This is a genomic window from Citrobacter sp. Cu233 (genome assembly GCF_030332225.1).
In the GTDB taxonomy this organism is placed as follows: domain Bacteria; phylum Pseudomonadota; class Gammaproteobacteria; order Enterobacterales; family Enterobacteriaceae; genus Citrobacter.
This window is the reverse complement of the sequence record NZ_JAOWIF010000033.1, coordinates 1-115,343: the sequence shown is the minus strand read 5'-3', so window position 1 is coordinate 115,343 and position 115,343 is coordinate 1. Positions and strand designations below refer to the sequence as shown.

Here is a 115,343-nt window from a genome sequence, read left to right as displayed (position 1 = left end):
AGGAAAAAGGTAATCACCTTCGCACCCAGCACAATCGCCGTCATGCGACTGACCGCTTTGGTACTTAGCCACACGACAAACGCCACCAGCAGAGCAAAGCCAAAACCTGCCGCACGCGCCGGAACGTTCAGCGACATCTCCGAGAAAGTGTGGTGCAGAATCGAACCACTCGCCGAAATGTAGGCATAAGTCAGGATATAGAGTACGAAAGCAATGGAAATGCCGTTAACGACGTTCCAGCCTTTACCCAGCAGATCTTTGGTGATGGTATCGAAGCTGGAGCCAATCCGGTAGTTAAGGTTAGCTTCAAGGATCATCAGCCCTGAATGCAACATGCAGAACCAGGTAAAGATCAGTGCAGCCATTGACCAGAAGAACCAGCTACCTGCCATCACCACCGGCAGGGAAAACATTCCCGCGCCAATAATCGTGCCGCCGATGATCACCACGCCGCCGAGCAGCGAAGGTGACGTTTTGGTGGTGGTTAGTGTTGCCATTCAGCCATCTCTCCAGTCATTTATATTGTGACGACATATCAATGTGCCGCACTGTACCAGTACACGAGTACAAAAGAAATAAAAAAAGCCCCAATCATTTCGATCGGGGCTGTATATTTTACTTTACGGTATGAAACCGAAGATTAGCGAGAATTACGCATCACCACCGAAACGACGACGACCCGCGGAGTCATCACGACGCGGAGCAGAAGAATCGTCACGACGTGGACCACGGTTGCCTTCACGACGTTCGCCGCTGAAACGACGACCATCGCCACGACCGCCTTCACGACGTTCGCCGCTAAAGCCACGACCTTCACCACGACCGCCTTCACGACGCTCACCGCTGAAACGGCCACCGCCACGACGCTCACCACCGGTGTGCGGTACTGCATCGCCAACCAGCTGCATGTTCATCGGCTTGTTCAGGATGCGGGTACGAGTAAAGTGTTGCAGCACGTCACCCGGCATACCTTTCGGCAGTTCGATGGTGGAGTGGGAAGCAAACAGCTTGATGTTACCGATATAACGGCTGCTGATATCACCTTCGTTAGCAATCGCGCCAACGATATGACGTACTTCAACACCGTCATCACGACCCACTTCAATACGATACAGCTGCATATCGCCAACGTCACGACGTTCACGACGCGGACGGTCTTCACCACCACGGTCATTGCGGTCACGCGGGCCACGATCGTTGCGGTCACGCGGACCACGGTCATCACGGTCGCGGAATTCGCGTTTCGGACGCATCGGCGCATCTGGCGGCAGGATCAACGGACGTTCGCCCTGAGCCATTTTCAGCAGTGCTGCAGCCAGTGTTTCGATATCCAGCTCTTCTTCCGGCTGCATTTTCGCCAGCAGAGCGCGGTACTGATCCAGATCGCTGCTTTCCAGCTGCTGCTGTACTTTCGCGGCGAATTTTTCCAGACGGCGTTTGCCCAGCAGGTCTGCATTCGGCAGTTCGACTTCCGGAATGGTCAGCTTCATGGTGCGTTCGATGTTACGCAGCAGACGGCGCTCGCGGTTCTCAACGAACAGCAGCGCACGGCCAGCACGACCCGCACGACCGGTACGACCGATACGGTGAACGTAAGACTCAGAGTCCATCGGGATGTCGTAGTTAACAACCAGGCTGATACGTTCAACGTCCAGGCCACGGGCCGCAACGTCGGTTGCGATCAGAATATCCAGACGGCCATCTTTCAGACGCTCCAGAGTCTGCTCACGCAGGGACTGGTTCATGTCGCCGTTCAGTGCAGCGCTGCTATAGCCGCTACGTTCCAACGCTTCTGCCACTTCCAGGGTCGCGTTTTTGGTACGAACGAAGATAATCGCCGCATCAAAATCTTCTGCTTCCAGGAAACGCACCAGCGCTTCATTTTTGCGCATGCCCCAGACAGTCCAGTAGCTCTGGCTGATGTCAGGACGCGTGGTAACGCTGGACTGAATACGGACTTCCTGCGGCTCTTTCATAAAGCGGCGGGTAATACGACGAATCGCTTCCGGCATGGTAGCAGAGAACAGAGCAGTCTGATGACCTTCCGGGATCTGCGCCATAATCGTTTCGACGTCTTCGATGAAGCCCATACGCAGCATTTCATCAGCTTCGTCCAGCACCAGACCGCTCAGTTTGGAGAGGTCCAGAGTACCGCGCTTCAGGTGATCCAGCAGACGGCCCGGCGTACCGACGACGATCTGTGGTCCCTGACGCAGGGCACGTAATTGCACGTCATAACGCTGTCCGCCGTACAGGGCAACCACGTTCACGCCGCGCATATGTTTAGAAAATTCCGTCATGGCTTCTGCAACCTGAACCGCCAGTTCGCGGGTCGGTGCCAGCACCAGAATCTGAGGTGCCTTCAGCTCAGGATCAAGATTGTTGAGCAGCGGTAAGGAAAACGCTGCAGTTTTGCCGCTACCTGTCTGGGCCATACCCAGAACATCGCGACCGCCCAGCAGATGCGGAATGCACTCTGCCTGGATTGGAGATGGTTTTTCGTAACCCAGATCGTTAAGGGCTTCAAGGATAGGAGCCTTCAGGCCCAGATCTGCAAAAGTGGTTTCGAATTCAGCCATGTAGTACGTGTGCCTCAAAATTAATGGCGGCCAGTCTACATAACTCATCATGAAATTGATCTGCAATTTTCATTGAAAAGTGTGAACCGGCTCAAAGTAGGTGTATTAACGAACAACAACGCCCTCACCCGTGAAGGTGATGGCAATCAAAAAGATTACGGGCTGATGTGTACGTCAGCTATTGCTGGTCCGATTCTGCCAGGTCATCTTGGTCCTGGCCCAGGAGCGATAATTCCAACAATGCGTATCGGTGCTCAACAAAGTTATGAACGTTGTTAGCCACCGCCAGTTTGAACAATGCCGTAGCGTTGTCCAAATCCCCCAGACTTAGGTAGTACTTACCTAAATAGAAGTTGGTTTCACTGAGATGCTCAGCGAGCGAGGTGTTATCCGTTGCGTCCGCCTTCAGGCGTTCCATCAGCGTTGCTTCGCTAATGTTGCCCAGGTAGAACTCGACAATGTTCCATCCCCATTGCTCTTTATCCGATTTTTCGAAACGTTGCTTTAACGCTTCTTTAGCCTGCTTCTCATCGAGCTTCTGCTCGGCGAGATAAAGCCACAGACTGCGGAAAGGATCATTGGGATCGTCTTGATAAAACGCCAGCAGATCATCTTGCGCTAACTTGTCACGACCGCCGTAATACAATGCGATACCGCGATTCAAGTGCGCGTAGTTGTAAGTTGGATCAAGCTCAAGTACAGAATCAAACGCTTCATAGGCAGCATCAAAATTGCCTGCCTGCGTTAAATATATACCTAAGTAATTGAATACTTCAGGCATATCTGGTCGGATAGCCAGCGCTTGTGAAAAATCATTTCGCGCCAGTGCCCTCAGACCGAGACTATCATACAACACTCCGCGCTCATATAAAAGCTGTGCGCGTTCGTCATCGGTTAAAGCCCGACTGGCAAGAATTTGTTCCATACGTGCCAGAATCACTTCCTGCTGCAAAGTCGGTTGCAGTGGTACTGCGAGGACTTCACTCTTACGCCAGGCGGAATTACTGCATCCAGCCAGCGTGAGTGCTGTCGCAACGAAACACCAGCGCAAAAAAGGCTTCATTTCCCACTCCCGAAGACAACGATTGAATGAACGTCCAGGTTCCCCGGTTGCTAACAAGGCGTCCTGCCGGGTTAAAAGCCCTCCGCTTTCACGGAGGGCAATGGCAACCTTACTCGCCTTGTTGGCTTACCGGAGCTTCCGGTTCGCCTGCAGGCTGAGACTGCTCAGTTGCTTCTTTAATGCTTAAACGTACACGGCCCTGGCGATCAACTTCCAGAACTTTGACCGGAACTTCCTGGCCCATCTGCAGGTAATCGGTCACTTTCTCAACGCGCTTGTCAGCGATCTGAGAGATGTGCACCAGACCTTCTTTACCGCCACCGATGGCAACGAATGCGCCAAAGTCAACGATACGGGTCACTTTACCGTTGTAGATACGACCTACTTCGATTTCAGCGGTGATTTCTTCGATGCGACGAATAGCATATTTCGCTTTCTCGCCGTCAGTCGCAGCAATCTTCACAGTACCATCATCTTCGATTTCAATGGTGGTGCCGGTTTCTTCGGTCAGGGCACGGATAACAGAACCGCCTTTACCGATAACGTCTTTGATCTTGTCCGGGCTGATCTTGATGGTATGGATACGCGGAGCAAATTCAGAGATATCGCCGCGCGGCGCGTTGATCGCCTGTTCCATCACACCCAGGATGTGCAGACGTGCACCTTTAGCCTGGTTCAAAGCAACCTGCATGATCTCTTTGGTGATACCTTCAATTTTGATATCCATCTGCAGTGCAGAGATACCGTCGCGGGAACCCGCCACTTTGAAGTCCATATCGCCGAGGTGGTCTTCGTCGCCCAGGATGTCAGACAGAACAACAAAGTTGTCCCCTTCCTTCACCAGACCCATCGCAATACCCGCAACAGCCGCTTTGATCGGCACGCCTGCGTCCATCAGTGCCAGGGAAGCACCACATACGGAAGCCATGGAAGAAGAACCGTTAGATTCAGTAATTTCAGAAACAACACGAACGGTGTACGGGAATTTATCCAGTTCCGGCATCACTGCCAGTACGCCACGCTTCGCCAGACGGCCGTGACCAATTTCACGACGCTTCGGAGAACCGACCATACCGGTTTCACCTACACAGTACGGAGGGAAGTTGTAGTGGAACAGGAAGTTGTCGGTACGCTCGCCCATCAGTTCGTCGAGGTTCTGTGCATCACGGGTAGTACCCAGCGTTGCGGTAACCAGCGCCTGAGTTTCACCACGGGTGAACAGTGCGGAACCGTGAGTACGCGGCAGAACGCCAGTACGCACGTCCAGACCACGGATCATGTCTTTTTCGCGGCCATCAATACGCGGCTCACCGGCCAGTACGCGGCTACGAACAACGTTTTTCTCGATAGCGTGCAGGATTTCACCCAGCTCGTTAGCGTCCAGGGTTTCATCTTCTGCAGTAAGCTGCGCGATGGTTTCAGATTTGATCACGTCAACCTGAGCATAACGCTCTTGTTTGTCAGTGATACGGTAAGCATCGCTCAGGCGCGCTTCTGCCAGTGCAGCAACACGCGCGTTCAGCGCTTCGTTAACCGCTTCTGGCTGCCAGTCCCAACGTGGTTTGCCCGCTTCTTTAGCCAGCTCGTTGATCGCCTGGATAACAACCTGCTGCTGTTCGTGACCGAATACCACAGCACCCAGCATCTGGTCTTCGCTCAGCAGTTCAGCTTCAGATTCAACCATCAATACGGCAGCTTCGGTACCGGCAACAACCAGATCCAGTTTACTTTCTTTCAGCTCGTCCTGAGTCGGGTTCAGTACATACTGGTCATTGATATAACCAACACGCGCAGCACCAATCGGGCCGTTGAACGGAATACCAGACAGAGACAGCGCAGCGGATGCACCAATCATCGCCACGATATCCGGGTTAACCTGTGGGTTAACGGAAACGACGGTTGCGATAACCTGAACTTCGTTAACGAAGCCTTCCGGGAACAGCGGACGAACCGGGCGGTCAATCAGACGCGCAATCAGGGTTTCGCCTTCGCTTGGACGGCCTTCACGACGGAAGAAGCTACCAGGGATACGACCAGCAGCGTAGGTACGCTCCTGATAGTTAACGGTCAGCGGGAAAAAGTCCTGGCCTGGTTTCGCTTTTTTCTGGCCAACAACGGTAACGAATACCGCAGTGTCATCCATGCTAACCATAACAGCGGCAGTCGCCTGACGCGCCATCATGCCGGTTTCCAGCGTAACGGTATGCTGACCGTACTGGAATTTACGAACGATCGGATTAAGCAAAATAATATCCTTTCTCTATTTTTTTGACGGCACATTTATGCGCCATCGTTAATACCCGACCTTCTGCGCATCCTCGCGACTAATGACAACCCTAACCCATGCGTATTGGGTAAAGCCTCTCATTAGCCGCGCGAACCTCTGCAACGGAAGATCATTCATAGCAACAATACATTAGTTTCCAGCGAATTGCTGCCATCTGCTGGAAAAAAGGGGCCATGAAGGCCCCCTCTTTCTGAAACTCGAAAGAATTAGCGACGCAGACCCAGACGCTCGATCAGCGCGGTGTAGCGTGCAACATCTTTACGTTTCAGGTAGTCGAGCAGTTTACGACGCTGAGAAACCATGCGCAGCAGACCACGACGGCTGTGGTGATCTTTTTTGTGCTCTGCAAAGTGGCCCTGCAGGTGGTTAATCTGTGCAGTCAACAGAGCAACCTGAACATCGGTAGAACCGGTGTCGTTTGCATCACGACCGAACTCAGAAACGATTTTAGCTGTAGCTTCAGTACTTAGAGACATTTTAAAACTCCAAAGTATTAAGAATGAAAGGATGCCGATCTCTAATTCAGCTATCCCAGTGTATACACTTTATCCTTCAAACTGACTCTGCGTTGGCTGCGTCCGCTCACCTCAGTCACTTACCTAAGTAAGCTCCTGAGGATTCTCAGACTTGCCGCCTTGATGCAGCCCGAATGATTTTGTGTATACGCCGCGCGAACTGTTAAATAATTAACGCGACGTTAAGCGGCAGTATTCTACTCGCAGCGCCTTCTTATCGCAAGACAGAGAGCGCTATGCAGGATACTCAACCACCAGTCGACGGGGGGCAACCCGACCTTCGTCATCCATTTCCCCCATGCCGATAAATTTACCGTCATCGCCTTCTGTCACACGCACCAGCCCTTCCAGTGGAGCGCCTGTCGTACGAACAGGATTACCATTTTTAAAGTAAACCGACGATGTTAAAGGCAGATTAACCACCGGATAATCCGATGCCGGACTGTCCATTGGCATCAGCAAAGGATCAAGCAACTGCGCTGACGGAATGTTCTGTTGTTCAGCTTGTTCTACCAGCTCACGCAAATGTTCCAGCGTGACCATACGGTCAACCGGGTATTTGCTGACCGTCAGACGGCGCAGATACGTTACATGTGCACCGCATCCCAGCTTCTCACCCAGATCGTCAATAATAGTACGAATATAGGTACCTTTGGAGCAGTGAACTTCCAGCTCCAGTTCATTCCCTTCGTGGCGAATAAACAGCAGTTCATAAACGGTAATTGGGCGCGCTTCACGCGGTACCTCGATGCCCTGACGAGCATATTCGTACAGCTTCTTGCCCTGATATTTCAGCGCCGAGTACATCGATGGAATTTGCTCAATATCGCCGCGGAAAGTCTCTAGCGCACTCGCAAGCTGTTCCTCAGTAAAGGTCACCGGACGTTCCTGCACGATTTGCCCATCAGCATCAGAGGTATCCGTACGCTGGCCCAGGCGGGCAATCACACGATAACGTTTGTCAGAGTCCAGCAGATACTGTGAAAATTTCGTTGCTTCACCGAGGCAGACAGGCAGCATGCCTGTCGCCAGCGGATCCAACGCGCCAGTATGACCGGCACGGTTGGCATTGTAGATGCGCTTTACTTTTTGCAGTACGTCATTGCTGGACATGCCCTGAGGTTTATCCAGCAGCAAAACACCATGAATGTCGCGACCACGACGACGAGGACGACTCATCAGTCCTCCTTGCTGTCGTCCGCAGGGTTCACACGACGCTCATCGTCATGCTTCACCACGCTGGTCACCAGGTTGGACATACGCATCCCTTCGACCAGCGAGTTGTCGTAGAAGAAGGTCAGCTCAGGCACGATACGCAGGCGCATCGCTTTCCCCAGCAGAGAGCGGATGAAGCCAGAAGCTTCCTGTAGTGCCTTAATACCATTTTTCACGGCCGCTTCGTCCTGGTCGTTCAGGAACGTCACGAACACTTTGGCATATGCCAGGTCACGAGACATCTCAACGCCGGACACGGTAGTCATCATACCGACTCGAGGATCTTTGATTTCGCGTTGCAGGATGAGCGCGATCTCTTTCTGCATCTCTTGCGCTACACGCTGTGGGCGACCAAATTCTTTCGCCATAATAAATTCTCCAGAATAAAGACAAAAAAGGGGCCATAAGCCCCTTTTTAAATTTCTTGCCGGGTGGCGCTTCGCTTACCCGGCCTACGCCTAATCATCTTCTAAGGATTTGGGGTAGCAACAAGGTGGCAAGCTCGTAAATCCCCGGGAGCATAGATAACTATGTGACCGGGGTGAGCGAGCGCAGCCAACGCCGTTGCGGCCCAAAAGACGACGAAGATTATGCGATGGTACGTTTGATCTCAATAATCTCGAATACTTCGATCATATCGCCAACGCGAACGTCGTTGTAGTTCTTAACGCCGATACCACATTCCATACCGTTACGGACTTCGTTAACGTCATCTTTGAAGCGGCGCAGGGATTCCAGCTCGCCTTCATAGATAACCACGTTGTCGCGCAGAACGCGGATTGGGTTGTGACGTTTAATCGTACCCTCGGTAACCATACAACCTGCGATGGCGCCGAATTTCGGTGATTTGAACACATCACGGACTTCAGCCAGACCGATGATCTGCTGTTTCAGTTCCGGAGACAGCATGCCGCTCATCGCTGCTTTCACTTCGTCGATCAGATGGTAGATGACGGAGTAGTAACGCAGATCCAGGCTTTCGGATTCAATCACTTTACGTGCAGAAGCATCAGCACGGACGTTGAAGCCAACCAGAATCGCGTTGGATGCCGCAGCCAGCGTAGCGTCGGTTTCAGTGATACCACCCACGCCAGAACCGATGATCTTCACTTTGACTTCGTCGGTAGACAGTTTCAGTAAAGAGTCGGAGATCGCTTCTACAGAACCCTGAACGTCAGCCTTCAGTACGATGTTCACTTCGTGAACTTCGCCTTCGGTCATGTTAGCAAACATGTTCTCGAGTTTAGATTTCTGCTGACGAGCCAGTTTAACTTCACGGAATTTGCCCTGACGATACAGCGCAACTTCACGTGCTTTCTTCTCGTCACGAACGACGGTCACTTCATCACCTGCAGCCGGAACACCGGACAGACCGAGGATTTCCACCGGAATGGACGGACCTGCTTCCAGCACTTCCTGACCCAGTTCGTTACGCATCGCACGAACGCGACCGTATTCGAAGCCACACAGTACGATATCGCCTTTGTTCAGGGTACCCTCGCGAACCAAGACGGTAGCAACCGGGCCACGTCCTTTATCCAGGAAGGATTCGATAACCGCACCGCTCGCCATACCTTTACGTACTGCTTTCAGCTCCAGAACCTCGGCCTGCAGCAGGATAGCATCCAGCAGCTCGTCAATACCGGTACCGGCTTTTGCAGAAACATGAACGAACTGGCTCTCGCCGCCCCACTCTTCCGGCATGATGCCATACTGGGACAGTTCATTTTTAACGCGATCTGGGTCTGCTTCTGGTTTATCGATTTTGTTCACTGCAACCACTACTGGCACACCTGCCGCTTTCGCGTGCTGGATAGCTTCGATGGTCTGCGGCATCACGCCGTCGTCTGCAGCAACAACCAGAACCACGATATCCGTTGCCTGAGCACCACGAGCACGCATGGAGGTAAATGCGGCGTGCCCCGGGGTATCCAGGAAGGTGATCATACCGTTACCGGTTTCAACATGATACGCACCGATGTGCTGGGTAATGCCACCCGCTTCGCCTGAAGCCACTTTCGTAGAACGAATGTAATCCAGCAAAGACGTTTTACCATGGTCAACGTGGCCCATGATGGTCACAACAGGTGCACGCGGTTCAGCCGCCGCACCAGTGTCACGGTCGCTCATTACCGCTTCTTCCAGTTCGTTTTCACGACGCAGGATAACTTTGTGACCCATCTCTTCGGCAACCAGCTGTGCGGTTTCCTGGTCGATAACCTGGTTGATGGTTGCCATTGCACCCAGTTTCATCATCGCTTTGATGACCTGAGAGCCTTTAACTGCCATCTTGTTCGCCAGATCGCCAACGGTGATGGTTTCGCCGATCACAACGTCACGGTTAACGGCCTGAGCCGGCTTCTGGAAGCCCTGCTGCAGCGCGGAACCTTTACGCTGTTTACCGCCTTTGCCGCCACGAACCGCTGCACGCGCTTCTTCACGGTCAGCTTTAGATTCGGCGTGTTTATTGCCTTTCTTCGCCGGACGCGCAGCTTTCGCACTGCGAGTACGACCACGACCGCCTTCAACTTCACGATCGTTTTCGTCTTCTGCCTGGCGAGCGTGCTGAGAAGTGGTAACGTGATAATCGCTGGTATCTTCAACAGGTTCAGCGTTATTCACACCATTCTTCTCGTTTTCTTCTGCCATACGACGGGCTTCTTCAGCCACACGGCGCGCTTCTTCTTCAAGCTTACGACGTGCTTCTTCTTCCGCTTTACGCTTCAGTTCTGCGGCTTCGTTTTCACGGCGGGCTTTTTCGGCCTGGGCGGTTTTTGTCATATCGTCGGTCTGTTGATTGCTCACTTTGTCTTTTTCCGCAGCTTCACGTTTCGCTTTATCAGCGGCTTCACGTTTAGCTTGTTCTGCGGCCTCACGTTCGGCTTTTTGTTGCGCCTCGCGTTTGGCAGCTTCTTCTGCCTCACGACGGGCTTGCTCTTCCGCTTCACGCTGCGCCTGCTCTTCCGCGGCAAGGCGTTCAGCCTCTTGCGGATCGCGTTTCACAAAGGTGCGTGTCTTGCGGACTTCGATTTGTACCGATTTACTTTTTCCACCGGTACCTGGAATATTGAGAGTACTGCGCGTTTTACGCTGCAATGTCAACTTATCCGGCGCTGAGCCATTTTCACGGTTCAGGTGCGCCAGCAAGGTTTGTTTCTCTTGTGCGGACACAGAGTCATCAGCAGACTTAGGGATACCTGCATCAGCAAATTGCTGTACCAGGCGATCCACGGAGGTCTGTATCTCTGCAGCCAGCGTTTTTACGGTTACATCTGTCATACTGTTCCTTCCTGCTACAGTTTATTACGCTTCGTCGCCGAACCAGCAAATATTACGGGCAGCCATAATCAGCTCACCGGCTTTCTCGTCGGTCAACCCTTCGATATCAGCCAGATCATCAATGCCCTGTTCAGCGAGATCTTCCAGCGTACAAACACCACGGGCAGCCAGTTTGAAAGCCATATCACGATCCAATCCTTCCAGATTCAGCAGATCGTCAGCCGGTTTGTTATCACCGAGGCTTTCTTCCTGGGCCAGTGCCAGAGTGGTCAGTGCGTTTTTAGCACGCTCGCGCAGCGCTTCAACGGTCTGTTCATCAAGGCCGTCAATTTCCAGCAGTTCTTTCATTGGCACGTAGGCCAGTTCTTCCAGCGTCGCAAAACCTTCTTCAACCAAAACAGTCGCGAAATCTTCATCGATATCGAGATATTTAGTGAAGGTATCGATGGCCGCATGTGCTTCAGCCTGATGCTTAGCCTGCAGATCATCAACGGTCATGACGTTGAGTTCCCAACCACTCAGTTGTGAAGCCAGGCGGACGTTCTGACCATTACGTCCAATCGCCTGAGCCAGGTTACCGGCTTCAACCGCAATATCCATGGTGTGTTTGTCTTCATCCACCACGATAGAAGCGACGTCTGCTGGCGCCATTGCGTTGATCACGAACTGCGCCGGATTATCATCCCACAGGACAATATCAATACGCTCGCCGCCCAGTTCGGTAGAAACTGCCTGAACACGCGCACCGCGCATACCAACACAGGCACCGACCGGATCGATACGCTTATCGTTGGTCTTAACTGCGATTTTCGCACGAGAACCCGGATCGCGAGCCGCCGCTTTAATTTCAATCACTTCTTCGCCAATTTCTGGCACTTCAATGCGGAACAGTTCGATCAGCATTTCCGGCTTGGAACGCGTCACAAACAGCTGCGCACCACGCGCTTCCGGGCGCACAGAGTACAGAACACCACGAATACGGTCGCCAGGACGGAAGTTTTCACGCGGCAGCATGTCTTCACGCAGGATCACAGCTTCAGCATTACTGCCCAGATCCAGGGAAATGTTGTCACGGTTGACTTTCTTCACCACACCAGTGACGATTTCGCCTTCGTGTTCACGGAATTGATCGACAACCATCGCACGTTCAGCTTCACGTACTTTCTGTACGATAACCTGTTTCGCGGTCTGAGTAGTGATACGGTCAAAGGTGACAGATTCGATCTGATCTTCAACGTATTCGCCCACGTTCAGACTTTCGTCTTCAAAGCGCGCCGCTTCCAGCGTAATTTCTTTCGTTGGCTGCGTGACTTCTTCTACGATAACCCAACGACGGAAGGTATCGAAATCACCGCTTTTACGATCGATCTCTACGCGGACATCGATCTCTTGTTCATATTTTTTCTTTGTTGCTGTAGCCAGCGCACTTTCCAGCGCTTCAAAAATTTTCTCGCGTGGCAGCGCTTTCTCGTTGGATACGGCTTCAACAACAGCCAAAATTTCTTTGTTCATCGCGGGCTTTTCACCTCAATCCAGACTGTTAAAAGTGGGGAACCAGGTTCGCCTTCTGGATATTACTCAGCGCGAACACTTCATCTTTACCTTCGACTGTGACCGTGATCATCTCACCGTCCACCGCTTTGATAACGCCCTGCCATTTACGACGGTTTTGTACCGCCATACGAAGAACCAGCGTGACTTCTTCACCCAGGAAACGCACGTAGTGTTCAGCCGTGAACAGAGGACGGTCGAGACCCGGAGAGGAGACTTCCAGGTTGTAGGCAACAGTGATTGGGTCTTCGACATCCATCACCGCGCTTACCTGATGGCTCACATCAGCACAATCATCAACATTGATGCCATCTTCACTATCAATATAGATGCGCAGTGTGGATGTGCGACCGCGAATAAATTCGATGCCGACCAGCTCGTACCCCAAGGCTTCAACTGGCGCTGTAATCATCTCTGTTAATTTTTGCTCTAATGTGGACAAGCCCACCCCCAAGACATAAAAAAAGGGCCTAAAGCCCAGTTATTCTGTAGTCAGATAACAAAAAACCCCGATAAATCGGGGCTTTAGATAACTGAACCCTATAACCGCACCTGCGGTTCGGAGAACCTTCCGAAAGAATTTTTTTCAAATCCAGCTACGAAGGCCTAAGTCTTCACAGTATATTTGAAAAAGAACTCTAAGGGAAAGTGGTTGCGGGGGCCGGATTTGAACCGACGACCTTCGGGTTATGAGCCCGACGAGCTACCAGGCTGCTCCACCCCGCGCCTGAAACGTGGCAAATTTTACTCGTTTTGGGTAAAAAATGCAAATACTGCTGGGATTTGGTACCGAGGACGGGACGTAAAATCTGCGCACAGTATATTGATCCTCTATACGTTATGTCAACCTTGTTACTAGTATGCAAATGAATGAATGCTGCCCAGCGCTAGCCCAGCAAGATAAATATGCCGCCCACGCCGTTATTTAACGAAATTATCACTAAACTCTTCCTGTCACCCTTAAAAGATGATTAAATGAAAACTCATTTATTTTGCATAAAAATGCACTTAACATAAAAAACCGACCTCTTCACCAGTCTATCAAGCAGGGTTTTATTTTATGACGACGATTCTCAAGCATCTCCCGGTAGGTCAACGTATTGGTATCGCTTTTTCCGGCGGCCTGGACACCAGTGCAGCACTGCTGTGGATGCGACAAAAAGGGGCTGTCCCATATGCATATACTGCGAATTTGGGCCAGCCGGATGAGGATGACTATGACGCCATTCCTCGCCGTGCAATGGAATATGGTGCTGAGAATGCTCGCCTGGTTGATTGCCGCAAGCAGTTGGTTGCCGAAGGGATCGCTGCCATTCAGTGCGGTGCGTTCCATAACACCACCGGCGGACTGACCTATTTCAATACCACCCCGCTGGGACGCGCAGTGACAGGCACCATGCTGGTTGCCGCCATGAAAGAAGATGGCGTAAATATCTGGGGTGACGGTAGTACCTATAAAGGCAACGATATTGAACGTTTCTATCGTTATGGTCTGCTGACCAACGCCGAACTACAGATTTATAAACCCTGGCTGGATACCGATTTTATCGACGAACTCGGTGGTCGCCATGAGATGTCCGAATTTATGATCGCCTGCGGCTTCGACTACAAGATGTCTGTCGAAAAAGCGTATTCCACCGACTCCAATATGCTCGGCGCGACTCACGAAGCAAAAGATCTGGAATTCCTGAACTCCAGCGTCAAAATCGTTAACCCGATTATGGGCGTGAAGTTCTGGGATGAGAGCGTGAAGATCCCGGCTGAAGAAGTGACCGTGCGTTTTGAACAGGGTCATCCGGTTGCGCTGAACGGTAAGACCTTCAGTGACGATGTTGAGATGATGCTGGAAGCCAACCGTATCGGCGGTCGTCATGGTCTGGGTATGAGCGACCAGATTGAAAACCGTATCATTGAAGCAAAAAGCCGCGGTATCTATGAAGCCCCGGGGATGGCACTGCTGCATATCGCCTACGAACGTCTGCTGACCGGTATTCATAACGAAGACACCATTGAGCAATATCACGCTCACGGTCGCCAGCTCGGTCGTCTGCTGTATCAGGGGCGCTGGTTTGACTCACAGGCGCTGATGCTGCGTGATGGCCTGCAACGTTGGGTAGCCAGCCAGATTACCGGTGAAGTTACGCTGGAACTGCGCCGCGGTAACGACTATTCAATCCTTAACACCGTGTCTGACAACCTGACCTACAAACCAGAACGTTTGACCATGGAGAAAGGTGATTCCGTATTCTCACCAGACGATCGTATCGGTCAGTTGACCATGCGTAACCTGGATATTACCGACACTCGTGAGAAGCTGTTCGGCTATGCGCAGTCTGGTCTGTTGACCGCCTCTTCCGCAACCGGTCTGCCACAGGTTGAGAATCTGGAAAACAAAGCGAAGTAAATATTCACCATCTTAAGGCCGCGAAAGCGGCCTTTTTTATGCGCAGAATATAGGGATACTCTGTTGCCTGTAGGTCGGATAAGGTGTTTACACCACCACCCGACATTATTACATCGCCTGATGACGCTACGCTTACCAGGCCTACGGAGTCACCACAAATTACAGACAAAAAAAAAGACGCTTTGCAGCGTCTTTTCTTTGGAATATTGGTACTGAGGATGGGACTCGAACCCACAAGCCCGTTAGGGCACTACCACCTCAAGGTAGCGTGTCTACCAATTCCACCACCTCAGCACAGATACAACTATTAATGCGGGATATCGCTGGTCGGCTGAGCCGGAGCAGCTGGCTGAGTTTGCTCGGTTTTCGCCGGTGCACTCAGATTTTCCCACTCACTTCCTTTATTGGTCTTATTGCTGTTCATGTTACCCAGCACCAGACTGATAATGAAGAACAGAGTCCCTAACACAGCTGTCATACGGGTCATGAAGTTACCAGAACCACTTGAACCAAACAGTGTACCAGAAGCGCCTGCGCCAAAAGAGGCTCCCATATCAGCGCCTTTACCTTGCTGCAGCATGATCAAGCCAACAAGGCCAATTGCTACAATAAGGAAAACTACCAAAAGAGCTTCGTGCATAATCAACCTGTTCCTTGCGGAGTTGCCGCGTACCAATGCTTCGACCAATAAAGCGGGAATTTCAACTGTTTCCCACTGAAGCGGGTGTGAATACTAACCAAAGCGAATAACCTTCGCAAGGGCAATTTGTTAGCATTGTATCAAGTGCGGAAAAAATCGCCACATCAATCAAAAACGCAGCAACTTATCCCAGCATCTCTGCATTACTGACCGCTGATCGTCAAGGTTTGCCCAAACAACAATAGGGATTTCACAAACCAGATCCGAATTTTCTGGCCAACAGTGAATTATTTCCTGATTCACCAACTCCTCAGCCACCATGGATTCGGGTAACCACGCCATTCCCATATGGCGCAGTACCATTTCTCGTATTGTTTCGCTTAGCCCAGTCTCAAACACTTTTTTCAACCGTGGGCGCACTCGTTGTTCTGCCGGATCAATAATACGTCTGACAAAGGTATAGTCGCTGTAGCATAGCCAGGGGATCGGGGTATGCGGATCATCCAGTCTGTCCGCGAGTTGCGCAGAAATCACTGGGATAAAACGCTCATATCGCCATAAAGAACGTTTCAGCCCTCCGGCAATCTCCAGCCCCGGTTGTGACGAGGGCAAATCGTAAGTCACCAGCATATCAATTTGCCGGTTTATCAGGGCATTAAAGTGATTATCAATCCCCTGAATGCTGGCATTTACCGTGAAGTTTAATTGCGGTTCACTCTGGCGCAGATAGTTGATCATATCAGGCAGGATATTGACTGACAGCGTATGCAGACTCACCATCACCAACGTATTGTCCGTCGCTGGCATCATCGCACACAGGTCATGGCGCGCCTCCGTGAGTGTACTGAGGACTTGCCGGGCATAAGGTTCAAAACGTTCGCCATAACAGGTTAGCGTAACGGGCGTCGTGGTGCGGTCAAACAGCGGGACCCCCAACATTTCCTCCAGTGCCTTTATACGTCGGCTTAGCGCGGGTTGGGTGATATGCCGCTGTATTGCTGCCTGGGAGTAATTCCCATACTGACTCAACGCCAGAAAATCTTCTAACCACTTCGAATCCACGTCTCATTCCCCATCATGCCGTAACCGTATCCACCGATAACAAATCGGCAATAGTCACAGTTATAGTAATGGCTTTAATGTGGACATCATAACAACAATATTCCGTTTCACCTGCCGACTCTCACCCTTGACGTTTGACAGGACCGATATGTTTACTTTACTGACCAATGCCCGCGTATTTTCCCCAGAGGATTTAGGCCTCTGTTCCCTGCTTATACATGCCGATCGCATTGTGGCTGTTGAAAAAGATATTGCACTCTTTGATGGCGTCAAAGAAGTCATCGATTGCCGCGGTAAGTGGGTAATTCCCGGAATTATCGATCAGCATGTCCATCTTACCGGCGGCGGCGGTGAAGCCGGCTTTGCCAGCCGGACACCAGCCGTCAAACTGCGCGATTTGATTCAGGCCGGTATTACGACGGTCGTCGGCGTGCTGGGCACTGATGCGATATCCCGCTCACCAAAAGATCTTTACGCCAAAATGCAGTCTCTCAATCTGGAGGGTCTGCGTGCGTATATGCATACCGGAGCCTACGCGGTACCCAGCCCGACAATTACGCGGTCCATTCGCGATGATATGGCCTTTATCCCGGCAATCCTGGGTGTCAAAATCGCCCTCGCCGACCACCGTGGCTCCTATCCCTCTTTCCAGGAGTTATTAAGAATAATCAGTGACATCCGCGTATCCTCACTGCTGGCCGGAAAAAAAGGGCTGCTGCATGTGCACCTGGGCAATCTGCCGGAAGGGATGTCACAGCTTATGGAATTGTGTGATGCCGGTATTCCCATTCACCACATTTCGCCGACGCATGTTGCGAGGACAGAAGCATTGTTCGAACAGGCTATCGCTTTCGCACATCGCGGTGGCCATATCGACGTGACATCTGGCGGCAGCCGATTTATGCCCCAGGAACAAGCGATTCTCCACGCGCTGGAATCACAGGTTCCTGCAGATCGCATCACCATTAGCTCTGACGGTAATGGCAGCGTGCCGCGCTTTAATGCGCAAGGCATCGTAGAAGGACTAAGCGCCGCACCGGTAGGTGGCAACCTCAACCTGTTACCTCGCCTGATTGATGTCGGTATTCCAGTGTCTCAGGCGATCGCGATGTTGACGGCGAACGTCGCCCGCTCACTGGGTATTTCTGGCGGCGTACTTTGCGCAGGAGAACGTGCTGATATTTGCGTGCTCAATGATGACCTCTCACTGGCCCACTTGTTTGCCGCCGGCAAGCCGTTACTGCGTGATGGTGAGTGTCTGGTCACCGGCAACTTTGAGTGAGGAGTTGAGAATGTCATTATTACTGGCGCTGGTCGCCATTATTTTTGCCGGGCGTCTGATCCTGAAAAAGTATCACCCTCAGTCGGTGTTGCTGTTAACCGGGATCGTACTACTGCTTATCGCGCATTTTAGCGGGATGGCCACTCTCAGTAGCCTGGTAAAAAAAAGCACCGGATTTGGCCCATTTGACGCCTTTGAGTTTATTCGCGATACCCTGAGCGTGCGTCTCGGCGGTCTCGGGCTACAAATCATGCTGATAGGTGGCTTTGCCACCTATATGTCGGCTATTGGCGCAAGTCAGGTGCTGGTGCGCGTCACATCCCGCCCCTTGCAACGTCTGAACTCCCCTTATCTACTGCTAGGGCTGGCGCTGTTGCTGGGTCAATTCCTGTCGCTGTTTATCAGTAGCGCCACCGGGCTGGGTCTGCTGTTGATGGCAACACTGTACCCGCTGCTGACCCGTCTTGGCTGTAGCCGTGCCGCCGTTGCCGCCGTTATCGCCAGTACCTGCGCGGTTGAGTTTGGCCCAGGCTCCGGGAACTCGGTTCTCGCCGCCAAAACGGCAGGTATCGAGGTAGTTAACTATTTTGTTCAGGATCAGTTACCGATTGTCGTTCCGGTTATTCTTTTCATCGCTCTGCTTCATATCGTTGTACAACGCTTTTTCGATCGCCGGGAGAGCGGTGACAATACAGCGCAGCAAATGCAGACATTAACCTCAACCGAAGAAACCGAAGCGCCGGTAGCCTGGCTGTTCCTGCCAATGTTACCGCTGGTTTTAATGCTGGCGTGCAGTGATTTGCTGTTCAGCTCACTCAAAATTACGCTGGATACCGCCGTACTGATAAGCCTGTCCATTACTTTGATTTGCGAATATTGCCGCCATCGTAAAGCTCGCGAAGTGATGGCTGGCGTACAAAAAGTTTTCGACAGTATGGGCAGTGTGTTTGCCACGGTAGTCACGCTGATTATCGCCGGTGAAGTTTTCTCCGCCGGTCTGAAAGCAATTGGCGCGGTTGATGCGCTGCTGTCACTCTCAGGAGAATTTGGCCTCAGCGCAGCGTCCATAATCTTACTGATGACGTTAATCACCTTTGCGATTTCAGCGTTGATGGGCTCCGGGAATGCAGCCTTTTTCTCCTTCGCCCCGATGGTGCCGGATATCAGCCGCCATATCGGCAGCGACGTGGCGGTTATGATGCTGCCGATTCAGATCTCAGCGGGTATTGGGCGGACGTTGTCACCTATTGCCGGCGTGATTATCGCCATCGCCGGGATCGCAGGTGTATCACCGGTGGATATCGTTAAACGCACCGCAATTCCGATGCTGGGAGGATGGTTGCTGATGATTACACTGACATTCGCCCGATCAGGGCACTTGTTGGCGGTTCTCCCGTGGCTGGCCGTCCTCGTCCTATTGATGATCGGTGGCTACTTCTGGCAGCGTCGGCGTAAACAGCCGCTTGCAGTACAGTAAAAAAAAGCCGGAGTCTGAGAGACTCCGGCTTTTACACTTATGGATAGGGTTAAACGGCTTTCACTGCATCCGCAATGCGGTGCGCAAACTCCGTAACCTGTGCTTCGTCTTCACCTTCAACCATCACACGGATTAATGGCTCAGTGCCCGACTTACGCAGCAGTACGCGTCCACGGTTACCCAGTGCCGCTTCAACCTCTGCCATCACCGCTTTCACGCTTTCATGCTCCAGCGGATCGCCGCTACCGGCGGTGTAACGTACGTTAACCAGCAATTGCGGGAACATTTTCATGCCGCTGCACAGATCGTGCAGACTCATATGGTTACGCACCATCGCAGCCAGTACCTGCAGACCCGCCACAATACCGTCACCCGTAGTCGTTTTATCCAGCAGAATCACATGACCTGAGTTTTCCGCACCGATACGCCAGCCTTTTTCCTGCATTTTTTCCAGTACGTAGCGGTCGCCCACTTTCGCACGGGCAAACGGAATACCCAGTTGTTTTAGCGCCAGCTCCAGCCCCATGTTGCTCATCAGTGTACCCACCGCACCACCGCGCAGTTGCCCCTGGCGCAGCGCTTCACGCGCGATGATGTACATGATCTGGTCACCGTCGACTTTATTACCTTCGTGGTCAACCATAATAACGCGGTCGCCGTCACCGTCCAGCGCAATACCCAGATCGGCTTTTTCCGCGATTACGCGCGCCTGCAGCGCACGAACATCGGTCGCGCCAACTTCTTCATTGATGTTTACACCATTCGGTTCACAGCCAATGGCAATGACGTTAGCACCCAGTTCGCGCAGTACATTTGGCGCAATGTGGTACGTTGCGCCGTTAGCGCAGTCCACCACAATTTTAAGCTCGTTCAGGCTCAGCTCATTCGGAAATGTTCCTTTGCAAAACTCAATATAGCGACCGGCAGCATCGACAATACGGCTGGCTTTACCCAGCTCGGCCGAATCCACGCAGGTGATTGCTTTTTCCATCTCCGCTTCAATCGCTTCTTCAACTGCATCCGGCAGTTTGGTTCCGTCGATGGAGAAGAATTTAATCCCGTTGTCATAAAATGGGTTGTGCGAAGCGGAGATAACAATCCCGGCTTCAGCACGGAATGCTCGTGTCAGATACGCAACAGCAGGTGTTGGCATTGGTCCGGTGAAAGAGGCAGACAGACCCGCGGCGGCCAGACCCGCTTCCAGCGCAGATTCCAGCATATAACCAGAAATACGCGTATCTTTGCCGATAATGATTTTGCGTGAACCATGACGTGCCAGCACTTTTCCTGCCGCCCAACCCAGCTTGAGCACAAAGTCAGGGGTGATTGGAGCGTCGCCTACACGGCCACGAATCCCATCGGTGCCAAAATATTTACGATTACTCATAGCGTTTGTTTTCCTTTGCAGACAATGTGGCTTCCACCACACGCATCGCTTCTACGGTTTCTTTGACGTCATGGACACGAATAATCTGCGCTCCCTGCATTGCAGCAATGACCGCACATGCAAGGCTGCCGCTCAAACGCTCAGATGGACCCACATTGAGCAATTGGCCAACCATTGATTTTCGTGACATCCCTACCAGCAGCGGCAGATTAAAATGATGAAACTCCGCCAGACGTGCCAGCAATGTGTAGTTGTGAGTAAGATTTTTACCGAATCCGAATCCTGGGTCGAGTAGCAATTTATCTTTTGTGATTCCGGCCCGTTCACAACGTGCTATTTGCTCAACAAAGTAACGATTTACCTCAGCAAATACATCCTCATACTTCGGCGCTTCCTGCATAGTTTTCGGCTGTCCCTGCATATGCATCAGGCAAACCGGCAACCCAGTTTCTGCCGCAGCTTCCAGCGCGCCCGGCTCAGAGAGCGAACGTATATCGTTAATGATATGCGCCCCCACTCTGGCGCACTCACGAATGACCTCTGGTTTTGAAGTATCTACCGAAATCCACACTTCAAAACGTTGAGCGATTGCCTCAACAACCGGGATCACACGCTGCAGTTCTTCTTCCACGCTAACATCCGCCGCTCCCGGTCGCGTAGACTCACCACCCACATCAATGATAGTCGCCCCTGCGTTAATCATCAGATTTGCGTGTTTTACCGCCTCAACCAGGGAGTTGTGCGCTCCACCATCAGAAAAAGAGTCTGGTGTGACGTTTAAAATCCCCATGACGTGGGGATGGCTGAGATCCAGCGAAGATCCCTGAGCAAAGAGTTTCATAGTGTTATCCCTGGTAAAATCTTTAATGAACAGATAAGAAAAACCCCGGAGCAAGCCCCAGGGTTTTCAATTAAAACATGGTCATCAGATGACGATAACTTATTTGTCGCCTAACTGCTCTGACATGTTGCCCGGGTTCGGCGTACGCGGCTCTTCAGCCGGACGCGGCGCACTCGGGGTGCCATTGTTGCCAGAGTTGTTAGATGAACCAGACTCTTCCCAACCCGCTGGCGGGCGCACTTCGCGACGAGCCATCAGATCATCAATCTGCGGTGCATCGATGGTCTCATATTTCATGAGCGCATCTTTCATTGAGTGCAGGATGTCCATGTTATCGTTCAGCAGACGGCGAGCACGGTCATAGTTGCGCTCAATCAGTGATTTCACTTCCTGATCGATAATACGCGCGGTTTCATCGGACATATGTTTTGCTTTAGCAACAGAACGTCCCAGGAACACTTCGCCTTCTTCTTCCGCGTACAGCAACGGCCCCAGTTTGTCAGAGAAGCCCCACTGAGTGACCATGTTACGCGCCAGGTTCGTCGCGACTTTAATGTCGTTCGACGCACCTGTAGAAACATGTTCAGCACCGTAGATGATCTCTTCCGCCAGACGACCACCGTACAGCGTGGAGATCTGACTTTCCAGTTTCTGACGGCTGGCGCTAATTGCGTCGCCTTCAGGCAGGAAGAAGGTGACACCCAGCGCACGACCGCGCGGGATAATCGTCACTTTATGCACCGGATCGTGTTCAGGTACCAGACGGCCGATGATTGCATGGCCAGCTTCATGGTACGCGGTAGATTCTTTCTGCGCTTCCGTCATCACCATGGAGCGACGTTCCGCACCCATCATGATTTTGTCTTTCGCTTTCTCGAACTCAACCATCGATACAACACGCTTGTTACCACGCGCTGCAAACAGTGCCGCTTCGTTCACCAGGTTCGCCAGGTCCGCACCGGAGAAACCAGGCGTACCACGAGCAATAATTGCCGCATCGATATCCGGAGACAGCGGTACGCGACGCATATGCACTTTCAGAATCTGTTCACGACCGCGAACGTCTGGCAGCCCCACCACAACCTGACGGTCAAAACGGCCAGGGCGCAGCAGCGCAGGGTCAAGAACGTCCGGACGGTTAGTTGCCGCGATAACGATAATACCTTCGTTACCTTCGAAGCCATCCATCTCAACCAGCATCTGGTTCAGCGTCTGTTCACGTTCATCGTGACCGCCACCCAGACCCGCGCCACGCTGGCGACCTACGGCGTCGATTTCATCGATGAAGATGATGCACGGTGCCGCTTTCTTGGCTTGTTCGAACATGTCACGCACACGAGATGCGCCCACACCGACGAACATTTCCACGAAATCAGAACCGGAAATTGTGAAGAATGGAACCTTCGCTTCACCCGCGATGGCTTTTGCCAGCAGGGTTTTACCTGTCCCCGGAGGACCGACCATCAGGACGCCTTTCGGGATCTTACCGCCCAGCTTCTGGAAACGGCTCGGTTCGCGCAGGTATTCAACCAGTTCAGCGACCTCCTCTTTCGCTTCGTCACAACCAGCGACATCAGCAAAAGTGGTTTTGATCTGATCCTCGGTCAACATGCGCGCTTTGCTCTTACCGAACGACATGGCACCTTTGCCACCACCGCCCTGCATCTGACGCATGAAGAAGATCCAGACACCAATCAGCAGCAGCATTGGGAACCAGGAAATGAAGATAGAAGCCAGCAGGCTCGGCTCTTCAGGCGGCTCGCCAACAACCTTGACGTTTTTAGTCAGCAGGTTATCAAGCAGCTTCGGATCGTTAACCGGAATGTAGGTCGTGTAACGGTTACTATCTTTCTTGGTAACGTTAATCTCACGTCCGTTGATACGCGCTTCACGAACCTGGTCCTGATTGACCTCTTGCAGGAAGGTAGAGTAATCAACCTTACGGCCATTAGACTCGCTGGGCCCAAAGCTCTGGAATACTGACATCAGCACAACGGCAATGACCAGCCAGAGTATTAGGTTTTTCGCCATGTCACTCAAGGGATTAACCTCATATTACAACTGTGTTAAAAACAGCGTCAGGATACTCTATATCCAGTGTCTTTCAAACTTACGTTTGAAATCTACCGGTTATGGTTTACGCCCGGTCGCTACAATGTACACTTCACGCGAACGGGCGCGAGAAGAGTCCGGCTTACGAACTTTGACCTTCGTAAACAGGGAGCGAATGTCTCTTAGATACTCATCGAAGCCTTCGCCCTGGAACACCTTCACTACAAAACTACCACCTGGTGCTAATACATCACGAGCCATTCCAAGTGCCAGTTCAACCAGATACATGGCCCGGGGAATATCCACCGCCGGTGTTCCACACATATTTGGCGCCATATCAGACATGACAACTTGTACTTTACTGTCACCTACACGCTCAAGTAACGCTTTCAGGACTAATTCATCACGAAAGTCGCCCTGAAGGAAGTCCACACCAACGATTGGATCCATAGGTAAAAGATCGCAAGCGATAATGCGGCCGCTGTTTCCGATCTGCGTAACCGCATATTGCGACCAGCCACCGGGTGCAGCGCCGAGGTCAACAATCGTCATCCCCGGTTTAAAAATTTTGTCACTTTGCTGTATTTCATCAAGTTTAAACCAGGCACGGGAACGTAACCCCTTTTTCTGTGCCTGTTGAACATATTTATCGCTAAAGTGTTCCTGAAGCCAGCGACTCGAGCTGGCAGAACGCTTTTTACCTGTCATTTCACTTTCCCATCGGGCAGTTCATCGTAACCAATGGTGTAAATATCTACACAGCTATTTGGCGATATATGGGAGATGGCGGTAGAATGACCCGTTTTCAATCCCAACGTAAGCAAAAATATACGATGAATCTGAGTACTAAACAAAAACAGCACCTGAAAGGTCTGGCACATCCGCTCAAGCCTGTAGTTATGCTTGGCAATAATGGTTTGACCGAAGGGGTACTGGCCGAGATTGAACAAGCGTTAGAGCACCATGAGCTTATCAAGGTGAAAATCGCCTCGGAAGATCGCGATACTAAAACCTTGATCGTGGAAGCTATCGTACGCGAAACCGGCGCCTGCAATGTACAGGTCATCGGCAAAACGCTGGTACTGTATCGCCCGACGAAAGAACGTAAAATCTCGCTGCCACGCTAAGAATATCCCAAAGTTGAACACGAAGTTTGTGTAAAACGCGGGAATTTCCGCTAGCAGGAGAGCAAAATGCCACGCTCTCTTCGTTGATAAAAGGCCGCTATGCGGCCTTTTTCCTTTCTTTACAATACATCAACATCTTACAGATACACTAAATAATTCGAGCACAGCCAACGCACATGCCGCGTGAAGTATGATGTGTGTATTGGGAAATTCTTACAGGTATTCGACCTTCGTCACTTCATACTCAACTTCACCGCCCGGCGTTTTGATAACCACCACATCATCCTGCTCTTTACCAATCAGGCCACGAGCAATAGGTGAGTTCACCGAAATCAGGTTTTGTTTAAAATCAGCCTCATCATCGCCAACAATGCGCCAGGTCTGCTCTTCATCGTTATCAAGATTCAGAACGGTAACCGTCGCACCGAACACAACGCGGCCGTTATTTGGCATTTTAGTGACGTCAATAACCTGCGCGTTAGACAGTTTGGCTTCGATATCTTTAATGCGACCTTCGCAGAATCCCTGCTGTTCACGAGCCGCGTGATACTCCGCGTTCTCTTTCAGGTCACCGTGTTCACGCGCTTCCGCGATCGCGGCAATAATTTCAGGGCGGCGCACAGATTTGAGAAAATCCAGCTCTTCGCGCAGTTTTTCAGCACCACGTAAGGTCATCGGGATAGCTTGCATTTGTTATACCTCTTGAACATTCCTGTAGGGGGTGATTGTCCTCACCCCGGCTGCTAAGCCCACCCTGGCATACGCCATGCCAGAGTCAGAAGCAAAAAAATACCGACCCGGGGCACGAGGTCCCAGGTCAGCTACAATTCTCTATTTGATGTTCATTTTACCCTGGAGTTCCCTATGGGTCATCGTTTACTTTTTAGGGCGTTGCGCCGTAGTATGACGGCCTGATTCCAGGTTGTTAGCGCGAGATTATGCGATTTCCCAGATTTGCCATTGGATTAACTGCCAGTATAGCGTTCAGCGTTCAGGCTGCGAATGTCGACGAGTACATCAACCAGCTTCCTGCCGGGGCCAACCTCGCCCTTATGGTACAGAAGGTTGGCGCGCCTGCGCCCGCGATTGATTACCATAGCCAGCAGATGGCACTCCCGGCCAGTACCCAGAAAGTGATCACCGCTCTGGCGGCATTGATTCAACTCGGACCTGATTTCCGTTTCACCACGACGCTTGAGACAAAAGGCAACGTGGAAAATGGGATATTGAAAGGTGACTTAGTTGCAAGATTTGGTGCCGATCCGACGTTAAAACGTCAGGATATTCGCAATATGGTAGCAACTCTGAAAAAATCAGGGGTGACGCAAATTGCCGGAAATGTCCTGATCGACACCTCCATTTTTGCCAGCCATGATAAAGCACCCGGCTGGCCCTGGAACGACATGACGCAATGTTTTAGCGCTCCGCCAGCAGCGGCGATTGTCGACCGAAATTGCTTCTCTGTATCGCTCTACAGCGCACAAAAAGCCAACGATTTGGCGTATATCCGCGTAGCATCATACTACCCGGTGACCATGTTCAGCCAGGTTCGTACCCTCGCGCGTGGTTCTGCGGAAGCGCAATATTGTGAACTGGACGTGGTTCCCGGCGATTTAAACCGCTTCACACTGACCGGGTGTCTGCCGCAGCGCGCCGAACCTCTGCCACTGGCGTTTGCTATTCAGGACGGTGCCAGCTATGCCGGAGCCATTCTTAAAGATGAGCTAAAACAAGCGGGTATTACCTACAGCGGCACGCTGCTGCGTCAGACTCAGGTCAACGAACCGGGTACCGTAGTCGCCAGCAAACAATCAGCACCGTTGCATGATCTGCTTAAGATTATGCTGAAAAAATCAGACAACATGATTGCCGACACCGTTTTTCGCATGATTGGCCATGCGCGATTTAACGTACCGGGCACCTGGCGAGCAGGTTCAGATGCCGTACGTCAGATCCTGCGCCAGCAGGCGGGCGTCGATATCGGCAACACGATTATTGCCGATGGCTCTGGCCTCTCCCGCCATAACCTGATTGCCCCCGCCACCATGATGCAGGTACTGCAATACATCGCGCAGCATGACAATGAGCTGAACTTTATCACGATGCTGCCACTGGCTGGCCATGATGGCTCCCTGCAATACCGTGCAGGCCTGCATCAGGCTGGTGTTGATGGCAAGGTTTCCGCGAAAACAGGCTCACTGCAAGGGGTGTACAACCTCGCGGGGTTCATCACCACCGCCAGCGGGCAACGCATGGCCTTCGTGCAGTACCTGTCTGGCTATGCGGTAGAGCCTGCAGACCAGCGTAACCGCCGTATTCCACTGGTACGCTTCGAGAGTCGGTTGTACAAAGATATATACCAGAATAACTGAGTATGTTTGGCGGATAGCGACACAAACGCGCCTTATCCGGACTACAGCGCACCCTGGAAACAAAAACCCCGGCAACATGGCCGGGGTTTTTATTGGGATTAACGCTTGTAAATGAACTCAACGCCTTCTTCGTCGTCTTCGTCCCAATCATCATCCCAGTCATCTTCCGCTTCGTCTTCGACTTCAGCGAGCTGCTGACGGTGATAATCATCCCACATGAACTCAACTTTCTCCGGCTGTTTCGCTTCTTCAGCCTGAACAATTGGGTTCTCAATGATAAAGGTCATCACATCCCAGCAAAGATCCTTCACACCCAGCTGGCTGGCGGCAGAGATCAGGTAATATTTACCTTCCCAGCCCAGCGCTTGCGCGATCGCTTTCGCTTTTTCTTCCGCTTCAGCTTTGTCCATCAAATCAATTTTGTTGAACACTAACCAGCGAGGTTTAGATGCCAGATCCTGACTGTATTTTTCCAGTTCGCCAATAATGATACGGGCGTTTTCTACCGGATCGGAACCGTCAATCGGATCGATATCAATGAGGTGCAGCAGCACGCGGCAACGTTCCAGGTGCTTCAGGAAGCGAATACCAAGACCAGCGCCTTCAGCAGCACCTTCAATCAGACCCGGGATATCAGCAACCACGAAGCTCTTTTCGTTGTCCATACGCACAACGCCGAGGCTCGGTACCAGCGTGGTGAACGGATAATCCGCCACTTTCGGTTTCGCCGCAGATACCGCGCGGATAAACGTCGATTTACCGGCGTTTGGCATACCCAGCATACCGACATCGGCTAACAGCATCAGCTCCAGCATCAGGTCACGTTTATCGCCAGGTGTACCCATCGTTTTCTGGCGCGGGGTACGGTTGACCGACGATTTAAAACGGGTGTTACCCAGGCCGTGCCAGCCACCTTTAGCGACCATCAGACGCTGACCGTGTTTGGTCATGTCGCCCATCGTTTCGCCCGTACCCTGGTCGATAACGCGTGTCCCTACTGGCACTTTGATGGTAACGTCTTTACCACGCTTGCCGGTGCAATCACGGCTTGCGCCATTCTGACCACGTTCCGCACGGAATGATTTTTCAAAACGGTAATCAATCAGCGTGTTCAGGTTTTCGTCGGCTTCCAGCCAGACGTCACCGCCATCACCACCGTCACCACCGTCCGGACCGCCTTTTGGGATGTATTTTTCGCGGCGGAAGCTGACACAACCGTTACCGCCATCGCCTGCAACGACCAGAATCGATGCTTCATCAACAAACTTCATTTTACTCTCCGTAAATCATTCGCCTGAGCGGGGTTGCGAAACCACCGTTTCATGCTTACGTAAACCGCCCCAAATTCGATGACCAATGGCGGAATACATCGCGCCCGCAACCACGATAAACGCACCGAGATAACCTAAAAGGTTTAGCATCGGTCTGGCGAAGAAATCGGGCCAGGCCAGTGATAATAAATCTGAAAATAACAACGTAAACAGCGGTGTGAGCGTAATTATGGCGCTCACCTGTGCCGCCTGCCAGCGAGCCATTGCTTCCGCAAGGGCACCGTATCCTACCAGTGTATTCAGGCCGCAGAACACGAGGCAGGCAAGCTGCCAGTCGCTGAGTTGCGCTATTACGCCGGGTTTAGCCAGCGGCAACAACGCTATCGTACATAAAGTGTACAGTAAAAACAGGATCTGCGGTGATGCCAGGCGGCGCAATAACACCTTTTGCGCGACCCCATAACACACCCAAACCGTCGCGGCACCAACACCAAAGATCACGCCCCAGGTGTAATCGGTCAGCCGGGTAAAAATTTCGATCAGACTGGTATTAAAAAACAACACCAACCCGCTCAGAAGCATAATAGCGCCAATAATCTGCGTGCCGCGCATCTTCTCCTTCAGGATAAAGACACTGGCGATCATCATGCCAACAGGTGACAGTTGACCGATAACCTGCGAAGCCGTTGGGCTCAAATATTGTAAAGACGAACTAAACAGAATGAAGTTACCGAACAGTCCACCAGTGGCAATAGCCAACAGCACCAGCCAACGCGCTTTGCGAAAAATACGCAATGGAGGGAGCTTTTTTTTAACCGCAAGAATAGCGCCAAGGCCAATGCTTGCCATTAAAAAACGGTAGAACACTACGGTAGGAGGTTCCATCACCTCCAGCACTTGCTTCATCGCTATTGGTAAAGCCCCCCAACAGACAGCTGTCGTGAGTGCTAAAAGAATACCAATACCTGCCTGCTGCTTCATGCCGTATTCCCTGCAAGGGCTCGTTTCCGGGTTATCACGGCGCGACGAGCGTATTTACCGGTCGTCGAATGTAAAAAGCCCCGCAACGTGTTGCGGGGCTTTTATCCGTTACCGGGACGCGAAAAACTTATTCAGCAACAATGCTGATGAATTTACGGTTTTTCGGGCCTTTCACTTCAAATTTCACTTTACCGTCTGCTTTAGCAAACAGAGTGTGGTCTTTGCCGCAACCAACGTTGGAGCCAGCGTGGAATTTAGTACCACGTTGACGAACGATGATGCTACCAGCCAGAACTGTTTCACCGCCGAAGCGTTTTACGCCCAGACGTTTAGCTTCTGAATCGCGACCGTTACGAGTCGAGCCGCCAGCCTTTTTATGTGCCATTTAATCTGCTCCCCTTAACTTAAGCGCTGATGCCAGTGATTTTCACATCAGTGAACCACTGACGATGGCCCTGCTGCTTACGGTAGTGTTTACGACGACGAAACTTAACAATTTTAACTTTCTCGCCACGACCGTGAGCAACGACTTCAGCTTTGATAACGCCGCCATCAACGAAAGGAACGCCGATTTTGACTTCTTCACCGTTTGCGATCATCAGAACTTCAGCGAACTCAACAGATTCGCCAGTTGCGATGTCCAGCTTTTCCAGGCGAACGGTCTGACCTTCGCTTACTCGGTGTTGTTTACCACCACTTTGGAAAACCGCGTACATAAAAAACTCCGCTTCCGCGCACACCTTTTTGATGATTCAGAGTGCGCTATAAATATTCACAATAGGGCGCGAATATTACGCAAAACGCGAGCCTTTGACAAGTGCTACCGTCAATACATGAAGAAAAAAAACACAACGTGTACCGTAACGTTTATCTGCGGCGTTTTTTCAGTACAATCAGCATATATTTCTAACCCTAAACCCGACGTTACCTTCTCAAATAGTGAGGTAATCGGGGCGAGAAGCCCGGCTTTTGCGATGAATTTAGAAAAAATCAATGAGTTAACCGCGCAAGATATGGCGGGGGTCAATGCGACAATCCTTGAACAGCTCAATTCCGACGTCCAGTTGATCAATCAATTGGGGTACTACATCGTGAGCGGCGGCGGAAAACGCATTCGTCCAATGATCGCCGTACTCGCGGCGCGTGCCGTTGGTTATCAGGAAAATGCCCACGTCACGATCGCTGCCTTAATCGAGTTTATCCACACCGCAACCCTGCTTCATGACGATGTTGTGGATGAATCCGATATGCGCCGTGGGAAAGCCACGGCAAACGCAGCGTTTGGCAATGCTGCCAGCGTTCTGGTCGGCGATTTTATCTATACCCGCGCCTTTCAGATGATGACCAGCCTCGGCTCCCTGAAAGTGCTGGAAGTGATGTCTAAAGCGGTCAACGTCATTGCTGAAGGCGAAGTCCTGCAGTTAATGAACGTCAACGACCCGGATATCACCGAAGAAAACTATATGCGTGTTATCTACAGCAAGACGGCGCGTCTGTTTGAAGCTGCGGCCCAATGCTCAGGTATCCTTGCAGGTTGTAGCGATGAGCAAGAGAAAGGCTTACAGGATTATGGTCGCTACCTCGGAACGGCTTTCCAGCTTATCGACGATTTACTGGATTACAGCGCAGATGGCGAACAGTTGGGTAAAAACGTGGGTGATGACCTCAACGAAGGTAAACCTACGCTACCATTGCTGCATGCGATGCGCCACGGCACCCCTGAGCAGGCGCAAATGATTCGCCAGGCGATTGAGCAAGGTAATGGTCGCCACCTTCTGGAGCCGGTTCTGGAAGCGATGAACGCTTGCGGGTCACTGGAATGGACCCGTCAACGCGCTGAGGAAGAGGCTGATAAGGCGATTGCCGCACTTCAGGTACTCCCAGACTCTCAGTGGAAAGAAGCCCTGATTGGCCTGGCGCATATCGCAGTACAGCGTGATCGTTAATAATCCCCGCGCCCGCTAAGATTATCATCCCGTGCACTGCGCGGGATGTTCTTATAAATTCCTTTACCCCCCTACTCCTCACGCTAATAACACTTAATTAACCTCGGGTGAATATTGGCATATTCTGAATATACCAACATTTTACAGGAACATATTAGAGCATTCGTTCTCCGGACGTTATAGTGTCCTCACTGGCTGATTGTGAAACCGTAGGTGGTTAAACTAAGGAGTGATGGAATTATGGAAAACAAGTTTATTGACTGGCATCCAGCTGACATCATCGCAGGATTACGCAAGAAAGGAACCTCGATGGCTGCCGAGTCGCGTAAAAATGGATTAAGTTCATCAACGCTGGCAAATACGTTAACGCGGCCGTGGCCAAAGGGTGAATTGATTATCGCCAGAGCACTGGGGGCAGATCCCTGGGTGATTTGGCCATCGCGTTATCACGACGCACAGACGCATGAATTTATCGACAGAACGCGTCTGATGAGGGCCTGTAAAGAGAAGCAGAATACCAAATGATGTTTTGACAGTCCCCCATGTCGAAGACCCATGGGGGAACAAAAGCCACAGACGATTATTCGCCTTTCACGCGCTCAATATTGGCACCAAGTGCACGCAATTTATCCTCGATGCGCTCATAGCCGCGATCGATGTGATAAATACGGTCAACGACCGTTGTGCCTTCAGCGATACATCCCGCTAATACCAAACTTGCGGACGCACGCAGATCGGTCGCCATTACCTGTGCACCGGAGAGCGTTTCAACGCCGTGACAAATCACAGTATTGCTTTCGATTTCCGCGTGAGCCCCCATACGGCTCAGTTCAGGCACGTGCATAAAGCGATTTTCAAACACGGTTTCCGTAATGAAGCCAGTACCTTCGGCCACCAGGTTCAACAGTGTGAACTGGGCCTGCATGTCAGTCGGGAACGCCGGATGTGGCGCAGTGCGCACATTAACCGCTTTAGGACGTTTGCCGTGCATGTCGAGGCTAATCCAGTCTTCACCGACTTCGATATCCGCACCGGCATCACGCAGCTTCGCCAGAACAGCATCCAGTGTGTCTGGTTGTGCATTACGGCAGATGATTTTGCCGCGAGAAATCGCCGCCGCCACCAGGAACGTCCCGGTTTCAATACGGTCTGGCAGAACGCGATACACACCGCCACCGAGACGTTCAACGCCTTCAATGGTGATACGATCGGTACCTTGCCCAGTGATCTTCGCACCCAGCGCAATCAGGAAATTAGCGGTATCCACAATTTCCGGTTCGCGGGCGGCGTTTTCGATGATGGTGGTGCCTTCTGCAAGCGTTGCCGCGCACATAATGGTTACCGTTGCACCGACACTCACTTTGTCCATGACAATGTGTGCGCCTTTCAGGCGCCCCTCAACGGACGCCTTCACATAGCCTTCTTCCAGCTTGATGGTGGCACCTAACTGCTCCAGACCTGTAATATGCAGGTCAACCGGGCGCGCGCCGATAGTACAGCCGCCCGGCAGAGAAACCTGACCCTGACCAAAACGAGCAACCAGTGGCCCCAATGCCCAGATAGACGCACGCATGGTTTTCACCAGATCGTACGGTGCACAGAAGACGTTAACGTCACGCGCATCAATGTGCACAGACCCATTACGCTCTACTTTCGCCCCCAACTGGCTCAGCAACTTCATGGAGGTATCAACGTCCTTCAGTTTCGGGACGTTTTGAATTTCTACAGGTTCTTCAGCCAGCAGCGCCGCAAAAAGGATCGGCAGTGCGGCGTTTTTAGCGCCTGAAATAGTGACTTCGCCCTGGAGCTTGGTTGGCCCCTGAACACGGAATTTATCCATTATTCTGTTCTCTGTTAAGAATTCATCTTCGCTACCGGCATCTCACCCGTAGCTCAAAAACCGTTAAGTTTGCGATCGCGCGCCCATTCCGCTGGGGTAAACGCTTTAATCGACACAGCATGAATGCGGTTATCCGCAATATACTCCATCAATGGGCCATAGACCGATTGCTGCTTCTTGACCCGGCTCATGCCGTCAAACATCTCACCCACGGCAATAACCTGAAAGTGACTGCCGTCACCAGAAACGTGGACTTCCTGGAGGGAGAGTGCGTTCATCAGCACGCTCTGAATTTCATTATTTTCCATGGGCTCTTCATTCGTCAGATAGTGAAAACAGCCCAACATCTTAGAGCAAAGTGGCGCTGTCATAAATAAGCAAAAAGCCTCGCTGATAAATCAGACAAGGCTTTGGCGACAGATCCCCTGTGATGGAGGTGCTGAATGAAGGCACAAGGCCTTATCCAGCCTGGAAAAATTAACGCGGAAGGACGTCGTCAGGCAAATTGTAAAGCTGTGCCAGGGTATAAACCTTATCGTTAACACCGGTAAGCGAAACGCGATTTCCCTGTTGCTTGCCCTGGTCAACCAGATGCAACAGCAATGCCAGACCACCGGTATCAACCCGGGAGACCTGGCTCAGATCGATGCAGGTTACCCCTTTCATCGCCTCAACACGTGCATCCCATAGCGGATTTAACACGTCCTGATCCAGCTCTCCCGCGAGCGTCAGCTTGTCACCTTCACGCGTCCAGGTGAGTGACTGCGTCATTATTTCTTCTCTTCCAGAGTGATTTTCTGCTGAGAGATAGATTTCAGCTGTGCAGTCAGGCCATCAATACCTTTCGTGCGCAGCAGGTCGCTCCACTCATTCTGTTTAGTCGTGATCATACTGACGCCTTCGGCGATCATGTCATACGCTTGCCAGTGACCGGTTTGGGAGTTTTTACGCCACTGGAAATCCAGGCGCACCGGAGGACGACCGTTTGGATCGATAATCGTCACGCGGATAGGCACGATGGTCGCATCACCCAGCGGTTGTTCCGGTGCGATCTGATAGGTCTGACCGTGGTACATCGCCAGCGCCTGACCGTAGGCTTGCTTCAGGTATTCACGAAACGCGGCGAAATAAGCGTCACGCTGCGCAGGCGTAGCTTCTTTGTAGTAGCGCCCTAAAACCAGCGCCCCCGCATATTTCACTTGCACATACGGCAGCAGTTCCTGGTCGACAACATCACGCAGATAATCCGGGTTAGAACGGATCTTCGGTTGTTCGTTTTTCAGACGATCGAAAGTTTTCTGCGCCGCCTCATTCATCAGTTTATACGGGTTTGTCTGGTCCGCTGCGGTTGCCACGCTAAGTGGAGCAATGACCAGCATAGCCACCATCATCAATCGTTTAAACATACGTCGATTCTCCTGAGATTATTTCGTTGCGCCCGCAGGCGTAGTGGCTTCATTATTGCCTTCAGTTGCGGCTGGCGCATCGCCAGAATTCTTATTGTCATCACCTTTACTGTTACTGTTGTAGAGGAATTGACCAATCATATCTTCCAGCACCATCGCGGATTTAGTGTCCTGAATCGTACTGCCATCTTTGAGGATAGACGTTCCCAGCTCAGGATCTTCAAAACCCACGTTTAATGCCAGGTACTGCTCACCCAGCAGACCAGAGGTGCGGATGCTCAGCGAGCTGGTGTCCGGGATATGGTTAAAGCGCGATTCGATGTCCAGCGTTACGCGTGGCAGGTATGTTTTGGGATCTAACGAGATATCCGAAACTCGCCCCACAACAACCCCACCTATCCGGACTGGAGAGCGCTCTCTCAGGCCGCCGATATTATCAAAGGTCGCATAAACCGTGTAGGTTGGTTCAGTACGCATGGAGGTCACATTAGCCGCTTTCAGGCAGACAAATAACGCCGCCAGCAGCGCAACCAGCAGGAATACCCCGACCCAAATTTCATTTTTTTTCGTTTGCATGAACTCAATTCCCAAACATCAGTGCGGTCAGCACAAAATCCAGCCCCAGAACGGCAAGAGATGCGTGCACAACGGTGCGTGTCGTAGCCCGGCTAATTCCGGCGGAGGTCGGAATCGCATCATAACCATTGAACAATGCAATCCATGTGACCGTAATGGCGAACACCACGCTCTTAATCAAACAGTTGACCAGATCCAGACGCCAGTCGACGGCATTTTGCATCGCCGACCAGAAAAAGCCTGCATCAATCCCCTTCCAGCTAACGCCTACCAGCGAACCACCCCAGATCCCAACCGCGACAAAAATAATCGTCAGCAGCGGCAATGAAATGACACCCGCCCAAAAACGCGGAGAGACCACTCGACGCAGAGGATCAACCGCCATCATTTCCAGGCTGGAAAGTTGCTCGGTTGCCCGCATCAGGCCAATTTCCGCGGTTAACGCCGATCCGGCCCGCCCGGCGAACAGCAGCGCCGCAACAACTGGCCCCAGTTCTCGCAGCAAGGACAGCGCCACCAGCATACCGAGACTGGTTTCTGCACTGTAGGTTGTCAGGACCAGGTATCCCTGCAATCCCAGCACCATCCCGATGAACACGCCAGAAACGATAATGATCAGCATCGACAGGACACCGACATTATAGAGCTGGCGGATCAGCAGCGGCGCATGTTTGCGAAACTCCGGCTTGCCGACTACCGCATTGAACAACATTAATCCGGCTCGCCCGAACGTCCTGAGGGTTTTTATCCCTCGATGTCCGAGTGATGCCAGCGCATTTAACAACATGGGTGGCTTAACTCCCTGTTTTGAGTAAATCGGTGTGGTAATCGCCCGCCGGGTAGCGGAACGGAACCGGCCCATCGGCGATACCATCGAGGAACTGACGCACGCGCGGATCGGCATTTTCTTGTAGTGCCTGAGCACTACCGTAGGCCACTATTTTTTTGTCAGCCATAATATAGGCGTAATCTGCAATACTCAGTACCTCTGGCACATCGTGAGAGACCACCACGCAGGTGACGCCCAGCGCGTTGTTCAGCTCTGAAATCAACTTCACCAGCACACCCATGGTGATAGGATCCTGACCGACGAACGGTTCATCAAACATAATGAGATCAGGCTCCAGCGCAATGGCGCGCGCTAATGCCGCACGTCGCGCCATCCCACCGGATAATTCAGAAGGCATGAGTTTTGCCGCACCACGCAGGCCGACAGCTTCCAGTTTCATCATCACCGTGCTCTTGAGCAACGCCTTGGGCAGCGTCGTATGCTCACGCAGTGGATAAGCAACGTTGTCAAACACGTTCATGTCGGTAAACAGCGCACCGGACTGAAACAGCATACTCATGCGCTTACGCACGGTGTACAAACGTGAACGAGACATGGCTGGGACGTTTTCGCCGTCAAACAGGATTTCGCCCTTATCTGGCGGGATCTGCCCGCCAATCAGACGTAACAGCGTCGTTTTGCCGATGCCAGATGGCCCCATGATCGCCGTCACCTTACCGCGCGGCACCGTCAGGGAAATATTATCAAAGATGCAGCGGTCACCTCGGGAAAAGCTGACATCGCGCATATCGACTAGATTCGCCACAGACTGACCCATTGATTCATCCTTTACTATTGCCTCGTTGATCGAAGAGTTGGCGCTCAATTTAGCCCTGAACTCGACATATTTACAGATTATTGGCTGTCCTGGTTAGCGAAAGCTGGCATTTGTTTTACTTTTTAGCCGCATAAAGTCAAAATTAAGAATTCGTTACGGCTTCCAGAAGATCCTTCAAGTGGACCGGCGAGTATACCTGAAGAAAGGACTTTAGATGCTTTTAGCAACGGCACTGTTAATAATTGGTTTACTTCTGGTGGTCTACGGTGCCGACCGTCTGGTATTTGCTGCATCCATTTTATGCCGCACCTTTGGTATCCCCCCCATCATTATAGGAATGACGGTCGTCAGCATCGGCACGTCCCTACCTGAGATTATTGTCTCTGTTGCGGCATCAATGAATGGGCAGCTCGATTTAGCCGTCGGTACCGCCATCGGCTCCAACATCACCAATATTCTTCTTATTTTAGGCCTGTCAGCACTCATTCATCCTTTTACCGTGCATTCTGATGTTCTGCGTCGTGAATTACCGTTAATGTTGCTGGTAAGCATTTTGGCCGCGTCCGTACTGTATGACGGGCAGTTAAGCCGCAGTGATGGCCTCTTTCTTCTGCTTCTGGCCGTGCTATGGCTGCTATTCATTGTTAAAATCGCCCGTCTGGCAGAACGTCAGGGCAATGACAGCCTGACCCGGGAGCAAGTTGCGGAACTGCCTCGCGAAGGCGGATTGCCTGTCGCATTTTTATGGCTGGGGATAGCACTGATCATTATGCCAATGGCAACGCGTATGGTGGTTGATAACGCCACTGTACTGGCAAATTACTTTGCCATGAGCGAGCTGACTATCGGTTTGACGGTCGTGGCCATTGGTACCAGTCTGCCAGAACTGGCAACCGCCATTGCAGGTTTGCGTAAAGGTGAAAACGATATTGCCGTCGGTAACATCATCGGCGCGAACATTTTTAATATTGTTATTGTTCTTGGGTTACCTGCACTGATTACACCGGGCGAGGTCAACCCGATGGCCTTCATCCGTGACTATAGCGTCATGCTGCTGGTGAGCGTTATTTTTGCATTACTCTGCTGGCGACGCCCGCGCCAGATTGGTCGTGGCGCGGGTGCGCTTCTGACCAGCGGTTTTATCATATGGCTGGCGATGCTGTATTGGTTATCGCCACTTCTCGTTGGATAACTGGAAACGCATTATGTCGCACTTAGAGTTGCAACCGGGTTTTGACTTTCAGCAAGCAGGCAAGGAAGTCCTGACAATTGAACGTGAAGGCCTGGCGGAGCTTGATCAGTACATCAACCAGAACTTTACCCTCGCCTGTGAAAAGATTTTCAGTTGCCCGGGCAAAGTCGTGGTGATGGGAATGGGAAAATCAGGGCATATCGGGCGCAAAATGGCCGCCACGTTTGCCAGTACCGGCACGCCCTCATTTTTTGTGCATCCTGGCGAAGCCGCACACGGCGATCTGGGTATGGTGTCTCCGCAGGACGTGGTGATCGCCATTTCTAACTCCGGCGAATCCAATGAGATTGCCGCATTAATCCCGGTGCTCAAACGCCTTCACGTCCCCCTTATCTGCATGACCGGCCGTCCGGAAAGCAGTATGGCGCGTGCAGCAGATGTACATCTGTGTGTTAAAGTGCCCAAAGAAGCCTGCCCATTAGGTCTGGCACCGACCAGCAGCACGACCGCAACGCTGGTCATGGGCGATGCGCTTGCCGTTGCGTTACTAAAAGCACGCGGCTTCACTGCAGAAGATTTTGCGTTATCTCATCCTGGTGGCGCACTGGGGCGTAAGCTTTTGTTGCGCGTTAACGATATTATGCATACGGGAGACGAAATCCCGCATGTGACTAAAAGCGCCAGTCTGCGTGACGCCTTACTGGAGATCACACGGAAAAATCTCGGCATGACCGTCATTTGCGATGATGCGATGAAGATTGACGGTATCTTTACGGATGGCGATTTACGTCGTGTCTTCGATATGGGCGTTGATGTACGCCAGTTAGGCATTGCCGATGTGATGACCCCTGGGGGCATTCGCGTGCGTCCAGGGATTCTTGCCGTTGATGCCCTGAACTTAATGCAGTCCCGCCATATCACCTCAGTAATGGTTGCTGATGGCGACCAGTTACTGGGTGTGTTACATATGCATGATCTGCTGCGTGCAGGTGTAGTGTAAGAAACTCAAGGATAAAGAAAATGAGTAAAGCAGGTGCGTCGCTTGCGACCTGTTATGGACCCGTCAGCACTGACGTCATCACCAGGGCAGAAAACATCCGTCTGCTGATCCTTGATGTGGATGGCGTACTGTCTGATGGTCTGATTTATATGGGCAACAACGGTGAAGAGCTGAAGGCGTTTAACGTCCGCGATGGCTACGGCATTCGTTGTGCGCTCACTTCCGGTATTGAGGTTGCCATTATTACCGGACGAAAGGCTAAACTTGTAGAAGATCGCTGTGCCACATTAGGGATCACACATCTGTATCAGGGGCAGTCGGACAAACTGGTTGCCTTTGGCGATCTGCTTAGCAAACTGGCGATCGCGCCTGAGAATGTGGCGTATGTTGGCGATGACCTGATCGACTGGCCGGTGATGGCAAAAGTGGGATTAAGCATAGCGGTAGCGGATGCTCATCCGTTGCTGATCCCGCGGGCCGATTACGTCACCCGTATCGACGGGGGGCGCGGTGCAGTGCGCGAAGTCTGCGACTTATTACTCCTGGCGCAGGGCAAACTGGATGAGGCCAAAGGACAATCGATATGAGCAAAACCAGACGTTGGGTTATCATTCTACTGTCGCTGGCTGTCCTTGTGATGATTGGTATTAACCTGGCAGACAAAGACGACACTGCTCAGGTTGTCGTAAATAACAACGAGCCAACCTATAAGAGCGAGCATACCGACACCGTCGTGTACAGCCCTGAGGGCGCGCTGAGCTACCATTTGATCGCGCAACACGTTGAATATTATTCAGATCAAGCAGTTTCGTGGTTCACCCAACCGGTGTTAACCACATTTGATAAGGACAAAGTACCGACCTGGTCTATCAAGGCCGATAAGGCCAAATTGACCAACGATCGGATGCTGTACCTGTATGGCCATGTTGAGGTTAACGCGCTGGTGCCTGACTCTCAACTACGCAGAATTACTACCGATAACGCGCAGATCAACCTTGTGACGCAAGATGTCACTTCCGATGATCTGGTCACGTTGTATGGAACAACATTTAACTCCAGCGGACTGAAGATGCGCGGCAACTTACGCAGCAAGAACGCCGAGCTGATTGAAAAGGTTAGAACCTCATATGAAATCCAAAACAAACAAACTCAGCCTTAATCTTGTGCTTGCCAGCTCACTTCTGGCCGCCAGCATTCCGGCATTTGCCGTCACTGGCGATACCGAGCAACCGATTCACATTGAATCGGACCAGCAGTCTCTGGATATGCAGGGCAACGTGGTGACGTTTACCGGTAATGTTATCGTGACGCAGGGCACGATCAAAATTAATGCCGATAAGGTCGTCGTCACTCGTCCGGGCGGTGAAGACGGTAAAGAAGTGATTGATGGTTATGGCAATCCGGCGACCTTTTACCAGATGCAGGACAATGGTAAACCGGTTAAAGGCCGCGCCTCACAGATGCACTATGAGCTGGCAAAAGATTTTGTCGTCCTTACCGGTAAGGCTTATCTGGAACAGCTCGATAGCAACATCACGGGCGATAAGATCACCTATCTGGTAAAAGAACAGAAAATGCAGGCCTTCAGTGAGAAAGGCAAACGCGTCACCACCGTTCTGGTTCCGTCGCAATTGCAGGACAAAAACAAGACCAAGACTCCGGCAGAGAAAAAAGGTAACTGATTCGTTATGGCAACATTAACTGCAAAGAATCTTGCAAAAGCCTACAAAGGCCGTCGTGTGGTGGAAGATGTCAGCCTGACCGTCAACTCCGGGGAGATCGTCGGTCTGCTCGGTCCTAACGGTGCGGGCAAAACAACAACCTTTTACATGGTAGTCGGCATTGTGCCGCGCGATGCTGGCAACATTATCATTGATGACGAAGATATCAGTCTGTTACCCCTGCATGCGCGTGCCCGTCGCGGTATCGGGTACTTACCGCAGGAAGCCTCTATTTTTCGTCGCCTGAGTGTATTTGATAACCTGATGGCGGTTCTGCAAATTCGTGACGATCTTTCCAGCGAGCAGCGTGAAGATCGCGCCAATGAGCTGATGGAAGAATTCCATATCGAACATCTGCGTGACAGCCTTGGACAGGCACTCTCCGGTGGGGAACGCCGCCGTGTGGAGATCGCTCGCGCACTGGCCGCTAATCCAAAATTTATCCTGTTGGATGAACCCTTTGCCGGTGTTGACCCCATTTCCGTTATTGATATCAAACGTATTATTGAACACCTGCGCGACAGCGGGCTTGGCGTGCTGATTACCGACCATAACGTGCGCGAAACGCTGGCTGTTTGTGAGCGTGCCTACATTGTGAGCCAGGGACATCTGATCGCACACGGTACGCCGACAGAAATCCTGCAGGACGAGCACGTAAAACGCGTATACCTTGGGGAAGACTTCAGACTCTGATAGGGTAGTAGACTTCACGTCACCGCAGGAGACAACAACTCTGAACATGAAGCAAGGTTTGCAACTCAGGCTTAGCCAACAACTGGCGATGACGCCTCAGCTACAACAGGCTATCCGTCTGTTGCAGTTGTCCACGCTGGAACTTCAGCAAGAACTTCAGCAAGCGCTGGAAAGTAACCCACTGCTCGAGCAAACCGATCTTCACGACGAAATTGATACCCAGGAAAAGCAGGATAGCGAATCCCTCGATACGGCTGACGCACTCGAACAAAAAGAGATGCCGGAAGAGCTACCGCTGGATGCAAGTTGGGATGAGATTTACACCGCAGGTACGCCGTCTGGCACCAGCGGGGATTACATCGATGACGAGCTGCCTGTGTATCAGGGTGAAACCACGCAATCGCTGCAAGATTACCTGATGTGGCAGGTGGAACTGACTCCATTCTCAGACACCGATCGTGCTATTGCCACGTCAATTGTGGATGCAGTCGACGAAACAGGCTATCTCACCGTCACGCTGGACGACATTCTCGACAGCATGGGCGATGACGACGTCGGTATCGATGAAATCGAAGCCGTGCTTAAACGCGTTCAGCGGTTTGATCCCGTTGGCGTGGCGGCAAAAGATCTCCGCGATTGCTTACTGATCCAGCTTTCGCAGTTTGACAAAGTCACACCATGGCTGGAAGAAGCACGTCTGATCATCAGCGATCACCTTGATCTGCTCGCCAACCACGACTTCCGTACGCTGATGCGCGTAACCCGACTGAAAGAAGATGTGCTGAAAGAAGCCGTCAATCTTATCCAGTCGCTTGACCCAAGACCCGGACAGTCTATCCAGACCGGTGAACCAGAGTACGTGATCCCGGATGTGCTGGTGCGTAAGCATAACGATCGCTGGGTAGTAGAACTCAACAGTGACAGCATTCCGCGTTTACAGATCAACCAACACTACGCCGCCCTGTGCAATAACGCACGCAATGATGCTGACAGCCAGTTTATTCGTAGCAACCTGCAGGATGCGAAATGGCTGATTAAAAGTCTGGAAAGCCGTAATGACACGCTATTGCGCGTAAGCCGCTGTATCGTTGAGCAACAGCAAGCCTTCTTTGAGCAAGGCGAAGAGTATATGAAACCGATGGTTCTGGCAGATATCGCCCAGGCCGTCGAGATGCATGAATCGACCATTTCCCGAGTGACCACGCAAAAGTATCTGCACAGTCCGCGCGGCATTTTTGAATTGAAGTATTTTTTCTCCAGTCACGTCAACACTGAAGGTGGAGGCGAAGCCTCTTCCACAGCAATCCGCGCACTGGTGAAGAAATTAATTGCTGCGGAGAACCCTGCGAAACCGCTGAGTGACAGCAAGTTAACCTCTATGCTGTCAGAACAAGGTATCATGGTGGCGCGCCGCACCGTTGCGAAGTACCGAGAGTCTTTATCCATTCCGCCGTCTAACCAGCGCAAACAGCTGGTTTGACCCAACCGATAAGGAAGACACTATGCAGCTCAACATCACTGGAAACAATGTCGAAATCACTGAGGCCCTGCGCGACTTTGTCACCACAAAGTTCGCCAAGCTTGAACAATATTTCGACCGGATTAATCAGGTCTATATTGTGTTGAAAGTGGAGAAGGTGACACACATCTCGGATGCAACACTGCATGTAAACGGTGGCGAAATTCATGCCAGCGCGGAAGGTCAGGATATGTACGCCGCCATTGACGGTTTAATTGATAAACTGGCTCGGCAGTTAACAAAACATAAAGATAAACTGAAACAGCACTAACTTGTCCGGGCAGTTAGCGGGTGCAGGACGGCCTGTTGTGAAACACAACGGGCCATTTGTACAGTTAGCGCTTAGGTGAAATTATGACAAATAACGATACGACTCTACAACTGAGCAATGTTCTTAACCAGGAATGTACACGCGCGGCCGTTCACTGCCAAAGCAAGAAACGCGCACTGGAAATCATCAGTGAACTGGCGGCAAAACAACTTAGTTTGCCTCCTCAGGTGGTATTTGAAGCCATTCTGACGCGTGAAAAAATGGGCAGCACCGGTATTGGCAATGGTATTGCCATTCCGCATGGAAAGCTGGAAGAAGACACCCTGCGTGCGGTTGGTGTATTTGTTCAACTTGAAACGCCAATCGCGTTCGATGCCATTGATAATCAGCCAGTCGATCTGCTTTTCGCCCTGCTGGTCCCGGCGGACCAAACCAAAACACATTTGCATACGTTGTCACTGGTCGCAAAACGTCTGGCAGATAAAACCATCTGTCGTCGCCTGCGCGCCGCGCAGAGTGACCAGGAGTTGTATCAAATCATCACTGACACTGAAGGTGGACAGGATGAAGCATAACAACCCAATGGCATCTTTTTCTGTCGTTGTGAGGAGAAACAGTACATGGTACTGATGATCGTCAGCGGTCGTTCAGGGTCAGGTAAGTCTGTCGCCCTGCGCGCTCTGGAAGATATGGGTTTTTACTGCGTGGATAACCTTCCCGTCGTGTTGTTGCCCGAACTGGCTCGAACCCTCGCCGATCGCCAGATATCTGCGGCGGTCAGCATTGATGTGCGCAATATGCCCGAGTCCCCGGAGATTTTTGAGCAGGCAATGAGTAACCTGCCTGAAGGCTTCTCACCGCAACTGCTGTTCCTTGATGCCGACCGTAACACGCTGATTCGCCGCTACAGCGATACACGCCGTTTACACCCACTGTCCAGCAAGAATTTATCTCTGGAAAGCGCTATCGATAAAGAAAGCGATTTACTGGAGCCGTTGCGTTCGCGCGCTGACCTGATCGTAGACACCTCTGAAATGTCTGTGCACGAGCTGGCGGAAATGTTACGTACCCGACTGCTGGGCAAACGTGAACGTGAACTGACGATGGTATTTGAATCCTTTGGCTTTAAACACGGAATCCCTATCGATGCGGATTACGTCTTTGATGTCCGCTTCCTGCCTAACCCGCACTGGGATCCGAAGCTACGTCCGATGACCGGTCTGGACAGGCCCGTCGCAGCCTTTCTGGACAGACACACAGAAGTACACAATTTTATCTACCAGACTCGCAGCTACCTTGAGCTATGGTTACCCATGCTGGAGACAAACAACCGCAGCTACCTCACTGTAGCCATCGGCTGTACCGGCGGGAAACACCGTTCGGTGTATATTGCAGAGCAACTGGCAGACTACTTCCGCTCACGCGGTAAAAACGTGCAATCACGCCATCGTACGCTGGAAAAACGCAAATCATGACCGTGAAGCAAACTGTTGAAATCACGAATAAGCTGGGCATGCATGCCCGGCCGGCAATGAAACTGTTTGAGCTAATGCAGGGTTTTGAAGCAGAAGTTCTGCTGCGTAATGATGAAGGAACGGAAGCCGAGGCAAACAGCGTTATCGCTCTGTTGATGCTGGATTCCGCCAAAGGACGCCAGATAGAAGTCGAAGCCACGGGTCCGCAAGAAGTTGAGGCCCTGGCAGCCGTGATTGCGCTGTTTAATTCGGGATTTGATGAGGATTAGTTGAGTGCCTGATGCGCTGCGCTTATCGGGCCTACAAATCAACCGCTGCAGGCATCCGTAGGCCGGATAAGGCGTTTACGCCGCCATCCGGCAATAACCCCGTTAATACAGCTTATTTTCACGCATAAACGACTCACCGCCCAACTGGCGCATTTGGCGCATGATCCACGCCTGACGACTGCGCACATAGCCGGAAGGCGCACTCGCCATAAAACGTAACGGATTGGGCAGAACCGCCGCCAGCAATGCCGCTTCAGACGGGCTAAGACGGCTGGCGGGTTTATGGAAATAGCGCTGTGATGCAGCCTCTACACCGAATACCCCATCGCCAAACTCCGCAATATTCAAATAAACCGTCAGGATTCGTTTCTTACTCCAGACTGTTTCTATCCCCAGCGTTAACTCGGCCTCAAGCCCTTTGCGCACCCAGCTACGCCCATCCCACAAAAAGAGGTTTTTTGCCGTTTGTTGCGATAACGTCGAGGCACCCCGAATACGGTTTTCATTACGTTCGTTATGCGCCAACGCTTTCTCTATCGCAGAGACATCAAATCCCCAGTGGTCGGGAAATTTCTGGTCCTCAGCAGCAATGACAGCCAGTCCCATCCACGGTGATATCTCATCCATACTGACCCAGTCAGAATGCGCCACATAACCGAAATTACCCTGTATCCAGGCACCAAGCTGCCGCTCAATCATGACCGCCGAGAAAGGAACGGGCATCACGCTGAAGAGTGCTATCCCCCCGCCCCAAAACACGGCGAGGACAATAATTGCCCGCAGAAATAGACGTCGCAGAAAGGCGGTAGCCTCTTTTCTCATTCAGCCAGCACCAGCACACGCGAGACCAGTTTGTCGATCCCACTCGCCGCCTGGGCGATATCCTGCGCCAGCATGTAAGCAGGCGTGGTGACAACTTTATTATCTTCATCAACCACAATGTCATCGACCGGGCAAGGCACATGTTCAGCGCCCATCTCCTCCAGCACTTCCGCTGTATCGATGTCAGTGCCAATTGTCAGACGCAGCGGGAAGTCAAAAATCTTAGGTAACATAGCAGGAGCAATACACATGAATCCCAGGGGTTTACCGGCCTGATGCAGCGCCTTCGCCAGTGCGGCTAAGTCGCTATCAACCCGACATTCAGTGCCCTGGCTGGCAAAATTGCTCAGATTTTTTGCTGCGCCAAACCCGCCAGGCACGATTAGCGCATCCAGCTCCGTTGCAGCCGCCTGGGCCAGGGGGCGAATATCACCACGCGCAATACGCGCAGCTTCAATCAGGACATTGCGGGTTTCCGGCATCGGCTCGCCCGTCAGATGATTAATCACATCCGCCTGCTGTTTATCTGGCGCAAAGCAGATAGCCTGAGCGCCATTGCGGGCAATAGCCAGCAGCGTGAGTACGGCTTCGTGAATTTCTGCACCGTCATACACGCCACATCCGCTGAGCACTACGCCAACTTTTTTCATCGTGATACTCCTTTCGCAACTGACTGAAGCATATTAATAATTCTGATTAGAATGCCACGCTTCACACATTTAACTGATTCATGTAACAAATTATTTAAGATTTGCTATCTTAACTGCGTGCGGCCTGAAAATTAGGGCTGCGCCCTTGTAAACAATGATAATAATTTACGGCGCAGCCACGATTTCCCTGGTGTTGGCGCAGTATTCGCGCACCCCGGTCAAGCCGGGGTCATTTTTTTTCCACGCTTGCAACCCAGGCTCTTAAGACCGCTACGTCGTGCTGCCACTCCTGCTTCATCTCTTCAATCCATTCAGCTACGTTATCTTCCCAGGCAGGAAGGTCGGGTGATTGAATTTGCTGACCCAACTGTTGCAGGTGGCGCAGACCGACAGATCCGGCTGCACCTTTAATTTTATGGCCTTCCTCAACCACGCCTTTTTTATCACGGGCAGTCAGATTAGACTCCAGCACGCTCAAATATCCCGGCATCATTTTCTCAAACACCGCCAGACCGTCGGTGATCAACTTCGGCCCGACCAGTTCGAGGTATTGTTCCAACATAGGAATATCTAACAGCGCTTGCGATTTACTGCTTTCTTCAGACGTCACAGTGCTCTCCTCTTCGTTTCGGGTATCCCAGTATTTTTTGATCATGGCGGTTAACGCCGGAACTGACAGCGGCTTACTCAGCACGTCGTCCATTCCCGCATCCAGATATTCTTTTTTATCTTTCAGTACGTTGGCGGTGAGAGCCACCAGCGGCGGCAGGTCCTCGCGCGCATATTTTTGGGTCAGCTCGCGGGAGATATCGAGCCCTGTCATATCCGGTAGCTGAATATCCAGCAGCACCAGGTCATATTCACCCGGTTTGAACATATCCAGCGCGGCTTGCCCGGTCATCGCGACATCCACGCTATTACCCAGTTTTTCCAGCACCGAACGCGCGACAATGACGTTCAGTTCAATGTCTTCCACCAGCAGCACATTCAGGGCTGGTAACGGCATTTCATCGTCTTCAAAAGCATCTTCAATCTCTTCTGCCACAGCAGGAGCATGCACGGTTAGCGTAAAGATGGAGCCTTTTCCGGCCTGGCTGGAAACCGTAATATCACCGCCCATATTTTTCGCCAGACGGCGAGATACCGCGAGACCAATCCCGGTTCCCGTTGCGGGTTTACCACCATGGCTGTCCTTCACCTGATAGTACATGGCGAAGATTTTATCCTGCTCATCCTGTGGAATACCGATCCCGGAATCCTCCACCTCAAAATGCAGTATGTCTCCCTCGTCATAGCGAGCCCGCACCGTCACCTGCCCTTGCTGGGTGAATTTCACGGCATTACTGATCAGATTCCACAGAATTTGACGCAGACGCGTTCCGTCTGTAATGACCTTATGAGGCAGCGGTAGCGTCGGCTCAAGCACAAAGCGCAGCCCTTTTTGTTGCGCCTGCAAGCCGGAGAGGTTTTCCAGATCCGCCATAAAGCTGGTGAAATCGATTGGCTGGTTATCGAGCTGGACTTTGCGCCGCTCCATCTTATCCATATCGATAATATCGTTGAAAATGTTCCCCAGCGTCACGGCGGAAACATGGATAGTTTTGAGATATTTTTCCTGCTCAGCGGTTAAATCTGTATCTAACAGGATCCGACTTAAACCGACGATACCATTAAGCGGCGTACGCAGCTCGTGGCTGATCGTAGAGATAAAGGTGGTCTTGTCACGGCTGGCGCGCTCAAGGGCGTCCTGATAGCGCTTACGCTCGGTAATATCACGACCAAAGCCCATCAGACCGTGTCGTTTCCCTACGCGGTCGTAGTAAGGCACTTTACGGATCTCAAAGCAGGCTTTGCGCCCGTCCGGATAGTCGAGCCATTGCTCATAGGTCAGCGAAACGTTATGGCGGAATACCTTCTCGTCGGTTTCAATAACTTTTTCAGCCGCCTCTGGCGAATACACATCAGCCGGCTTTAGATTCACCAGTTGCTTTTCGCTCTTACCTGTCAGCAGCTCCATAGCACGGTTACAGCCGGAAAACTCTTTATCTTCATTGCGATAAAAAACCAGGTCCGGTGAAGCATCAAGGAAAGAACGTAAAAATGAAGATTGCTGCTCAAGCTGGATCTGCGCTTCTTCACGCTCTTTGATTTCGACCTTCAGTTGTTCAAACGTCTCCTGCCGCTCAGCTTCCGCCTTTTCACGTTCGACAATCTCCTGATTGAGTTGGGCGATATTATCCTTCAACTGCACGTTGAGCTTGAGGTCGCGCTCGCGCATCTCTTCCAGCTTCTGTACCAGTCGTGAAAGGCGTTGCCGGGACTCCTCCAGTTGTTCAACCACCACAGACAGGAAGTAGACAGCCCAGGGGGTAATTAACAGGCCAAAAAAGATAGAACGGATGACATCAATGCTTTCTACCTGGCCATGCAGCACCATAGTGACAGCCATCTGCACCACAATTGCCAACACAACCAAAGCCAGCGCCAACAGCAGCGAAAAGCGCACCAGACCTAACTTCATCATCAGGTCGACATAGTATTGCGCCAGCATACGAATTTGCTTCATAGAGGGTTCCTTCACGACAACTTGGCACAATAATACTCAATTCTCAGCGTGACGTTTAAGATTGTGCAAGAAATGCGTAGTTTCCCTCATCGCGCTACGCGTCTGGCAGGCTCCAGGGGGTCCCCAGAGCGGATCCCTGGACGCCATGTTCATTGAGATACCTGTCCAGTTCGACCATCCCGGTCCAGCGATTTTCACACCATAGCGGCGCCAGTAACGTCGGGCGACGGGCGCTGGCAGAAATCCGATGGTAGATGACTTCCGGCGGTGTATGGCGAATCATCTCGCCTGCTGTTACCGTGTAATCAGCAAGGTCAATGCCGCTCAGACGCCCTGCCTCCCAGGCTTTCGCCATCGTACTGCCCTTCACGATATGCAGCGGATGCAGCTTAATACCGTCAACGCCAGTATCCACCACGCGCTCCAGCGTTTGCAGACACTCCGTCTGCCCTTCTCCCGGTAAGCCAACGATCAGGTGCGAGCACACTTTTAACCCGCGTTCACGCGCCAACTGGGTGGTGCGCTGATAGCAGGCAAAATCATGTCCGCGATTGATGCGGTGCAGCGTTTTATCATGTGCAGTTTGTAGCCCCAGCTCCAGCCACACCTCGTATCCCTGATCCTTATATTCGCAAAGTAGATCGAGCACCGCCTCCGGCACGCAATCGGGGCGCGTGCCGACGCACAGCCCAACGATATTGGCCTGACTGACCGCCTGCTGGTACATCGAACGCAGCACCTGTACTTCGGCAAAAGTGCTGGTGTAGGCCTGAAAATAGGCCAGATAGCGTTTGGCGCGATTCACCAGCTGCGCCTGATGTTCGAGCTGCTCGGCAATGGAATGATGCTGTTGCGCCTCATCAGCAAAGGAAGCAACATTACAGAAGGTACATCCGCCACGTCCGATGGTGCCATCGCGATTTGGGCAGCTAAAACCCCCATGCAGCGTGAGTTTATGAACCTTTTGCCCATAACGGCGAGAAAGATCCCCACCAAACATATTGACTAATTTCTGTAACTGCATAATCTGATAGACCGCGCCTTGAAAAGAGGCCAAAGCCTGCCATTTTTAGCCTCAGTCGGCGATGACCTGGATCAATCGCCCTGGCGAGCCTTTATTTATTGAATAACCATTCAAAATAATCGAAATTTCATTCAATCAAAAAGTAATTACTTTTCCTTATATCTCGCTATTTTTTTTATCTTCTGATGGCCCTCATGTAAAAACAGTATCTTTAAGACGCCAAAAGTCTACAACCCAGCATAAAATACCAAACATTGAGATAAACAAAGGGAGGACGGGAGATAACCGGCCTTCCTGACAGTGAGACAGATCACACTTCACCAGCGTTCACACTCTGGTTAAATCAATGTAAAAACACCTTTATTTTCAATATATTCATAAAGTTAATCGCCCTATAGCACATTTTTGCATAAATAAGATTGCCATTTGACCTGTGTGTGGATTCCCGATAACTTGGAAATCCGCTGGAAGCTTTCTGGATGAGCAGTCTGCTCATCATATTTATGCAGTAATTGAGATTCCCTCTGAAGCAAGTCCTCAAACTTGTTTGACCTATGCGAAAAGGATAAAGAGGGCGAATGCGAGGTGAGCGTATGAAACGCAAACCCCGTCGCCATGCTCTTGGTGTGCCCGCGCGCAAACGGTATCGGAGAGGTGTCCCGCAGAGCCTGGGGAGGTTCACTGATATGTTGTACGATAAATCCCTTGAGAAGGATAACTGTGGTTTCGGCCTGATCGCCCACATAGAAGGCGAACCTAGCCACAAGGTAGTGCGTACCGCCATACACGCGCTGGCCCGTATGCAGCACCGTGGCGCAATTCTTGCCGATGGCAAAACCGGCGATGGTTGCGGCTTGTTGTTACAAAAACCTGACCGCTTTTTCCGCATTGTTGCGCAAGAGCGCGGCTGGCGTTTAGCTAAAAACTACGCCGTTGGCATGATCTTTTTAAATAAAGACCCTGAACTGGCAGCGGCATCTCGTCGCATTGTTGAAGAAGAATTACAGCAGGAGACTCTGTCGATCGTAGGCTGGCGCGACGTGCCAACCAACGAAGGTGTTCTCGGTGAAATCGCCCTTTCCTCCCTGCCTCGTATTGAGCAAATTTTTGTCAACGCCCCTGCTGGCTGGCGTCCACGCGATATGGAGCGCCGCCTGTTCATCGCGCGCCGTCGTATCGAAAAACGCCTCCAGGACGATAAAGACTTCTACGTCTGTAGCTTGTCTAATCTGGTTAATATCTATAAAGGTCTGTGTATGCCGGCAGATTTGCCGCGCTTTTACCTGGACCTCGCGGACCTGCGCCTGGAGTCGGCCATCTGCCTGTTCCACCAACGCTTCTCCACCAACACCGTGCCGCGCTGGCCGCTGGCACAACCGTTCCGCTACCTGGCACACAACGGTGAAATCAACACCATCACCGGTAACCGCCAGTGGGCGCGTGCGCGTACCTATAAATTCCAGACGCCGCTGATCCCGGATCTGCACGATGCCGCGCCGTTCGTCAACGAAACCGGTTCCGACTCCAGTTCCATGGATAACATGCTGGAACTGCTGCTGGCGGGGGGCATGGACATTATCCGTGCTATGCGCCTGCTGGTACCGCCAGCCTGGCAGAACAACCCGGACATGGACCCGGAACTGCGCGCGTTCTTTGATTTTAACTCCATGCACATGGAGCCATGGGACGGCCCGGCAGGTATTGTCATGTCAGACGGTCGTTTTGCCGCCTGTAACCTTGATCGTAACGGCCTGCGCCCGGCGCGCTATGTCATCACCAAAGACAAGCTCATCACCTGCGCTTCTGAAGTTGGGATCTGGGATTATCAGCCGGATGAAGTGGTCGAGAAAGGTCGCGTCGGCCCGGGCGAACTGATGGTTATTGATACCCGCAGCGGGCGCATTCTGCATTCCGCCGAAACTGATGACGATCTGAAAAGCCGCCACCCGTATAAAGAGTGGATGGAGAAGAACGTCCGCCGTTTGGTGCCGTTTGAAGATCTGCCAGACGATCAAGTCGGCAGCCGCGAACTGGACGATGATACCCTCGCCAGCTACCAGAAACAGTTTAACTACAGCGCTGAAGAGCTGGACTCCGTCATTCGGGTACTGGGAGAGAACGGCCAGGAAGCCGTTGGATCAATGGGTGATGACACCCCGTTTGCCGTGCTCTCCAGCCAGCCGCGCATTATTTATGACTACTTCCGTCAACAGTTCGCACAGGTCACAAACCCGCCTATCGATCCGTTGCGTGAGGCACACGTCATGTCACTGGCCACCAGCATTGGTCGTGAGATGAACGTCTTTTGCGAGGCAGAAGGCCAGGCACACCGCTTGAGCTTCAAATCGCCGATTCTGCTGTACTCCGATTTCACCCAGCTCACCACCATGAAAGAAGAGCACTATCGCGCCGACCGGCTGGATATCACCTTCGACGTGACTGAAACCACGCTGGAAGAAACGGTCAAAGCCCTGTGCGATAAAGCTGAACAGATGGTGCGTAACGGCACGGTACTGCTGGTGCTCTCCGACCGTAACATCGCGAAGAACCGCTTACCGGTTCCTGCCCCCATGGCTGTCGGGGCGGTACAAACCCGTCTGGTAGAACAAAACCTGCGTTGCGATGCCAACATCATCGTCGAAACCGCAAGCGCCCGCGATCCCCACCATTTTGCTGTGCTGCTGGGCTTTGGCGCGACGGCCATTTATCCGTATCTCGCCTATGAAACGCTGGGACGTCTGATCGATACCCAGGCGATCGCCAAAGATTACCGGACCGTGATGCAGAACTACCGTAACGGCATCAATAAAGGTCTGTACAAAATCATGTCCAAAATGGGCATTTCGACCATCGCCTCTTACCGCTGCTCCAAGCTGTTCGAAGCCGTTGGCCTCCACGACGATGTCGTTGCGCTGTGTTTCCAGGGCGTGGTTAGCCGCATCAGTGGCGCAGGTTTTACTGACTTCCAGCAGGATCTGCTAAACCTCTCCAAACATGCCTGGCTGGCACGCAAACCCATTAGCCAGGGCGGGTTGCTGAAGTACGTTCATGGCGGTGAGTATCACGCCTACAACCCTGACGTTGTGCGCACACTGCAACAGGCGGTACAGAGTGGCGAGTACAGCGACTATCAGGAATATGCAAAGCTGGTGAATGAGCGCCCGGCAGCCACGCTGCGCGATCTGCTGGCGATCACGCCTGGTGATGAAGCCGTAAGCATTGACGAGGTAGAACCCGCAACCGAGCTGTTTAAACGCTTTGATACCGCAGCCATGTCTATCGGCGCATTAAGCCCGGAAGCACACGAAGCGCTGGCTGAAGCAATGAACAGCATCGGCGGTAACTCCAACTCCGGCGAAGGTGGTGAAGATCCGGCGCGCTATGGCACGAATAAAGTGTCACGCATTAAGCAGGTCGCATCTGGTCGCTTCGGTGTGACCCCGGCATACCTGGTCAACGCCGATGTTATCCAGATTAAAGTCGCTCAGGGCGCGAAGCCTGGCGAAGGCGGTCAGTTACCGGGTGATAAAGTCACTCCGTATATCGCCAAACTGCGCTATTCGGTGCCGGGCGTGACGTTGATCTCCCCGCCGCCGCACCACGATATTTACTCTATCGAGGACTTAGCGCAGCTGATTTTCGACCTGAAACAGGTCAACCCAAAAGCCATGATTTCCGTCAAACTGGTTTCCGAACCCGGCGTCGGCACCATTGCCACTGGTGTGGCGAAAGCCTATGCGGATCTGATCACCATCGCGGGTTACGATGGCGGCACCGGCGCAAGCCCGCTGTCATCGGTGAAATACGCGGGTTGTCCGTGGGAGCTGGGCCTGGTGGAAACTCAACAGGCACTGGTCGCTAATGGCCTGCGTCATAAGATCCGTTTACAGGTCGATGGCGGTCTGAAAACCGGTGTCGACATCATCAAAGCGGCAATCCTCGGTGCAGAAAGTTTTGGCTTCGGTACCGGCCCAATGGTCGCGCTCGGTTGTAAATACCTGCGTATTTGCCACCTGAACAACTGCGCAACCGGTGTGGCAACGCAGGACGACAAACTGCGTAAGAATCACTATCACGGCCTGCCGTTTAAAGTGACCAACTACTTTGAATTTATTGCCCGTGAAGTTCGAGAGCTGATGGCACAGCTGGGCGTGAAGCGTCTGGTGGATCTGATTGGCCGCACCGATCTGCTGAAAGAGCTGGAAGGATTTACCGCCAAACAGCAGAAGCTGGAACTGTCTCACTTGCTGGAAACCGCCGAGCCGCATCCCGGCAAAGCGCTGTTCTGCACCGAGAACAACCCGCCATTTGATAACGGTGTGCTGAATGCGCAATTACTGCAACAGGCAAAACCGTTTGTCGATGAGCGCCAGAGCAAAACCTTCTGGTTTGATATTCGTAATACCGACCGTTCAGTTGGCGCGTCGTTATCAGGTTATATTGCCCAGACTCACGGCGATCAGGGGCTGGCGTCTGACCCGATCAAAGCGCACTTCAGCGGTACCGCAGGCCAGAGCTTCGGCGTATGGAATGCGGGCGGCGTAGAACTGTACCTCACTGGCGATGCCAACGACTATGTCGGTAAAGGCATGGCGGGTGGTTTGCTGGCGGTGCGTCCTCCGGTGGGTTCCGCATTCCGTAGCCACGAAGCGAGCATCATCGGCAACACCTGCCTGTATGGTGCCACCGGTGGCCGTCTGTTCGCCGCGGGTCGTGCGGGTGAGCGCTTTGCGGTACGTAACTCCGGGGCTATCACCGTGGTTGAAGGTATTGGCGATAACGGCTGTGAATATATGACTGGCGGCATCGTCTGTATTCTTGGGAAAACTGGCGTTAACTTCGGTGCAGGTATGACAGGTGGCTTTGCCTACGTACTGGACGAAGATGGCGAATTCCGCAAACGCGTGAACCCTGAACTGGTTGAAGTATTGAACGTGGACTCTTTGGCTATCCACGAAGAGCATCTGCGCGGTTTAATTACCGAACACGTACAGCATACCGGCTCTTCGCACGGCGAAGAGATCCTGGCGAACTGGCCAGCGTTCTCAGCGAAATTCGCGCTGGTAAAACCAAAGTCCAGTGATGTGAAAGCACTGTTGGGTCACCGTAGTCGTAGCGCAGCTGAGCTGCGTGTGCAGGCGCAGTAAGGGGTAGCAGCAATGAGTCAGAACGTATACCAATTTATCGACCTGCAGCGCGTTGATCCGCCAAAGAAACCGCTGAAGATCCGTAAGATCGAGTTTATCGAAATTTACGAGCCATTTTCTGAAGGTCAGGCTAAGGCACAGGCAGATCGCTGCCTGTCCTGCGGTAACCCGTACTGCGAGTGGAAATGCCCGGTACATAACTACATCCCAAACTGGCTGAAGCTGGCTAACGAAGGGCGTATTTTTGAAGCGGCAGAGCTGTCTCACCAGACCAACACGCTGCCGGAAGTTTGCGGCCGTGTCTGTCCGCAGGACAGGCTGTGCGAAGGTTCATGTACGCTGAATGACGAATTCGGCGCAGTGACCATCGGCAATATCGAGCGCTATATCAACGATAAAGCCTTCGAAATGGGCTGGCGCCCGGATATGACCGGCGTTCGTCAGACAGACAAGCGTGTCGCTATTATCGGTGCTGGTCCGGCGGGTCTGGCCTGTGCGGATGTGCTAACCCGTAACGGCGTGAAGGCCGTTGTGTTTGATCGTCACCCGGAAATCGGTGGTCTGCTGACCTTCGGCATCCCGGCTTTCAAGCTGGAAAAAGAGGTGATGACCCGCCGTCGTGAAATTTTCACCGGCATGGGTATTGAGTTCAAACTCAACGTTGAAGTGGGCCGCGACGTGCAGCTCGACGATCTGCTGAAGGATTACGACGCCGTGTTCCTCGGTGTTGGGACCTATCAGTCGATGCGCGGTGGGCTGGAGAACGAAGATGCCGATGGCGTATTCGATGCTCTGCCGTTCCTGATCGCCAATACCAAACAGTTGATGGGCTTTGGCGAAAGCAGCGACGAGCCATACATCAGCATGGAAGGTAAACGCGTTGTCGTACTGGGCGGTGGTGACACCGCGATGGACTGTGTGCGGACCTCCGTTCGTCAGGGGGCGTCACACGTTATCTGTGCCTACCGTCGCGATGAAGAGAATATGCCGGGTTCGAAACGCGAAGTTAAAAACGCGCGTGAAGAAGGCGTCGAATTCCAGTTCAACGTCCAGCCTTTAGGTGTTGAGGTGAATGCTAACGGCAAAGTGTGTGGCGTGAAAATGGCGCGCACTGAGATGGGCGAGCCGGATGCGAAAGGTCGCCGTCGCGCGGAGATCGTCGCCGGTTCCGAGCATATTGTACCGGCTGATGCCGTCGTACTGGCGTTTGGCTTCCGCCCGCACAGCATGGAATGGCTGGCAAAGCACAGCGTTGAGCTTGATTCGCAGGGGCGTATTATTGCACCGGAACGCAGCGACAACGCCTTCCAGACCAGCAACCCGAAAATTTTTGCCGGTGGCGACATCGTGCGCGGTTCAGATCTGGTTGTGACAGCCATTGCCGAAGGCCGTAAAGCGGCTGACGGGATCCTGAATTACCTGGAAGTGTAATAAGGCCTTCTGGCTCCCCTGCTACAGCTTCACGCTGATGGATGGGGAGCCGATATTTCCCTGCTAAGTAGTTCCTGACCCGTTTTTTGAAAACCGCTGGCAGCTCAATGTCATCACCTAAACTTGTTCGGGAATTGACGCACAAGCGTTGAATTACTGGAGGAGGAGAACAGCCCACATCATCATCAGCGAGAAAAGTCAGCAGGCCCCCCTCCAACACATCAACGCCATGAATAACAACAAAGAAAAAACAGACGGAAACGTTTGCTTTATTCTGAGAAGTGTATATGATGCGGCGGATTTTTTGGGCAAAATTCAAGGAGGCGTTGTGTCGCAGGACAACAATTATAGCCAGGGCCCCGTCCCTCTGGCAGCGCGGAAAGGCGTGATACCACTGACGTTTGTGATGTTGGGGTTAACATTCTTTTCAGCCAGTATGTGGACCGGAGGCACACTCGGTACCGGTCTTTCCTATAATGATTTTTTCCTGGCAGTTCTCTTCGGTAATCTCCTCCTCGGTATTTACACTGCATTTCTCGGTTATATTGGCGCAAAAACAGGTCTCTCTACCCACCTCCTCGCACGTTACTCATTTGGCATAAAAGGTTCATGGCTTCCCTCAATGCTATTAGGTGGCACACAGGTGGGCTGGTTTGGCGTCGGCGTGGCAATGTTTGCCATCCCGGTGGGTAAAGCAACGGGTATTGACGTCAATGTCCTGATTGCAGTTTCCGGTCTGCTGATGACCATGACCATCTTCTTTGGTATCTCGGCACTCACCATTTTGTCCATCATCGCCGTTCCCGCTATCGTCATTCTTGGCAGTTACTCTGTCTGGCTGGCAGTGAGCGATGTGGGGGGATTAGATCATTTAAAAGCAATTGTGCCGCAGACGCCGCTGAATTTTTCCACGGCACTGGCGTTGGTCGTCGGATCGTTTGTCAGCGCAGGTACCTTAACCGCCGACTTCGTCCGCTTTGGGCGAAATGCCAAAGGCGCAGTGTTGATTGCCATGGTGGCTTTTTTCCTTGGCAACTCGTTGATGTTTATCTTCGGTGCCGCTGGAGCCGCCGCGGTAGGACAGGCGGATATCTCAGATGTGATGATCGCGCAGGGGCTGCTGCTGCCCGCCATTGTCGTACTCGGCCTGAATATCTGGACAACCAACGACAACGCGCTGTACGCCTCGGGTCTGGGCTTTGCTAACATTACCGGCCTTTCCAGCCGCACATTGTCCGTGGCCAACGGCATTATTGGAACACTGTGCGCATTGTGGCTTTATAATAACTTTGTCGGCTGGCTGACATTCCTGTCGGCGGCGATCCCTCCTATTGGCGGAGTGATTATTGCCGATTATCTGTTAAACCACCGCCGGTACACCAACTTCAACACAGCACAGTTTATTCCCGTCAACTGGATAGCTATTCTGTCCGTCGCGCTGGGAATCGCCGCCGGACACTACATCCCTGGTATTGTGCCGGTCAACGCCGTACTTGGCGGCGTATTCAGCTATATCCTGCTAAACCCACTTTTCAATCGTAGCCTTGCAAAATCCCCGGAGGTCAGTCATGCAGAATAACACCATCACCCTCACTCAAACCCGTCTGCAGGGGTGTGAAGGATTGTGGCAAATCACGATTGAAAACGGGCGTTTTAGCCGTATTGATCCCCAGGATACAGCATCTGCGCCACAGGGCGAGGTGCTTGATGCTGAAGGTGGGCTGGCCATTCCCCCTTTCGTTGAACCACACATCCACCTGGACACAACGCAAACTGCAGGGGAGCCCAGTTGGAACCAATCGGGTACGTTGTTTGAAGGTATTGAGCGCTGGGCCGAACGCAAGGCAACGCTCACCCACGAAGACGTGAAGACCCGCACCATGCAGACCCTCAAGTGGCAGATGGCCAATGGTATCCAGTATGTCCGAACTCACGTAGACGTTTCCGACCCTACGCTCACGGCACTGAAAGCCATGCTGGAAGTGAAGCAAGAAGTGGCACCGTGGGTGGAGCTGCAGATTGTGGCGTTCCCACAGGAAGGTATTCTTTCTTATCCCAACGGTGAAGCGCTATTAGAAGAAGCGGTGCGTTTGGGCGCCGACGTCATTGGCGCAATTCCTCACTTTGAATTCACGCGTGAATATGGCGTTGAGTCGCTGCACAAAACTTTCGCCCTGGCGCAGAAGTATGACCGACTTATCGATGTCCACTGTGACGAGATTGATGATGAGCAATCGCGCTTTGTTGAAACCGTCGCGGCACTGGCGCATCGCGATGGCATGGGATCGCGCGTGACAGCCAGCCACACCACGGCGATGCATTCCTATAACGGCGCATATGCTTCCCGCCTTTTCCGTCTGTTGAAAATGTCAGGTATTAACTTCGTTGCGAATCCGCTGGTGAATATTCACCTGCAGGGACGATTTGATACCTATCCTAAGCGCCGTGGTATCACCCGCGTCAAAGAGATGCTGGAAGCGGACATCAATGTTTGCTTTGGGCATGATGACGTTTTTGACCCGTGGTACCCGTTGGGAACCGCGAATATGCTGCAAGTTCTGCATATGGGATTACACGTGTGTCAGTTGATGGGGTACGGACAAATCAATGATGGGCTAAATCTCATCACCACCCACAGCGCGAAAACCCTGCACTTACAGGACTACGGTTTGAGTATTGGGAACTCCGCTAACCTGGTGATTTTACCTGCAGAAAATGGGTTTGATGCGGTTCGTCGCCAGACACCTGCACGCTATTCAATCCGCCATGGGCGGGTTATTGCCGAGACGGTGCCAAGCCAGACAACGCTCCATCTGGCGCAGCCAGAAGCGGTAACGTTTAAGCGCTAGATTTTCTTTTCGGACATGGCCGCAGACTCACAGTCTGCGGCAAAAACTTATGGCGACATATTTTCTTTCAGGCAGCTAACAAACTGGCGCGCACCTTCACAACAACTTTTTTGATTTCCGCTGGAGTCCCCACCGCACAGCCCGGTTTATGTGGTTCACCCGGCATAAAAATTGCGAACGTACCTGGGATGAGCGTAATGGTCTGTTCATCATGAATCTCACCGCACAGCTGATAATCCTCTGCAATATGCATTTCTTCACACTGCCGGGCAGACCCCGTCATACCAAACAGAATACGTTCTTCACCAGCCAGCAGTACCTGAATATCAACGTATTGCTCATGCAACTCCGCTTTCTTTTGCTCCGATTGCTGCGTAACAAACTGCATGACGTTCATAAAGATATTCTCGCCTTGCAGCTCATAGCGCCCTGGTGCTTTATCCTGTGGTTTTGCCGCAACAGCCTGCGTTAATGCCTGCTGCAATACCGGATGCAATCCAGCAGAAAGCAGAGACTGTAAATCCCCTGACATCATCATCATTCTCCCTGGGCCAACAGCGCGGCCCCCAGTAGTCCAGCATCATGACGGTAATGTGCCGCCAGTAATTTCACGTGATAAGTCGCGGGTTCCTGCGCCAGCCAGGCTTTTACCTGCGCCAGATAACCTTCAGCCAACCCGACGCTTCCACCAATAACAACGTACTGGCAGTCGGTTGTCGCCTTCACATCGGCAATCAGACGCGCCAACGTGCATGCCGATCGCTGGATCAATTGACACGCCTGTTCATCCCCCTGTTCGGCCCGGATAAAAATAGTTTTTGCATCACATCCAGCAAGTGAGCCTTCGGCTGCCGCTGCAATCCCACGACCGGAAGCGATAGCCTCCACGCACCCCACACGTCCACAACCACATTGCGGACCATACGGGTCTGCCAGTGTATGACCGACATGCCCCGCCAGCCCCCCGGCTCCGGTTAACAACTTTCCGTTGCTAACCACACCGCCACCAACACCGGTCGATACAGTAATGAACGCCATATCGTGGTATTTCCCGCCAAGTGCATGATATTCAGCCCACGCAGCGGCCTGTGCGTCATTCACCGCCAACGTCGGTAGACCGGTGAGATCGGTTAGCGTTTGCACCAGAGGAAAATGCATCAGCCCGCCAAGATTTAGTGGATTAATCGCCCGTAATTCTCCCGCGCGGATAATACCAGTGGAAGCAATGGCCACGCGCGTTGCCTGCCTCTGCAGTGGCTCAATTAACACCTGTAATGCGGCCCGCAGTGCATCCGGCGTTTTGCTGGCGGGTGTGGGCTGTTCGCGACGATCGCGGATCCGTAAATCCTCATCCACCAGCGCGACAGCCAGTTTGGTACCGCCGATATCAATCGCCAGCGTCGTCATAGCACCGCCTTTTTCATCGCCGTGGTGTACCACTGGCAAATGTGTTCCAGTCGGGTAATAGCAGAACCTACTGTCACCGCCCAGGCCCCGTGGCGCATGGCTTCAGCTGCTTGTGCTGGCGTGTTATAGCGTCCTTCGGCAATCACCCGACACCCGGCATGACATAACGCTTTCACCAGCGCCAGATCCGGCTCCTCTGGTGTTTCTGGTGTCGTATAACCCGACAGCGTCGTACCAATAATCTCCGCGCCGAGTTGCTGACAGGCCAGGCCGTCTTCCAGCGATGAACAGTCAGCCATGGCCAGGCAGTGATGTTGATGAATTCGTGCCAACAGTGCGGCGATGGGAACAGGACGCACGCGGTCTGTTCCATCAATCGCAATAATGTCAGCTCCCGCCTGCGCCAACGCATCGACATCATCTAAAAATGCAGTGATGCGTACCGGGGAGTCAGCAAGATCGCGTTTCAGAATACCTATAATTGGCAGCGAAACGACCGCCCGGGTCGACCGCAGGTTCTCCACGCCTTCAATACGCAGCGCCACCGCGCCAGCCTGCTCGGCTGCCAGCGCCATGGCGGCGACAATTTCAGGTTTATCCAGCGGGCTGTCAGGAACGGGCTGGCAGGAGACAATCAGTCCGCCATCAGCGGCAATTTTTTTATCCAGTAGCTCAAGTAACGACATACATCTTCCCTTTCGATTCTTGCCCGGCTCAACGCCGGGCAAGCGGATTAACTTTTTGATTTCACCATGGTGCTTTTATCGCCGCCAAACGGCACGGCTCCACTAAACGGTTTACCATCAATGGCATCATGTGTACGTAGTGCTTCAGGCCGCAGCCAACGCTGTACACGAGACGGCATATCAAGACCAATCAACAGGATCACCACAAATGTCAGGCCGAAAGAGAGCGATCCCAGCGCAGTGCCCAGATCCAGACGTTGTGCAATCAGCGCCCCAATGATCGGTGCCAGTGCCCCACCCAGTGCCCCTACGTTGTAGGTGAACCCCAGGCCCGCAGCACGTTGGTCGGTATCGAAATAACCACCAATGAGTTTTGGTAAGATCCCGGAGATCCCCTGCCCAAGCATTTGTTGGAAAAACAGTAGCAACCCCAGGACCCAGACGTTGGCTCCGCCAATCGCAAACACAGGGATAATCAGCAACTGCGAGGCCAGCAGACTGCACACATAAGCCTTGCGGGTACCCAGCCAGTCACCAAGGAAACCACCGACGCAGCAGCCAACCGCCGCGCCAAAGCCGCTAAAGAACAGGACCCTGGCAACCGTTGAAGGGTCATACATCAGTTCAGTTTTCAAATACGTTGGCAGCAGCGCCTGAATCGGCCACGAGTAGAGAAATGCAAACAGCACGACAACCATCAACATCACACCCGTCGGCCAACGTTTACCGCTGCTTTGCACCATAAAGCTAATGAAGATGAAGGCACACATCAGCCCGAGGATCGCCACGATGGCCGCATTTTGCAGGTTGCCCGCAAAACAGAACCACAGCGCAGTCGCAGCTACGATGGTCATCAAGATATTGATTACCCGATGTTCGCCCCGATAGAGAATATCCACCATCGTACGTACCGGCGCTTTACCTTCGTGTTTTTCTTTCCAGTCCTCTGCCTCCGGAATATTTTTACGCAGCCAGAGGGCAAAGATAATCGGCAGAATGCCGATGAAGAACAGCGCACGCCATCCCCAGACCGGAACCACCAGGCTATAAACCTGGGCAGCAATCACAGCGCCGACCGAGAAACCAGAAATCAGGAAACCACTGGCTTTGTTACGCAGGTGTTTAGGCCAACTTTCAATAACATAGGTGGCGCTGGAACCATACTCACCTGCCATTCCCATACCGATAACCAGGCGGGCGATAAACATGGTGGTATAGCCCGGTGCGAAGCCACAGGCCAGCGTCCCCACAGAGAATAGAATGATGCTGGTGACCATTGCCAGGCGACGTCCATAGCGGTCCCCCATCGCACCCAGCATTAACCCGCCAAACCAGCGAGAGATGAAGGCGGCTGAAATCAGGCTGGCCGCCTGCACCGTCGTCAAACCGAATTCACCTTGTACTTCTGTCAGCACAAGGGCGATTAACACAAAATCAAAACCATCAAGCAGATACCCCAACCAGGCGGCAGAAAATGCCCGCCATTGTGCCCGATTGAGATAGCGATACCACGGGATGCTCTGGGTAGAAGTACTCATTTTACTCTCCCGACGATTTTTGTTGTTGTGCCGGATGGCGGCTTCACCTTTTCCGGACTACGGTCGAAAAATCCAGGCCGGGCAAGCAAAGCGCTCCCCGGCTACCCGCGGTTACGCTTTTTCCGCCAACAGTTGGTTCGCCAGGGCTTTCAGTTCTGGCAGATATTGTTCATCTACGGGAGCGAACGGTTTACGGCACAGCGGTACAGAAACCACATCCATATAGTGCAGTACCGTTTTCAGACCGCGGAATACGCCAACCTTGATGAGCAGATCGATAACCTTATTGCACTCGGTTTGCAGCTTTTGTGCAGCCCGGATATCGCCTTCTTTGAGCGCTTTCACAATTCCCTGATAACGCCATCCCATAATATTGTAAGTACTGCCGATCCCACCATCCGCACCGGCCAGCAACCCAGAAGCAAAGATCTCGTCATAACCGTTGTAAAGCACCAGATCCGGATGGGCGCGGCGGATCTGTTCCATTTGATAGAGATCGCCTGAGGTTTGTTTCAGTGCACCAACGCCTGGCAGCGTCACTAGCGTATTAATCTGCCCCAACGTCAGTTTTACGCCGCTCAGCGCCGGGATGTTATAGACCACCATCGGCAAACCCTCAGCGGAATCAATAATTGCGCGGTAGTGATCGCAATGCTCTTCAAAGCTGAACGGATAGTAAAACGGGGTAACAGCAGAAACTGCGTCAAAACCATAACGGTGTGCGGCGCTCGCCAGCTGCTGGCTCTCTTCAGTGCTCACTGTGCCAACATGGGCAATTAAGGTCACTTTACCTTTCGCTTCTTCAGCAACAATTTCCAGCACCTGCTCTCTTTCAGCACGGTTCTGCACAAAAGCTTCACCCGTTGAGCCACCGACATAGAGCCCATCAACGCCTTGCCCAATGTTGAAGCGCACCAGACGACGCAGGCTCTCGATGTCCAGTCGCTGTTGGTTATCGAATGGGGTTAACAATGCCGGCATTACGCCTTTTAAATCTCTTGCCATAACGACCTCTGTCAATGATTAGTGTTGACTGACTGCATACCTTTATACCTGTTATACCAGATCAAATAAGCAGCAATACAATACAGAACGCTTATAGTGCGATCTGCTTCACTAAACGATCGTCAGGATCGAGATCACTTACGCATTTTTTTATTTTTAACGAAGGCGTGCCAGGTGGCAGAAACGCTGTTGAGATGTTCTTGTAGGGCGCGGTCTGCCTCGTCAGGATTGTGCTGACGAATCGCCTCGACAATGGCAATATGCTGCTGATAACTCACACTATTGTGTTCATGCAATTCTTGATCGGCGACAGTCGGGCGTGCGGCAATCAGCCAGTCCAACAACGCAACGTGGATTGCCATAAAGATGGGATTGCCGGGGATCTCCGCCAGCACTCGGTGAAAATCGACATCCGAACGAATGAACAGCGTGTTGTCATCCAGCGACTGACTGTTGATCTCCAGCGCCCTGGCCAGCCTGTCAATTTGCTCTTCAGTGGCATGCTCGGCGGCATAACGCACCAGACTCGATTCAAAGAACAATCGCAATTGCTCGAAGTGGGAGATACCGCCGGGATGCGAGAGAAAATCTTTTGCCATCCCCGACAGTTCACCGATGATGGTATCCGCAGACGGACGCGAAACGCGCGCGCGCTCGCCGTTGTTGATCTGTACCAGACCTTTACGTTTTAACGCAGCAAGCGCTTCTCGTACAGAAGGACGACCGACATTAAAGAAGGCCATCAGTTCCCGCTCTGACGGCAACTGTTCCCCTTCGCCAAATTCCCGACGGCGAATCATCTGTTCAAGTTCTTCCTCAACCATTTCAGACAGTTTTTTACGCGCCAGCGGGCGGCTGCGTAAGCTACGGCCAATGGTGGATGGAGAGTCTTCAGCTTGCGAATCAAATGCGTTCATAGGGTCCATTCAGCTAAGTCGTGGTGACAAATAACAGCGAGTTCATCGTAACACAGGATCGAAAGCAGGGTGAAATGGTGCTCAGCGGGGGATATGCTCATACAAATGATATATAAAATGCATATATTTCAACATGAATGATTGAGCAGATAGTTTTTTATTACCATGGGATAAAACTAACTTTATGAAATCTGCGAACATGATCTTTAAAATTAATCATAACCTACTATTTTAAAACGAAAAATAACCAGCTCTCGATTATAAAAACACGATATCCACTCCAAAACACATGCCAGAAAAAATATAACATCCGCATTTAAAACAGCGTTATTACCGGATTTATCTTCTTCTCTGGCATGGAGTGAAAAAATGTTCGGCATTATTATCTCTGTCATCGTTTTATTAACGATGGGTTACCTGATCCTCAAAAACTACAAACCGCAGGTAGTACTGGCAGCAGCCGGGATCTTCCTGATGATCTGCGGCGTCTGGTTGGGGTACGGCGCACTGGTCGCCAGCGACAAAAGCAGCGGTTATCTGCTGGTCGATATTTATAATGAAATTCTGCGCATGCTTTCAAACCGGGCGGCAGGTCTTGGGCTGTCCATCATGGCAGTAGGTGGTTATGCCCGTTATATGGATAGAATGGGAGCCAGCCGGGCAATGGTCAGCCTGTTGAGCCGCCCACTCAAACACATCCGCTCACCCTATATTGTACTTGCCGCGACGTATGTAATTGGTCAAATCATGGCACAGTTCATCACCAGTGCTTCCGGATTGGGCATGCTGCTGATGGTTACGCTCTTTCCAACGCTGGTCAGCCTGGGCGTGAGCCGTTTATCCGCGGTAGCGGTCATTGCCACCTCGATGTCGATTGAATGGGGCATTTTGGAAACCAACTCCATTTTCGCCGCACAGGTTGCGGGGATGAAAATAGCCACTTATTTCTTCCACTACCAACTTCCTGTCGCATCCTGCGTCATCATCGCCGTCGCCATCGCACACTTTTTCGTCCAACGCCGGTTTGATAAAAAAACACAACCAGACAGCACAGGCTTCAATGAACAAAAGACGCTGGAAGATGTGCCGCCGCTCTATTACGCCATTTTACCGGTGATGCCTCTGCTCCTGATGTTGGGTTCGCTGTTGCTGGCACATATGGGATTAATGCAGGCAGAGTTGAATCTGGTTGTGGTGATGTTAATGAGCTTGACGCTGACCATGTTTGTGGAGTTTCTTCATAAACACAATCTGCGTGAGACGATGGATGATGTGCAGGCGTTTTTTGACGGCATGGGAACACAGTTTGCCAACGTCGTCACACTGGTGGTGGCCGGTGAGATCTTTGCCAAGGGTTTAACCACTATCGGCACCGTCGATGCAGTGATTAAAGGTGCGGAACACTCCGGGCTTGGCGGTATCGGTGTGATGATCATTATGGCCGTGGTTATCGCCGCCTGCGCAATTGTAATGGGATCCGGGAATGCACCGTTTATGTCATTCGCCAGCCTGATCCCGGATATTGCTGCGGGACTGCATATTCCTGCAGTTGTGATGATTATGCCGATGCACTTCGCCACCACGCTGGCACGTGCGGTTTCACCGATTACGGCAGTGATTGTCGTGACATCCGGTATTGCTGGCGTGTCGCCTTTTGAGGTAGTAAAACGGACAGCCATCCCAATGGCGATAGGATTTGTGGTCAATATGATTGCCACCATCGCGCTGTTTTATTGATATCTGACGCAGAATGCAAAACAGGCCCGCAAGGGCCTGTTTGATTATTTTACTACGCGTAGCGCCGGACGCCCACCGCGAGGCGGCGGCGGCGTGTCATCCGGGTCGTTGTCGTCGGCATTGTCTGGCTTATCGCCATCAATGACGGACATGACCGTTTCGTTCTCAAAACCCGACGCGTCGTTATCGTCATCGTTCAAGCTGGCGACATCTTCGTCGTAAGCAGCTTCCGGTTCGAACATCGTACCCGCGCCATTTTCGCGCGCATAAATAGCCAGAACCGCAGCCAGCGGCACAGAAACCTGACGCGGCACACCACCGAAGCGCGCATTGAAACGTACTTCATCGTTAGCCAGTTCCAGGTTCCCCACTGCACGCGGGGCGATATTCAGAACAATTTGCCCATCACGTGCATATTCCATCGGAACCTGCACGTCCTGGAGCGTCACATCCACCACCAGGTGCGGCGTGAGCTGGTTGTCCAGCAACCACTCATAGAACGCGCGCAGCAGATACGGACGGCGTGGCGTTAGCTGTGGCAAATCCATACAGGTTAACCCCGGCCCAGACGCATTTCACGTTCAGGCTCAGTCAGAGAAGCCAGGAAAGAGTCACGTTCAAAGACGCGAGTCATATACCCTTTCAGTTCTTTCGAACCTGCGCCGTTGAATTCAATACCCAGCTGCGGTAAACGCCACAGCAGTGGTGCCAGGTAGCAATCTACCAGGCTGAACTCATCGCTCAGGAAATAAGGCTTTTGACCAAAGACTGGGGCAATTGCCAGCAGCTCTTCACGCAGACGCTTACGTGCAACATCGGCTTCAGATGCGGAACCGTTCACGATGACGTTCATCAACGTGTACCAGTCTTTTTCAATACGCTGCATGTACAGGCGGCTCTCACCACGCGCAACCGGGTAAACCGGCATCAGCGGAGGATGCGGGAAACGCTCATCCAGGTATTCCATAATGATGCGAGATTCCCACAGGGTCAGCTCACGATCCACCAGTGTCGGGACGCTCTGATTCGGGTTGAGGTCGATCAGATCCTGCGGTGGATTGTCCTTTTCCACGTGCTCAATCTCGAAACTAACACCTTTTTCAGCCAGCACGATGCGGACCTGATGGCTATAGATGTCAGTAGGACCAGAAAACAGCGTCATTACCGAACGTTTGTTGGCAGCGACAGCCATGAAAACCTCCAGGTATATTCAGAATTTTTACTGCTACCAGCCACTTTGTGGCCAGCCAGAAGTGATGTCACCCAGATTCGGGAAAGTCATTACTGTTCAAAATACAAACAAAAAATGAACAATACCGGATATTTGGGCAGAAAATTGGATGATAGTTTACCAGATTTTGTGACCTTTGTGGTGAGTCGATTCTGGAAATGGGGAAAAAGAGGTGGCAATCAGCGTATTACCGTGATTTCTTGAGGATGAAAAGCATAAAAAAACCCGCCGGAGCGGGTTTTTCGCAAATTGTAATCTGCCGAAGCAGAAGCAATTAACGTTTGGAGAACTGCGGACGACGACGTGCTTTACGCAGACCGACTTTCTTACGTTCAACCTGACGAGCGTCACGAGTAACGAAGCCAGCTTTACGCAGTTCAGAACGCAGGGACTCGTCGTACTCCATCAGAGCGCGGGTGATACCGTGACGGATCGCACCAGCCTGACCAGAGATACCACCACCTTTAACGGTGATGTACAGATCCAGTTTCTCAACCATGTCGACCAGTTCCAGCGGCTGACGAACTACCATGCGGGCAGTTTCACGACCGAAGTACTGTTCCAGAGAACGTTGGTTGATTACGATTTTACCGTTGCCCGGTTTGATGAAAACGCGAGCTGCGGAACTTTTGCGGCGACCAGTGCCGTAGTATTGATTTTCAGCCATTGCCTATAATCCCGATTAGATGTCAAGAACTTGCGGTTGCTGTGCCGCGTGGTTGTGCTCGTTGCCAGCGTAAACTTTCAGTTTACGGAACATAGCACGACCCAGCGGGCCTTTTGGCAGCATGCCTTTAACCGCGATTTCAAGCACACGCTCAGGACGGCGAGCAATCATCTCTTCAAAGGTCGCTTGTTTGATACCACCGATGTGGCCGGTGTGGTGATAGTACACTTTGTCAGTACGCTTGTTGCCGGTTACAGCAACTTTGTCAGCGTTCAGAACGATGATGTAATCACCAGTATCTACGTGCGGAGTGTATTCCGCTTTGTGCTTACCGCGCAGGCGCAGAGCCAGTTCGGAAGCCAGACGGCCCAGAGTTTTACCGGTCGCGTCAACAACATACCAGTCGCGTTTTACGGTTTCTGGTTTAGCTGTAAAAGTTTTCATTAAAAGCTTACCCAAATAAATAAGTTACACGTTGGTGAACACCCAAACGTTTTGTCAGTTGAGGTTCACACGACATTGTCCAGCAAACCTACCCCTTCGAATAGCCTATGCCGGCGCATAGAAAGTTTTGGGAAAAAAACTCTCTCGTAACGTGGGGTCGCAAGATTATAGAGAAGTCAGGGTCAAAGATCGACCCCTTTATGTGATTTGCGGCAGGTTTAACCGGCTAAATGTTCCCGCTTCAGATACTCCTCGCTTTGCATCTCCTGCAAACGCGACAAACAGCGCTGGAATTCAAACTTCAGGCGCTCGCCCTGGTAGATTTCATATAAAGGCGCTGCGCCGCTGACCACCAGCTTAACGTGGCGTTCGTAGAACTCATCAACCAGCGCGATAAAGCGTCGTGCTTCACTTTCCATCAGCGTCGTCATTACCGGTACATCAAACAGCAGCACCGTGTGGAACAGGCGCGACAATGCGATGTAATCGTGCTGGCTGCGGGCATCGATGCACAGTGTAGTGAACGATACCGCCAGCGTCTGGTTTTCGACGGCCAGCGTCTGCATCGGGCGATGGTTAATCTCCAGCGTCGGCGCATGTTCGTTTTTCGCGCCCGCTAACGCCAGCCACAGCTTATCCATCTGCCGCTGTGTTTCATCATTAAGCGGAGACAGCCATAAGTGCGCCTGGGTTAACGTACGTAACCGGTAGTCAACGCCGGCATCCACATTCATGATGTCGCAATACTGTTTAATAGCTTCGATAGCGGGAAGGAAGCGCGCACGTTGCAAACCGTTACGATACAGTTCATCAGGCGGAATATTGGACGTTGCCACCAGCGTAATGCCGCGAGCAAATAGCGCCTTCATTAAGCCACCGAGCAGCATGGCGTCAGTAATATCCGAGACAAAAAATTCATCAAAGCACAGCACATCAGTTTCGGCTTTGAAGCGGTCAGCAATCACTTCCAACGGGTCGCTCTGGCCTTGCAGAGCCGTCAATTCTTCATGCACGCGCAGCATGAAGCGGTGAAAGTGCAAACGCTGTTTACGTGTGCCAGGCAGGCTATGGTAGAACAGATCCATCAGCCAGGTTTTTCCGCGCCCTACGCCCCCCCACATATACAGACCACGCACCGGCGTGTTTTCCTTCGGCTCACGTTTACCCAGCAATTTACCAAAGCGGGCCATCAGTCCACTCTCCTGCGCGGCTGGAGGTGCAATCGTCGTGAGCGCCTGGTAAATCGTTTCCAGTCGATTCACCGCTTCTTTTTGTACGTTGTCGGGTTGATGGCTGCCGTCGTTAAGGGCCTGCAGATATCGCGATGTCGGGGAAAGGCTTTGCATGATGTTATTGTTATTCCTTGAGAATCGATGTGCCGTCGCTCACGGTTGACGAAAAAAAGGCCGTTCTACATTACGTGATATAAACACGGGATTCCACTTCTACGGGATTAGCGGTTATAGTGGCATAATCAGGCGCAGGCATGGAGCCTAAAGCCAACACCCTACGGAAACAAAAGACAACGGGAGATGTTCATGACCTGGGAATATGCGCTAATTGGGTTAGTCGTCGGTATCATTATTGGTGCTGTAGCCATGCGTTTTGGTAATCGTAAATTACGCCAACAGCAGGCATTACAGTACGAACTGGAAAAGAACAAAGCTGAGCTGGAAGAGTACCGCGAAGAGCTGGTGAGTCATTTTGCCCGCAGCGCTGAGCTACTGGATAACATGGCTGACGATTATCGTCAGATTTATCAGCATATGGCGAAAAGCTCCAGCAGCCTGCTGCCGGGCATGTCAGCGGAAAACAACCCATTCCGCAATCGTCTGGCTGAGTCTGAAGCGGGTAACGATCAGGCGCCGGTTCAGATGCCGCGTGACTATTCCGAAGGGGCTTCCGGCCTGCTGCGTAGTGGCGCAAAGCGCGACTAACTGCACATCGTTAAGAAATTTATGGGGCGCAGCAATTGCGCCCTCCGCTTCTCTTCCCGTCCCAGCTATTATTTAGTCGTTAGCCTCATTGTGACCAAACCGAAAATTCAATAACATCAAACTGTTTTGAATCATCTTCCGTTTACTCAAGGTACGAGAGCAGGATCCATGAAAAAACAAACCCAGCTGTTGAGTGCATTAGCGTTAAGTGTCGGGTTAACTCTCTCGGCGCCATTCCAGGCCATTGCGTCGATTCCCGGCCAGGTCCCCGGTCAGGCAGCGATCCCCAGCCTCGCCCCCATGCTGGAAAAAGTGTTACCTGCCGTCGTTAGCGTGAGAGTCGAGGGCACCGCCGTTCAAGGGCAAAAAGTCCCGGAAGAATTCAAAAAGTTTTTTGGTGATGAGCTGCCCGATCAGCCCTCGCAGCCATTCGAAGGACTGGGTTCAGGCGTCATCATTGACGCTGCCAAGGGCTATGTTCTGACCAACAACCACGTTATTAATCAGGCGCAGAAAATTAGCGTTCAACTGAACGATGGGCGCGAGTTCGATGCCAAACTCATCGGTAGCGACGATCAGAGCGATATCGCCCTGCTGCAAATACAGCATCCCAGCAACCTGACACAAATCGCTATCGCCGACTCCGACAAACTGCGCGTGGGTGACTTTGCTGTCGCCGTCGGCAACCCGTTCGGACTGGGACAAACGGCAACCTCAGGGATCGTCTCCGCATTGGGTCGCAGCGGTCTGAACCTGGAAGGGCTGGAAAACTTTATTCAGACCGATGCGTCTATTAACCGCGGCAACTCCGGCGGTGCGTTGCTCAACCTGAATGGTGAGCTGATTGGCATAAATACCGCCATTCTCGCGCCTGGCGGCGGCAGCATTGGGATCGGTTTTGCTATCCCCAGTAACATGGCGCGTACGCTGGCGCAGCAATTAATGCAGTTTGGCGAAATCAAACGCGGTCTGTTAGGTATTAAAGGTACGGAAATGACTGCTGACATCGCTAAAGCATTCAAACTGGATGTACAACGTGGCGCGTTTGTCAGCGAAGTTCTGCCTAACTCTGGTTCCGCCAAAGCGGGCGTGAAATCCGGTGACGTTATTACCAGTCTTAACGGCAAACCGCTCAGTAGTTTCGCCGAACTGCGTTCGCGTATTGCGACAACTGAACCGGGGACCAAAGTCAAACTGGGCCTGCTGCGTAATGGTAAACCGCTGGAAGTTGAAGTGACGCTGGATACCAGTACATCATCCTCCGCCAGCGCTGAAATGATTGCACCGGCATTGCAAGGGGCCACGCTCAGCGACGGGCAGCTAAAAGACGGTGCCAAAGGCATTCGAATTGATAACGTTGAGAAAAGCAGCCCAGCCGCACAGGCCGGCCTGCATAAAGATGACGTCATCATCGCCGTTAACCGCGATCGGGTGAACTCGATTGCCGAAATGCGCAAAGTGCTGGAAACGAAACCGTCAATCATTGCTTTGCAGGTCGTTCGTGGTAACGAGAGTATTTACCTGCTTTTGCGTTAACCAGGACAACCGGACATCAGCCCCCCGTGTGATGTCCGGTAAACTCGTGATATGCTGCTGCCGTTCCCTTTTTTAATGACGCCGCCATCATGTTTGTGAAGCTTTTACGTTCGGTCGCGATTGGTTTAATCGTCGGCGCCATTCTGCTGGCCGCGATGCCCTCTCTGCGAAAAATTAATACGCTTACCGCACCACAGTTCGACAGCACTGATGAAACACCTGCCAGTTATAACCCGGCAGTTCGCCGTGCTGCGCCTGCCGTGGTCAACGTGTACAACCGCAGTATGAACAGCACGACGCATAACCAGCTGGAGATCCGCACGCTCGGTTCAGGCGTTATCATGGATCAGCGCGGCTATATCATCACCAACAAGCATGTCATTAATGACGCCGACCAAATCATCGTCGCGTTGCAGGATGGACGTGTCTTTGAAGCGCTGCTTGTTGGCTCCGATACCTTAACCGACCTTGCAGTGTTGAAAATCAACGCAGCAGGCGGACTACCGACGATCCCAATTAATAACAAACGTGTACCGCATATTGGCGATGTCGTGCTTGCCATCGGTAACCCGTACAACCTTGGGCAAACAATCACTCAGGGGATCATCAGCGCCACGGGGCGTATTGGCCTGAACCCAACAGGCCGGCAAAACTTCCTGCAGACGGATGCCTCCATTAACCACGGTAACTCCGGCGGTGCGCTGGTTAACTCCCTGGGTGAGTTGATGGGGATTAACACACTGTCGTTTGATAAGAGCAATGATGGTGAAACGCCGGAAGGGATTGGCTTTGCAATTCCGTTTCAACTGGCGACGAAAATCATGGATAAGCTGATTCGCGACGGGCGAGTTATTCGTGGCTACATCGGCATCAGCGGGCGTGAAATTGCACCGCTGCACGCACAAGGTAGCGGCATGGAGCAAATTCAGGGGATTGTCGTAAACGAAGTGGCTCCGGATGGTCCGGCGGCCCAGGCAGGCATTCAGGTCAATGACCTGATTATCTCGGTCAATAATAAACCGGCTGTCTCTGCGCTGGAAACCATGGATCAGGTCGCTGAAATTCGCCCAGGTTCAGTTATCTCCGTGGTCGTAATGCGCGATGATAAACAGTTAACGTTGCAGGTCACCATTCAGGAATACCCGGCGACGAACTAATGTCGTGAATTTGACGCACAAAAAAACCGGAGAATTCATTCTCCGGTTTTTTTACATCAGGCCTACACGAGCGTGTTACTTAACGAACTCTTCGCCCAGCGTGATATCTTTCTTCAGCGTGTCCAGCATGCCTTCCAGCGAGCTTTGTTCGAACGCGCTCAGTTTACCGATGGACTGACGTTCTTCTACGCCATTTTTGCCCAGCAGCAGCGGCTGAGAGAAGAAGCGAGCGTACTGACCATCGCCTTCAACGTAAGCGCATTCCACGACACCTTTTTCACCGCTCAGCGCACGAACCAGTGACAGACCAAAACGTGCTGCAGCCTGACCCATAGACAGGGTTGCAGACCCGCCACCGGCTTTTGCTTCCACAACTTCAGTACCCGCGTTCTGGATACGTTTGGTCAGGTCAGCAGCTTCTTGTTCTGTGAAGCTTACGCCAGGAATTTGTGACAGCAGCGGCAGAATGGTCACACCTGAGTGTCCACCAATAACCGGGACTTCAACATCGCCAGGCTGCTTGCCTTTCAGTTCCGCAACAAAGGTGTTGGAGCGGATGATGTCCAGCGTAGTGACGCCAAACAGTTTGTTCTTATCGTATACGCCTGCTTTTTTCAGCACTTCAGCAGCGATAGCAACGGTCGTGTTCACTGGGTTAGTGATGATACCGATACATGCTTTCGGACAGGTGGTAGCAACCTGCTGCACCAGATTCTTCACGATGCCAGCATTCACGTTAAACAGGTCAGAACGGTCCATACCTGGTTTACGCGCAACACCCGCAGAAATCAGCACCACGTCAGCACCTTCCAGTGCAGGGGTCGCATCTTCACCGCTGAAGCCTTTGATTTTCACAGCAGTAGGGATATGGCTCAAATCAACGGCCACACCAGGAGTTACTGGAGCGATGTCGTACAGGGAGAGTTCTGAACCTGAAGGCAGTTGGGTTTTTAACAGTAATGCTAGCGCCTGACCGATACCACCAGCAGCGCCGAGGACTGCAACTTTCATCCTAAACTCCTTATTATATTGATAAGCAAAATGTCTATTGCTCCGCGGCGGCGACCTTAATTCACAAATCCAACGAATTCAATAACCACGCTTCAAGAATGCGTAGTCACGCAAATTTGGCTTTTATGCATTTAACTTACGTAAAATAAAACCTAAGTTACGTAATTCAAAACCACTCGCACAGTAGAGCAACTTTCCAACAGGTGCTGACAATATACCCTACAGCCATCTCAAAACAACATCAATTTGATAACATTTAATTTACTTTTAATCTTATTTGCGAGCCGTGACACAGGCATGTTTCTTGATAACGAAATTTGATAAAATCCCGCTCTTTCATAACATTATTTCAGCCTTGAACGAGGCAGACCGTTTGCATAAAAATTCATCTGTATGCACAATAATGTTGTTTCTACCGCCATATTACGGGTGACTTATGCGAAGCTCGGCTAAACAAGAAGAATTAGTTAAGGCGTTTAAAGCGCTACTTAAAGAAGAAAAATTCAGCTCTCAGGGCGAAATCGTCCTCGCGTTGCAGGATCAGGGCTTTGATAATATCAACCAGTCCAAGGTTTCACGCATGCTGACCAAGTTTGGTGCCGTGCGTACCCGCAATGCGAAAATGGAAATGGTGTACTGTCTGCCTGCAGAGCTGGGAGTCCCGACAACGTCAAGCCCGTTGAAAAATCTGGTGCTGGATATCGACTACAACGATGCCGTTGTCGTTATTCATACCAGCCCAGGCGCTGCGCAGCTGATTGCTCGCCTGCTGGATTCACTGGGTAAAGCAGAAGGTATTCTTGGAACGATTGCTGGTGACGATACCATCTTCACCACACCGGCCAAAGGTTTTACGGTAAAAGACCTGTACGAAGCCATTCTGGAACTGTTTGAACAAGAACTGTAATTCCCTTCCCCGTCACGCCCTGTGGCGGGGGAAAAATCTCTCTTTTCTGCTCCTCTCCTCAGCTTTCCACTACCGGGAATTTAACAAATAGTGCGTTTCACCGCCAAAACGCATTCACATAGTGAATGATACTCATCAAAAACGCACAATTTGCAAAATCTAGTATCTACATGAATTTATTGATTTTATTTTTAAATATCAGTTCTGATTTGTATTTTTAATTCCATATAGTTATAAAAAAACACTTTTCTTAACACCTGATTACCATAGAAACAATTAGCGTGGTATTAATTTATCGCGTGATTAGTGTATACTTGATTTTGTGATGAGGGTCACGAAACAAAGACCCCTAATAAAAGAATTCGACGAGGTAAATATCATGAAAATCAAAACCACTGTTGCAACTTTAAGCCTTCTCTCCGTTCTCTCTTTCGGTGCAAGCGCCGCGGTTAATCAGGTGAACGCTCAAGAAGCACAGAATCTGCAATCCATGGGTACCATCTCTGTATCTCAGATCGGTAGCTCACCAATGGATATGCGTCAGGCAATCGCCGCTAAAGCAGAAAAAGCGGGCGCCAGCAGCTATCGTGTCACTGAACTCCGTGAAGGTGCTCACTGGCATGCAACCGCAGAATTGTACAAATAAACCCTCGTCGTCTGGTCCGAGACGACTTGCCCCCGCCTGTCGGGGGCTTTTTTTATGCCTATTTTGAGTGGCGAACGTTAAAGCGCAATTGCCCTTCCAGTTCCTCTTCTGCTTCATCAAACAGCAATATCAGGGCACCGTAGCGTCGACGCTGTTTGTCCGGTAAATGGACAAACTCAATCTCCAGCGGCAGAGGCAGGACGTCCCCCATCACCACTTCCCACAGCGAATCGAGATCGCTCACCTTTTCCCGGGCCAGGCCGAATATCCGCGTAAACTCGCGGTAGAAATCACCCTGATCTTCAATCTCGTCAAAATCAAACGTATAGATATTCATCTATAGCCACCATCCCGACGCCAGTCACCCTACAGACTACCTGTATGCTGGGAATTCCCACACGTCAGGTAAGTATAGCCATAAAAAAACCGACGCTTCTGGCGTCGGTTTTTAGCGCTTAATTGCTGGTCAGCGCATGCTGGTATTTGTGCAACATTCCCGTGAGTCGTTTCACTGGCTCCGTTACCTGAGGCGGGGCTTCCCAGAGCGTTAATTTTTCCTGGTAGATATCAAGCTCCTCCAGCAACTGACTAAAGTAGCGTCGGCGTTTGTCATCATTTACTGCAGAAATAACATGATCGGCAGTACGGCGAAGTTGCCGATGAAACGCCGATAAATCATCGTTTACTGGTACAGGCGCATCACGTAAACGCTGGTGAGCAATAATCATCGTCAGTGCCAGACGGAACTTTGCCAGATCGCCAGGAAATTTGTTCATCAGTAAAAACAGCTGCTGATACAACGCCGGAAGGTGGTTTTCTTTACGGCGCACAACATTGGTGGTCATTGCAGAGACCGCTGCCGACACAAACTGGTTAAGCAACACGCGACCCGTTCTGTCACGCGAGTTATCCCGCACCAGCAGAATCACGATAAATGCCAATACGCAGCCGACAATCTGCCCCAGTGCACTGTCGAGGAACTGACTAAAGTGAAACGTCATCGGGTTATCAAGCACGATGATGTTAATAGTGCTCGCCAACGCCCCCATTGAGCCCAGACGCCGCTTCTGCACCTCGATACCCAGAAAGAATCCCAGCACCGCCAGACTCAGACACAGCAACAACATACTTTGCTGAGTATTGGGGATAATCACCAGAAAATAGAGCGCCCCCAACGGTAATGCTGCCAGCGTGCCATATATAAAGTCGATGGCCACCATGCGGGGGTTAGGCAAACGCATAGCCAGCGAGGTGACGACCGCTATCATGACCATCGCGCCGCTACCTGACGTCCAGCCGGTCCACAACCAGAATAAGGTTCCCAGCACACAGGACAGCGTAGTACGCCAGAAGTTGACCATCGCATGGTGACGTTCAGCGGATTCCACTTTCACCACCGGCTCGCCCTGCAGGATCTCTTCTTCTATTGCACTGATTTTGGTATTGCTGACTACACCGCGTTTCAACAGCAGGTAGCGCGTCGCCGCGCCGGCCCAGCTATAGATTGTCACCGGCGTATCACGCTCACCGGTCCAGGCTATCACACGGCGCATCCGCTTCAGTTGTTTATGTACGTCCTGCACCGTTTCAACCGGTGTATCAAACAACTCGCGGAAAGTATCTGTAATCAGTTCTGGTCGTGTATTCTGGATAAGATAGGTTTCACAGGACTGAGTAATAAGCGTCAGTGACAGCGTGTTCAACGCTTTGAGCCTACGATTGGCGCGCACCCAGCGTGAGGATTCCATGTTCAGGTTGCTGCGCATCCCCTCAAGCGCTGCCGTACGACGAACTAAAGTGCCCCAGGCCTTGTCTACTTCTTCGCTATCACCATGCTTTATACACAGTTGCATAAGCTGATATTGCGCCACCAGAAGGCTGTCCAACTCGACATCTATCTCCTGTTTCACTGAACGGGGCGAAAAGAGCAGGTCGGCGATGATAGCGCAGACAATCCCCATCACAATCTCGCTGCAGCGTTCGAGCGCAAATTGTGGCGTCAGCAGAGGTTCCGCCTGAATGGTAATGACGATAATCAACGCCGTGTAACCCGAAAGCCCCCAGGCATAGGAGTTTTCGATCTTAACCAGTGAAGAGATCCAGGTACAAAAACCGGCCCAGATACAGCACACCAGGATCATCAATAGCGGCGCACGGATCATACTGATAATAATGATCAGCGCGGCAATACAGCCAATAAATGTCCCAACAATACGCAGCATACCGCGGTAGCGGATAGCGCCAGAATAAGGTTCTCCACCGGCGGCAAAGGCTGGGCCTGCCGCCACAATCGCAGCGGTCAGTACTGCCCAGCGAGGGGTCTCAAGCTGAAAATGAAAGCCAACAAATAACGCCAGTACAATGGCGCATGCCAGCTTTACCGCAAAGCGGATATGCTGATTGGCAATGGAGAAAATGCCCATCACAATTAACCAAACTCGCGCAGACGGTGCGCCATTTTACGGAAAAACGACTCCTGGCTGGCATCGCGATCCTGCTTACCGGTAATAACGACGGTGGCCGTAGTACCGGCCGGCCACAGGGTTCCCTGCTGGTCATCAAGACGGATGCGCACCGGCACACGCTGCGCCAGACGTACCCATTCAAGATTGGAATCGATGGTTGCCATACCTTTCGCATCCCGTGTGCTGCTGGCATTTGTCACGCCTGCCGCCACGCTATCGACGGTGCCTTTCAATACCTTATTACTACCAAGCGGCGTAATCTCAGCACGATAGCCCGGACGCACACCTTCCAGCTTGGTCTCTTCCATATAGGCCAGTACGTAAAAAGAGTGATGCTTAACCAGCGCTACCGCCGTAGATCCGCGAGTAATAAATTCACCAGAATAGACGTTAAGGTTAGTCACCCAACCATCGGCTGGTGCACGGATGACGGTACGTTCGAGATCGAGTTTTGCCAGATCGCGGGTCGCCTGCGCCTTCGCAAGCTGATGTAATACGGTTTGCAGCACGTTATTCGACTGGTCAATCTCTTCGCGGGACATGGCCTGCACGCCCAGGCGGTTACGACGACCGGCTTCCTGGCGTTTTTCTTGTGCCAGTACCTGATAATAAGCGACGTCCGCTTCAGCCTGTTCGAGTGCTTTTTTATAGCGTGGCTGGTCGATAGTGAACAGGACCTGATCCTTTTTCACCAGTTGGTTATCATGGACGTTAACATTGGTGATAAGACCCGCGACATCCGGTGCAATGGCGACGACATCAGCGCTAAAACGTGCATCACGCGTCCACGGTGACTCGGTGTAATAGACCCATGCGCGGAAAATAGCGATAAAGGCCAGAATGACCAGTACGAGAGTTATAGCCGTACGGGAGAGTTTTTTTGTTAGTGTTTTCACTTCAACCTCAAACGAACAGGCGCGATATTAAATAGAACAGGCAGCAATACAGCGCGGTGTTAAACAGAGCCGGATGCCAGACAAAATCATAGATGCCAGTCGGAACTAACACCCGGCGCACCAGCCAGAAAATCGCCAGTGACAAAAGCAATTCGAAAAAAATCGGTGGGAAGGACAGACCAAACACCACGATAACGGGAAACAGACTCATGTTGACCTTGGTAACTTAAGAGAGTGCAGGTGATCGATTATTTAGCGTATGTCACCGCAGAGAAGGGCAAGGATGAGCCAGGCGAGAGCGACATAGCGGTTATTTGAATAATAATATATTAGCGTAACTGTTATGCTGTTATCTATATTATGTGATCTAAATCACTTTTAAGCCAGAGTGAACAATGGAACGATTAAAACGTATGTCGGTGTTCGCCAAAGTTGTCGAACTGGGCTCCTTCACCGCCGCCGCAAGACAGTTGCAAATGAGCGTTTCATCGATAAGCCAGACGGTATCAAAACTGGAAGATGAGTTGCAGGTTAAGCTGCTAAACCGCAGCACGCGCAGCATTGGGCTTACCGAGGCGGGTAAAATTTATTATCAGGGTTGCCGCCGAATGCTGCACGAAGCGCAGGATGTTCACGAGCAACTGTATGCTTTTAACAACACGCCCATCGGTACGCTACGCATTGGTTGTTCTTCAACCATGGCACAAAATGTCCTCGCCGGACTTACCGCAAAAATGCTCAAAGAGTATCCTGGGCTGACGGTAAATCTGGTGACAGGAATACCGGCCCCCGACCTGATCGCCGACGGTCTGGACGTGGTTATCCGCGTGGGTGCCCTGCAGGACTCCAGCCTTTTTTCGCGTCGTCTGGGGGCTATGCCGATGGTGGTCTGCGCAGCAAAAAGTTATCTCGCCCAGTTTGGTGTTCCGGAGAAACCTGCCGATCTCAGCAATCATTCGTGGTTGGAATACAGCGTTCGTCCGGATAATGAGTTCGAATTAATTGCCCCAGAGGGGATTTCTACCCGTCTGATCCCTGAGGGACGTTTTGTGACCAACGATCCGATGACGCTGGTGCGCTGGCTGGCGGCGGGCGCGGGCATTGCTTATGTACCGCTGATGTGGGTGATCAACGAGATCAACCGCGGCGAAGTGGAGATCCTGCTCCCCCGCTACCAGTCAGATCCACGTCCGGTGTATGCGTTGTATACCGAAAAGGATAAGCTGCCGCTTAAAGTGCAGGTGGTGATTAACTATCTGACCGATTATTTTGTCGATGTGGCACAACTGTTTCAGGGGATGTACGGTCGGGGAAAAGAGAAGTAAAAATGCCCGGTAGCGCTTCGCTTACCGGGCCCTGGGTCGCACTATTTGGCGGTCGGATAAAACGCAAAGCGTTACCATCCGGCCTGTGCAATTATGCAGTACCACCTACGGTCAGGTTATCCACCTTCAGTGTCGGCTGACCCACGCCAACCGGCAGACTCTGTCCTTCTTTACCGCAAACACCCACTCCGTTATCGAGTTTCAGGTCGTTACCCACCATCGAAATCTGCTGCATCGCTTCAATACCGGAGCCAATCAGCGTCGCACCTTTCACTGGTTTAGTCACTTTGCCATTTTCGATCAGATACGCTTCGGAGGTAGAGAACACGAATTTACCGGAGGTGATATCCACCTGCCCGCCACCAAAGTTTGGCGCATAAATACCATATTCGACAGACTCGATAATTTCCTGCGGCGTGGATTTACCCGGCAGCATATAGGTGTTAGTCATACGTGGCATCGGCAGATGCGCGTAAGATTCACGGCGACCGTTACCCGTTGGTGCCACCCCCATCAAACGTGCATTCAGTTTGTCCTGCATGTAGCCTTTCAGAATACCTTTTTCAATCAGCACGTTGTACTGACCCGGCGTGCCTTCGTCATCAATGGCTACTGAACCACGGCGATCCGCCATCGTGCCATCATCAACGACGGTGCACAGTTCTGACGCCACCAGCTCACCCATATGGCCGCTGAATACCGAGGTTCCACGGCGGTTAAAGTCACCTTCCAGACCATGGCCAACAGCTTCATGCAACAGAACCCCTGGCCAGCCAGCACCAAGCACCACTGGCAACGTGCCCGCTGGAGCCGCCACCGCAGAGAGATTGACCAGCGCCATACGTACGGCTTCTTTCGCCCATGCGTCAGCACGGACTTCGCCATCAAGGGAGGCAAGGAAGTAGTCATAACCGAAGCGACCGCCGCCGCCACTGGCACCACGCTCGCGTTTACCGTCTTCTTCTACCTGCACGCTGACGGACAGTCGTACCAGGGGACGAACATCTGCCGCCAGTGTTCCATCCGTCGCCGCAACCAGAATCAGCTCATACACGCCGGTCAGGCTCGCCGTCACTTCCTGCACTCGCTTATCAGCGGCACGCGCAACGCTGTCAACACGACGCAGAATATCCAGTTTCTCTTCCCGGCTCATGCTCTGTAATGGATCAACCGAGGTGTAGAGTGCCTGATGCTCTACCGCACCCAGCGTTTTTACTTTGCCATCACCGCTGTCACGCACGATAGTACGCGCGGCATGAGCACTTTGCTCCAGCGCCAGCAGGCTTATCTGGTCTGCGTAGGCAAACCCCGTTTTTTCGCCGCTGATGGCACGCACACCAACGCCCTGATCAATATTGTAAGAACCATCTTTAATGATGCGGTCTTCTAAAACCCAGGATTCGTGGTAGCTCGACTGAAAATACAGATCGCCGTAATCAAGACGGCGTTCGGCCAGTTGGCCCAGGATGGCGAACAGATCCTGATGTTTCAGGCCATTCGCCGCTAGCAATTGTTCACTTACCAGGTTCAGACTCATCGTTTTGCTACTCATTAGTTACTGCGGTAGAAGATCTATGTAGTGAGATTGGGGCAATTACTCGCCCCCGTCAAATCATTGCTGGCTTTCTTTGCGCGGCTGGCGCAGAACTTCGTTGATCTGTGGCTTATCGACCGGGCCGGTGATGCGATAGCGCAGAATCGAAACCTTGCTCCACAGCGGCCCCAGAACTTTACTGGCGGCAAATACCGCCGCGCCAACTATCGGGTTGACGGCAAACGCCGCGGCCACCCCGACGGTGGCAGAAATTTCAGGTGCGACAACGGCTTCCATATCCAGTTCGCGGCGCACCAGATTCACCGAACCTTTCATGGCGATATCAGCTTCCAGGCCATCCACCAGCGTATCATCAGTGTGCATCACACCGTCTTTGATCCACGCCGTACTGCGGATAGAGTCAAAGTAAAAACCTTCGCTGAACGTATCACTAAAATCAAAACGCAGTTTTCGCAATAGCGCATCAAAGCTCAGCAGACGTAACAGTTGTCCCGCATGTCCGGTGCTAAGTTCAGTCAACTCACCTTTGCCTAAACGGGTGCGCAAAATACCATTCAGTGAAGCTTCATCCGGGTCCCAGGGCGGATTACGCCAGTGCAGATCGTACTCGACGTTAAAGGAAGAGTTACGAATCGGGGTAGATACGCCAAAGAAACCAGCGGCTGAATCAATCTTGTTGCCATTCAGCTTTCCTTTCAGTGACGTACGCTCCTTGCCCGGCACATTGACCCATTCGCCATCGGCGGTCAGTCGGGCAAACCCGGTATCCAGTAGACCGTTGCTCAACGTTAATGTGTCACCTTTTATCGCTACATCGGCATCAATGCGCCCATATTTTTGCCCCCACATCCAGCACTCTTCGCAGCGTATCTGCGCATCCGGCCAGCCACGAAAACTGACGTGATTGATGGCAGAGAACGGCGAGGCTGGCGTTGTATTTGGCGATGACTTTGCAGCGCTCGGGTTGTAATACAGGTACTTGATATTGGCAAGCCACGGAGCATTATTGCGCATAGCCAATGTGGCGTTTATCTCGCGCCCCTGCGCCCGTACGCTGGTACCATTAAGCCCAGGTTCAGATACAATGCTCAGGTTATTCCACTGCTGGTCGCCCAATGATAAAGAAGGCGTGCGCACCGCAATACGCTGCGGGAAGTTCGCATTACTTCCGACATTATCCGCCGCGCCTTTCTGGAACAATGCCAGCCATTGCGCACCATCCATGGGCGGAAGATTAAGTTCGATGCCCTGCTGGTCAGGAAGCGCTGGCACGGTACGGCTTTCCGAAGTCCAGATAGCGCGATCAAGCGTCAGTTTCTGATTCAGCAACCAGCGGCTGTTAAAGTGATTCTTGCTTCCGGCGTTACCGGTCAGATCAAAGCTGTGCAGGTTACCCTCTGCCTTAACATTAACTGGCAGCGACTCGCCGACTACTTTGTTTAACGGAGCAGGTAAGTGACTGCTTACATTTTTCAGGTCACCTTTCAGCTCAATGTTGTAAGTCGCTCCGGCATGATATGGCAGGTCAATGCCAACTTTACCATTCCACGCCATACTGCCGCTTAAGGCATCATTCACCTGCGCGGGGAGTATCCCCATGCGAGTTGGCTGCCAGTCGCCGTTCAGATTCACAGCAACCTGGTAAGCTTTTGCACCCTCGGTAGTGGAAAAGTCGACATTCAGAGGCTGATTAAACCAGTTCGCCGTCATCGGCTCACTCTTGAGATCGCCGTTGATAAAACTGAATTTACCGTTCAAATTCTTCAGCGTGCCGTCGAGTGGCTTGATAAACAGACTGTTATTTCGCAGGTTCACATCGCCTTTGGCCGTAACCAGCGAACCATCTAACGGGATATCAAGATGTAAGCGAGCACTCACATCACCATCAATTTGAAGCTGTTCCAGTGTGGCACCAAGCGACTCTTTCAGCGGCGTTTCGTCGAAATAAGGCCCAACCGCTTTGCCCGGCCCGTTGATGTCGGCATCAATCAGCAGTTTTTCTTTTGCGTAGTCAGGGATATTTGCCGTCAGGTTTGTGGCTTTTACCCCCCCCAGATTGACGCTATCCGTCTTCATCCACAGGCCATCGTTAATGAAGTTCAGTTCAATATTGAGGTCAGTCAGTGCGGGCCAGTCCGGCTGGAAGGCAAATTTTGCATTACGCAGCGGCACCAGCACCTGGAACTGACCTTCGTTATGCAAATACGGGAACAGATGTGGGTTACCGCCATAAACCAGTGTTGCGTTATCAGCCTCACCGCCCTGAATTGCCCCACTGAGGTAATCAACCAACTCTTTCCCCATCAGGTTTTCCGGGAAATAGCGCCAGGCCTGGGAACCATCGTGAGTGCTAATCCCCGCCAGAATCCCCAGCCACGGCTCATCACCTGTTGGTTGCAGGTAACGAAAACCCCCACGCGCATGTACCGCTTTCGCTTTAACGTCAATATTGCGCCCGTCTAGCTGAAAACCATTTTCATTCTTCAGCCAACTGAGCATTGCCACGCCATCTTCTATCTCCAGCGGGGCACGAAAGACGGTTTCATACGGCATTTTTGCCTGCTTCATGGAGGCCGTTAATGCGCCATTTTCCACGCTGCCAGACAATGTACCGGAGAAATGTTCGGCCCCCGGCAGCAGCTTCCACTGTTTCCAGGCCAGATCGGTCCACGAGGACTGGAAACGGGTTTTTTCGGTCGCCTGTAACGGGATATCCAACGCCAGCACATTTATTTTGCCGCTCGGTTGCGTGGCCCGCCAGATATCACCCAATGCCGGAGATAACTTAGCGGCCATCGGGCGTAGCCCCTCTAACCCGGCTAACTCCAGGTTACTGGCGCGAATACGTAATTCGTCGCTGCGCTTGTTATTAGCGCCCCCCACTTCCTGCTCAGGGAACCAGGCCAGCGTTAATGCGCCGCTCGGCCAGGGTTTGTCATCCATCGTGATGCGCGTGTCCGGGATAGCGAACAACCAACCAGAGTGCTCACGGCTGATATGCGCAGTCAGGTTGTCGACAGACAGCGTGTGGATGTTGTTCTCTCCCTTCCAGCTTGCGCCGCCCTTTTTCAACCAGACATCGCCGCCAGAAATTTCGCCTTTGCTGAGCGTCATCCAGCCTTCCAGGCTAAAGCGTGCGGTTTGCAGCGCAACATTGTCCTGCATCCATTTTCCCAACCACGGCTTAACGTCGATGTCGTCAGCCTGCAGCCAGACGCGACCATTATTCAGCAGGCCGTCATCATCACGCAGATCCATACGCACCTGCATAACACCGTGCTGGCCGGTCAGGCTGGAGAGGCTAACCTGGCCTTCAGCACGATGCCTGTTTTTACCGTTCAACCAGGTTAGCTGAGGGATCGCCAGTTCTGCACGCTGGCCTGACAGGGTCAAAAAACTGACCTGGCTGTCGCGAAGATCAAAATGATCAAACTGGCGCAGGAACAGATCGCTGATGTGGCTGGTTTCAATTCCATCGCCGCTATCACCGCGTTGGATCGGTGTATTGGTGCGCAACTGCAGTTGCCAGAAGGTGAGATCGCGAAACTGCCAGCGCATGTGCAGCAAACTTTGCCAGACATCCAGCGCCAGCGTGACACGCTTTACCGAGAATTCGCCACCGTCTTTCAGCGGTGCATGAATATCGCGCGCTTCGAGCGTAGGGCCAAAATTTTGCCAGTTAGCAGAAAGCTGGCTGGCAGAAACGGGCATACCGGTGGCAGATTCAATCTTACCCAGAATGGTCGGACGCCAGCTATCGAGATGCGGTAGAGCAAGGCGCAGCCCACTGACCAGCAGCGCTGCGATGACAACGAATGCGGCCCCAGTGAGCAGTAAAATCCCCGGCAATCGCCTCACGCGCCTCTCCTTGTCTGCCAAAAAAGTGACTCACACCCCTTGAGTGAATATTGCCGGATAGCGGCGTTTTGCCTTATCCGGCCTACATGCGCGGGTGCCACTACACGATTTACATCATTACCACGTCAAACTGCTCCTGGTTATAGAGCGGTTCGACTTGTACTTTAACCTGTTTGCCAACAAAGATTTCCACTTCCGCCAGCGCATGCGACTCTTCCCCTTTCAGGGTTTCAGCCACTGCCGGAGATGCGTACACCAGGAAACGATCGGAGTCGTAAGCATGGTGCACGCGGACGATTTCACGCATGATTTCATAACATACGGTTTCGACCGTTTTCACCGTGCCACGTCCGTGGCAGGTTGGGCACTCGTTACACAGCACATGCTCCACGCTTTCACGCGTGCGCTTACGTGTCATCTCTACCAGGCCCAACTGTGAAAAACCGTTAATGCTGGTTTTTACGCGATCCTTGCTCAGGGCCTGTTCCAGAGAGTGCAGCACCCGGCGACGGTGATCTTCATTATTCATGTCGATAAAATCGATAATGATTATGCCGCCCAGATTACGCAGACGCAGCTGACGTGCAATAGCCTGCGTTGCTTCAATATTAGTATTAAAGATAGTGTCATCGAGATTACGATGCCCAACAAATGCACCCGTGTTGATATCTACGGTGGTCATGGCTTCAGTTTGATCGATAATCAGATAACCGCCGGATTTCAGCTCAACCTTGCGCTCCAGCGCACGTTGGATTTCATTCTCAACGTCGAAGAGATCGAAAATCGGTTGGCGTCCACTATAGTGTTCCAGCTTGCTGGTCATCTCCGGGATATATTCCGCAGTAAATTCCAACAATGCTTCATAAGTCAGACGGGAGTCGACGCGAATTCGGTCTAACTGAGCATCGGCAAAATCACGCAGAACGCGCTGTGCCAGCGCCAATTCACCATACATCTGGTAGCGCGTTTGTGGGCGCTTCTTACGCTCCATGACCTTCGTCCAGACGCGCTTAAGGTAAGCGGCATCAGAGGCAAGGTCTTCTTCACATACACCTTCAGCCGCCGTGCGAATGATGAATCCGCCCTGCTCGTCGCAGTAATCCGCCACCACCTTTTTCAGGCGTTCGCGTTCGGTTTCACTCTCGATTCGCTGAGAAACCCCCACGTGCGAGGCGCCAGGCATAAAGACAAGATAACGGGAAGGAAGCGTGATATCCGTCGTCAGACGCGCGCCTTTCGTGCCCAGAGGATCTTTTACCACCTGTACCATCAGGTCTTGCCCCTGACGCACCAGTTCGGAGATATCGCGCACAGTGAACTGTTTTTGTTCTTCACCCGCTACGCATTCGGTATGCGGCATGATGTCTGATGCGTGGAGAAATGCGGCTTTATCCAGCCCAATATCTACAAAAGCCGCCTGCATACCCGGAAGTACACGACTTACACGACCTTTGTAGATATTGCCTACGATTCCGCGTCGCGCCTCACGTTCAATATGAATTTCCTGCAGAATACCGCCATCAATGTACGCCACCCGCGTTTCCGATGGCGTTACGTTTACCAACAATTCAGCCGTCATGTTTATCCCTTTTCTCACGCAGTGCGTTAAAATTGCTCAGCAACTCATACGTTTCTACCAGCGGTAAGCCGACTACGGCGTGATAGCTGCCATTTATCTTCCTGACAAAACAGCCACCCAACCCTTGAATACCGTATGCACCTGCTTTATCCATAGGCTCACCGCTGGCAACATAACCGGCGATGTCCTCATCTGTTAGTACTCTGAATGTCACTTCCGTCACCACCAGACAGTCCAGGCTGTGCTGGCGATCGGCTAATGCGACAGCCGTCATGACCTGATGCGTTTTGCCTGACAGTTTGCGCAGCATCTCTGCTGCATGGCCGACATCATGTGGTTTTTCCAGCACTTCGCCATTAAGGATAACAATGGTATCCGCCCCCAGCACAGGTAAATCGCGCTCAGCCAGCGCTACACCCGCCTGCGCTTTTTCACGCGCCAGGCGAATAACATACTGCTGGGCGCTTTCCTGCGGGTGCCGCTGTTCCTCAATTCCAGGAACCAGTCGTGCGAATGTTACGCCAAGCTGAGCCAACAGTTCCTGACGACGTGGGGAACCTGAAGCAAGATACAGAGTATTCATATCAACCTTATTGCACCGCAAACTGCTGGCGAACTTTACGCATCAGTAAGAATAGCCATGGCCAAAGCACACCATTTACTACACTACTCCAGAACACTTCAGGTCTGAAAGAAACGTTGATCACTAAAAACTCGGCCCAGAAAACAATAATATCCACGACCAGTGATAACAACATGACCACCAGCGCCTGCTGCCAGAGCGCGAGGTTACGGAAGAGCTGGAATTTCAGTGCGACCAGATAAGCAATGATACTCATCGACAATGCCCGCACACCAAGCGTAGAGCCACTAATGAGATCCAGTATGGCACCCACGACAAATCCTGTGCCCACATTTACGCGATGCGGCAGCGCCAGGATCCAATACAACAGGATGAGTAGCACCCAGTTTGGCCGGTAAACAAGAATGTCGTCCGGCCAGGGCATGACTTGCAGTAAAAGTGCAATAAGGAACGAGAGCCAAATAACCCAACGTCCCTGACTACGATAGCTTGCCACTTACTGCCCTCCCGGCTTACGCAGAGCAGGTTGTGACGGCGTGGTTGTTGCAGGAACCGGCGTTACGCCTGTTGCAGGAGCAGACACTGGCGCAGGAGGCCCCATGGCATCCGGTGCAGGCAGAACTTGCGGCATCATTTGCATCAGACGTTCATTAGCTACACGGTGCACTTCTTCTGGCGTCATCGGGTTAGCGCCATTGCGATCGGCTCCCCACAGCAGCAGAAGATAACGCAAACGCTGTAAACCCGCAGTCGGACGCGCCTGAATCACGGTGTATGCACGCTGGGTATCCAGCTTCACAGAGGAAACGACACCGACTGGATAGCCTTCAGGGAAACGCCCACCCAGACCGGAGGTCACCAGCACGTCACCAACGCGAATGTCAGTATTGGCAGGCAGGTGTTCGAGCTGAAGATCGTCCGTACAGCCGTTACCGGCAGCAATCACACGGATATCGTTACGCAATACCTGGATTGGCAGTGCATGCGTCGCGTCACAAATCAGCAGTACGCGGCTGGTCAGTTTTGCCACCGCAACGACCTGGCCTACTACACCTTTATCGCTGATAACTGGCTGACCTTCATAAACGCCGTTAACACTCCCTTTGTCGATCACAACCTGATCGCTGTAAGGATCGTTAACCGTTGAGATGACCTGCGTCACCATTTTTTGTTCGTCCTGGCGCAGCGGTGATCCCAGCAGCTCACGCAAACGCGCGTTCTCCTGTTTATATTGCCCCAGCATCAGCAATTCACTGTTTTTCAGCAGCAACTCCTGACGCAGCGCCCGGTTTTCAAGTTCGAGTTGGTCACGAGAAGCCAGCGTTTGCGACACGCCGTCGAGTAATTCACGGGGACCATTAGAGATAAAGTAGAAAGGACTGACGGCGGTATCCATGTACGTTCGGATTTGACTAAACGTACCCAGGCGGCTGTCGGCAATAATAACGCCGAGCGCCACCAGCACCGCCAGAATAAGGCGAATCTGTAGCGACGGGCCACGGCTAAAAATTGGCTTCATAGTCTATGCGTATTCTCGCATCAGAGCGGAAGAGCAACCCATGGCTACCCTTCCTGCATCCGATTACTCTTCGCTGAACAGGTCGCCGCCGTGCATATCGATCATTTCCAGTGCTTTACCGCCACCGCGAGCCACACAGGTCAGCGGATCTTCGGCAACAACAACTGGAATACCGGTCTCTTCCATTAACAGGCGGTCAAGGTTACGCAGCAACGCACCGCCGCCGGTCAGGACCATACCGCGTTCTGAGATGTCAGACGCCAGTTCTGGCGGACACTGTTCCAGTGCAACCATCACCGCGCTTACGATACCGGTCAGGGGTTCCTGCAGCGCTTCCAGGATCTCGTTAGAGTTCAGGGTAAAGCCACGTGGAACACCTTCTGCCAGGTTACGACCGCGAACTTCGATCTCGCGAACTTCGTCGCCAGGATAAGCCGAACCGATTTCGTGCTTAATACGTTCCGCGGTAGCTTCACCGATCAGAGAGCCGTAGTTACGGCGAACATAATTAATGATGGCTTCGTCAAAGCGGTCACCACCAATACGCACAGAGGAGGAGTAAACTACGCCGTTCAGAGAGATAACGGCGACTTCAGTAGTACCACCACCGATATCGACAACCATTGAGCCGGTTGCTTCAGAAACTGGCAGGCCCGCACCGATCGCTGCCGCCATCGGCTCTTCGATCAGGAACACTTCACGTGCACCTGCACCCTGAGCGGATTCACGGATGGCACGGCGTTCAACCTGAGTTGCTCCAACCGGTACACACACCAGTACGCGCGGGCTTGGGCGCATGAAGCTGTTGCTGTGCACTTGTTTGATAAAGTGCTGGAGCATTTTTTCAGTCACGAAGAAGTCAGCGATAACGCCGTCTTTCATTGGGCGAATTGCAGCGATATTGCCCGGCGTACGACCCAGCATCTGCTTCGCATCATGACCTACTGCAGCCACGCTTTTCGGCGAACCGGCACGATCCTGACGAATGGCCACTACGGAAGGCTCATTCAATACGATGCCTTGTCCTTTTACATAAATAAGGGTATTCGCGGTACCCAGGTCAATGGACAGGTCATTGGAAAACATGCCACGAAATTTTTTCAACATACTAAGGGATAATCCTGAAAGCTGGGGCGGAAAACAAAATCCGCTTACTTTACCAACCACACGCAGCAGCGACAAGGCGCAAAAATCATCTGCTACGGTGAAAATTAGTGCAGTTCGTTTCCTTTGTTACAAAACCGGCCTGAGTCCATCAGAGCTGAAAAACTCAGCAGCAGTCCTCGCTTTTGTTTGCAACCTGTCAAAGGTCATTCACCTGCATGTTTGCTGTTACAACCTGGCGAGCAGACAAGCACACCCCCAGAAGGCACAGCGCGCGTTATTCTACGTGAAAACAAATTAAACGGCAGGTTAAACCGAGTATCTTTGCGAATATTTTTTCACGTTTGTGTCAAGTGGCTGTGATGCGGCAAAAAAATCACCCTGCCCACCCGCGACTCCACGTTCTGTCAGGGTATGCCACTCGCTGCGCGAACGAACACCCGTGGCATAAACCTGTGTTGGCGTTCCGGTACACGTCTCTACCAGGCTCTGAACAAGCAACTGATTTTCCGTTCGCTTATCAATGTTTCTCACCAGGCTGGGATGAAGCTTCAATAATTCGACATTGAGCTCTTTGATCCAGCTGGTACTCACCAACGTTAAACCTGCCTGCGTAACGGCGATACGTACGCCAAGCGCATCCATCAATCGGATAACCGGTTGTAACCGGCTGATGTGTTGACAAACATCCGCCTCAGCAAGTTCAATAATTATGCGTTTACGTAACGATTTTTCGCACTGCATCAGCGTATCTCGCAGCCAACGCTGAAAACGTGGGCGGATTAGCGATTCAACCGTCGTCTGCATCGCCAGATTTTCCTGCGGCCAGTAACCCAAAAGCAGGATGAGACGGCTGATCTGCAGACGGTCATACTCTTCTGCCAGACCAAATTGCAGCACCATCGGCATATATTCCGCCGAGATGACCTCTTCGCTGCCATCGAAAATACGGCACATAAGCTCGCGATGGTGCACCCGCCCTTCACGCGTTACGGCAGGTTTTTGATAAATTCGCGGTCCGCCCCGACTGAGCATCTGCTCAATCAGCGTTCGCCAGCGCACATTGCCCCGGCCTTTTTCCGGCAGAGAGTCGTCATACACCGACCAACTGTTCCCGCCTTGTAATACTGAATTCCGGGTGGCCGCTTCGGCGTGATCCATAACTTGTTCAGTCGATTGACCGCTGCGACAGACACAAATGCCAATATGAACCATATCGGCACGATCGATCATTTTGTTAGCCGGAAGTGCATCCACCGCCTTTAAGAGTTGCCCGGCAATGCTTTCCGCTTCTTTTAACGTGCGGTGTGGCAGCAGGATGGCAAAATCGCTTCGGTGGTAACGCGCTAACAGTGCGCCCGGATAGCGCATCATAAAGGTAGACAACAAATTGATAAGCGTTGAAATTTGTTCTTCCGCCTGGGTAATGCCCCAGCTCTCGCGTAGCAGCGTAAAGTCCGGCAGACGAACCATCATCACCACACCATGCGAGCCTACCTTTTCCTGATCTTCCAGCAGCGTCGCCAGTTGGTTATCAAAGAACAAGCGGTTGCTCAGTCCCGTTTTTGTATCCTGAGCAACATAGGAGCGAATAAGCGTATCCAGCCTGCTGCGCTGCTCACGAGCATTTTGAATTTCGGTCAATAGCATGTCGAGCGCACTACTGGTACGCGCTGGCCACTCATAGACCGTTCCTCGCACGTTTGGCCCGCGTTCACCGTTGAGGATCCGCGTTGAACGAATCTCCAGTAGTTCTTGTCCGGAAAGTTGACGCTGGAGCCAGCGCACCGACAAAAACAGCATCAGGATAATAAAGCCTATCGATAGCGTGAGCGGTGCCGTGGTCATCAACGAATGGAAATAGTTGCCCATCGGATCCTGGTAAACCATACGCAGCGACATCCCCGGATGCTTGACCAATGGCACGGTGAGATCGCGATAAAGGTTATTCGTCCCCGCCGGGCGGTAGCTACTGGTTCGGGAATGGCTATAAACAACGCTGCCACCCTGAAGCAATTCAATACGGACGATATCAACCGAAATCATCAATTCATCAATTTGCGGCGTTAAGGACACGACATCTCTGGTGACCAGATGGGTATCGATCGCCGTCGCGACGGCATGGACGCGGGTGGTGAACTTATATTGAATAGCGTTATAGAAACTCAGCGAGCAACCTATCAGCGTCACGAAAATCGTTAACCCGGTAAGCAGCGTGACAAAGGCTGAAAATTTCGTCGTTAATCGCATCCTTGTGTTAACTCCGACAGTAATGAATCAGGTATGAAAGTGAAAAAGCGACACGAAAATGCAAAACTGAACGCGAAATCCGTCAATTTACACAAACAATGTGGGCATACTACCAAATCAGGTATATCTGGCAATTTATTGCGCAGAATCGGCATCATGTTTTAATTAGCGAGTATAGTCTTCACAGATAATTTTCCAATCCACTATATGAATTGAGGACAGGTTATGCAGGCTTTGATCTTAGAACAGCAGGACGGAAAAACCCTCGCATCCGTTCACCCCCTCGACGAAAATCAGCTACCTGAAGGCGATGTGACGGTGGATGTTCACTGGTCGAGCCTGAACTATAAAGATGCCCTCGCCATCACCGGCAAGGGTAAAATTATCCGCAATTTTCCGATGATTCCTGGTATCGATTTCGCCGGTACCGTACGCACAAGTGAAGATCCTCGTTTTCATGCAGGCCAGGAAGTCTTACTGACCGGATGGGGCGTGGGTGAGAATCATTGGGGTGGGTTGGCCGAACGCGCACGTGTTAAAGGCGATTGGCTGGTTGCGCTGCCAAAAGGGCTGGACGGTCGCAAAGCCATGATCATTGGCACCGCCGGTTTTACCGCGATGCTGTGCGTCATGGCGCTTGAAGATGCCGGTATCCGCCCGGAAGACGGCGAAATCGTCGTCACCGGTGCCAGCGGTGGCGTAGGCAGTACTGCCGTTGCGCTGCTGCACAAACTGGGTTACCAGGTTGCGGCAGTATCGGGCCGCGAAAGCACCCACGACTACCTGAAAAGCCTGGGAGCCAACCGCATTCTGGGCCGTGATGAGTTTGCTGAATCTCGTCCGCTGGAAAAGCAACTGTGGGCGGGTGCTATTGATACCGTTGGCGACAAAGTGCTGGCAAAAGTACTGGCGCAGATGAACTATGGCGGTTGTGTTGCCGCCTGTGGTCTGGCGGGCGGTTTTGCGCTACCCACCACGGTGATGCCGTTTATTCTGCGCAACGTGCGCTTACAGGGCGTCGACTCCGTGATGACGCCTGCGGCGCGTCGTGCGCAGGCCTGGCAACGTCTGGTAAACGACCTGCCAGAGTCGTTCTATACCCAGGCAGCGACAGAAATCACGCTTGCCGATGCACCGAAGTTCGCCGATGCCATCATCAATAACCAGGTGCAGGGCCGTACGCTGGTGAAGGTGAAATAAAACAATTCGCAGATACAAATTTACATTTAATTAACTAAATTTCTCTGCACATTGACGGACTCCCTGCCATAGTAACTACGCGCCAGTATGAGCCTTTGCGCGTATGTCGGGAGTCCGTTATGAATAAAATACGTCCATTCACTGAAGCCGATGTAACAGCCGAGTCGGCTTTTTTTATGCAGCGCCGCCAGGTGTTGAAAGCGCTGGGTATCAGCGCCGCCGCGTTGTCTTTGCCCTTTTCTGCCGAGGCCGATCTTCTGAGCTGGTTTAAAGGCAATGACCGTCCGCCCGCGCCTGCCGGTAAACCCCTTGATTTCACCAAGCCGGCAGCCTGGCAAAATACGCTTCCTTTAACACCAGAAGATAAGGTTTCTGGCTATAACAACTTCTACGAGTTCGGCCTCGACAAAGCCGATCCTGCAGCCAATGCCGGCAGTCTGAAAACGGATCCCTGGACGCTGAAAATCAGCGGTGAAGTCGCTAAACCGTTGACGCTCGATCATGATGCCTTAACCACCCGCTTCCCACTGGAAGAACGTATATATCGAATGCGCTGTGTTGAGGCCTGGTCGATGGTCGTACCGTGGATTGGTTTTCCTTTACATAAACTGTTGGCGCTGGCTGAACCCACCAGCAATGCAAAATATGTCGCGTTCGAAACTCGCTATGCCCCCGAAGAGATGCCGGGACAAAAAGATCGCTTTATTGGCGGTGGGTTAAAATATCCTTATGTTGAAGGGCTACGTCTGGACGAGGCCATGCATCCGCTCACGTTGCTTACCGTGGGCGTGTACGGCAAGGCACTTCCTCCACAAAATGGCGCCCCTATTCGCTTAACGGTGCCATGGAAATACGGGTTTAAAGGCATTAAGTCGATCGTCAGTATTAAACTGACGCGTGAACGCCCGCCAACCACCTGGAATATGGCTGCGTCCGATGAATACGGTTTTTATGCCAATGTGAATCCTCATGTCGATCATCCCCGCTGGTCACAAGCGACTGAACGCTTCATCGGCGCGGGCGGCATACTGGATGTACAGCGCCAGCCCACGCTGCTGTTTAATGGCTATGCAAAGGATGTTGCTTCCCTGTATCGAGGTCTCGATCTGCGGGAGAATTTTTAAGTGCGCCTGACTGCAAAACAGATGACCTGGCTGAAAGTTTGCCTGCATCTTGCCGGACTTTTACCGTTTCTCTGGCTATTTTGGGCGGTAAATCATGGGGGACTGAGCGCCGATCCGGTCAAAGACATTCAGCACTTTACCGGTCGGACAGCTCTGAAATTCCTACTGGCTACCTTGCTGGTCGCGCCGTTGGCGCGCTACGCTAAACAGCCTTTATTGATACGCACTCGCCGCCTGTTAGGGCTATGGTGTTTCGCCTGGGCGACGTTACATTTAACCAGCTATGCGCTACTGGAATTAGGCATTAATAACCTGGCATTGCTGGGGCGGGAACTGACTACCCGACCTTATTTGATGTTGGGTATTATCAGTTGGGTCATTTTATTCGCCCTCGCCTTAACCTCTACACAGGCAGCCCAGCGAAAACTGGGCAAATATTGGCAGTATCTGCACAACTTCGTCTATCTTGTGGCGATCCTGGCACCCATACATTATTTGTGGTCGGTAAAAATTATCTCTCCGCAACCGATTATTTATGCCGCACTTGCAGCGGTGCTGTTAGCCTGCCGCTACAAGAAGTTTCGCCAGTGGTGGCGGTAGTTTCACGTTATGTGCAGTATGTTGCAAAACACGGACGAACCCATGTTCTTTACATGTCAGCGGTTGATTATCTTCCCTGATAAGACCAGTATTTAGCTGCCAATTGCTACGAAATAGTTATAATGTGCGCCTTTGCTCTCCCCGGTAGCGTTTTTACAGCGCAGAAAGGGTGACAATCGTATATTGAAGGTATATTTTGTCTTTTACCCGAAAATGGCAGAAGATAGCCGCACAATGACTAACAAGTCTGGCAATCTCATATAATGGCCGCAGCACGCAGTGCAACGCCAGAGATGCGTGGCATCTTGTCACTCACTGTTATAAAAATGCTATACAGACGGCGGTAAAACGCCTGTCACAATCTCACTAAACAAAGAGTACGGAACCCACTCATGGATATTCGTAAGATTAAAAAACTGATCGAGCTGGTTGAAGAATCAGGCATCTCCGAACTGGAAATTTCTGAAGGCGAAGAGTCTGTACGCATCAGCCGTGCAGCGCCAGCTGCAAGTTTTCCAATGATGCAACAGGCTTATGCTGCACCAGTGATGCAGCAGCCGGCTCTGTCTAACGCTGTTGCACAGACTGCCACTCCAAGTATGGAAGCGCCGGCAGCAGCGGAAATCAGTGGTCACATCGTACGCTCCCCAATGGTTGGTACGTTCTACCGCACCCCGAGCCCAGACGCGAAAGCGTTCATCGAAATCGGCCAGAAAGTCAATGCGGGCGATACCCTGTGCATCGTTGAAGCCATGAAAATGATGAACCAGATCGAAGCCGACAAATCCGGCGTAGTGAAAGCGATTCTGGTAGAAAGTGGTCAACCGGTAGAATTTGACGAGCCGCTGGTCGTCATCGAATAACGAGGCGAACATGTTGGATAAAATTGTCATCGCTAACCGCGGCGAGATTGCCTTGCGTATTCTTCGTGCCTGTAAAGAACTGGGCATCAAGACTGTCGCTGTGCACTCAAGCGCGGATCGCGATTTAAAACACGTATTGCTGGCGGATGAGACGGTCTGTATTGGCCCGGCGCCGTCCGTTAAAAGCTATCTGAACATCCCGGCAATCATTAGCGCCGCTGAAATCACCGGCGCAGTGGCAATCCACCCGGGTTATGGCTTCCTCTCTGAGAACGCCAACTTCGCTGAACAGGTAGAACGTTCTGGTTTTATCTTCATCGGCCCGAAAGCTGACACTATCCGTCTGATGGGTGACAAAGTGTCCGCGATTACTGCGATGAAGAAAGCTGGCGTACCGACCGTTCCAGGTTCTGACGGCCCGTTGGGCGACGACATGGACGCTAACCGCGCTCATGCCAAACGCATCGGCTATCCGGTAATCATCAAAGCCTCCGGCGGCGGCGGCGGACGCGGTATGCGCGTCGTGCGCAGTGATGCTGAACTGGCGCAATCCATCTCCATGACCAAAGCGGAAGCGAAAGCAGCTTTCAACAACGATATGGTCTACATGGAGAAATACCTGGAAAACCCACGCCACATCGAAATTCAGGTGCTGGCTGACGGTCAGGGTAACGCGATTTATCTGGCTGAACGTGACTGCTCCATGCAGCGTCGTCACCAGAAAGTCGTCGAAGAAGCACCTGCGCCGGGTATCACCCCGGAACTGCGTCGCTATATCGGCGAGCGTTGTGCCAAAGCCTGTGTTGATATCGGCTATCGCGGGGCAGGTACTTTCGAGTTCCTGTTCGAAAACGGTGAGTTCTACTTCATTGAAATGAACACCCGTATTCAGGTTGAACACCCGGTCACTGAGATGATCACGGGCGTTGACCTGATCAAAGAACAGTTGCGTATCGCTGCTGGCCAACCGCTGTCCATCAAGCAGGACGAAGTTGTGGTTAAAGGCCATGCGGTAGAATGCCGTATCAACGCCGAAGACCCGAACACCTTCCTGCCAAGCCCGGGCAAAATCACGCGTTTCCACGCGCCGGGTGGCTTTGGTGTACGCTGGGAGTCTCATATTTACGCAGGCTACACTGTACCTCCGTACTATGACTCAATGATCGGTAAGCTGATTTGCTACGGTGAAAACCGCGACGTGGCAATTGCCCGTATGAAAAACGCATTGCAGGAACTGATCATCGACGGTATCAAAACCAACGTTGATCTGCAGATCCGCATCATGAATGACGAGCACTTCCAGCACGGTGGAACCAACATCCACTACCTGGAGAAAAAACTCGGACTTCAGGAAAAGTAAGCACGCGTTAACCGAAAAGGCCGGAAATTCCGGCCTTTTGTTTTTCTCCCCTCCCGTACGTGCCATAAGGTACAATCCCCGCTTTCTTTATCCACAAGGGACAAAAAATGGACGCTCGTTTTGTTCAGGCCCATAAAGAGGCGCGCTGGGCGCTGTGGCTGACCCTTTTCTATCTTGCCACATGGTTAGTGGCCGCTTACTTACCAGATTCAACGCTGGGTTTTACCGGCTTACCGCACTGGTTCGAAATGGCCTGCCTGCTTACGCCGCTGGTTTTCATAGTACTGTGCTGGGCGATGGTGAAGTTTATCTATCGCGACATTCCGCTGGAGGATGACGATGCAGCTTGAAGTGATTTTGCCGCTGGTTGCCTATCTTCTGGTGGTGTTCGGTCTCTCTGTTTACGCCATGAGAAAACGCACGACCGGCACTTTCCTGAATGAATATTTCCTCGGCAGCCGCTCGATGGGCGGGGTCGTATTGGCCATGACGCTAACCGCAACCTACATTAGCGCAAGCTCCTTTATTGGCGGTCCCGGTGCGGCATACAAATACGGACTAGGCTGGGTGTTGCTGGCAATGATCCAGTTACCCGCCGTCTGGCTTTCGCTGGGTATTCTCGGTAAGAAATTCGCTATTCTGGCACGACGCTATAATGCCGTAACCCTCAACGATATGCTGTTTGCCCGCTATCAAAGCCGGTTACTGGTCTGGCTGGCGAGCCTTAGCCTGCTGGTCGCCTTCGTTGGGGCGATGACGGTACAGTTCATCGGCGGCGCACGTTTGCTGGAAACTGCCGCGGGCATTCCGTACGAAACTGGCCTGCTGATTTTTGGCGTCAGTATTGCGCTCTACACGGCGTTTGGCGGATTCCGCGCCAGCGTACTGAATGACACGATGCAGGGTATGGTGATGCTGATCGGTACGATCGTCCTGCTGGTAGGCGTCGTCCATGCTGCCGGTGGCCTTAGCCATGCGGTTGAAACCCTGCAAACCATCGACCCTAAACTGGTATCACCACAAGGCGCAGATGACATTTTGTCACCCACATTTATGACATCGTTCTGGGTGCTGGTGTGCTTTGGCGTGATTGGACTGCCGCATACGGCGGTACGCTGCATCTCCTATAAAGACAGCAAAGCGGTACACCGTGGGATTATTATCGGCACCATCGTGGTGGCAATCCTGATGTTTGGTATGCATCTGGCGGGTGCGTTGGGACGTGCGGTTCTCCCTGACCTGACGGTACCAGATCTGGTGATCCCGACTCTGATGGTAAAAGTTTTACCACCGTTTGCCGCCGGGATCTTCCTGGCCGCGCCGATGGCTGCGATCATGTCGACGATCAATGCCCAATTGCTGCAAAGTTCCGCTACGATCATTAAAGATCTTTATCTGAACATTCGCCCGGAACAACTGAAAAATGAAACGCGTCTGAAGCGCATGTCCGCTGTGATCACCTTACTGCTGGGTGCATTACTGCTGCTGGCCGCCTGGAAACCACCAGAGATGATTATCTGGCTCAACCTGCTGGCGTTTGGCGGGTTGGAAGCGGTCTTCCTGTGGCCACTGGTGCTGGGCCTGTACTGGGAGCGGGCGAACGCCGCAGGCGCATTGAGCGCCATGATTGTCGGCGGCGTGTTGTATGCCGTCCTCGCTACCTTTAACGTTCAGTACCTGGGCTTCCATCCGATCGTGCCCTCGTTGCTGATAAGTTTGCTGGCTTTCCTGGTCGGAAACCGTTTCGGTTCTACCGCCCCGCAAGCTGCCATATTGACTACTGATAAATAAAGAGTTTTGCCATGCCATGGATCCAACTGAAACTGAACACAACGGGTGCTAACGCAGAAGAGTTAAGCGATGCACTGATGGAAGCAGGCGCTGTTTCCATCACTTTCCAGGATACGCATGATACGCCTGTGTTCGAGCCCCTGCCGGGTGAAACTCGCCTGTGGGGCGACACCGATGTCATTGGTCTGTTCGATGCCGAAACCGACATGAAAGAAGTGGTTGCTATTCTGGAACAGCACCCGCTGCTGGGCGAAGGCTTCGTGCATAAAATCGAACAGCTTGAAGATAAAGACTGGGAACGCGAATGGATGGACAATTTCCACCCCATGCGCTTTGGTGAACGTCTGTGGATTTGCCCGAGCTGGCGTGATGTCCCGGATGAGAACGCCGTCAATGTGATGCTGGACCCTGGTCTGGCGTTTGGCACAGGCACTCATCCAACGACCTCTCTGTGCCTGCAGTGGCTCGATGGTCTCGACCTTAACGGTAAAACAGTGATCGACTTTGGCTGCGGCTCCGGCATCCTGGCAATTGCAGCACTGAAACTCGGAGCAGCAAAAGCGATTGGTGTCGATATCGATCCGCAGGCCATTCAGGCAAGCCGCGATAACGCCCAGCGTAACGGCGTCTCCGAACGTCTGGAACTTTACCTGCCGCAGGACCAGCCAGACGCCATGAAAGCCGATGTGGTGGTCGCTAACATCCTGGCGGGCCCATTACGTGAACTGGCACCGTTAATCAGCGTCCTGCCCGTTGAAGGCGGTTTGCTGGGGCTTTCCGGGATCCTGGCCAGCCAGGCTGACAGTGTCTGCGAAGCCTATGCCGATCTCTTTACGCTCGATCCCGTCATCGAAAAAGAAGAGTGGTGTCGTATTACCGGCAAGAAAAAATAGTCCTTTCCCGTGGCCTCTCTGTAGGCCACGTTTTCCCTTTTTTTGTACCTCCCCCGCCGCCGCAACAACGCTAAAATAACCCACTTAACTCATTGAAATTAAAATATAAAATTACATTAATTATTCATTAGACGAATTGTATAAAAGCAACATTAGGTAGGCGGTGCTGCTGGCGCTAAGCATCATGCCTGCAACGGTTTTTGCATCTCACTGGGGTTACGGGGGAGAAGGTTCTCCAGAACACCGGGGCGCACTCAGTGAAGAGAACAAAACTTGCCAGACCGGGAGGAATCAATCCCCGATCAACATCGACACAGCGCTTCCAGCGTACCTCTCGCCGCTTAGCGTTCACGATACCGATGGGCCGGTCACGCTCATCAACAATGGTCATACCCTCCCGGCGGGTCTAAAGGCCTCGACCGATGATACTGTGGCCATTGATGGCACTACCGCTCAATGGCCGCGTGATTGTCGAGTAATCCTCAGAAAACCCTACGATCATGTTCTGAAATGAGAGCATAGTCACACTATGTCACAATAATCTGCTGATTAATTCAGCAGATTATCTTGTCATGCCGCCTGGCCTCGAAGAAAAAATGAGAAGTTACGCAAAATTATATGCGTATATAAAATCGACACATTTTTATAATACAATGATTTATATGATTAATTATTTTCACCCGCTCAGATTTACGGCAATTCATTGATCCACCTCAGTGGATTGGTCAAAGTTTGGCCTTTCATCTCATGCAAAAAATGCGTAATATACGCCGCCTTGCAGTCACAGTATGGTCATTTCTTAACTCATGCGCATCGGACAATATCAGCTCAGAAATCGCCTGATCGCAGCACCTATGGCTGGCATCACTGACAGACCATTCAGGACGCTGTGCTATGAGATGGGAGCAGGATTGACGGTATCCGAGATGATGTCTTCTAACCCGCAGGTTTGGGAAAGCGACAAATCTCGTTTACGAATGGTGCACGTTGATGAGCCAGGTATTCGCACGGTGCAAATTGCCGGTAGCGACCCTGTTGAGATGGCTGATGCCGCACGTATTAACGTGGAAAGCGGCGCCCAGATTATTGATATCAATATGGGGTGTCCGGCTAAAAAAGTGAATCGCAAGCTCGCAGGTTCAGCCCTCTTGCAGTACCCGGATTTAGTGAAATCGATACTAACCGAGGTCGTCAATGCAGTGGACGTTCCTGTCACACTCAAGATTCGCACCGGCTGGGCTCCGGAACACCGTAACTGCGTAGAGATTGCCCAACTGGCTGAAGACTGTGGCATTCAGGCTCTGACCATTCATGGACGCACCCGCGCCTGTTTGTTCAATGGAGATGCTGAGTACGACAGTATTCGGGCAGTTAAGCAGAAAGTTTCCATTCCGATTATCGCGAATGGCGACATTACTGACCCGCATAAAGCCAGAGCTGTACTCGACTATACGGGGGCGGATGCCCTGATGATAGGACGTGCAGCTCAGGGAAGACCCTGGATCTTTCGGGAAATCCAGCATTATCTGGACACTGGGGAGCTGCTGCCCCCGCTGCCTCTGGCAGAGGTGAAGCGCTTGCTTTGTGCGCATGTTCGGGAATTGCACGACTTTTATGGTCAGGCAAAAGGGTACCGAATAGCGCGTAAACACGTATCCTGGTATCTCCAGGAACACGCTCCAGATGACCAGTTTCGGCGCACATTCAACGCCATTGAAGATTCCAGCGAACAGCTGGCGGCGTTGGAGGCATACTTCGAAAATTTTGCGTAAACAGAAATAAAGAGCTGACAGAACTATGTTCGAACAACGCGTAAATTCTGACGTACTGACCGTTTCTACCGTTAACTCTCAGGATCAGGTAACTCAAAAACCCCTGCGTGACTCGGTTAAACAGGCACTGAAGAACTATTTTGCTCAATTGAATGGTCAGGATGTTAACGATCTCTATGAGCTGGTACTGGCTGAAGTAGAACAGCCCCTGTTGGACATGGTGATGCAATACACCCGCGGTAACCAGACCCGTGCTGCCCTGATGATGGGCATCAACCGTGGTACGCTGCGTAAAAAACTGAAAAAATACGGCATGAACTGATACTAATCAGCGAAATGTTTGTTTTAAAAGGCGCTACTCGGCATGGGGAAGCGCCTTTTTTATTCGCGTCACACGGAGGCTTTGGTGATGAAAGCAAGATGTGAACCTGTCTACTTTGGTGATGAATCAAAAAAGATAATCCAGGGTGATGCGCTAACTGAACTGAAAAAGCTGCCGTCTGAAAGCATCGATCTGATCTTTGCCGACCCGCCTTATAACATCGGGAAAGATTTTGACGGGTTGGTAGAATCCTGGGACGAAGAGAGCTTTCTGACCTGGCTGTTCGAGTGCATTGATGAATGCCATCGAATATTAAAGCCACAAGGCACCATGTACATCATGAACAGTACGGAAAACATGCCGTACATCGATCTCAAATGCCGACAGCTCTTTACCATCAAAAGCCGTATTGTATGGGCCTATGATAGCTCAGGAGTACAGGCCAAAAAGTACTTTGGCTCCATGTATGAACCGATCCTGATGATGGTCAAAGACCCAAAAAGTTATACATTTAACCGTGGTGATATTTTGGTTGAAGCGAAAACTGGGGCGAAACGCGCGCTGATCGATTACAGAAAGAACCCACCTCAACCTTACAATCATAAAAAAGTACCTGGTAATGTCTGGGAGTTTCCACGCGTTCGCTACCTGATGGATGAATACGAAAACCACCCAACCCAAAAGCCTAAAGCTCTGCTGGAACGCATCATTTTAGCCTCCTCGAATCCAAACGACTGGGTGTTAGATCCGTTCGCGGGTAGCTTCACTACCGGGGCAACCGCAGTGGATTTAGGGCGTCAGTTTGTCGGTATTGAAATCAATGATGAATACGTAAAAATGGGACTGCGGAGACTGCGTATTAGCTCCCATTTTTCAGAGGATGAGCTTGCAAAGGTGAAAAAGCGCAAGACGAAAAACTTGTCTAAAAAGAGTCGATTACCGGAAAAGAGCGGTGGAATTTCAGCAAAGTAAAAGCATTGTAAGTCTGCTTTTCAGCTTTTAGATTTCGTGTATATTCCCTGCACGCTTGGGCATGAATACACAGGATTTGGTAATGATTCGCAAGTATTGGTGGCTGGTTGTTTTTGCTGTCTTTGTTTTTCTTTTTGATGCACTACTCATTCAATGGATAGAGTTGATGACAACAGAGCACGACAAGTGCCGGAATATGAACTCAGTGAATCCCCTCAAGCTGGTCAATTGCGTCGACCTCGAATAGTGCGCCCGGTGGCTTACCGTTCTGTCACTGCCGTCAGTCCATGGCGGCAGAAACTAGCCAACCTGATCCTCCCCCTGAATCAATTGCAGCATACAGCCATCAGGGCTTAACATTTTTAATACATTATCGACTAATACAGGTGCTTGTTGGTAGAGATCATAACTCGCTGGATTCATTAACCAGTTTTTTATTATTCCGCTAAAACTACCATGCAAAATAATTATTATAACGTCTAAATCAAGGCTGGTAGCGATCAGATTGTTAACCGCACACTGCTGCAAAGACTCACGAATACTTTGGTGACTAATTCCTATTTTATCGCGAATCGTCTGTTCTGATATCATATCGTTATGAAATTCACATTTATGATATAAAATTTGCATTAATGCCTGCTGACGAGGGTTCTCAGCAATATATTGCAAACCTACAACTAATTTCTCACGCAACCGCTGTAAAGGATTATCGCCCCAACGACCAATGAGCTTTTCCTGAATAAGGTAGCGGAGAGGAGGCTGTTGTGACCATAGCTCATTAAACAGCTGGGTCTTATTTTCAAAATGCCAGTAAAGTGCCCCCCGTGTCACATTGGCGGCGTCCGCAATGTCGTTTAGCGTTGTATTGCTTACGCCGCGTGCGGCAAACTGCGCTATCGCGGTTTCAATCAGGAGCTGGCGCGTTTTGAGGGCATCAGCTTTCGTTTTTCTGGCCATAGTTCCGAATGCCTGAGACAGTGTAGAGAATGATTAACTTTCTTATTTAATATTTACTATACGGAATAAATATATCACCTGGCGATTGTTTAAACGAGTTCTAAACTATTTTATTGTGCTGATCACACACAAATAATCAAAACGAATAAACGACACCAATACATTCACCAATCAGATAATAATTTCAATATGTATTTATGCGCATCACAGTATTGCTATTAATGACATAATAAGTCGGTAGCCGATTGCTCTTTTTTTGTTTTTACGTGCCGTGTATCGCACCCATAAATAATTATTGCTTACATCGCAAGCTAATAATTTGTAGGATAGCCAACTATTATTTTCTATGCACGTTATCTCCCTTGCCTCACCCGGTAAATAACGAGCTTTCGGTTTTTTAAGGAAAAGTAATGACGAAAAATGCCAGGTTCTCACTCCTGCCCTCATTCATCATCATCTCCGCTGCATTACTCGCCGGTTGTAACGATCAGGGGGATACACAAGCTCATCCTGCCGAGCCACAGGTTACTGTCCATGTCGTTGAGTCGGGTCCTTTAGCTGTGACAACTGAATTGCCGGGACGAACGACCTCATTCCGTATTGCTGAAGTCCGCCCTCAGGTCAGTGGGATTGTCCTTAAACGGAATTTCACCGAAGGGGGTGATGTTGAAGCAGGTCAATCGCTCTATCAGATCGATCCCGCAACCTACCAGGCTGACTATGACAGCGCCAAAGGTGAGCTGGCGAAGAGTGAAGCGGCTGCTGCAATTGCGCATTTAACCGTGAAACGCTACATCCCGCTGGTCGGCACAAAGTACATCAGCCAACAAGAGTACGATCAGGCCATTGCTGATGCACGTCAGGCAGATGCTTCTGTTACTGCAGCAAAAGCAGCCGTTGAAAGCGCTCGCATTAATCTTGCCTACACCAAAGTCACATCACCCATTAGCGGGCGTATCGGTAAATCCAACGTCACTGAAGGGGCGCTGGTCACCAATGGCCAGGCAGCAGAGTTAGCTACCGTTCAGCAACTTGATCCTATTTATGTCGATGTCACGCAGTCCAGCAACGACTTCATGCGCCTCAAGCAATCCATTGAACAAGGTAGCCTGCATAAAGACAGCACCAGCAGCACTGTTGAACTGGTGATGGAAAATGGCCAGTCCTACCCACTGAAAGGCTCTTTGCAATTTTCTGACGTGACGGTTGATGAAAGCACCGGTTCCATCACCCTCAGAGCCGTATTCCCTAACCCGCAGCACACCCTGTTACCGGGCATGTTTGTTCGGGCGCGTATCGATGAAGGTGTACAGCCCAATGCCATTCTCGTTCCACAACAAGGTGTAACGCGTACTCCGCGTGGTGATGCCACAGTGATGCTCGTTAACGACAAGAGTCAGGTTGAGTCTCGTGCCGTTGTCGCAGCACAAGCCATTGGCGACAAATGGCTGATTAGCGACGGTTTAAAACCCGGCGATAAAGTCATCGTGAGCGGCTTACAGAAAGCACGTCCTGGCGTGCAGGTTAAAGCCACTACCGATGCCCCGGCAGCAACTGCGGCGCAATAAGGTAAGCGGACATGGCAAACTTTTTTATTAGGCGACCTATCTTTGCCTGGGTGCTGGCCATCATTCTGATGATGGCAGGCGCTTTGGCGATCATGCAACTGCCCGTGGCGCAGTACCCTACCATCGCGCCCCCTGCCGTAGCAATTTCCGCAACCTATCCGGGGGCGGATGCGCAGACGGTACAGGACACAGTAACGCAGGTTATCGAACAGAACATGAACGGTATCGATAACCTGATGTATATGTCCTCCACCAGCGATTCCGCCGGGAGCGTGACCATTACACTGACGTTCCAGTCTGGGACCGACCCTGATATCGCGCAGGTCCAGGTGCAAAATAAATTGCAGCTCGCCACACCGCTTCTGCCGCAGGAAGTCCAGCAGCAGGGTATCAGTGTTGAGAAATCGAGTAGCAGCTTTTTGATGGTTGCGGGTTTTGTTTCTGACAATCCGCAAACTACGCAGGATGACATCTCCGATTACGTTGCCTCTAACGTTAAAGACACCATCAGTCGTCTGAACGGCGTTGGCGATGTGCAGCTGTTTGGTGCTCAGTACGCCATGCGCATCTGGCTGGATGCAAACTTGCTGAACAAGTACAAACTCACACCAGTCGATGTCATTAATCAGTTAAAAGTACAGAACGATCAGATAGCCGCAGGTCAGTTAGGCGGTACACCGGCATTACCTGATCAGCAGCTTAATGCCTCGATCATTGCGCAAACACGCCTGAAAGATCCAGAAGAGTTCGGCAAAGTTACCTTACGTGTGAACAGTGATGGATCTGTTGTACATCTGAAAGATGTCGCGCGTATTGAGCTGGGCGGTGAAAACTATAATGTTGTTGCTCGCATTAACGGTAAGCCAGCATCCGGTCTCGGTATTAAACTGGCAACCGGGGCGAACGCGCTGGATACCGCTAACGCCATCAAAGCCAAGCTGGTTGAGCTGCAACCCTTCTTCCCGCAGGGAATGAAGGTCGTCTATCCGTACGACACGACGCCGTTTGTTACGATCTCTATTCACGAAGTGGTAAAAACGCTTTTTGAAGCGATCGTGCTGGTCTTCCTGGTTATGTATTTGTTCCTGCAAAACATCCGGGCAACGCTCATTCCGACCATCGCCGTCCCCGTCGTATTGTTGGGAACATTTGCCGTCCTTGCCGCGTTTGGCTACTCGATAAATACCCTAACGATGTTCGGGATGGTGCTCGCCATCGGCTTGTTGGTTGATGACGCGATAGTCGTGGTGGAAAACGTAGAACGAGTGATGATGGAAGATAATCTACCGCCGAAAGAGGCGACAGAAAAATCCATGTCACAAATTCAGGGGGCCCTGGTCGGTATCGCCATGGTGCTGTCAGCGGTATTTATCCCAATGGCCTTCTTTGGCGGTTCCACTGGGGCAATTTACCGACAGTTCTCAATCACTATTGTTTCAGCAATGGCGCTTTCCGTGCTGGTCGCATTGATTCTGACTCCGGCACTGTGTGCAACATTACTGAAGCCAGTCTCTGCAAATCATCACGAGAAAAAAAGCGGCTTCTTTGGTTGGTTTAACGCCAAATTTGACCACAGCGTCAACCATTACACCAATAGCGTCAGCGGAATCATTCGCAAAACGGGGCGTTACCTGGTGGTGTATCTGGTCATTGTGATTGGGATGGCGGTGCTATTCATGCGCCTTCCAACCTCTTTCCTGCCAGAGGAAGATCAGGGCGTATTCCTGACAATGATTCAGCTCCCGGCAGGTGCAACTCAAGAGCGTACCCAGAAAGTGCTGGATCAGGTCACTCACTACTATTTGAACAATGAAAAAGCCAACGTCGAGAGTGTTTTTACAGTTAACGGCTTTAGCTTCAGCGGTCAGGGACAAAACTCAGGGATGGCGTTCGTCAGCCTCAAACCCTGGGAAGAACGTAGCGGTAGCGAAAATAACGTTGAATCCGTTATTGCCCGCGCAACCCGGGCATTTAGTCAGATTCGCGATGGTTTAGTCTTCCCCTTCAACATGCCTGCCATTGTTGAACTGGGTACGGCAACCGGTTTTGACTTTGAACTCATTGACCAGGGCGGGCTGGGACATGCCGCACTAACGCAAGCACGTAACCAGCTGATGGGCATGGTTGCAAAACACCCTGACCTGCTGGTACGCGTACGCCCTAACGGTCTTGAGGATACCGCGCAATTCAAGCTGGATGTCGATCAGGAAAAAGCACAAGCACTGGGGGTTTCGTTATCTGATATCAACGAAACCATCTCTGCCGCATTGGGTGGCTATTATGTCAATGACTTCATTGACCGTGGCCGCGTGAAAAAAGTGTATGTCCAGGCAGATGCTAAATTCCGTATGTTGCCGGAGGACATCAATAATCTGTATGTCCGCAGTACCAATGGCGAAATGGTGCCCTTTTCTACATTCAGTTCAGCACATTGGATTTACGGCTCGCCACGACTGGAACGCTACAATGGTATGCCATCGATGGAGTTGCTGGGAGAAGCTGCACCAGGCAGGAGTACCGGTGAGGCAATGGCCTTGATGGAAAGCCTTGCGGAAAAACTACCAAATGGTATCGGTCATGACTGGACGGGAATGTCCTATCAGGAACGACTGTCAGGTAACCAGGCTCCGGCGCTGTATGCCATCTCGCTGATCGTAGTCTTCCTTTGCCTTGCGGCATTGTATGAAAGCTGGTCGATTCCATTCTCTGTCATGCTTGTTGTACCGCTCGGTGTTGTTGGAGCATTGCTGGCAGCGTCACTTCGCGGGATGAATAACGACGTGTACTTCCAGGTGGGCCTGTTAACGACCATCGGACTCTCTGCCAAAAACGCCATCCTGATCGTCGAATTTGCCAAAGACCTGATGGACAAAGAAGGCAAAGGGTTGATCGAAGCCACTCTTGAGGCTTCCCGCATGCGTCTTCGCCCTATCCTGATGACATCCCTGGCGTTTATTCTCGGGGTTATGCCTCTGGTTATCAGCCATGGTGCAGGTAGCGGTGCGCAGAATGCTGTTGGTACCGGTGTTATGGGGGGGATGCTCACCGCAACATTGTTAGCGATCTTCTTCGTTCCCGTCTTCTTCGTTGTCGTTAAACGGCGTTTTAGCCGGCACCACGAATAATTTGTAAAATAAAGGCGTCCATGGGCGCCTTTTTACATGATGATGAGTTCTTTATTTATTAATAAGATAGACATTTAATTCTGCTGAAACATTGCAGAAAGAACTTTCAGGTGCGCCCATTTTATCCATTATTTTTACAATCCACATGAATTGAGATTATTCCTCATGTCAGTCTTTTTTTAAGCAGTGGTAAAATAGCGGTCGAGTTCGCAGATGGCTGAGCGTTTACCTTTGCTCAATTAGCGAAACGCTTATTTTTGAGGTAACACCATGAAAAGATTAATACCCGTTGCACTGCTTACCGCATTACTGGCTGGCTGTGCACACGATTCCCCTTGCGTGCCTGTCTATGACGATCAAGGGCGTCTGGTTCATACCAATACCTGTATGAAAGGCACCACGCAGGATAACTGGGAAACGGCAGGAGCGATAGCCGGTGGTGCAGCCGCTGTTGCCGGCTTGACGCTTGGGATAGTTGCCTTGACGAAATAAATCATCATAAAAGCGCGGCCGTTGCCGCGCTTTTAGCAATAATGATTAAATCTTTATATAAGACAAAACGTTGATTCATGGCATCATTCATAAAATAAAATTATTATGGATTCTCTTCACATATCCACGACCTAAAATTAGCATTTTCTCTATTCTTCGTTACAACGCATATCCCTTTCATTATTCTCACGCTAAAGGTATTCACGCCCGAAATTGTTATCTTGCGTCCTGTCTGAAAATTAATTTTTTGCGCTGAAATGTGGCTTACGTTTCAATTTTGCACCACTTCAGGGCGCTGCATTTATTTTTTCCTGTCTACACTCTGCATATTGCGTCGAATAATCGTGCGCAAAAACCTGGCACTACCTTTGCTTAGAAGAGTATGGCCAAAGCCACAGACAGGTAAAAGACGTTTGTAGAACGTTTCCATAACAATAATTCCACCACACAGGATGCTCTATGAAAAAGATGATAATAGCCAGCCTGGCTGCGGCCGGCGTGCTGCTTGCGGTCGCAAATCAGGCACATGCCGGCGCAACTCTTGATGCCGTAAAGAAAAAAGGTTTTGTGCAATGTGGTATCAGTGATGGCCTGCCTGGTTTTTCTTACGCCGATGCAAGCGGTAAATTCTCTGGTATTGATGTCGATGTATGTCGTGGCGTTGCCGCTGCCGTATTTGGTGATGACAGCAAAGTAAAATATACCCCACTCACCGCCAAAGAACGCTTCACCGCGTTACAGTCTGGTGAGGTCGATATGCTTTCCCGTAATACCACATGGACTTCCTCTCGTGATGCGGGGATGGGCATGTCTTTCACCGGTGTAACCTATTACGACGGCATTGGTTTTCTCACCCATAATAAAGCGGGTCTGAAGAGCGCTAAAGAACTGGATGGCGCTACGGTTTGTATTCAGGCAGGAACAGATACTGAACTGAATGTGGCCGACTACTTTAAAGCCAATAACATGAAGTATACCCCTGTCACCTTTGACCGTTCTGATGAGTCCGCTAAAGCGCTGGAGTCAGGGCGCTGCGATACACTGGCTTCCGACCAGTCTCAGTTGTACGCCCTGCGGATCAAACTGAGCAACCCCGCAGAATGGATTGTACTGCCAGAAGTGATTTCTAAAGAACCACTGGGACCAGTCGTGCGTCGTGGTGACGACGAGTGGTTCTCGATTGTTCGCTGGACATTGTTCGCTATGCTGAACGCCGAAGAGATGGGTGTTAACTCGAAAAATGTTGACGAAAAAGCAGCCAATCCTGCAACACCGGATATGGCGCACCTGTTAGGTAAAGAGGGCGACTATGGCAAGGATCTGAAACTTGATAACAAATGGGCTTACAACATTATCAAGCAGGTAGGTAACTACTCGGAGATCTTTGAACGTAACGTTGGATCGGAAAGCCCGCTGAAGATCAAGCGTGGACAGAACAACCTCTGGAATAACGGTGGCATTCAGTATGCACCACCCGTGCGCTAATGCACAGTGACGCAACGAGCGCCGCAACTGCGGCGCTCAGCCCAGAGTCATAGTTACCGAGGTTTTCTTATGCCCCATCGCCGCTCAAACGTAAAAGGATCGTTATCCTTTTCTAACCCTGCGGTCCGCGCCTGGTTATTTCAAATACTCGCTGTTATTGCAGTCGTTAGCATTGCTGTCTATCTCATTCATAACACCATTAATAACCTAAGCAGTCGCGGTATTACCTCGGGATTTTCTTTTCTCGATCGCAGTGCCGGATTTGGCATTGTCCAGCATCTGATTGATTACGAGCAGGGCGATACATACGGTCGGGTCTTTCTTGTCGGTCTGCTCAATACGCTATTAGTCTCCGCATTGTGCATTGTTTTCGCATCGTTTCTCGGCTTTTTTCTCGGACTGGCACGGCTGTCTGATAACTGGTTACTGCGCAAGCTCTCGACGATTTATATCGAAACGTTCCGCAATATCCCGCCATTGCTGCAGATCTTCTTTTGGTATTTTGCCGTATTACGGAATTTGCCCGGACCGCGGCAGGCTGTCAGTACCCTGGATCTGGTCTTTCTGAGCAATCGTGGGCTCTACATTCCGGCACCACAGATGGGAGAAGGTCTGATTACCTTCTGTGCCGCAATCGTGATTGCCGCCATCATCACCATTGGGTTATTTCGCTTCAACAAAATGCACCAGACCAAAACAGGCCAGTTACGCCGAACATGGCCTACGGCTCTGGCCCTGATCGTGTTTCTACCGATGATTTCACATTGGATTTTCGGTGCGGCGCTGCACTGGGATATCCCTGAACTGCGCGGGTTTAACTTCCGTGGCGGTATGGTGCTTATTCCAGAATTGGCTGCCCTGACACTGGCGCTTTCTGTATACACCTCTGCATTTATTGCAGAAATTATCCGGGCGGGGATTCAGGCAGTCCCTTATGGTCAACATGAAGCAGCACGTTCTCTGGGCTTACCAAACCGGGTAACTCTGCGGCAGGTCATCATCCCACAGGCGTTGCGTGTCATTATTCCCCCACTGACGAGTCAGTATCTGAATATCGTCAAGAACTCCTCTCTCGCAGCCGCCATTGGCTACCCGGATATGGTGTCATTGTTTGCCGGTACTGTGCTCAATCAAACAGGACAGGCCATCGAAACTATCGCCATCACCATGTCGGTTTACTTGATCATCAGCCTGAGTATCTCTCTGTTGATGAATATTTATAACCGCCGTATCGCACTGATTGAGCGCTAAGGAGCCATGATGACAAAAGCACTGCTGTCTCGCCCCGCGCGCCCGAGCAGTAACCAGGCAAGTCGCATTCTATTTTGGGTACGTAAAAACCTGTTCTCTAGTTGGTCAAACAGCCTGCTCACATTGCTATGTGTATGGCTTATTTGGTCGTTCCTTCCCCCGCTATTGAACTGGGCATTCCTGCAGGCCAACTGGGTCGGTTCTACCCGGGCCGATTGTACAAAAGCAGGGGCTTGTTGGGTGTTCATCCATGAGCGCTTTGGGCAATTTATGTATGGACTGTATCCACACGATCAACGCTGGCGCGTAAATCTGGCCCTGATTATTGGTCTGCTTTCCATCATCCCGATGTTCTTGAAAACCATCCCCCATCGTGGCCGCTATATCGCCATCTGGGCGGTGGTGTATCCCCTTACCGTCTGGTGGCTGATGTACGGTGGTGTTCTCGGGATTGAGCGAGTAGAAACCCGGCAGTGGGGAGGATTAACACTGACGCTGATTATCGCCTCCGTGGGTATCGCGGGCGCACTTCCATGGGGAATTTTGCTGGCGTTAGGCCGCCGTTCTCATATGCCGATCGTACGTGTTTTATCGGTCATTTTCATTGAGTTCTGGCGTGGTGTACCGCTTATAACCGTCCTGTTTATGTCCTCAGTCATGCTCCCGCTATTTATGTCGGAGGGTACAACTATCGACAAACTTATTCGGGCACTGGTAGGCGTCATTCTTTTCCAGTCAGCCTATGTTGCTGAAGTGGTACGCGGAGGATTACAGGCCTTACCAAAAGGTCAGTATGAAGCAGCTGAATCACTGGCACTCGGGTACTGGAAAACGCAGGGGTTGGTGATCCTTCCACAGGCACTGAAGCTGGTCATTCCCGGTTTGGTCAATACCATTATCGCGCTATTCAAGGATACCAGCCTGGTCATCATCATCGGCCTGTTTGATCTTTTTAGCAGCGTCCAGCAAGCAACTGTCGATCCGGCCTGGCTGGGGATGTCGACAGAGGGATATGTTTTCGCTGCTCTGATTTACTGGGTTTTCTGTTTCAGCATGTCGCGCTATAGCCAGCATCTGGAAAAACGTTTTAACACCGGGCGGACACCGCACTGAGGAATTTATGAGCAAAATAGTAATGCCGTCCACTGACGCGATGATTACGCTGGAAAACGTCAACAAATGGTATGGGCAGTTTCATGTCCTGAAAAATATCAACCTGCAGGTAAAACAGGGAGAGCGTATCGTATTGTGCGGACCTTCTGGTTCCGGAAAATCGACGACTATCCGCTGTATTAACCATCTGGAAGAACATCAGCAAGGGCGTATTGTCGTGGATGGAATTGAACTCAACGAAGATATCCGCAATATTGAACGTGTCAGACAGGAAGTTGGCATGGTCTTCCAGCACTTTAATCTCTTCCCTCATTTAACGGTTCTGCAAAACTGCACACTGGCCCCTATTTGGGTGCAAAAGATGCCGAAGAAAGAAGCTGAAGTGCTGGCAATGCACTACCTTGAACGAGTACGCATTGCTGAACATGCCCATAAGTATCCCGGGCAAATTTCCGGTGGCCAACAACAGCGTGTCGCCATTGCGCGTTCGCTGTGCATGAAACCCAAAATCATGCTGTTTGACGAGCCCACGTCAGCGTTAGATCCCGAGATGGTAAAGGAAGTGCTGGATACGATGATTGGCCTGGCGCAATCGGGAATGACAATGCTGTGTGTCACACATGAAATGGGGTTTGCCCGCACGGTAGCGGATCGGGTGATCTTTATGGATCTTGGTGAGATTGTCGAACAGGCGCCTCCAGATGAGTTTTTTGCCAATCCACGATCTGAACGCACACGTGCGTTTTTATCGCAGGTAATACATTAAAGTCGTTGGCCGGATAAAGATCCGGCCGTTTTTTGATACGCATGAACGCAAAAAGGCCATCCTTTCGGATGGCCTTTTCACTTATTTGATGTCTGGCAGTTTATGGCGGTCGTCCTGCCCGCCACCCTTCGGGCCGTTGCTTCGCAACGTTCAAATCCGCTCCCGGCGGATTTGTCCTACTCCGGAGAGCGTTCACCGACAGACCACAGATAAAACAAAAGGCCCAGTCTTTCGACTGAGCCTTTTGTTTTATTTGATGTCTGGCAGTTCCCTACTCTCGCATGGGGAGACCCCACACTACCATCGGCGCTACGGCGTTTCACTTCTGAGTTCGGCATGG

Annotated in this window: 106 protein-coding genes, 2 tRNA genes, 1 rRNA gene and 1 pseudogene (1 of these 110 running past the window's edge); 49 read left to right on the top strand and 61 right to left on the bottom strand. The window is 51.7% G+C overall.

Translation table 11 applies throughout. The features are described from left to right. The 12 genes from mtr to OGX95_RS10650 form a co-directional block, all read right to left on the bottom strand. Window positions 1-497: the start of a tryptophan permease gene (gene mtr, locus OGX95_RS10705; protein WP_286629394.1), read on the bottom strand. It extends 748 nt beyond the left edge of the window; 497 of the gene's 1,245 nt are visible here — the first part of the coding sequence; it begins with the start codon at window positions 495-497; its stop codon lies beyond the left edge, outside the window. Window positions 498-650: 153 nt separating this feature from the next. After that, window positions 651-2,579, bottom strand: a complete 1,929-nt coding sequence (locus OGX95_RS10700; RefSeq protein ID WP_286629393.1) for a DEAD/DEAH family ATP-dependent RNA helicase — start codon at window positions 2,577-2,579, stop codon at window positions 651-653. Beyond that, the gene (gene yrbN, locus OGX95_RS10695; protein ID WP_010723222.1) at window positions 2,572-2,652 is read right to left on the bottom strand and encodes a protein YrbN; all 81 of its coding nucleotides are present in this window, start codon (window positions 2,650-2,652) and stop codon (window positions 2,572-2,574) included. The genes OGX95_RS10700 and yrbN overlap by 8 nt, the downstream gene beginning before the upstream one ends. A gap of 105 nt (window positions 2,653-2,757) precedes the next feature. Next, a complete protein-coding gene (gene nlpI / locus OGX95_RS10690) occupies window positions 2,758-3,642 on the bottom strand; it encodes a lipoprotein NlpI (protein ID WP_003024982.1) in 885 nt (294 codons plus the stop codon). A 109-nt stretch (window positions 3,643-3,751) separates the two neighbouring features. After that, the gene (gene pnp / locus OGX95_RS10685; protein ID WP_286629392.1) at window positions 3,752-5,887 is read right to left on the bottom strand and encodes a polyribonucleotide nucleotidyltransferase; all 2,136 of its coding nucleotides are present in this window, start codon (window positions 5,885-5,887) and stop codon (window positions 3,752-3,754) included. Window positions 5,888-6,135: 248 nt separating this feature from the next. Continuing rightward, on the bottom strand, window positions 6,136-6,405 hold the full coding sequence (gene rpsO / locus OGX95_RS10680) for a 30S ribosomal protein S15 (RefSeq protein WP_000059465.1): 270 nt from the start codon (window positions 6,403-6,405) through the stop codon (window positions 6,136-6,138). A gap of 273 nt (window positions 6,406-6,678) precedes the next feature. After that, window positions 6,679-7,623, bottom strand: a complete 945-nt coding sequence (truB, locus tag OGX95_RS10675; protein WP_286629391.1) for a tRNA pseudouridine(55) synthase TruB — start codon at window positions 7,621-7,623, stop codon at window positions 6,679-6,681. Continuing rightward, window positions 7,623-8,027, bottom strand: a complete 405-nt coding sequence (gene rbfA, locus OGX95_RS10670) for a 30S ribosome-binding factor RbfA (protein WP_003024988.1) — start codon at window positions 8,025-8,027, stop codon at window positions 7,623-7,625. Before rbfA ends, truB begins: the two co-directional genes overlap by 1 nt. 220 nt (window positions 8,028-8,247) lie before the next feature. Beyond that, window positions 8,248-10,938: a translation initiation factor IF-2 gene (gene infB / locus OGX95_RS10665; protein WP_286629390.1), complete on the bottom strand. Its 2,691-nt coding sequence runs from the start codon at window positions 10,936-10,938 to the stop codon at window positions 8,248-8,250. Between the two features lie 24 nt (window positions 10,939-10,962). Further along, window positions 10,963-12,450, bottom strand: a complete 1,488-nt coding sequence (nusA, locus tag OGX95_RS10660) for a transcription termination factor NusA (protein ID WP_260861734.1) — start codon at window positions 12,448-12,450, stop codon at window positions 10,963-10,965. Window positions 12,451-12,478: 28 nt separating this feature from the next. After that, window positions 12,479-12,931, bottom strand: a complete 453-nt coding sequence (gene rimP, locus OGX95_RS10655) for a ribosome maturation factor RimP (protein WP_003024996.1) — start codon at window positions 12,929-12,931, stop codon at window positions 12,479-12,481. Between the two features lie 207 nt (window positions 12,932-13,138). After that, window positions 13,139-13,215: transfer RNA gene (locus tag OGX95_RS10650), tRNA-Met, on the bottom strand. A gap of 334 nt (window positions 13,216-13,549) precedes the next feature. Here OGX95_RS10650 and argG point away from each other — a divergent pair. Continuing rightward, the gene (gene argG, locus OGX95_RS10645) at window positions 13,550-14,893 is read left to right on the top strand and encodes an argininosuccinate synthase (RefSeq protein WP_005131837.1); all 1,344 of its coding nucleotides are present in this window, start codon (window positions 13,550-13,552) and stop codon (window positions 14,891-14,893) included. 207 nt (window positions 14,894-15,100) lie between these two features. Here the strand turns inward: argG and OGX95_RS10640 are convergent. From OGX95_RS10640 to OGX95_RS10630, 3 genes are all read right to left on the bottom strand, one after another. Further along, window positions 15,101-15,187 (bottom strand) — tRNA-Leu (locus OGX95_RS10640). Window positions 15,188-15,200: 13 nt separating this feature from the next. Next, a complete protein-coding gene (gene secG / locus OGX95_RS10635; RefSeq protein WP_006687886.1) occupies window positions 15,201-15,533 on the bottom strand; it encodes a preprotein translocase subunit SecG in 333 nt (110 codons plus the stop codon). A gap of 168 nt (window positions 15,534-15,701) precedes the next feature. Beyond that, window positions 15,702-16,595 (bottom strand): LysR family transcriptional regulator, encoded by an 894-nt coding sequence (locus OGX95_RS10630; RefSeq protein ID WP_286629389.1) that lies wholly within the window; start codon window positions 16,593-16,595, stop codon window positions 15,702-15,704. Between the two features lie 148 nt (window positions 16,596-16,743). Between OGX95_RS10630 and iadA the strand changes: the two genes are divergently transcribed. Both iadA and dcuC (OGX95_RS10620) read left to right on the top strand, forming a co-directional pair. Next, on the top strand, window positions 16,744-17,877 hold the full coding sequence (gene iadA, locus OGX95_RS10625; RefSeq protein ID WP_286629388.1) for a beta-aspartyl-peptidase: 1,134 nt from the start codon (window positions 16,744-16,746) through the stop codon (window positions 17,875-17,877). 10 nt (window positions 17,878-17,887) lie between these two features. Beyond that, window positions 17,888-19,354 (top strand): C4-dicarboxylate transporter DcuC, encoded by a 1,467-nt coding sequence (gene dcuC, locus OGX95_RS10620; protein WP_286629387.1) that lies wholly within the window; start codon window positions 17,888-17,890, stop codon window positions 19,352-19,354. A gap of 49 nt (window positions 19,355-19,403) precedes the next feature. Here the strand turns inward: dcuC (OGX95_RS10620) and glmM are convergent, their stop codons facing one another. From glmM to rlmE, 4 genes are all read right to left on the bottom strand, one after another. Further along, window positions 19,404-20,741 (bottom strand): phosphoglucosamine mutase, encoded by a 1,338-nt coding sequence (gene glmM / locus OGX95_RS10615; RefSeq protein ID WP_101741911.1) that lies wholly within the window; start codon window positions 20,739-20,741, stop codon window positions 19,404-19,406. Further along, window positions 20,734-21,582 carry a dihydropteroate synthase gene (folP, locus tag OGX95_RS10610; RefSeq protein ID WP_048213410.1) on the bottom strand — a complete coding sequence of 283 codons (849 nt, stop codon included), beginning with the start codon at window positions 21,580-21,582 and terminating at the stop codon, window positions 20,734-20,736. Before folP ends, glmM begins: the two co-directional genes overlap by 8 nt. 99 nt (window positions 21,583-21,681) lie before the next feature. Then, on the bottom strand, window positions 21,682-23,613 hold the full coding sequence (ftsH, locus tag OGX95_RS10605; protein ID WP_271440744.1) for an ATP-dependent zinc metalloprotease FtsH: 1,932 nt from the start codon (window positions 23,611-23,613) through the stop codon (window positions 21,682-21,684). 99 nt (window positions 23,614-23,712) lie between these two features. Then, window positions 23,713-24,342 carry a 23S rRNA (uridine(2552)-2'-O)-methyltransferase RlmE gene (gene rlmE / locus OGX95_RS10600; RefSeq protein WP_137382431.1) on the bottom strand — a complete coding sequence of 210 codons (630 nt, stop codon included), beginning with the start codon at window positions 24,340-24,342 and terminating at the stop codon, window positions 23,713-23,715. A gap of 125 nt (window positions 24,343-24,467) precedes the next feature. Here rlmE and yhbY point away from each other — a divergent pair, with 125 nt between their 5' ends. After that, a complete protein-coding gene (gene yhbY, locus OGX95_RS10595; protein WP_003025016.1) occupies window positions 24,468-24,761 on the top strand; it encodes a ribosome assembly RNA-binding protein YhbY in 294 nt (97 codons plus the stop codon). 213 nt (window positions 24,762-24,974) lie between these two features. Here the strand turns inward: yhbY and greA are convergent, their stop codons facing one another. Further along, window positions 24,975-25,451, bottom strand: a complete 477-nt coding sequence (gene greA, locus OGX95_RS10590) for a transcription elongation factor GreA (RefSeq protein ID WP_003025019.1) — start codon at window positions 25,449-25,451, stop codon at window positions 24,975-24,977. A 248-nt stretch (window positions 25,452-25,699) separates the two neighbouring features. Between greA and dacB the strand changes: the two genes are divergently transcribed. Beyond that, window positions 25,700-27,133 carry a serine-type D-Ala-D-Ala carboxypeptidase gene (gene dacB, locus OGX95_RS10585; RefSeq protein ID WP_202037633.1) on the top strand — a complete coding sequence of 478 codons (1,434 nt, stop codon included), beginning with the start codon at window positions 25,700-25,702 and terminating at the stop codon, window positions 27,131-27,133. 98 nt (window positions 27,134-27,231) lie between these two features. On the opposite strand, the gene cgtA is transcribed toward dacB, so the two are convergent. The 4 genes from cgtA to rplU all read right to left on the bottom strand — a co-directional run bounded on the left by cgtA (window position 27,232) and on the right by rplU (window position 30,101). Next, a complete protein-coding gene (cgtA, locus tag OGX95_RS10580) occupies window positions 27,232-28,404 on the bottom strand; it encodes an Obg family GTPase CgtA (protein WP_286629386.1) in 1,173 nt (390 codons plus the stop codon). 15 nt (window positions 28,405-28,419) lie between these two features. After that, window positions 28,420-29,385, bottom strand: coding sequence for a DMT family transporter (locus OGX95_RS10575; protein WP_048213413.1), 966 nt, complete (start codon window positions 29,383-29,385; stop codon window positions 28,420-28,422). A 127-nt stretch (window positions 29,386-29,512) separates the two neighbouring features. Next, window positions 29,513-29,770, bottom strand: a complete 258-nt coding sequence (gene rpmA / locus OGX95_RS10570) for a 50S ribosomal protein L27 (RefSeq protein ID WP_003025030.1) — start codon at window positions 29,768-29,770, stop codon at window positions 29,513-29,515. 19 nt (window positions 29,771-29,789) lie between these two features. After that, entirely contained in the window at window positions 29,790-30,101 is a 312-nt protein-coding gene (gene rplU / locus OGX95_RS10565) for a 50S ribosomal protein L21 (RefSeq protein ID WP_003025032.1), read from the bottom strand. A gap of 258 nt (window positions 30,102-30,359) precedes the next feature. On the opposite strand from rplU, the gene ispB reads away from it, so the two are divergent. Both ispB and sfsB read left to right on the top strand, forming a co-directional pair. Further along, window positions 30,360-31,331, top strand: coding sequence for an octaprenyl diphosphate synthase (gene ispB / locus OGX95_RS10560; protein WP_286629385.1), 972 nt, complete (start codon window positions 30,360-30,362; stop codon window positions 31,329-31,331). A gap of 240 nt (window positions 31,332-31,571) precedes the next feature. Then, window positions 31,572-31,856 (top strand): DNA-binding transcriptional regulator SfsB, encoded by a 285-nt coding sequence (gene sfsB / locus OGX95_RS10555; RefSeq protein WP_286629384.1) that lies wholly within the window; start codon window positions 31,572-31,574, stop codon window positions 31,854-31,856. A gap of 55 nt (window positions 31,857-31,911) precedes the next feature. Here the strand turns inward: sfsB and murA are convergent, their stop codons facing one another. The 7 genes from murA to mlaF form a co-directional block, all read right to left on the bottom strand. Continuing rightward, window positions 31,912-33,171: a UDP-N-acetylglucosamine 1-carboxyvinyltransferase gene (murA, locus tag OGX95_RS10550; RefSeq protein ID WP_286629383.1), complete on the bottom strand. Its 1,260-nt coding sequence runs from the start codon at window positions 33,169-33,171 to the stop codon at window positions 31,912-31,914. 53 nt (window positions 33,172-33,224) lie between these two features. Next, on the bottom strand, window positions 33,225-33,479 hold the full coding sequence (gene ibaG / locus OGX95_RS10545; protein WP_005121314.1) for a BolA family iron metabolism protein IbaG: 255 nt from the start codon (window positions 33,477-33,479) through the stop codon (window positions 33,225-33,227). Window positions 33,480-33,648: 169 nt separating this feature from the next. Further along, on the bottom strand, window positions 33,649-33,942 hold the full coding sequence (gene mlaB, locus OGX95_RS10540) for a lipid asymmetry maintenance protein MlaB (protein WP_271449024.1): 294 nt from the start codon (window positions 33,940-33,942) through the stop codon (window positions 33,649-33,651). Then, entirely contained in the window at window positions 33,942-34,577 is a 636-nt protein-coding gene (gene mlaC, locus OGX95_RS10535) for a phospholipid-binding protein MlaC (protein ID WP_286629382.1), read from the bottom strand. Before mlaC ends, mlaB begins: the two co-directional genes overlap by 1 nt. 18 nt (window positions 34,578-34,595) lie before the next feature. Continuing rightward, on the bottom strand, window positions 34,596-35,153 hold the full coding sequence (gene mlaD, locus OGX95_RS10530; RefSeq protein WP_048213507.1) for an outer membrane lipid asymmetry maintenance protein MlaD: 558 nt from the start codon (window positions 35,151-35,153) through the stop codon (window positions 34,596-34,598). A gap of 4 nt (window positions 35,154-35,157) precedes the next feature. After that, window positions 35,158-35,940 (bottom strand): lipid asymmetry maintenance ABC transporter permease subunit MlaE, encoded by a 783-nt coding sequence (gene mlaE / locus OGX95_RS10525; protein WP_048213419.1) that lies wholly within the window; start codon window positions 35,938-35,940, stop codon window positions 35,158-35,160. A 7-nt stretch (window positions 35,941-35,947) separates the two neighbouring features. Further along, window positions 35,948-36,760, bottom strand: a complete 813-nt coding sequence (gene mlaF / locus OGX95_RS10520; RefSeq protein ID WP_048213420.1) for a phospholipid ABC transporter ATP-binding protein MlaF — start codon at window positions 36,758-36,760, stop codon at window positions 35,948-35,950. 214 nt (window positions 36,761-36,974) lie between these two features. On the opposite strand from mlaF, the gene OGX95_RS10515 reads away from it, so the two are divergent. The 11 genes from OGX95_RS10515 (at window position 36,975) to npr (ending at window position 44,900) form a co-directional block, all read left to right on the top strand. Further along, the gene (locus OGX95_RS10515) at window positions 36,975-37,952 is read left to right on the top strand and encodes a calcium/sodium antiporter (RefSeq protein ID WP_271440746.1); all 978 of its coding nucleotides are present in this window, start codon (window positions 36,975-36,977) and stop codon (window positions 37,950-37,952) included. A 13-nt stretch (window positions 37,953-37,965) separates the two neighbouring features. Further along, window positions 37,966-38,952, top strand: a complete 987-nt coding sequence (gene kdsD / locus OGX95_RS10510) for an arabinose-5-phosphate isomerase KdsD (RefSeq protein ID WP_048213422.1) — start codon at window positions 37,966-37,968, stop codon at window positions 38,950-38,952. Window positions 38,953-38,972: 20 nt separating this feature from the next. Beyond that, entirely contained in the window at window positions 38,973-39,539 is a 567-nt protein-coding gene (kdsC, locus tag OGX95_RS10505; RefSeq protein WP_286629381.1) for a 3-deoxy-manno-octulosonate-8-phosphatase KdsC, read from the top strand. Beyond that, window positions 39,536-40,111, top strand: coding sequence for an LPS export ABC transporter periplasmic protein LptC (lptC, locus tag OGX95_RS10500; RefSeq protein ID WP_048213423.1), 576 nt, complete (start codon window positions 39,536-39,538; stop codon window positions 40,109-40,111). Before kdsC ends, lptC begins: the two co-directional genes overlap by 4 nt. Beyond that, on the top strand, window positions 40,080-40,634 hold the full coding sequence (lptA, locus tag OGX95_RS10495; RefSeq protein WP_286629380.1) for a lipopolysaccharide ABC transporter substrate-binding protein LptA: 555 nt from the start codon (window positions 40,080-40,082) through the stop codon (window positions 40,632-40,634). The genes lptC and lptA overlap by 32 nt, the downstream gene beginning before the upstream one ends. Before the next feature lie 6 nt (window positions 40,635-40,640). Next, window positions 40,641-41,366, top strand: a complete 726-nt coding sequence (gene lptB / locus OGX95_RS10490; protein ID WP_048213425.1) for an LPS export ABC transporter ATP-binding protein — start codon at window positions 40,641-40,643, stop codon at window positions 41,364-41,366. A 46-nt stretch (window positions 41,367-41,412) separates the two neighbouring features. Continuing rightward, entirely contained in the window at window positions 41,413-42,846 is a 1,434-nt protein-coding gene (gene rpoN, locus OGX95_RS10485) for an RNA polymerase factor sigma-54 (protein ID WP_286629379.1), read from the top strand. 22 nt (window positions 42,847-42,868) lie between these two features. Continuing rightward, on the top strand, window positions 42,869-43,156 hold the full coding sequence (gene hpf, locus OGX95_RS10480) for a ribosome hibernation promoting factor (RefSeq protein ID WP_005121327.1): 288 nt from the start codon (window positions 42,869-42,871) through the stop codon (window positions 43,154-43,156). A gap of 83 nt (window positions 43,157-43,239) precedes the next feature. After that, on the top strand, window positions 43,240-43,731 hold the full coding sequence (ptsN, locus tag OGX95_RS10475; RefSeq protein WP_048213427.1) for a PTS IIA-like nitrogen regulatory protein PtsN: 492 nt from the start codon (window positions 43,240-43,242) through the stop codon (window positions 43,729-43,731). 45 nt (window positions 43,732-43,776) lie between these two features. Next, window positions 43,777-44,631: an RNase adapter RapZ gene (gene rapZ, locus OGX95_RS10470; protein ID WP_048213428.1), complete on the top strand. Its 855-nt coding sequence runs from the start codon at window positions 43,777-43,779 to the stop codon at window positions 44,629-44,631. Beyond that, a complete protein-coding gene (gene npr / locus OGX95_RS10465; protein ID WP_003828770.1) occupies window positions 44,628-44,900 on the top strand; it encodes a PTS phosphocarrier protein NPr in 273 nt (90 codons plus the stop codon). Before rapZ ends, npr begins: the two co-directional genes overlap by 4 nt. A gap of 102 nt (window positions 44,901-45,002) precedes the next feature. Here the strand turns inward: npr and mtgA are convergent, their stop codons facing one another. From mtgA to mnmL, 4 genes are all read right to left on the bottom strand, one after another. Beyond that, the gene (gene mtgA, locus OGX95_RS10460) at window positions 45,003-45,722 is read right to left on the bottom strand and encodes a monofunctional biosynthetic peptidoglycan transglycosylase (protein ID WP_286629378.1); all 720 of its coding nucleotides are present in this window, start codon (window positions 45,720-45,722) and stop codon (window positions 45,003-45,005) included. Then, window positions 45,719-46,372 carry an isoprenoid biosynthesis glyoxalase ElbB gene (gene elbB, locus OGX95_RS10455; RefSeq protein WP_286629377.1) on the bottom strand — a complete coding sequence of 218 codons (654 nt, stop codon included), beginning with the start codon at window positions 46,370-46,372 and terminating at the stop codon, window positions 45,719-45,721. The genes mtgA and elbB overlap by 4 nt, the downstream gene beginning before the upstream one ends. Window positions 46,373-46,601: 229 nt before the next feature. After that, on the bottom strand, window positions 46,602-48,938 hold the full coding sequence (gene arcB / locus OGX95_RS10450; protein WP_286629376.1) for an aerobic respiration two-component sensor histidine kinase ArcB: 2,337 nt from the start codon (window positions 48,936-48,938) through the stop codon (window positions 46,602-46,604). Window positions 48,939-49,032: 94 nt separating this feature from the next. After that, entirely contained in the window at window positions 49,033-49,962 is a 930-nt protein-coding gene (gene mnmL, locus OGX95_RS10445; RefSeq protein WP_286629375.1) for a tRNA modification radical SAM protein MnmL/YtqA, read from the bottom strand. A 686-nt stretch (window positions 49,963-50,648) separates the two neighbouring features. Here mnmL and gltB point away from each other — a divergent pair. The 4 genes from gltB to OGX95_RS10425 all read left to right on the top strand — a co-directional run bounded on the left by gltB (window position 50,649) and on the right by OGX95_RS10425 (window position 59,389). Further along, window positions 50,649-55,109: a glutamate synthase large subunit gene (gltB, locus tag OGX95_RS10440; RefSeq protein ID WP_286629721.1), complete on the top strand. Its 4,461-nt coding sequence runs from the start codon at window positions 50,649-50,651 to the stop codon at window positions 55,107-55,109. Window positions 55,110-55,121: 12 nt separating this feature from the next. Then, the gene (gene gltD / locus OGX95_RS10435) at window positions 55,122-56,540 is read left to right on the top strand and encodes a glutamate synthase subunit GltD (protein WP_286629374.1); all 1,419 of its coding nucleotides are present in this window, start codon (window positions 55,122-55,124) and stop codon (window positions 56,538-56,540) included. A 328-nt stretch (window positions 56,541-56,868) separates the two neighbouring features. Beyond that, entirely contained in the window at window positions 56,869-58,119 is a 1,251-nt protein-coding gene (codB, locus tag OGX95_RS10430; protein WP_286629373.1) for a cytosine permease, read from the top strand. Next, complete coding sequence (locus OGX95_RS10425) at window positions 58,109-59,389, top strand: cytosine deaminase (protein WP_286629372.1); 1,281 nt, start codon at window positions 58,109-58,111, stop codon at window positions 59,387-59,389. The genes codB and OGX95_RS10425 overlap by 11 nt, the downstream gene beginning before the upstream one ends. 67 nt (window positions 59,390-59,456) lie before the next feature. On the opposite strand, the gene nanQ is transcribed toward OGX95_RS10425, so the two are convergent. The 6 genes from nanQ to nanR all read right to left on the bottom strand — a co-directional run bounded on the left by nanQ (window position 59,457) and on the right by nanR (window position 64,951). Continuing rightward, window positions 59,457-59,924 (bottom strand): N-acetylneuraminate anomerase, encoded by a 468-nt coding sequence (nanQ, locus tag OGX95_RS10420; RefSeq protein ID WP_286629720.1) that lies wholly within the window; start codon window positions 59,922-59,924, stop codon window positions 59,457-59,459. 2 nt (window positions 59,925-59,926) lie between these two features. Then, entirely contained in the window at window positions 59,927-60,796 is an 870-nt protein-coding gene (gene nanK / locus OGX95_RS10415) for an N-acetylmannosamine kinase (RefSeq protein WP_286629719.1), read from the bottom strand. Next, the gene (locus OGX95_RS10410; protein ID WP_286629371.1) at window positions 60,793-61,482 is read right to left on the bottom strand and encodes an N-acetylmannosamine-6-phosphate 2-epimerase; all 690 of its coding nucleotides are present in this window, start codon (window positions 61,480-61,482) and stop codon (window positions 60,793-60,795) included. The genes nanK and OGX95_RS10410 overlap by 4 nt, the downstream gene beginning before the upstream one ends. A gap of 47 nt (window positions 61,483-61,529) precedes the next feature. Beyond that, entirely contained in the window at window positions 61,530-63,020 is a 1,491-nt protein-coding gene (locus tag OGX95_RS10405; RefSeq protein WP_286629370.1) for an MFS transporter, read from the bottom strand. A gap of 111 nt (window positions 63,021-63,131) precedes the next feature. Beyond that, complete coding sequence (gene nanA / locus OGX95_RS10400) at window positions 63,132-64,025, bottom strand: N-acetylneuraminate lyase (RefSeq protein ID WP_286629369.1); 894 nt, start codon at window positions 64,023-64,025, stop codon at window positions 63,132-63,134. Between the two features lie 134 nt (window positions 64,026-64,159). Then, window positions 64,160-64,951, bottom strand: coding sequence for a transcriptional regulator NanR (nanR, locus tag OGX95_RS10395; RefSeq protein ID WP_286629368.1), 792 nt, complete (start codon window positions 64,949-64,951; stop codon window positions 64,160-64,162). Window positions 64,952-65,311: 360 nt separating this feature from the next. Between nanR and dcuC (OGX95_RS10390) the strand changes: the two genes are divergently transcribed. Next, window positions 65,312-66,679, top strand: a complete 1,368-nt coding sequence (gene dcuC / locus OGX95_RS10390; RefSeq protein ID WP_286629367.1) for an anaerobic C4-dicarboxylate transporter DcuC — start codon at window positions 65,312-65,314, stop codon at window positions 66,677-66,679. 44 nt (window positions 66,680-66,723) lie between these two features. Here dcuC (OGX95_RS10390) and sspB read toward each other — a convergent pair whose 3' ends face one another. From sspB to zapE, 5 genes are all read right to left on the bottom strand, one after another. Continuing rightward, window positions 66,724-67,227, bottom strand: coding sequence for a ClpXP protease specificity-enhancing factor (gene sspB / locus OGX95_RS10385; RefSeq protein WP_271441663.1), 504 nt, complete (start codon window positions 67,225-67,227; stop codon window positions 66,724-66,726). Between the two features lie 5 nt (window positions 67,228-67,232). Continuing rightward, window positions 67,233-67,871 carry a stringent starvation protein SspA gene (sspA, locus tag OGX95_RS10380; protein WP_048213444.1) on the bottom strand — a complete coding sequence of 213 codons (639 nt, stop codon included), beginning with the start codon at window positions 67,869-67,871 and terminating at the stop codon, window positions 67,233-67,235. 313 nt (window positions 67,872-68,184) lie between these two features. Continuing rightward, entirely contained in the window at window positions 68,185-68,577 is a 393-nt protein-coding gene (gene rpsI / locus OGX95_RS10375; protein WP_000829818.1) for a 30S ribosomal protein S9, read from the bottom strand. 15 nt (window positions 68,578-68,592) lie between these two features. Beyond that, entirely contained in the window at window positions 68,593-69,021 is a 429-nt protein-coding gene (gene rplM, locus OGX95_RS10370) for a 50S ribosomal protein L13 (RefSeq protein WP_003025141.1), read from the bottom strand. A 218-nt stretch (window positions 69,022-69,239) separates the two neighbouring features. Then, on the bottom strand, window positions 69,240-70,367 hold the full coding sequence (gene zapE / locus OGX95_RS10365) for a cell division protein ZapE (RefSeq protein ID WP_286629366.1): 1,128 nt from the start codon (window positions 70,365-70,367) through the stop codon (window positions 69,240-69,242). Between the two features lie 192 nt (window positions 70,368-70,559). On the opposite strand from zapE, the gene zapG reads away from it, so the two are divergent. The 3 genes from zapG to degS all read left to right on the top strand — a co-directional run bounded on the left by zapG (window position 70,560) and on the right by degS (window position 73,651). Beyond that, window positions 70,560-70,958 (top strand): Z-ring associated protein ZapG, encoded by a 399-nt coding sequence (gene zapG / locus OGX95_RS10360; RefSeq protein WP_005121352.1) that lies wholly within the window; start codon window positions 70,560-70,562, stop codon window positions 70,956-70,958. Window positions 70,959-71,126: 168 nt separating this feature from the next. After that, complete coding sequence (gene degQ, locus OGX95_RS10355; protein ID WP_286629365.1) at window positions 71,127-72,494, top strand: serine endoprotease DegQ; 1,368 nt, start codon at window positions 71,127-71,129, stop codon at window positions 72,492-72,494. Between the two features lie 89 nt (window positions 72,495-72,583). Next, on the top strand, window positions 72,584-73,651 hold the full coding sequence (gene degS, locus OGX95_RS10350) for an outer membrane-stress sensor serine endopeptidase DegS (protein WP_286629364.1): 1,068 nt from the start codon (window positions 72,584-72,586) through the stop codon (window positions 73,649-73,651). A 75-nt stretch (window positions 73,652-73,726) separates the two neighbouring features. On the opposite strand, the gene mdh is transcribed toward degS, so the two are convergent. Beyond that, the gene (gene mdh / locus OGX95_RS10345) at window positions 73,727-74,662 is read right to left on the bottom strand and encodes a malate dehydrogenase (protein ID WP_040234161.1); all 936 of its coding nucleotides are present in this window, start codon (window positions 74,660-74,662) and stop codon (window positions 73,727-73,729) included. 436 nt (window positions 74,663-75,098) lie between these two features. Here mdh and argR point away from each other — a divergent pair, with 436 nt between their 5' ends. Both argR and yhcN read left to right on the top strand, forming a co-directional pair. After that, complete coding sequence (gene argR / locus OGX95_RS10340; protein ID WP_003025162.1) at window positions 75,099-75,569, top strand: transcriptional regulator ArgR; 471 nt, start codon at window positions 75,099-75,101, stop codon at window positions 75,567-75,569. A gap of 379 nt (window positions 75,570-75,948) precedes the next feature. Further along, a complete protein-coding gene (gene yhcN, locus OGX95_RS10335) occupies window positions 75,949-76,215 on the top strand; it encodes a peroxide/acid stress response protein YhcN (protein WP_286629363.1) in 267 nt (88 codons plus the stop codon). Window positions 76,216-76,273: 58 nt separating this feature from the next. Here the strand turns inward: yhcN and OGX95_RS10330 are convergent, their stop codons facing one another. The 4 genes from OGX95_RS10330 to aaeX all read right to left on the bottom strand — a co-directional run bounded on the left by OGX95_RS10330 (window position 76,274) and on the right by aaeX (window position 79,787). Then, window positions 76,274-76,552: a barstar family protein gene (locus OGX95_RS10330; protein ID WP_286629362.1), complete on the bottom strand. Its 279-nt coding sequence runs from the start codon at window positions 76,550-76,552 to the stop codon at window positions 76,274-76,276. 118 nt (window positions 76,553-76,670) lie between these two features. After that, window positions 76,671-78,638: a p-hydroxybenzoic acid efflux pump subunit AaeB gene (gene aaeB / locus OGX95_RS10325; protein ID WP_286629361.1), complete on the bottom strand. Its 1,968-nt coding sequence runs from the start codon at window positions 78,636-78,638 to the stop codon at window positions 76,671-76,673. A gap of 5 nt (window positions 78,639-78,643) precedes the next feature. Further along, window positions 78,644-79,576: a p-hydroxybenzoic acid efflux pump subunit AaeA gene (gene aaeA, locus OGX95_RS10320; protein ID WP_286629360.1), complete on the bottom strand. Its 933-nt coding sequence runs from the start codon at window positions 79,574-79,576 to the stop codon at window positions 78,644-78,646. A gap of 7 nt (window positions 79,577-79,583) precedes the next feature. Then, entirely contained in the window at window positions 79,584-79,787 is a 204-nt protein-coding gene (aaeX, locus tag OGX95_RS10315; protein ID WP_000051841.1) for a p-hydroxybenzoic acid efflux pump operon protein AaeX, read from the bottom strand. Window positions 79,788-79,971: 184 nt separating this feature from the next. Between aaeX and aaeR the strand changes: the two genes are divergently transcribed. After that, window positions 79,972-80,901 carry an HTH-type transcriptional activator AaeR gene (gene aaeR / locus OGX95_RS10310; RefSeq protein ID WP_038634351.1) on the top strand — a complete coding sequence of 310 codons (930 nt, stop codon included), beginning with the start codon at window positions 79,972-79,974 and terminating at the stop codon, window positions 80,899-80,901. A 91-nt stretch (window positions 80,902-80,992) separates the two neighbouring features. On the opposite strand, the gene tldD is transcribed toward aaeR, so the two are convergent. From tldD to csrD, 8 genes are all read right to left on the bottom strand, one after another. Further along, window positions 80,993-82,438 carry a metalloprotease TldD gene (gene tldD / locus OGX95_RS10305; protein ID WP_286629718.1) on the bottom strand — a complete coding sequence of 482 codons (1,446 nt, stop codon included), beginning with the start codon at window positions 82,436-82,438 and terminating at the stop codon, window positions 80,993-80,995. A gap of 75 nt (window positions 82,439-82,513) precedes the next feature. Further along, window positions 82,514-86,314, bottom strand: coding sequence for an AsmA2 domain-containing protein YhdP (gene yhdP / locus OGX95_RS10300; RefSeq protein WP_286629359.1), 3,801 nt, complete (start codon window positions 86,312-86,314; stop codon window positions 82,514-82,516). 109 nt (window positions 86,315-86,423) lie between these two features. Continuing rightward, window positions 86,424-87,893, bottom strand: coding sequence for a ribonuclease G (rng, locus tag OGX95_RS10295; protein WP_003828822.1), 1,470 nt, complete (start codon window positions 87,891-87,893; stop codon window positions 86,424-86,426). Then, complete coding sequence (locus OGX95_RS10290) at window positions 87,883-88,476, bottom strand: Maf family protein (RefSeq protein ID WP_286629358.1); 594 nt, start codon at window positions 88,474-88,476, stop codon at window positions 87,883-87,885. Before OGX95_RS10290 ends, rng begins: the two co-directional genes overlap by 11 nt. Before the next feature lie 7 nt (window positions 88,477-88,483). Beyond that, entirely contained in the window at window positions 88,484-88,972 is a 489-nt protein-coding gene (mreD, locus tag OGX95_RS10285) for a rod shape-determining protein MreD (RefSeq protein ID WP_103928680.1), read from the bottom strand. Continuing rightward, entirely contained in the window at window positions 88,973-89,995 is a 1,023-nt protein-coding gene (mreC, locus tag OGX95_RS10280) for a rod shape-determining protein MreC (protein ID WP_286629357.1), read from the bottom strand. 63 nt (window positions 89,996-90,058) lie between these two features. Beyond that, window positions 90,059-91,102 (bottom strand): rod shape-determining protein MreB, encoded by a 1,044-nt coding sequence (gene mreB / locus OGX95_RS10275; protein ID WP_000913396.1) that lies wholly within the window; start codon window positions 91,100-91,102, stop codon window positions 90,059-90,061. Between the two features lie 306 nt (window positions 91,103-91,408). Then, window positions 91,409-93,349 (bottom strand): RNase E specificity factor CsrD, encoded by a 1,941-nt coding sequence (csrD, locus tag OGX95_RS10270; protein ID WP_286629356.1) that lies wholly within the window; start codon window positions 93,347-93,349, stop codon window positions 91,409-91,411. Between the two features lie 225 nt (window positions 93,350-93,574). On the opposite strand from csrD, the gene acuI reads away from it, so the two are divergent. From acuI to OGX95_RS10205, 13 genes and pseudogenes are all read left to right on the top strand, one after another. Then, entirely contained in the window at window positions 93,575-94,549 is a 975-nt protein-coding gene (gene acuI, locus OGX95_RS10265; RefSeq protein ID WP_286629355.1) for an acrylyl-CoA reductase (NADPH), read from the top strand. A 119-nt stretch (window positions 94,550-94,668) separates the two neighbouring features. Then, a complete protein-coding gene (gene msrP / locus OGX95_RS10260) occupies window positions 94,669-95,673 on the top strand; it encodes a protein-methionine-sulfoxide reductase catalytic subunit MsrP (protein ID WP_286629354.1) in 1,005 nt (334 codons plus the stop codon). Further along, window positions 95,674-96,273 (top strand): protein-methionine-sulfoxide reductase heme-binding subunit MsrQ, encoded by a 600-nt coding sequence (gene msrQ / locus OGX95_RS10255; RefSeq protein WP_286629353.1) that lies wholly within the window; start codon window positions 95,674-95,676, stop codon window positions 96,271-96,273. A gap of 392 nt (window positions 96,274-96,665) precedes the next feature. Beyond that, window positions 96,666-97,136: an acetyl-CoA carboxylase biotin carboxyl carrier protein gene (gene accB / locus OGX95_RS10250; protein ID WP_005121378.1), complete on the top strand. Its 471-nt coding sequence runs from the start codon at window positions 96,666-96,668 to the stop codon at window positions 97,134-97,136. A gap of 10 nt (window positions 97,137-97,146) precedes the next feature. Next, the gene (gene accC, locus OGX95_RS10245) at window positions 97,147-98,496 is read left to right on the top strand and encodes an acetyl-CoA carboxylase biotin carboxylase subunit (protein WP_003828838.1); all 1,350 of its coding nucleotides are present in this window, start codon (window positions 97,147-97,149) and stop codon (window positions 98,494-98,496) included. A 107-nt stretch (window positions 98,497-98,603) separates the two neighbouring features. Further along, entirely contained in the window at window positions 98,604-98,846 is a 243-nt protein-coding gene (locus tag OGX95_RS10240) for a YhdT family protein (protein WP_096755460.1), read from the top strand. Further along, window positions 98,836-100,287, top strand: coding sequence for a sodium/pantothenate symporter (panF, locus tag OGX95_RS10235; RefSeq protein WP_271449004.1), 1,452 nt, complete (start codon window positions 98,836-98,838; stop codon window positions 100,285-100,287). Before OGX95_RS10240 ends, panF begins: the two co-directional genes overlap by 11 nt. An 11-nt stretch (window positions 100,288-100,298) precedes the next feature. Then, window positions 100,299-101,180 (top strand): 50S ribosomal protein L11 methyltransferase, encoded by an 882-nt coding sequence (prmA, locus tag OGX95_RS10230; protein WP_286629352.1) that lies wholly within the window; start codon window positions 100,299-100,301, stop codon window positions 101,178-101,180. A gap of 184 nt (window positions 101,181-101,364) precedes the next feature. Next, window positions 101,365-101,628, top strand: a pseudogene (locus tag OGX95_RS10225) (carbonic anhydrase family protein); the annotation flags it as partial. Between the two features lie 358 nt (window positions 101,629-101,986). After that, complete coding sequence (gene dusB, locus OGX95_RS10220; RefSeq protein ID WP_003025224.1) at window positions 101,987-102,952, top strand: tRNA dihydrouridine synthase DusB; 966 nt, start codon at window positions 101,987-101,989, stop codon at window positions 102,950-102,952. 25 nt (window positions 102,953-102,977) lie between these two features. Further along, a complete protein-coding gene (gene fis / locus OGX95_RS10215) occupies window positions 102,978-103,274 on the top strand; it encodes a DNA-binding transcriptional regulator Fis (protein ID WP_000462905.1) in 297 nt (98 codons plus the stop codon). An 87-nt stretch (window positions 103,275-103,361) separates the two neighbouring features. Then, window positions 103,362-104,246, top strand: a complete 885-nt coding sequence (gene yhdJ / locus OGX95_RS10210; RefSeq protein WP_286629717.1) for an adenine-specific DNA-methyltransferase — start codon at window positions 103,362-103,364, stop codon at window positions 104,244-104,246. Window positions 104,247-104,328: 82 nt separating this feature from the next. Further along, entirely contained in the window at window positions 104,329-104,493 is a 165-nt protein-coding gene (locus OGX95_RS10205; RefSeq protein ID WP_003025279.1) for a DUF2556 family protein, read from the top strand. Between the two features lie 53 nt (window positions 104,494-104,546). On the opposite strand, the gene envR is transcribed toward OGX95_RS10205, so the two are convergent. Then, window positions 104,547-105,203, bottom strand: a complete 657-nt coding sequence (gene envR, locus OGX95_RS10200; RefSeq protein ID WP_286629350.1) for an acrEF/envCD operon transcriptional regulator — start codon at window positions 105,201-105,203, stop codon at window positions 104,547-104,549. Between the two features lie 410 nt (window positions 105,204-105,613). On the opposite strand from envR, the gene OGX95_RS10195 reads away from it, so the two are divergent. The 7 genes from OGX95_RS10195 to OGX95_RS10165 all read left to right on the top strand — a co-directional run bounded on the left by OGX95_RS10195 (window position 105,614) and on the right by OGX95_RS10165 (window position 115,003). Then, complete coding sequence (locus tag OGX95_RS10195; protein ID WP_286629349.1) at window positions 105,614-106,771, top strand: efflux RND transporter periplasmic adaptor subunit; 1,158 nt, start codon at window positions 105,614-105,616, stop codon at window positions 106,769-106,771. 11 nt (window positions 106,772-106,782) lie between these two features. Next, window positions 106,783-109,896, top strand: a complete 3,114-nt coding sequence (locus OGX95_RS10190) for an efflux RND transporter permease subunit (protein ID WP_286629348.1) — start codon at window positions 106,783-106,785, stop codon at window positions 109,894-109,896. Between the two features lie 270 nt (window positions 109,897-110,166). Continuing rightward, window positions 110,167-110,388, top strand: a complete 222-nt coding sequence (locus OGX95_RS10185) for a putative periplasmic lipoprotein (RefSeq protein ID WP_048213468.1) — start codon at window positions 110,167-110,169, stop codon at window positions 110,386-110,388. Window positions 110,389-110,847: 459 nt separating this feature from the next. Next, a complete protein-coding gene (locus OGX95_RS10180) occupies window positions 110,848-111,873 on the top strand; it encodes an amino acid ABC transporter substrate-binding protein (RefSeq protein WP_202037597.1) in 1,026 nt (341 codons plus the stop codon). A 69-nt stretch (window positions 111,874-111,942) separates the two neighbouring features. Next, window positions 111,943-113,124 carry an amino acid ABC transporter permease gene (locus tag OGX95_RS10175; RefSeq protein ID WP_286629347.1) on the top strand — a complete coding sequence of 394 codons (1,182 nt, stop codon included), beginning with the start codon at window positions 111,943-111,945 and terminating at the stop codon, window positions 113,122-113,124. A 9-nt stretch (window positions 113,125-113,133) separates the two neighbouring features. Beyond that, complete coding sequence (locus OGX95_RS10170) at window positions 113,134-114,237, top strand: amino acid ABC transporter permease (protein WP_286629715.1); 1,104 nt, start codon at window positions 113,134-113,136, stop codon at window positions 114,235-114,237. A gap of 7 nt (window positions 114,238-114,244) precedes the next feature. Next, window positions 114,245-115,003: an amino acid ABC transporter ATP-binding protein gene (locus OGX95_RS10165; protein WP_286629346.1), complete on the top strand. Its 759-nt coding sequence runs from the start codon at window positions 114,245-114,247 to the stop codon at window positions 115,001-115,003. Window positions 115,004-115,261: 258 nt separating this feature from the next. Here the strand turns inward: OGX95_RS10165 and rrf are convergent. Continuing rightward, window positions 115,262-115,343 (bottom strand): 5S ribosomal RNA (rrf, locus tag OGX95_RS23010); the annotation flags it as partial.

Bases quoted from the DNA above. Each gene is read 5' to 3' on its own strand.
- aaeR (WP_038634351.1), top strand. From the start codon at position 79,972: ATGGAACGATTAAAACGTATGTCGGTGTTCGCCAAAGTTGTCGAACTG.
- ptsN (WP_048213427.1), top strand. From the start codon at position 43,240: ATGACAAATAACGATACGACTCTACAACTGAGCAATGTTCTTAACCAG.
- OGX95_RS10575 (WP_048213413.1), bottom strand. From the start codon at position 29,385: ATGAAGCAGCAGGCAGGTATTGGTATTCTTTTAGCACTCACGACAGCT.
- argG (WP_005131837.1), top strand. From the start codon at position 13,550: ATGACGACGATTCTCAAGCATCTCCCGGTAGGTCAACGTATTGGTATC.
- greA (WP_003025019.1), bottom strand. From the start codon at position 25,451: ATGCAAGCTATCCCGATGACCTTACGTGGTGCTGAAAAACTGCGCGAA.
- arcB (WP_286629376.1), bottom strand. From the start codon at position 48,938: ATGAAGCAAATTCGTATGCTGGCGCAATACTATGTCGACCTGATGATG.
- sfsB (WP_286629384.1), top strand. From the start codon at position 31,572: ATGGAAAACAAGTTTATTGACTGGCATCCAGCTGACATCATCGCAGGA.
- nlpI (WP_003024982.1), bottom strand. From the start codon at position 3,642: ATGAAGCCTTTTTTGCGCTGGTGTTTCGTTGCGACAGCACTCACGCTG.
- rng (WP_003828822.1), bottom strand. From the start codon at position 87,893: ATGACGGCTGAATTGTTGGTAAACGTAACGCCATCGGAAACGCGGGTG.
- gltD (WP_286629374.1), top strand. From the start codon at position 55,122: ATGAGTCAGAACGTATACCAATTTATCGACCTGCAGCGCGTTGATCCG.
- envR (WP_286629350.1), bottom strand. From the start codon at position 105,203: ATGGCCAGAAAAACGAAAGCTGATGCCCTCAAAACGCGCCAGCTCCTG.
- rpmA (WP_003025030.1), bottom strand. From the start codon at position 29,770: ATGGCACATAAAAAGGCTGGCGGCTCGACTCGTAACGGTCGCGATTCA.
- rpsI (WP_000829818.1), bottom strand. From the start codon at position 68,577: ATGGCTGAAAATCAATACTACGGCACTGGTCGCCGCAAAAGTTCCGCA.
- dcuC (WP_286629367.1), top strand. From the start codon at position 65,312: ATGTTCGGCATTATTATCTCTGTCATCGTTTTATTAACGATGGGTTAC.
- dcuC (WP_286629387.1), top strand. From the start codon at position 17,888: ATGTCATTATTACTGGCGCTGGTCGCCATTATTTTTGCCGGGCGTCTG.
- iadA (WP_286629388.1), top strand. From the start codon at position 16,744: ATGTTTACTTTACTGACCAATGCCCGCGTATTTTCCCCAGAGGATTTA.
- ibaG (WP_005121314.1), bottom strand. From the start codon at position 33,479: ATGGAAAATAATGAAATTCAGAGCGTGCTGATGAACGCACTCTCCCTC.
- rpsO (WP_000059465.1), bottom strand. From the start codon at position 6,405: ATGTCTCTAAGTACTGAAGCTACAGCTAAAATCGTTTCTGAGTTCGGT.
- mlaB (WP_271449024.1), bottom strand. From the start codon at position 33,942: ATGACGCAGTCACTCACCTGGACGCGTGAAGGTGACAAGCTGACGCTC.
- folP (WP_048213410.1), bottom strand. From the start codon at position 21,582: ATGAAACTCTTTGCTCAGGGATCTTCGCTGGATCTCAGCCATCCCCAC.
- dusB (WP_003025224.1), top strand. From the start codon at position 101,987: ATGCGCATCGGACAATATCAGCTCAGAAATCGCCTGATCGCAGCACCT.
- fis (WP_000462905.1), top strand. From the start codon at position 102,978: ATGTTCGAACAACGCGTAAATTCTGACGTACTGACCGTTTCTACCGTT.
- argR (WP_003025162.1), top strand. From the start codon at position 75,099: ATGCGAAGCTCGGCTAAACAAGAAGAATTAGTTAAGGCGTTTAAAGCG.
- lptA (WP_286629380.1), top strand. From the start codon at position 40,080: ATGAAATCCAAAACAAACAAACTCAGCCTTAATCTTGTGCTTGCCAGC.
- mlaD (WP_048213507.1), bottom strand. From the start codon at position 35,153: ATGCAAACGAAAAAAAATGAAATTTGGGTCGGGGTATTCCTGCTGGTT.
- rbfA (WP_003024988.1), bottom strand. From the start codon at position 8,027: ATGGCGAAAGAATTTGGTCGCCCACAGCGTGTAGCGCAAGAGATGCAG.
- sspB (WP_271441663.1), bottom strand. From the start codon at position 67,227: ATGGATTTGCCACAGCTAACGCCACGCCGTCCGTATCTGCTGCGCGCG.
- OGX95_RS10330 (WP_286629362.1), bottom strand. From the start codon at position 76,552: ATGAATATCTATACGTTTGATTTTGACGAGATTGAAGATCAGGGTGAT.
- OGX95_RS10175 (WP_286629347.1), top strand. From the start codon at position 111,943: ATGCCCCATCGCCGCTCAAACGTAAAAGGATCGTTATCCTTTTCTAAC.
- lptC (WP_048213423.1), top strand. From the start codon at position 39,536: ATGAGCAAAACCAGACGTTGGGTTATCATTCTACTGTCGCTGGCTGTC.
- mtgA (WP_286629378.1), bottom strand. From the start codon at position 45,722: ATGAGAAAAGAGGCTACCGCCTTTCTGCGACGTCTATTTCTGCGGGCA.
- yhdJ (WP_286629717.1), top strand. From the start codon at position 103,362: ATGAAAGCAAGATGTGAACCTGTCTACTTTGGTGATGAATCAAAAAAG.
- zapE (WP_286629366.1), bottom strand. From the start codon at position 70,367: ATGCAAAGCCTTTCCCCGACATCGCGATATCTGCAGGCCCTTAACGAC.
- mlaC (WP_286629382.1), bottom strand. From the start codon at position 34,577: ATGTTTAAACGATTGATGATGGTGGCTATGCTGGTCATTGCTCCACTT.
- ispB (WP_286629385.1), top strand. From the start codon at position 30,360: ATGAATTTAGAAAAAATCAATGAGTTAACCGCGCAAGATATGGCGGGG.
- OGX95_RS10410 (WP_286629371.1), bottom strand. From the start codon at position 61,482: ATGTCGTTACTTGAGCTACTGGATAAAAAAATTGCCGCTGATGGCGGA.
- OGX95_RS10515 (WP_271440746.1), top strand. From the start codon at position 36,975: ATGCTTTTAGCAACGGCACTGTTAATAATTGGTTTACTTCTGGTGGTC.
- hpf (WP_005121327.1), top strand. From the start codon at position 42,869: ATGCAGCTCAACATCACTGGAAACAATGTCGAAATCACTGAGGCCCTG.
- dacB (WP_202037633.1), top strand. From the start codon at position 25,700: ATGCGATTTCCCAGATTTGCCATTGGATTAACTGCCAGTATAGCGTTC.
- mdh (WP_040234161.1), bottom strand. From the start codon at position 74,662: ATGAAAGTTGCAGTCCTCGGCGCTGCTGGTGGTATCGGTCAGGCGCTA.
- prmA (WP_286629352.1), top strand. From the start codon at position 100,299: ATGCCATGGATCCAACTGAAACTGAACACAACGGGTGCTAACGCAGAA.
- OGX95_RS10170 (WP_286629715.1), top strand. From the start codon at position 113,134: ATGACAAAAGCACTGCTGTCTCGCCCCGCGCGCCCGAGCAGTAACCAG.
- mreB (WP_000913396.1), bottom strand. From the start codon at position 91,102: ATGTTGAAAAAATTTCGTGGCATGTTTTCCAATGACCTGTCCATTGAC.
- zapG (WP_005121352.1), top strand. From the start codon at position 70,560: ATGACCTGGGAATATGCGCTAATTGGGTTAGTCGTCGGTATCATTATT.
- sspA (WP_048213444.1), bottom strand. From the start codon at position 67,871: ATGGCTGTCGCTGCCAACAAACGTTCGGTAATGACGCTGTTTTCTGGT.
- murA (WP_286629383.1), bottom strand. From the start codon at position 33,171: ATGGATAAATTCCGTGTTCAGGGGCCAACCAAGCTCCAGGGCGAAGTC.
- aaeB (WP_286629361.1), bottom strand. From the start codon at position 78,638: ATGGGCATTTTCTCCATTGCCAATCAGCATATCCGCTTTGCGGTAAAG.
- rplU (WP_003025032.1), bottom strand. From the start codon at position 30,101: ATGTACGCGGTTTTCCAAAGTGGTGGTAAACAACACCGAGTAAGCGAA.
- infB (WP_286629390.1), bottom strand. From the start codon at position 10,938: ATGACAGATGTAACCGTAAAAACGCTGGCTGCAGAGATACAGACCTCC.
- gltB (WP_286629721.1), top strand. From the start codon at position 50,649: ATGTTGTACGATAAATCCCTTGAGAAGGATAACTGTGGTTTCGGCCTG.
- npr (WP_003828770.1), top strand. From the start codon at position 44,628: ATGACCGTGAAGCAAACTGTTGAAATCACGAATAAGCTGGGCATGCAT.
- OGX95_RS10290 (WP_286629358.1), bottom strand. From the start codon at position 88,476: ATGAATACTCTGTATCTTGCTTCAGGTTCCCCACGTCGTCAGGAACTG.
- yhbY (WP_003025016.1), top strand. From the start codon at position 24,468: ATGAATCTGAGTACTAAACAAAAACAGCACCTGAAAGGTCTGGCACAT.
- elbB (WP_286629377.1), bottom strand. From the start codon at position 46,372: ATGAAAAAAGTTGGCGTAGTGCTCAGCGGATGTGGCGTGTATGACGGT.
- msrP (WP_286629354.1), top strand. From the start codon at position 94,669: ATGAATAAAATACGTCCATTCACTGAAGCCGATGTAACAGCCGAGTCG.
- nanQ (WP_286629720.1), bottom strand. From the start codon at position 59,924: ATGATGTCAGGGGATTTACAGTCTCTGCTTTCTGCTGGATTGCATCCG.
- rpoN (WP_286629379.1), top strand. From the start codon at position 41,413: ATGAAGCAAGGTTTGCAACTCAGGCTTAGCCAACAACTGGCGATGACG.
- lptB (WP_048213425.1), top strand. From the start codon at position 40,641: ATGGCAACATTAACTGCAAAGAATCTTGCAAAAGCCTACAAAGGCCGT.
- OGX95_RS10405 (WP_286629370.1), bottom strand. From the start codon at position 63,020: ATGAGTACTTCTACCCAGAGCATCCCGTGGTATCGCTATCTCAATCGG.
- nanK (WP_286629719.1), bottom strand. From the start codon at position 60,796: ATGACGACGCTGGCGATTGATATCGGCGGTACCAAACTGGCTGTCGCG.
- OGX95_RS10190 (WP_286629348.1), top strand. From the start codon at position 106,783: ATGGCAAACTTTTTTATTAGGCGACCTATCTTTGCCTGGGTGCTGGCC.
- degQ (WP_286629365.1), top strand. From the start codon at position 71,127: ATGAAAAAACAAACCCAGCTGTTGAGTGCATTAGCGTTAAGTGTCGGG.
- nusA (WP_260861734.1), bottom strand. From the start codon at position 12,450: ATGAACAAAGAAATTTTGGCTGTTGTTGAAGCCGTATCCAACGAGAAA.
- nanA (WP_286629369.1), bottom strand. From the start codon at position 64,025: ATGGCAAGAGATTTAAAAGGCGTAATGCCGGCATTGTTAACCCCATTC.
- OGX95_RS10185 (WP_048213468.1), top strand. From the start codon at position 110,167: ATGAAAAGATTAATACCCGTTGCACTGCTTACCGCATTACTGGCTGGC.
- OGX95_RS10180 (WP_202037597.1), top strand. From the start codon at position 110,848: ATGAAAAAGATGATAATAGCCAGCCTGGCTGCGGCCGGCGTGCTGCTT.
- kdsD (WP_048213422.1), top strand. From the start codon at position 37,966: ATGTCGCACTTAGAGTTGCAACCGGGTTTTGACTTTCAGCAAGCAGGC.
- OGX95_RS10205 (WP_003025279.1), top strand. From the start codon at position 104,329: ATGATTCGCAAGTATTGGTGGCTGGTTGTTTTTGCTGTCTTTGTTTTT.
- OGX95_RS10425 (WP_286629372.1), top strand. From the start codon at position 58,109: ATGCAGAATAACACCATCACCCTCACTCAAACCCGTCTGCAGGGGTGT.
- OGX95_RS10165 (WP_286629346.1), top strand. From the start codon at position 114,245: ATGAGCAAAATAGTAATGCCGTCCACTGACGCGATGATTACGCTGGAA.
- mlaF (WP_048213420.1), bottom strand. From the start codon at position 36,760: ATGGGTCAGTCTGTGGCGAATCTAGTCGATATGCGCGATGTCAGCTTT.
- rlmE (WP_137382431.1), bottom strand. From the start codon at position 24,342: ATGACAGGTAAAAAGCGTTCTGCCAGCTCGAGTCGCTGGCTTCAGGAA.
- panF (WP_271449004.1), top strand. From the start codon at position 98,836: ATGCAGCTTGAAGTGATTTTGCCGCTGGTTGCCTATCTTCTGGTGGTG.
- nanR (WP_286629368.1), bottom strand. From the start codon at position 64,951: ATGGACCCTATGAACGCATTTGATTCGCAAGCTGAAGACTCTCCATCC.
- cgtA (WP_286629386.1), bottom strand. From the start codon at position 28,404: ATGAAGTTTGTTGATGAAGCATCGATTCTGGTCGTTGCAGGCGATGGC.
- yhcN (WP_286629363.1), top strand. From the start codon at position 75,949: ATGAAAATCAAAACCACTGTTGCAACTTTAAGCCTTCTCTCCGTTCTC.
- OGX95_RS10195 (WP_286629349.1), top strand. From the start codon at position 105,614: ATGACGAAAAATGCCAGGTTCTCACTCCTGCCCTCATTCATCATCATC.
- acuI (WP_286629355.1), top strand. From the start codon at position 93,575: ATGCAGGCTTTGATCTTAGAACAGCAGGACGGAAAAACCCTCGCATCC.
- tldD (WP_286629718.1), bottom strand. From the start codon at position 82,438: ATGAGTCTGAACCTGGTAAGTGAACAATTGCTAGCGGCGAATGGCCTG.
- rplM (WP_003025141.1), bottom strand. From the start codon at position 69,021: ATGAAAACTTTTACAGCTAAACCAGAAACCGTAAAACGCGACTGGTAT.
- mlaE (WP_048213419.1), bottom strand. From the start codon at position 35,940: ATGTTGTTAAATGCGCTGGCATCACTCGGACATCGAGGGATAAAAACC.
- kdsC (WP_286629381.1), top strand. From the start codon at position 38,973: ATGAGTAAAGCAGGTGCGTCGCTTGCGACCTGTTATGGACCCGTCAGC.
- mnmL (WP_286629375.1), bottom strand. From the start codon at position 49,962: ATGCAGTTACAGAAATTAGTCAATATGTTTGGTGGGGATCTTTCTCGC.
- yrbN (WP_010723222.1), bottom strand. From the start codon at position 2,652: ATGAAAATTGCAGATCAATTTCATGATGAGTTATGTAGACTGGCCGCC.
- degS (WP_286629364.1), top strand. From the start codon at position 72,584: ATGTTTGTGAAGCTTTTACGTTCGGTCGCGATTGGTTTAATCGTCGGC.
- rapZ (WP_048213428.1), top strand. From the start codon at position 43,777: ATGGTACTGATGATCGTCAGCGGTCGTTCAGGGTCAGGTAAGTCTGTC.
- accC (WP_003828838.1), top strand. From the start codon at position 97,147: ATGTTGGATAAAATTGTCATCGCTAACCGCGGCGAGATTGCCTTGCGT.
- aaeX (WP_000051841.1), bottom strand. From the start codon at position 79,787: ATGAGTCTGTTTCCCGTTATCGTGGTGTTTGGTCTGTCCTTCCCACCG.
- glmM (WP_101741911.1), bottom strand. From the start codon at position 20,741: ATGAGTAATCGTAAATATTTTGGCACCGATGGGATTCGTGGCCGTGTA.
- ftsH (WP_271440744.1), bottom strand. From the start codon at position 23,613: ATGGCGAAAAACCTAATACTCTGGCTGGTCATTGCCGTTGTGCTGATG.
- truB (WP_286629391.1), bottom strand. From the start codon at position 7,623: ATGAGTCGTCCTCGTCGTCGTGGTCGCGACATTCATGGTGTTTTGCTG.
- OGX95_RS10240 (WP_096755460.1), top strand. From the start codon at position 98,604: ATGGACGCTCGTTTTGTTCAGGCCCATAAAGAGGCGCGCTGGGCGCTG.
- OGX95_RS10700 (WP_286629393.1), bottom strand. From the start codon at position 2,579: ATGGCTGAATTCGAAACCACTTTTGCAGATCTGGGCCTGAAGGCTCCT.
- accB (WP_005121378.1), top strand. From the start codon at position 96,666: ATGGATATTCGTAAGATTAAAAAACTGATCGAGCTGGTTGAAGAATCA.
- mreC (WP_286629357.1), bottom strand. From the start codon at position 89,995: ATGAAGCCAATTTTTAGCCGTGGCCCGTCGCTACAGATTCGCCTTATT.
- csrD (WP_286629356.1), bottom strand. From the start codon at position 93,349: ATGCGATTAACGACGAAATTTTCAGCCTTTGTCACGCTGCTTACCGGG.
- secG (WP_006687886.1), bottom strand. From the start codon at position 15,533: ATGCACGAAGCTCTTTTGGTAGTTTTCCTTATTGTAGCAATTGGCCTT.